The 111243-nt window shown below is 62.8% G+C and carries 116 protein-coding genes, 2 tRNA genes and 1 pseudogene (2 of these 119 running past the window's edge); 73 read left to right on the top strand and 46 right to left on the bottom strand.

Going from position 1 to position 111243, the window contains the following annotated elements:
* A protein-coding gene (gene acnA / locus F3H98_RS09250; protein WP_149759853.1) for an aconitate hydratase AcnA crosses the window boundary here: on the top strand, window positions 1–1704 show its 3' portion. 990 nt of this gene lie to the left of the window's left edge; the window shows 1704 of its 2694 coding nt (coding positions 991–2694); its start codon lies off the left edge, out of view; the stop codon is at window positions 1702–1704.
* Window positions 1705–1800: 96 nt separating this feature from the next.
* Here acnA and F3H98_RS09245 read toward each other — a convergent pair whose 3' ends face one another.
* On the bottom strand, window positions 1801–2703 hold the full coding sequence (locus F3H98_RS09245) for a TolB family protein (protein ID WP_149759852.1): 903 nt from the start codon (window positions 2701–2703) through the stop codon (window positions 1801–1803).
* 142 nt (window positions 2704–2845) lie between these two features.
* On the opposite strand from F3H98_RS09245, the gene F3H98_RS09240 reads away from it, so the two are divergent.
* Both F3H98_RS09240 and F3H98_RS09235 read left to right on the top strand, forming a co-directional pair.
* The gene (locus F3H98_RS09240; protein WP_149759851.1) at window positions 2846–3595 is read left to right on the top strand and encodes a DUF1223 domain-containing protein; all 750 of its coding nucleotides are present in this window, start codon (window positions 2846–2848) and stop codon (window positions 3593–3595) included.
* Window positions 3596–4017: 422 nt separating this feature from the next.
* A complete protein-coding gene (locus F3H98_RS09235) occupies window positions 4018–4404 on the top strand; it encodes a DUF2794 domain-containing protein (RefSeq protein WP_149759850.1) in 387 nt (128 codons plus the stop codon).
* Between the two features lie 13 nt (window positions 4405–4417).
* Here F3H98_RS09235 and F3H98_RS09230 read toward each other — a convergent pair whose 3' ends face one another.
* From F3H98_RS09230 to F3H98_RS09215, 4 genes are all read right to left on the bottom strand, one after another.
* Window positions 4418–4987 carry a GNAT family N-acetyltransferase gene (locus F3H98_RS09230; protein WP_149759849.1) on the bottom strand — a complete coding sequence of 190 codons (570 nt, stop codon included), beginning with the start codon at window positions 4985–4987 and terminating at the stop codon, window positions 4418–4420.
* A gap of 104 nt (window positions 4988–5091) precedes the next feature.
* Window positions 5092–5871, bottom strand: coding sequence for a Bax inhibitor-1/YccA family protein (locus F3H98_RS09225; RefSeq protein WP_149759848.1), 780 nt, complete (start codon window positions 5869–5871; stop codon window positions 5092–5094).
* Between the two features lie 240 nt (window positions 5872–6111).
* Complete coding sequence (locus F3H98_RS09220; protein ID WP_149759847.1) at window positions 6112–8661, bottom strand: ABC transporter permease; 2550 nt, start codon at window positions 8659–8661, stop codon at window positions 6112–6114.
* 4 nt (window positions 8662–8665) lie between these two features.
* Window positions 8666–9364: an ABC transporter ATP-binding protein gene (locus F3H98_RS09215; RefSeq protein ID WP_149759846.1), complete on the bottom strand. Its 699-nt coding sequence runs from the start codon at window positions 9362–9364 to the stop codon at window positions 8666–8668.
* Between the two features lie 64 nt (window positions 9365–9428).
* On the opposite strand from F3H98_RS09215, the gene F3H98_RS09210 reads away from it, so the two are divergent.
* On the top strand, window positions 9429–10070 hold the full coding sequence (locus F3H98_RS09210) for an arylesterase (RefSeq protein ID WP_149759845.1): 642 nt from the start codon (window positions 9429–9431) through the stop codon (window positions 10068–10070).
* Between the two features lie 146 nt (window positions 10071–10216).
* A complete protein-coding gene (gene thpR, locus F3H98_RS09205) occupies window positions 10217–10813 on the top strand; it encodes an RNA 2',3'-cyclic phosphodiesterase (protein WP_149759844.1) in 597 nt (198 codons plus the stop codon).
* Here thpR and F3H98_RS09200 read toward each other — a convergent pair.
* Window positions 10717–11235, bottom strand: coding sequence for a low molecular weight protein-tyrosine-phosphatase (locus F3H98_RS09200; protein WP_149759843.1), 519 nt, complete (start codon window positions 11233–11235; stop codon window positions 10717–10719). The genes thpR and F3H98_RS09200 overlap by 97 nt on opposite strands.
* Window positions 11236–11387: 152 nt before the next feature.
* Between F3H98_RS09200 and F3H98_RS09195 the strand changes: the two genes are divergently transcribed.
* Together F3H98_RS09195 and F3H98_RS09190 are read left to right on the top strand one after the other, a co-directional pair.
* A complete protein-coding gene (locus tag F3H98_RS09195) occupies window positions 11388–11753 on the top strand; it encodes a YkvA family protein (RefSeq protein WP_149759842.1) in 366 nt (121 codons plus the stop codon).
* 277 nt (window positions 11754–12030) lie between these two features.
* Window positions 12031–12534 carry an invasion associated locus B family protein gene (locus F3H98_RS09190; protein WP_149759841.1) on the top strand — a complete coding sequence of 168 codons (504 nt, stop codon included), beginning with the start codon at window positions 12031–12033 and terminating at the stop codon, window positions 12532–12534.
* Window positions 12535–12602: 68 nt separating this feature from the next.
* Here F3H98_RS09190 and F3H98_RS09185 read toward each other — a convergent pair whose 3' ends face one another.
* Entirely contained in the window at window positions 12603–13262 is a 660-nt protein-coding gene (locus tag F3H98_RS09185; RefSeq protein WP_149759840.1) for a DUF1236 domain-containing protein, read from the bottom strand.
* 333 nt (window positions 13263–13595) lie between these two features.
* Between F3H98_RS09185 and F3H98_RS09180 the strand changes: the two genes are divergently transcribed.
* On the top strand, window positions 13596–14393 hold the full coding sequence (locus F3H98_RS09180) for a lytic murein transglycosylase (protein WP_149759839.1): 798 nt from the start codon (window positions 13596–13598) through the stop codon (window positions 14391–14393).
* Window positions 14394–14468: 75 nt separating this feature from the next.
* Here F3H98_RS09180 and F3H98_RS09175 read toward each other — a convergent pair whose 3' ends face one another.
* From F3H98_RS09175 to F3H98_RS09155, 6 genes are all read right to left on the bottom strand, one after another.
* Window positions 14469–14996 carry a hypothetical protein gene (locus F3H98_RS09175; protein WP_149759838.1) on the bottom strand — a complete coding sequence of 176 codons (528 nt, stop codon included), beginning with the start codon at window positions 14994–14996 and terminating at the stop codon, window positions 14469–14471.
* A gap of 5 nt (window positions 14997–15001) precedes the next feature.
* Window positions 15002–16225 (bottom strand): argininosuccinate synthase, encoded by a 1224-nt coding sequence (locus F3H98_RS09170; protein ID WP_149759837.1) that lies wholly within the window; start codon window positions 16223–16225, stop codon window positions 15002–15004.
* A gap of 82 nt (window positions 16226–16307) precedes the next feature.
* The gene (locus F3H98_RS31040; protein ID WP_188130376.1) at window positions 16308–16478 is read right to left on the bottom strand and encodes a hypothetical protein; all 171 of its coding nucleotides are present in this window, start codon (window positions 16476–16478) and stop codon (window positions 16308–16310) included.
* 18 nt (window positions 16479–16496) lie between these two features.
* Window positions 16497–17918: a TRAP transporter large permease gene (locus tag F3H98_RS09165; protein ID WP_149759836.1), complete on the bottom strand. Its 1422-nt coding sequence runs from the start codon at window positions 17916–17918 to the stop codon at window positions 16497–16499.
* Complete coding sequence (locus tag F3H98_RS09160) at window positions 17915–18562, bottom strand: TRAP transporter small permease subunit (RefSeq protein ID WP_149759835.1); 648 nt, start codon at window positions 18560–18562, stop codon at window positions 17915–17917. Before F3H98_RS09160 ends, F3H98_RS09165 begins: the two co-directional genes overlap by 4 nt.
* A gap of 61 nt (window positions 18563–18623) precedes the next feature.
* The gene (locus tag F3H98_RS09155; RefSeq protein WP_149759834.1) at window positions 18624–19751 is read right to left on the bottom strand and encodes a TRAP transporter substrate-binding protein; all 1128 of its coding nucleotides are present in this window, start codon (window positions 19749–19751) and stop codon (window positions 18624–18626) included.
* A gap of 171 nt (window positions 19752–19922) precedes the next feature.
* Here F3H98_RS09155 and F3H98_RS09150 point away from each other — a divergent pair, with 171 nt between their 5' ends.
* Window positions 19923–20564, top strand: a complete 642-nt coding sequence (locus F3H98_RS09150; RefSeq protein ID WP_149759833.1) for a LysE family translocator — start codon at window positions 19923–19925, stop codon at window positions 20562–20564.
* A 37-nt stretch (window positions 20565–20601) separates the two neighbouring features.
* On the opposite strand, the gene F3H98_RS09145 is transcribed toward F3H98_RS09150, so the two are convergent.
* The 5 genes from F3H98_RS09145 to holA all read right to left on the bottom strand — a co-directional run bounded on the left by F3H98_RS09145 (window position 20602) and on the right by holA (window position 24981).
* Window positions 20602–21507, bottom strand: a complete 906-nt coding sequence (locus F3H98_RS09145; protein WP_149759832.1) for an SMP-30/gluconolactonase/LRE family protein — start codon at window positions 21505–21507, stop codon at window positions 20602–20604.
* A 70-nt stretch (window positions 21508–21577) separates the two neighbouring features.
* Window positions 21578–22033, bottom strand: a complete 456-nt coding sequence (locus F3H98_RS09140) for a hypothetical protein (protein WP_149759831.1) — start codon at window positions 22031–22033, stop codon at window positions 21578–21580.
* Window positions 22030–23265 carry a dual-specificity RNA methyltransferase RlmN gene (rlmN, locus tag F3H98_RS09135; RefSeq protein ID WP_149759830.1) on the bottom strand — a complete coding sequence of 412 codons (1236 nt, stop codon included), beginning with the start codon at window positions 23263–23265 and terminating at the stop codon, window positions 22030–22032. The genes F3H98_RS09140 and rlmN overlap by 4 nt, the downstream gene beginning before the upstream one ends.
* 162 nt (window positions 23266–23427) lie before the next feature.
* The gene (locus F3H98_RS09130) at window positions 23428–23907 is read right to left on the bottom strand and encodes a GNAT family N-acetyltransferase (protein WP_149759829.1); all 480 of its coding nucleotides are present in this window, start codon (window positions 23905–23907) and stop codon (window positions 23428–23430) included.
* A 27-nt stretch (window positions 23908–23934) separates the two neighbouring features.
* Entirely contained in the window at window positions 23935–24981 is a 1047-nt protein-coding gene (gene holA / locus F3H98_RS09125) for a DNA polymerase III subunit delta (RefSeq protein ID WP_149759828.1), read from the bottom strand.
* A 132-nt stretch (window positions 24982–25113) separates the two neighbouring features.
* Between holA and F3H98_RS09120 the strand changes: the two genes are divergently transcribed.
* Window positions 25114–25830 carry an HAD family hydrolase gene (locus F3H98_RS09120; protein WP_149759827.1) on the top strand — a complete coding sequence of 239 codons (717 nt, stop codon included), beginning with the start codon at window positions 25114–25116 and terminating at the stop codon, window positions 25828–25830.
* Between the two features lie 181 nt (window positions 25831–26011).
* Here the strand turns inward: F3H98_RS09120 and F3H98_RS09115 are convergent.
* Window positions 26012–26086 (bottom strand) — tRNA-Gly (locus tag F3H98_RS09115).
* Window positions 26087–26287: 201 nt separating this feature from the next.
* On the opposite strand from F3H98_RS09115, the gene F3H98_RS09110 reads away from it, so the two are divergent.
* From F3H98_RS09110 to F3H98_RS09095, 4 genes are all read left to right on the top strand, one after another.
* The gene (locus F3H98_RS09110) at window positions 26288–26785 is read left to right on the top strand and encodes a prolyl-tRNA synthetase associated domain-containing protein (RefSeq protein WP_149759826.1); all 498 of its coding nucleotides are present in this window, start codon (window positions 26288–26290) and stop codon (window positions 26783–26785) included.
* A 79-nt stretch (window positions 26786–26864) separates the two neighbouring features.
* A complete protein-coding gene (gene trxA / locus F3H98_RS09105; RefSeq protein WP_149759825.1) occupies window positions 26865–27872 on the top strand; it encodes a thioredoxin in 1008 nt (335 codons plus the stop codon).
* Between the two features lie 52 nt (window positions 27873–27924).
* The gene (locus tag F3H98_RS09100; protein WP_149759824.1) at window positions 27925–28596 is read left to right on the top strand and encodes an LON peptidase substrate-binding domain-containing protein; all 672 of its coding nucleotides are present in this window, start codon (window positions 27925–27927) and stop codon (window positions 28594–28596) included.
* A gap of 32 nt (window positions 28597–28628) precedes the next feature.
* Window positions 28629–28850 (top strand): Trm112 family protein, encoded by a 222-nt coding sequence (locus F3H98_RS09095; RefSeq protein ID WP_149759823.1) that lies wholly within the window; start codon window positions 28629–28631, stop codon window positions 28848–28850.
* A 38-nt stretch (window positions 28851–28888) separates the two neighbouring features.
* On the opposite strand, the gene F3H98_RS09090 is transcribed toward F3H98_RS09095, so the two are convergent.
* Genes F3H98_RS09090 through F3H98_RS31720 form a run of 3 tightly spaced genes read right to left on the bottom strand, consistent with a single transcriptional unit; the run spans window position 28889 to window position 34612 of the window.
* Window positions 28889–32257 carry an error-prone DNA polymerase gene (locus F3H98_RS09090; RefSeq protein WP_149759822.1) on the bottom strand — a complete coding sequence of 1123 codons (3369 nt, stop codon included), beginning with the start codon at window positions 32255–32257 and terminating at the stop codon, window positions 28889–28891.
* On the bottom strand, window positions 32254–33702 hold the full coding sequence (locus F3H98_RS09085) for a Y-family DNA polymerase (protein WP_244621653.1): 1449 nt from the start codon (window positions 33700–33702) through the stop codon (window positions 32254–32256). The genes F3H98_RS09090 and F3H98_RS09085 overlap by 4 nt, the downstream gene beginning before the upstream one ends.
* Entirely contained in the window at window positions 33641–34612 is a 972-nt protein-coding gene (locus F3H98_RS31720) for an ImuA family protein (RefSeq protein ID WP_342211604.1), read from the bottom strand. The genes F3H98_RS09085 and F3H98_RS31720 overlap by 62 nt, the downstream gene beginning before the upstream one ends.
* A 215-nt stretch (window positions 34613–34827) precedes the next feature.
* Between F3H98_RS31720 and F3H98_RS09080 the strand changes: the two genes are divergently transcribed.
* A complete protein-coding gene (locus F3H98_RS09080) occupies window positions 34828–35268 on the top strand; it encodes a metallopeptidase family protein (protein ID WP_149759820.1) in 441 nt (146 codons plus the stop codon).
* Between the two features lie 142 nt (window positions 35269–35410).
* On the opposite strand, the gene F3H98_RS09075 is transcribed toward F3H98_RS09080, so the two are convergent.
* Together F3H98_RS09075 and F3H98_RS09070 are read right to left on the bottom strand one after the other, a co-directional pair.
* Window positions 35411–35617, bottom strand: coding sequence for a DUF1737 domain-containing protein (locus F3H98_RS09075; protein ID WP_149759819.1), 207 nt, complete (start codon window positions 35615–35617; stop codon window positions 35411–35413).
* 33 nt (window positions 35618–35650) lie between these two features.
* Window positions 35651–36529 (bottom strand): HpcH/HpaI aldolase/citrate lyase family protein, encoded by an 879-nt coding sequence (locus F3H98_RS09070; RefSeq protein ID WP_149760034.1) that lies wholly within the window; start codon window positions 36527–36529, stop codon window positions 35651–35653.
* Between the two features lie 346 nt (window positions 36530–36875).
* Between F3H98_RS09070 and F3H98_RS09065 the strand changes: the two genes are divergently transcribed.
* The 8 genes from F3H98_RS09065 (at window position 36876) to leuB (ending at window position 45285) form a co-directional block, all read left to right on the top strand.
* Window positions 36876–38897, top strand: coding sequence for a peptidoglycan-binding protein (locus tag F3H98_RS09065; RefSeq protein ID WP_149759818.1), 2022 nt, complete (start codon window positions 36876–36878; stop codon window positions 38895–38897).
* Between the two features lie 292 nt (window positions 38898–39189).
* Window positions 39190–39513 (top strand): hypothetical protein, encoded by a 324-nt coding sequence (locus F3H98_RS09060; protein ID WP_210249670.1) that lies wholly within the window; start codon window positions 39190–39192, stop codon window positions 39511–39513.
* Between the two features lie 4 nt (window positions 39514–39517).
* Complete coding sequence (locus tag F3H98_RS09055; protein WP_149759816.1) at window positions 39518–41392, top strand: M6 family metalloprotease domain-containing protein; 1875 nt, start codon at window positions 39518–39520, stop codon at window positions 41390–41392.
* Between the two features lie 256 nt (window positions 41393–41648).
* Entirely contained in the window at window positions 41649–42080 is a 432-nt protein-coding gene (locus tag F3H98_RS09050) for a glyoxalase superfamily protein (RefSeq protein WP_149759815.1), read from the top strand.
* A 97-nt stretch (window positions 42081–42177) separates the two neighbouring features.
* Window positions 42178–42783, top strand: coding sequence for a 3-isopropylmalate dehydratase small subunit (gene leuD, locus F3H98_RS09045; RefSeq protein WP_149759814.1), 606 nt, complete (start codon window positions 42178–42180; stop codon window positions 42781–42783).
* Between the two features lie 57 nt (window positions 42784–42840).
* On the top strand, window positions 42841–43683 hold the full coding sequence (locus tag F3H98_RS09040; protein ID WP_149759813.1) for a hypothetical protein: 843 nt from the start codon (window positions 42841–42843) through the stop codon (window positions 43681–43683).
* A gap of 18 nt (window positions 43684–43701) precedes the next feature.
* Window positions 43702–44085 carry a RidA family protein gene (locus tag F3H98_RS09035; RefSeq protein ID WP_149759812.1) on the top strand — a complete coding sequence of 128 codons (384 nt, stop codon included), beginning with the start codon at window positions 43702–43704 and terminating at the stop codon, window positions 44083–44085.
* Window positions 44086–44172: 87 nt separating this feature from the next.
* Window positions 44173–45285, top strand: coding sequence for a 3-isopropylmalate dehydrogenase (gene leuB, locus F3H98_RS09030; RefSeq protein ID WP_149759811.1), 1113 nt, complete (start codon window positions 44173–44175; stop codon window positions 45283–45285).
* Window positions 45286–45297: 12 nt separating this feature from the next.
* On the opposite strand, the gene F3H98_RS09025 is transcribed toward leuB, so the two are convergent.
* The 3 genes from F3H98_RS09025 to F3H98_RS09015 form a co-directional block, all read right to left on the bottom strand.
* A complete protein-coding gene (locus tag F3H98_RS09025) occupies window positions 45298–46011 on the bottom strand; it encodes a DUF805 domain-containing protein (protein ID WP_149759810.1) in 714 nt (237 codons plus the stop codon).
* A gap of 99 nt (window positions 46012–46110) precedes the next feature.
* Window positions 46111–46563, bottom strand: a complete 453-nt coding sequence (locus tag F3H98_RS09020; RefSeq protein WP_149759809.1) for a hypothetical protein — start codon at window positions 46561–46563, stop codon at window positions 46111–46113.
* Between the two features lie 18 nt (window positions 46564–46581).
* Window positions 46582–46974: a DUF6152 family protein gene (locus F3H98_RS09015; RefSeq protein ID WP_188130375.1), complete on the bottom strand. Its 393-nt coding sequence runs from the start codon at window positions 46972–46974 to the stop codon at window positions 46582–46584.
* A gap of 361 nt (window positions 46975–47335) precedes the next feature.
* Between F3H98_RS09015 and F3H98_RS09010 the strand changes: the two genes are divergently transcribed.
* The 11 genes from F3H98_RS09010 (at window position 47336) to lpdA (ending at window position 60906) form a co-directional block, all read left to right on the top strand.
* On the top strand, window positions 47336–48370 hold the full coding sequence (locus F3H98_RS09010) for an aspartate-semialdehyde dehydrogenase (protein WP_149759807.1): 1035 nt from the start codon (window positions 47336–47338) through the stop codon (window positions 48368–48370).
* A 1266-nt stretch (window positions 48371–49636) separates the two neighbouring features.
* The gene (gene mdh / locus F3H98_RS09005) at window positions 49637–50605 is read left to right on the top strand and encodes a malate dehydrogenase (RefSeq protein WP_149759806.1); all 969 of its coding nucleotides are present in this window, start codon (window positions 49637–49639) and stop codon (window positions 50603–50605) included.
* A gap of 14 nt (window positions 50606–50619) precedes the next feature.
* Window positions 50620–51813 (top strand): ADP-forming succinate--CoA ligase subunit beta, encoded by a 1194-nt coding sequence (gene sucC / locus F3H98_RS09000; RefSeq protein ID WP_149759805.1) that lies wholly within the window; start codon window positions 50620–50622, stop codon window positions 51811–51813.
* Between the two features lie 4 nt (window positions 51814–51817).
* The gene (locus tag F3H98_RS08995) at window positions 51818–52189 is read left to right on the top strand and encodes a cupin domain-containing protein (RefSeq protein ID WP_149759804.1); all 372 of its coding nucleotides are present in this window, start codon (window positions 51818–51820) and stop codon (window positions 52187–52189) included.
* Between the two features lie 8 nt (window positions 52190–52197).
* Window positions 52198–53103: a succinate--CoA ligase subunit alpha gene (gene sucD, locus F3H98_RS08990; protein WP_149759803.1), complete on the top strand. Its 906-nt coding sequence runs from the start codon at window positions 52198–52200 to the stop codon at window positions 53101–53103.
* Between the two features lie 120 nt (window positions 53104–53223).
* On the top strand, window positions 53224–56211 hold the full coding sequence (locus F3H98_RS08985) for a 2-oxoglutarate dehydrogenase E1 component (protein WP_149759802.1): 2988 nt from the start codon (window positions 53224–53226) through the stop codon (window positions 56209–56211).
* Between the two features lie 36 nt (window positions 56212–56247).
* On the top strand, window positions 56248–57534 hold the full coding sequence (gene odhB / locus F3H98_RS08980) for a 2-oxoglutarate dehydrogenase complex dihydrolipoyllysine-residue succinyltransferase (protein WP_149759801.1): 1287 nt from the start codon (window positions 56248–56250) through the stop codon (window positions 57532–57534).
* 186 nt (window positions 57535–57720) lie between these two features.
* Entirely contained in the window at window positions 57721–58131 is a 411-nt protein-coding gene (locus F3H98_RS08970) for an MAPEG family protein (protein ID WP_149759799.1), read from the top strand.
* Between the two features lie 75 nt (window positions 58132–58206).
* Window positions 58207–58722 carry a hypothetical protein gene (locus F3H98_RS08965; protein WP_149759798.1) on the top strand — a complete coding sequence of 172 codons (516 nt, stop codon included), beginning with the start codon at window positions 58207–58209 and terminating at the stop codon, window positions 58720–58722.
* Window positions 58719–59474 carry an SDR family oxidoreductase gene (locus F3H98_RS08960; RefSeq protein ID WP_149759797.1) on the top strand — a complete coding sequence of 252 codons (756 nt, stop codon included), beginning with the start codon at window positions 58719–58721 and terminating at the stop codon, window positions 59472–59474. Before F3H98_RS08965 ends, F3H98_RS08960 begins: the two co-directional genes overlap by 4 nt.
* A 25-nt stretch (window positions 59475–59499) precedes the next feature.
* Window positions 59500–60906 (top strand): dihydrolipoyl dehydrogenase, encoded by a 1407-nt coding sequence (gene lpdA / locus F3H98_RS08955; RefSeq protein WP_149759796.1) that lies wholly within the window; start codon window positions 59500–59502, stop codon window positions 60904–60906.
* Between the two features lie 77 nt (window positions 60907–60983).
* On the opposite strand, the gene F3H98_RS31035 is transcribed toward lpdA, so the two are convergent.
* Both F3H98_RS31035 and F3H98_RS08945 read right to left on the bottom strand, forming a co-directional pair.
* The gene (locus F3H98_RS31035; RefSeq protein ID WP_188130374.1) at window positions 60984–61457 is read right to left on the bottom strand and encodes a hypothetical protein; all 474 of its coding nucleotides are present in this window, start codon (window positions 61455–61457) and stop codon (window positions 60984–60986) included.
* A gap of 133 nt (window positions 61458–61590) precedes the next feature.
* A complete protein-coding gene (locus F3H98_RS08945; protein ID WP_149759795.1) occupies window positions 61591–61788 on the bottom strand; it encodes a hypothetical protein in 198 nt (65 codons plus the stop codon).
* A gap of 278 nt (window positions 61789–62066) precedes the next feature.
* Between F3H98_RS08945 and F3H98_RS08940 the strand changes: the two genes are divergently transcribed.
* Window positions 62067–62546: a DUF2867 domain-containing protein gene (locus tag F3H98_RS08940; protein WP_149759794.1), complete on the top strand. Its 480-nt coding sequence runs from the start codon at window positions 62067–62069 to the stop codon at window positions 62544–62546.
* On the opposite strand, the gene F3H98_RS08935 is transcribed toward F3H98_RS08940, so the two are convergent.
* Both F3H98_RS08935 and F3H98_RS08930 read right to left on the bottom strand, forming a co-directional pair.
* A complete protein-coding gene (locus F3H98_RS08935) occupies window positions 62543–63610 on the bottom strand; it encodes a TraB/GumN family protein (protein WP_149759793.1) in 1068 nt (355 codons plus the stop codon). The two genes, F3H98_RS08940 and F3H98_RS08935, sit on opposite strands and share 4 nt — an antisense overlap.
* A 72-nt stretch (window positions 63611–63682) precedes the next feature.
* Window positions 63683–64621, bottom strand: a complete 939-nt coding sequence (locus F3H98_RS08930; protein WP_149759792.1) for a tyrosine recombinase XerC — start codon at window positions 64619–64621, stop codon at window positions 63683–63685.
* A 67-nt stretch (window positions 64622–64688) separates the two neighbouring features.
* Here F3H98_RS08930 and rimM point away from each other — a divergent pair, with 67 nt between their 5' ends.
* Window positions 64689–65306 carry a ribosome maturation factor RimM gene (gene rimM, locus F3H98_RS08925; protein WP_149759791.1) on the top strand — a complete coding sequence of 206 codons (618 nt, stop codon included), beginning with the start codon at window positions 64689–64691 and terminating at the stop codon, window positions 65304–65306.
* Window positions 65303–66010 (top strand): tRNA (guanosine(37)-N1)-methyltransferase TrmD, encoded by a 708-nt coding sequence (gene trmD, locus F3H98_RS08920; RefSeq protein ID WP_149759790.1) that lies wholly within the window; start codon window positions 65303–65305, stop codon window positions 66008–66010. The genes rimM and trmD overlap by 4 nt, the downstream gene beginning before the upstream one ends.
* Here trmD and F3H98_RS08915 read toward each other — a convergent pair.
* Window positions 65992–66747 (bottom strand): sulfite exporter TauE/SafE family protein, encoded by a 756-nt coding sequence (locus tag F3H98_RS08915; protein ID WP_149759789.1) that lies wholly within the window; start codon window positions 66745–66747, stop codon window positions 65992–65994. The two genes, trmD and F3H98_RS08915, sit on opposite strands and share 19 nt — an antisense overlap.
* 528 nt (window positions 66748–67275) lie before the next feature.
* On the opposite strand from F3H98_RS08915, the gene rplS reads away from it, so the two are divergent.
* The 14 genes from rplS to F3H98_RS08845 all read left to right on the top strand — a co-directional run bounded on the left by rplS (window position 67276) and on the right by F3H98_RS08845 (window position 79540).
* A complete protein-coding gene (gene rplS / locus F3H98_RS08910; RefSeq protein WP_149759788.1) occupies window positions 67276–67821 on the top strand; it encodes a 50S ribosomal protein L19 in 546 nt (181 codons plus the stop codon).
* Between the two features lie 112 nt (window positions 67822–67933).
* Window positions 67934–69451 (top strand): aromatic amino acid lyase, encoded by a 1518-nt coding sequence (locus F3H98_RS08905; protein ID WP_149759787.1) that lies wholly within the window; start codon window positions 67934–67936, stop codon window positions 69449–69451.
* A gap of 145 nt (window positions 69452–69596) precedes the next feature.
* On the top strand, window positions 69597–70415 hold the full coding sequence (locus F3H98_RS08900) for a class I SAM-dependent methyltransferase (protein ID WP_149759786.1): 819 nt from the start codon (window positions 69597–69599) through the stop codon (window positions 70413–70415).
* Window positions 70412–70942, top strand: coding sequence for a GNAT family N-acetyltransferase (locus tag F3H98_RS08895; RefSeq protein ID WP_149759785.1), 531 nt, complete (start codon window positions 70412–70414; stop codon window positions 70940–70942). The genes F3H98_RS08900 and F3H98_RS08895 overlap by 4 nt, the downstream gene beginning before the upstream one ends.
* Window positions 70943–71027: 85 nt before the next feature.
* Window positions 71028–71447 (top strand): organic hydroperoxide resistance protein, encoded by a 420-nt coding sequence (locus F3H98_RS08890; RefSeq protein ID WP_149759784.1) that lies wholly within the window; start codon window positions 71028–71030, stop codon window positions 71445–71447.
* Window positions 71444–71926 carry a MarR family winged helix-turn-helix transcriptional regulator gene (locus F3H98_RS08885; RefSeq protein ID WP_149759783.1) on the top strand — a complete coding sequence of 161 codons (483 nt, stop codon included), beginning with the start codon at window positions 71444–71446 and terminating at the stop codon, window positions 71924–71926. Before F3H98_RS08890 ends, F3H98_RS08885 begins: the two co-directional genes overlap by 4 nt.
* Window positions 71927–72233: 307 nt before the next feature.
* The gene (locus tag F3H98_RS08880) at window positions 72234–73031 is read left to right on the top strand and encodes a transporter substrate-binding domain-containing protein (RefSeq protein ID WP_149759782.1); all 798 of its coding nucleotides are present in this window, start codon (window positions 72234–72236) and stop codon (window positions 73029–73031) included.
* A gap of 64 nt (window positions 73032–73095) precedes the next feature.
* A complete protein-coding gene (locus tag F3H98_RS08875; RefSeq protein ID WP_149759781.1) occupies window positions 73096–73911 on the top strand; it encodes an amino acid ABC transporter permease in 816 nt (271 codons plus the stop codon).
* A gap of 22 nt (window positions 73912–73933) precedes the next feature.
* Window positions 73934–74566: a class I SAM-dependent DNA methyltransferase gene (locus F3H98_RS08870; RefSeq protein ID WP_149759780.1), complete on the top strand. Its 633-nt coding sequence runs from the start codon at window positions 73934–73936 to the stop codon at window positions 74564–74566.
* A 70-nt stretch (window positions 74567–74636) separates the two neighbouring features.
* Complete coding sequence (locus tag F3H98_RS08865; RefSeq protein WP_149759779.1) at window positions 74637–75173, top strand: MgtC/SapB family protein; 537 nt, start codon at window positions 74637–74639, stop codon at window positions 75171–75173.
* A gap of 62 nt (window positions 75174–75235) precedes the next feature.
* A complete protein-coding gene (locus F3H98_RS08860; RefSeq protein WP_188130386.1) occupies window positions 75236–75400 on the top strand; it encodes a hypothetical protein in 165 nt (54 codons plus the stop codon).
* 70 nt (window positions 75401–75470) lie between these two features.
* Window positions 75471–76880 (top strand): 3-isopropylmalate dehydratase large subunit, encoded by a 1410-nt coding sequence (gene leuC, locus F3H98_RS08855; RefSeq protein WP_149759778.1) that lies wholly within the window; start codon window positions 75471–75473, stop codon window positions 76878–76880.
* 159 nt (window positions 76881–77039) lie between these two features.
* Window positions 77040–78236 carry a GGDEF domain-containing protein gene (locus F3H98_RS08850; protein ID WP_149759777.1) on the top strand — a complete coding sequence of 399 codons (1197 nt, stop codon included), beginning with the start codon at window positions 77040–77042 and terminating at the stop codon, window positions 78234–78236.
* Between the two features lie 89 nt (window positions 78237–78325).
* Window positions 78326–79540, top strand: a complete 1215-nt coding sequence (locus tag F3H98_RS08845) for a GGDEF domain-containing protein (protein ID WP_149759776.1) — start codon at window positions 78326–78328, stop codon at window positions 79538–79540.
* Here the strand turns inward: F3H98_RS08845 and F3H98_RS08840 are convergent.
* Complete coding sequence (locus F3H98_RS08840; protein ID WP_149759775.1) at window positions 79503–79868, bottom strand: hypothetical protein; 366 nt, start codon at window positions 79866–79868, stop codon at window positions 79503–79505. The two genes, F3H98_RS08845 and F3H98_RS08840, sit on opposite strands and share 38 nt — an antisense overlap.
* Window positions 79869–80000: 132 nt before the next feature.
* On the opposite strand from F3H98_RS08840, the gene F3H98_RS08835 reads away from it, so the two are divergent.
* The 11 genes from F3H98_RS08835 to F3H98_RS08785 all read left to right on the top strand — a co-directional run bounded on the left by F3H98_RS08835 (window position 80001) and on the right by F3H98_RS08785 (window position 91796).
* Window positions 80001–80468: a GNAT family N-acetyltransferase gene (locus F3H98_RS08835; protein ID WP_149759774.1), complete on the top strand. Its 468-nt coding sequence runs from the start codon at window positions 80001–80003 to the stop codon at window positions 80466–80468.
* Window positions 80469–80535: 67 nt separating this feature from the next.
* On the top strand, window positions 80536–80883 hold the full coding sequence (locus tag F3H98_RS08830) for a hypothetical protein (RefSeq protein ID WP_149759773.1): 348 nt from the start codon (window positions 80536–80538) through the stop codon (window positions 80881–80883).
* A 381-nt stretch (window positions 80884–81264) separates the two neighbouring features.
* The gene (sdhC, locus tag F3H98_RS08825) at window positions 81265–81669 is read left to right on the top strand and encodes a succinate dehydrogenase, cytochrome b556 subunit (protein WP_149759772.1); all 405 of its coding nucleotides are present in this window, start codon (window positions 81265–81267) and stop codon (window positions 81667–81669) included.
* A gap of 2 nt (window positions 81670–81671) precedes the next feature.
* On the top strand, window positions 81672–82067 hold the full coding sequence (sdhD, locus tag F3H98_RS08820) for a succinate dehydrogenase, hydrophobic membrane anchor protein (protein WP_149759771.1): 396 nt from the start codon (window positions 81672–81674) through the stop codon (window positions 82065–82067).
* A gap of 3 nt (window positions 82068–82070) precedes the next feature.
* Complete coding sequence (gene sdhA, locus F3H98_RS08815) at window positions 82071–83900, top strand: succinate dehydrogenase flavoprotein subunit (protein WP_149759770.1); 1830 nt, start codon at window positions 82071–82073, stop codon at window positions 83898–83900.
* A gap of 11 nt (window positions 83901–83911) precedes the next feature.
* Window positions 83912–84691, top strand: coding sequence for a succinate dehydrogenase iron-sulfur subunit (locus F3H98_RS08810; protein ID WP_149759769.1), 780 nt, complete (start codon window positions 83912–83914; stop codon window positions 84689–84691).
* A gap of 30 nt (window positions 84692–84721) precedes the next feature.
* Window positions 84722–85354, top strand: a complete 633-nt coding sequence (locus tag F3H98_RS08805) for a YceH family protein (RefSeq protein WP_149759768.1) — start codon at window positions 84722–84724, stop codon at window positions 85352–85354.
* Window positions 85355–85565: 211 nt separating this feature from the next.
* Complete coding sequence (locus F3H98_RS08800) at window positions 85566–88166, top strand: FtsK/SpoIIIE family DNA translocase (protein WP_149759767.1); 2601 nt, start codon at window positions 85566–85568, stop codon at window positions 88164–88166.
* Between the two features lie 147 nt (window positions 88167–88313).
* On the top strand, window positions 88314–89003 hold the full coding sequence (locus F3H98_RS08795; RefSeq protein WP_149759766.1) for an outer membrane lipoprotein carrier protein LolA: 690 nt from the start codon (window positions 88314–88316) through the stop codon (window positions 89001–89003).
* Window positions 89004–89309: 306 nt separating this feature from the next.
* Window positions 89310–90407, top strand: coding sequence for a porin (locus F3H98_RS08790; RefSeq protein WP_149759765.1), 1098 nt, complete (start codon window positions 89310–89312; stop codon window positions 90405–90407).
* Window positions 90408–90695: 288 nt separating this feature from the next.
* Window positions 90696–91796, top strand: a complete 1101-nt coding sequence (locus tag F3H98_RS08785; protein WP_149759764.1) for a porin — start codon at window positions 90696–90698, stop codon at window positions 91794–91796.
* 158 nt (window positions 91797–91954) lie between these two features.
* On the opposite strand, the gene F3H98_RS08780 is transcribed toward F3H98_RS08785, so the two are convergent.
* The 5 genes from F3H98_RS08780 to hemC all read right to left on the bottom strand — a co-directional run bounded on the left by F3H98_RS08780 (window position 91955) and on the right by hemC (window position 97477).
* Complete coding sequence (locus F3H98_RS08780; RefSeq protein ID WP_149759763.1) at window positions 91955–92440, bottom strand: tellurite resistance TerB family protein; 486 nt, start codon at window positions 92438–92440, stop codon at window positions 91955–91957.
* Window positions 92441–92591: 151 nt separating this feature from the next.
* The gene (locus tag F3H98_RS08775; protein WP_149759762.1) at window positions 92592–94226 is read right to left on the bottom strand and encodes a heme biosynthesis protein HemY; all 1635 of its coding nucleotides are present in this window, start codon (window positions 94224–94226) and stop codon (window positions 92592–92594) included.
* A 17-nt stretch (window positions 94227–94243) separates the two neighbouring features.
* Window positions 94244–95728 (bottom strand): COG4223 family protein, encoded by a 1485-nt coding sequence (locus F3H98_RS08770; RefSeq protein ID WP_149759761.1) that lies wholly within the window; start codon window positions 95726–95728, stop codon window positions 94244–94246.
* A gap of 109 nt (window positions 95729–95837) precedes the next feature.
* Window positions 95838–96554: a uroporphyrinogen-III synthase gene (locus tag F3H98_RS08765; RefSeq protein WP_244621659.1), complete on the bottom strand. Its 717-nt coding sequence runs from the start codon at window positions 96552–96554 to the stop codon at window positions 95838–95840.
* Window positions 96554–97477 carry a hydroxymethylbilane synthase gene (gene hemC, locus F3H98_RS08760; protein ID WP_149759759.1) on the bottom strand — a complete coding sequence of 308 codons (924 nt, stop codon included), beginning with the start codon at window positions 97475–97477 and terminating at the stop codon, window positions 96554–96556. The genes F3H98_RS08765 and hemC overlap by 1 nt, the downstream gene beginning before the upstream one ends.
* A 75-nt stretch (window positions 97478–97552) precedes the next feature.
* Here hemC and tsaD point away from each other — a divergent pair, with 75 nt between their 5' ends.
* The 5 genes from tsaD (at window position 97553) to F3H98_RS08735 (ending at window position 101147) form a co-directional block, all read left to right on the top strand.
* Complete coding sequence (gene tsaD / locus F3H98_RS08755) at window positions 97553–98653, top strand: tRNA (adenosine(37)-N6)-threonylcarbamoyltransferase complex transferase subunit TsaD (protein WP_425294830.1); 1101 nt, start codon at window positions 97553–97555, stop codon at window positions 98651–98653.
* Window positions 98650–99639, top strand: a complete 990-nt coding sequence (locus F3H98_RS08750; protein WP_149759757.1) for an NAD(P)H-dependent glycerol-3-phosphate dehydrogenase — start codon at window positions 98650–98652, stop codon at window positions 99637–99639. The genes tsaD and F3H98_RS08750 overlap by 4 nt, the downstream gene beginning before the upstream one ends.
* 93 nt (window positions 99640–99732) lie before the next feature.
* A complete protein-coding gene (locus F3H98_RS08745) occupies window positions 99733–100029 on the top strand; it encodes a YciI-like protein (RefSeq protein WP_149759756.1) in 297 nt (98 codons plus the stop codon).
* A 33-nt stretch (window positions 100030–100062) separates the two neighbouring features.
* Window positions 100063–100488, top strand: coding sequence for an EVE domain-containing protein (locus tag F3H98_RS08740; protein WP_149759755.1), 426 nt, complete (start codon window positions 100063–100065; stop codon window positions 100486–100488).
* Between the two features lie 5 nt (window positions 100489–100493).
* Window positions 100494–101147, top strand: a complete 654-nt coding sequence (locus F3H98_RS08735) for a class I SAM-dependent methyltransferase (RefSeq protein ID WP_149759754.1) — start codon at window positions 100494–100496, stop codon at window positions 101145–101147.
* A 20-nt stretch (window positions 101148–101167) separates the two neighbouring features.
* Here the strand turns inward: F3H98_RS08735 and gcvA are convergent, their stop codons facing one another.
* Entirely contained in the window at window positions 101168–102085 is a 918-nt protein-coding gene (gcvA, locus tag F3H98_RS08730) for a transcriptional regulator GcvA (protein ID WP_149759753.1), read from the bottom strand.
* A 119-nt stretch (window positions 102086–102204) separates the two neighbouring features.
* Here gcvA and F3H98_RS08725 point away from each other — a divergent pair, with 119 nt between their 5' ends.
* Window positions 102205–102435, top strand: a complete 231-nt coding sequence (locus F3H98_RS08725; protein WP_149759752.1) for a DUF1127 domain-containing protein — start codon at window positions 102205–102207, stop codon at window positions 102433–102435.
* 157 nt (window positions 102436–102592) lie between these two features.
* Here the strand turns inward: F3H98_RS08725 and F3H98_RS08720 are convergent, their stop codons facing one another.
* Window positions 102593–103108 carry a L,D-transpeptidase family protein gene (locus tag F3H98_RS08720; protein ID WP_149759751.1) on the bottom strand — a complete coding sequence of 172 codons (516 nt, stop codon included), beginning with the start codon at window positions 103106–103108 and terminating at the stop codon, window positions 102593–102595.
* A 166-nt stretch (window positions 103109–103274) separates the two neighbouring features.
* On the opposite strand from F3H98_RS08720, the gene F3H98_RS08715 reads away from it, so the two are divergent.
* Both F3H98_RS08715 and F3H98_RS08710 read left to right on the top strand, forming a co-directional pair.
* The gene (locus F3H98_RS08715) at window positions 103275–103958 is read left to right on the top strand and encodes a response regulator transcription factor (RefSeq protein ID WP_149759750.1); all 684 of its coding nucleotides are present in this window, start codon (window positions 103275–103277) and stop codon (window positions 103956–103958) included.
* Window positions 103959–104162: 204 nt separating this feature from the next.
* Window positions 104163–104615 carry a cyclic nucleotide-binding domain-containing protein gene (locus tag F3H98_RS08710; protein ID WP_149759749.1) on the top strand — a complete coding sequence of 151 codons (453 nt, stop codon included), beginning with the start codon at window positions 104163–104165 and terminating at the stop codon, window positions 104613–104615.
* Between the two features lie 42 nt (window positions 104616–104657).
* Here the strand turns inward: F3H98_RS08710 and xth are convergent, their stop codons facing one another.
* Together xth and F3H98_RS08700 are read right to left on the bottom strand one after the other, a co-directional pair.
* Entirely contained in the window at window positions 104658–105464 is an 807-nt protein-coding gene (gene xth / locus F3H98_RS08705; RefSeq protein ID WP_149759748.1) for an exodeoxyribonuclease III, read from the bottom strand.
* A 306-nt stretch (window positions 105465–105770) separates the two neighbouring features.
* A tRNA-Ala gene (locus tag F3H98_RS08700) sits at window positions 105771–105846 on the bottom strand.
* 211 nt (window positions 105847–106057) lie between these two features.
* Here F3H98_RS08700 and F3H98_RS08695 point away from each other — a divergent pair.
* From F3H98_RS08695 to F3H98_RS08685, 3 genes and pseudogenes are all read left to right on the top strand, one after another.
* Window positions 106058–106348, top strand: coding sequence for a YggT family protein (locus F3H98_RS08695; RefSeq protein ID WP_149759747.1), 291 nt, complete (start codon window positions 106058–106060; stop codon window positions 106346–106348).
* 54 nt (window positions 106349–106402) lie between these two features.
* Window positions 106403–106667: pseudogene (locus tag F3H98_RS32510) on the top strand (DUF167 family protein).
* 102 nt (window positions 106668–106769) lie between these two features.
* Window positions 106770–107369 carry a hypothetical protein gene (locus F3H98_RS08685; RefSeq protein WP_149759746.1) on the top strand — a complete coding sequence of 200 codons (600 nt, stop codon included), beginning with the start codon at window positions 106770–106772 and terminating at the stop codon, window positions 107367–107369.
* 125 nt (window positions 107370–107494) lie between these two features.
* Here F3H98_RS08685 and F3H98_RS08680 read toward each other — a convergent pair whose 3' ends face one another.
* The 4 genes from F3H98_RS08680 to F3H98_RS08665 form a co-directional block, all read right to left on the bottom strand.
* Entirely contained in the window at window positions 107495–109087 is a 1593-nt protein-coding gene (locus F3H98_RS08680) for a peptide ABC transporter substrate-binding protein (protein ID WP_149759745.1), read from the bottom strand.
* Window positions 109088–109288: 201 nt separating this feature from the next.
* Complete coding sequence (locus tag F3H98_RS08675) at window positions 109289–110131, bottom strand: AraC family transcriptional regulator (protein ID WP_149759744.1); 843 nt, start codon at window positions 110129–110131, stop codon at window positions 109289–109291.
* 8 nt (window positions 110132–110139) lie between these two features.
* The gene (ppa, locus tag F3H98_RS08670; RefSeq protein ID WP_149759743.1) at window positions 110140–110688 is read right to left on the bottom strand and encodes an inorganic diphosphatase; all 549 of its coding nucleotides are present in this window, start codon (window positions 110686–110688) and stop codon (window positions 110140–110142) included.
* A gap of 116 nt (window positions 110689–110804) precedes the next feature.
* On the bottom strand, window positions 110805–111243 hold the 3' portion of the coding sequence (locus F3H98_RS08665) for a GNAT family N-acetyltransferase (protein WP_149759742.1). The gene runs 68 nt beyond the window's last position; only the last 439 of its 507 coding nucleotides appear in the window; its start codon lies beyond the right edge, outside the window — the gene reads right to left on this strand; the stop codon is at window positions 110805–110807.

Here is a 111243-nt window from a genome sequence, read left to right as displayed (position 1 = left end):
CTCACCATGTCCGGCCGCGCCGAAAACCGCATCGCGCTTGTCGAAGAATATTCCAAGGCGCAAGGCATGTGGCGTGACAAGGGCTCGGCGGATCCGGTCTTCACCGATCTGCTCGAACTCGACCTCGGCGACGTCGTGCCGTCGATGGCGGGCCCGAAGCGGCCTGAAGGCCGCATTCCGCTGGAAGGCATCGCCTCCGGCTTCGCCAAAGCGCTGGAGACCGAATATAAGAAGACCGTCGACACCGCCAAGCGCTACGCCGTCGAGGGCGCCAGCTACGATCTCGGCCACGGCGACGTGGTCATCGCGGCGATCACCTCCTGCACCAACACTTCGAACCCGAGCGTGCTGATGGCCGCCGGCCTTCTTGCCCGCAACGCCAACCGTCTCGGCCTCAAGCAGAAGCCTTGGGTAAAGACCTCGCTCGCTCCCGGCAGCCAGGTGGTCGCCGAATATCTGGACAAGTCGGGCCTGCAGAAGGAACTCGACCAGATCGGTTTCAACCTTGTCGGCTTCGGCTGCACCACCTGCATCGGCAATTCCGGCCCGCTGCCGGCGCCGATCTCGAAAACCATCAACGACAAGGCGCTGATCGGTGCTGCCGTGCTTTCCGGCAACCGCAACTTCGAAGGCCGCGTGTCGCCCGACGTTCAGGCCAACTACCTGGCTTCGCCACCGCTGGTGGTCGCCTATGCACTGGCGGGAACCGTCACCAAGGATCTCACCACCGAGCCTCTCGGCGAGGACCGCGATGGCAATCCGGTGTTCCTGAAGGATATCTGGCCCTCGAGCCAGGAGATCGACGCATTCATCGCCGAAAACGTCACCCGCGAGCTGTTCGCCCGCAAATATGCCGACGTCTTCAAGGGCGACGAAAACTGGCAGAACGTGCAGGCGCCGGAAGGCCAGACCTACACCTGGGACGACCATTCTACCTATGTGCAGAATCCGCCTTATTTCGTCGGCATGGGCTCCAAGCCCGGCGCTATCGGCAAGATCGAGGGCGCCCGCGTTCTCGGCCTGTTCGGCGACAAGATCACCACCGACCACATTTCGCCGGCCGGTTCGATCAAAGCGGCTTCGCCGGCCGGCAAGTACCTCACCGACCATGGCGTCGGCGTCGCGGACTTCAACCAGTACGGCACGCGGCGCGGCAATCATGAGGTTATGATGCGCGGCACCTTCGCCAATATCCGCATCCGCAACCACATGCTGGGCGAAAATGGCCGCGAAGGCGGCTACACCATCCACTACCCGACCAAGGACGAGGTTTCGATCTACGACGCCGCGATGGAGTACAAGAAGGAAGGCGTGCCGCTGGTCATCTTCGCTGGCGTCGAATACGGCAACGGCTCGTCGCGCGACTGGGCGGCCAAGGGCACCAACCTGCTCGGCGTGCGCGCCGTCATCGCCCAGTCGTTCGAACGCATCCACCGCTCCAACCTGGTCGGCATGGGCGTCATCCCGTTCGTCTTCGAGGAAGGCACCTCCTGGGCCTCGCTCGGCCTGAAGGGCGACGAAACAGTGACCATCGACGGCCTGGAGAACATCAAGCCGCGCCAGAAGATGCAGGCAAGGATCGTCTATGGCGACGGCACGGTGAAGAACGTGCCGATCCTCTGCCGGATCGATACGCTGGACGAGCTCGACTACTTCAAGAATGGCGGCATCCTGCAATACGTTCTGCGCGATCTCGCGGCCTGAGGGCAAAGCCGAACGCAATCGCTGAAATGAAGAAGGCCCGCGATCTCATCGCGGGCCTTCTTCCATCGGCGGGACGCACCCTTCATGTTCGCCTGCTCAGCCGTAGCGGGGATAACGCACATAGGCGAGGTAGCGCGAATCGGGCGACCAGGAATTGACGTTGATCGTACCCTGGCCGCCGTTGAAGGCGTCGAGATCGCGGCCGTCCTTCCCCTCCGGATCCATTACGCGCAAGATCACCTCGCGGTCAGCGGGATGCCCGGTCGTCCCTTTGGGATAGCTCAGATATGCCACCAGCAAGCCATCCGGCGATGGATGCGGAAACCAGTTGACCCGCGCATCGTGGGTCAGCTGCTCCACTGCGCTGCCATCGCGGCGCATGCGGAATATCTGCGCGTGGCCGGGTTGCGTCGCCGCCGCTTCCGAGTTGAAATAGATCCACTCTCCGTCCGCAGAAAACTCCGGTCCGTCGACCGGGCAACCCCCGTCAGTGAGAAAGGCGCTGGCGCCGCCCGTCGCCGGCATGGTGCAGATCCAGGTTGTAGAATGGCCTTCCGGCCCGCGCTCCAGCCCGACATAAGCGAGCGAGCCCCCGTCGGGCGAGATGCCATGCAGATAGTGGCGCAAACCGCCTGACCTCTCATTGTCTCCGGAGACCCTGGCGGGCTCGCCACCGGCTATCGGCAACACGTAGAGATGGCCATCATTGGCGCTGACGAAGATGCTTTGCCCGTCCGGCGCGATCACATGATCGTTGTTGAGGTTCTCGACCGGCGTACTGTTGATGCGATGCGGCCCGTCGCCGCCGTCCGGCGAAATGCGGAAGAGACGACCGTCGCCATTGTAGACCAGCCATTGGCCGTCCGGTGTCCAGTTAGGCGCTTCGATCAGCTCGCGGGTGTCGTAGACAAGACGTGGCTGCGCGCCGTCGCGATCGATCACCACCAGTTCCGATATCTGATCGGCCTGCAGCCGTCGCGCGCCTGCGTCGGGACGCATGCTTTTCTTCGAAATCCTCATCACGAGCGCCTTTCGGTTGCGTCCAAATCTCTCACCGCAACGTGACTTCCTGTTGAGACCGGCTTCTGTCAATTGTTTTGCAACGATAACAGCCGCGAAGCCGGCAAGGGTTGGAATTGCTATGGACTTGGGCAGATTTTTCGGGCTGGCCGCCCTGGCGTTGGTCCTTCCGGGCCTTGCCGCGGCGCAGGAGCCGCAAAAACCGCGCGGCGTGATCGAATTGTTCACCAGTCAGGGCTGCAGTTCATGTCCGCCTGCCGACGCCGTGTTCGCCGATCTGGCGCGGGAAGGCAGTGTTGTCGCACTCGCCTACCACGTCAATTACTGGGACTATCTTGGCTGGCAGGACACGTTGGGTTCGGCCGAAGGCACGCAACGCCAATATGACTACATGAAATCGTTCGGCACCCGCTCGGTCTACACGCCGCAAGCCGTCATCAACGGACGTGCCCATGTCAATGGTGCGATCCGTTCCGAAGTCTCCGACGCGCTCGAGGGCATGGAAAAGGCCGGCATAGGAATGAAGGTCGGCGTTTCCGCGACACGCTCAGGGGATAGCGTCGTCATCCAGGTTGATTCGGCTAACGAGCCCGCCGAGGAGGCGCGTGTCGTACTGGTCTATTACGACCAGGTGAAACCGGTCGTCATCACACGCGGCGAAAACACCGGTAAAACCGTCAGCTACTGGAATGCCGTGAAAGAGATCCAGACCGCCGGCATGTGGCGCGGCGATCCCACCCGCTTCGAGATGCCGGTCAGTGACATGGCCAAGAAGGGCGCCAATTGTGCGGTGCTGCTGCAATCCGCCGGCAAGGATGGCACGCCGGGGCCAATACTGGGCGCTACCGTCATCAAGCTTCCCGGCATGTGATACCAGCCGTTATTCCCTTTCCAATGGGAACCCGGCAAAGAAAAACCGGCGCCAGGCAAACTGACACCGGTCGCAAGGATTTGGGATCGTCGCACCAGGCTTTCCACACGGAAAGCCCGGGTTGGTTCGATCCGGCCATGGCCCCGTGGGCGGGGGGCTTGGGGTTTACGGAGCCGGTGCCGGACCGAACCGTCTCAGGCAACAAGGGGATGTTCGTCAGACATTGAGGCAAAAGCCGGGATTATTTGCGGCAATATTGTGGCGCGGTCATCACCAATTCCGACATTATGTCCTGCTTCGTGAGATATCCTGTAACAATCTGTAACAAACCGTCCGGCTTACAACCTCTGCTTGGACTTGCATTTCCCCGACGAACAGGCAAACTCCGCTTGTCGCCAAATTGTCATGGAAGGCCAAGTTGCATGACCGATCGCGGGGCCGGAGCGGAGGATAGGGACGAATCCGCAATATTGATCCCGCTCCATGAGGCAAGGCGCGAACGAATGGAGCTCCCGGTTTCTTTCAACCGTCTCGAACTCGATCTGATTCTGAGGCTCTATGGGCGCATGGTCGCCGCCAACGAATGGCGGGACTACGCCATTGATCATCTCGCCGATCGCGCTGTGTTTTCTGTTTTCCGCCGCGCCAGCGAGACGGCGCTTTTCCAGATCGTCAAGAACCCGAAGCTGGCACGCAAGCAGGGCGCCTTCTTTGTCGTCGCGCCGACCGGCCTGATCCTGAAACGAGGCCATGAGCTCGCCAGCGTGCTTGGCGTTTTCGACAAGCGGCTGCGCCTGGTGGAAGCCTGAACGGCCTGATTTTTCAAGCTTTTTCCCGGAAACGCCGCTCCGGCAGTGATTCGGGATCCGGCGCCGCCGCATTGCCGCCATTCATCGACAATTGCATGAACACTGTGTCCAGCCAGCGTCCGTGCTTGTAGCCGGAGCCCTCCAGGACGCCGGAGTGGCGAAACCCGAGCCTTTCATGCAGCCTCACGGAGGGGCTTTGCGGACCCCCGTCACCGATCACGGCTATCATTTGCCGGAAGCCCGCCGATTCGCATTCAACGATCAGCCGCTCCAGCAAGAGCCGACCGATCCCTCGCCCTTTGGCCTCGGGCGCGACATAGATCGAATCTTCGACAATGAATCGGTAGGCCGGTCGCGGCCGGAACGGACCGGCATAGGCATAGGCGGCAAGCCGGCCACCATCCTCCGCGACGATGTAGGGAAAACCGCCGTCCCTCAGCGCCGCGAATCGGGCTTCCATTTCCCTCCGCGACGGTGATTCCAGTTCGTAACTGGCGGTGCCATTGGTCACCGCATCGGCGTAAATTTCCGTGATCCGATCGAGGTCGGTCGCTATCGCCGAACGTATCAGAATACTGCTCATAAATTATGCACGTTGTTTTTCTGCTCGTAACGGCAGCAGAGATGGGCGCAAAAAGAAAGGGCGGCTATAGGCCGCCCTTTCCGAATCAGTTGGTCCAGTTCCGCCTATTCGCGGTTGCCGAGGAACGACAGCAGGAAGGTGAACAGGTTGATGAAGTCGAGGTAGAGCGTCAGCGCGCCCATGATCGCCTTGCGACCGGAGACGAGCACATCGTCGCCTTCCCAGTACATTTCCTTGATCTTCTGCGTGTCGTAGGCAGTGAGGCCGGAGAAGACCAGCACGCCGATCGCCGAGATGGCGAACTGCAGAGCAGACGACTGCAGGAAGATGTTGACCACCATCGCGATGATCAGGCCGATCACGCCCATGAACAGGAACGTGCCCATGCCGGTCAGATCACGCTTGGTGGTGTAGCCCCACAGCGACAGCGCACCGAAGGCGGCGGCCGTAATGAAGAACGTCTGCGTGATGCTCTGCGCGGTGTAGACCAGGAAGATCGACGACAGCGACAGGCCCATCAGGCCGGCGAAGACCCAGAATGCGGTCTGCGCGGCGGAGGTGCTCATCGCCTGGATGCGCGCGCTCAGGAAAAACACCATGCCGAGCGGGGCCAGCATGACAACCCACTTCAGCGGCGAGCCATAAAGCGCGACGCCGACGTTGGTCAGCATCTTGCCGTTGGCCAGCGTCGCCACGGCGGCGGACGGGTCGTTGGTGGTGGCCACCATCATGGTGCCGAGCGCGGCCAGGCCGGTGATTGCGAGGCCAAGCGCCATCAGGTTGTAAACCTTGACCATGTAGGCGCGCAGGCCCTCGTCGATGGACGCATCCGCGCGGGTCCCCGCGGCGGCGACGCGTGCCTGATAATTGCGAAGGTCAGCCATTTAGTTCCTCTGTTGCTTCTGCCCCGTCCGGTGTCGGGTTTTCAACAAACCCAGGCGCCGCTGGCGGGACTCCAGCATGCCTGCCGCCAAATATGATGATTCTTTGAGGCGAGGACAAGACCCGTTACGGTCCGAAACCCCTCGTGAAGAACGATTCTCATACATTCCCAGACGCGGGAACCCCCTTTCACATGGATTTTACCGTGTAACCAGCATCCAGGCCCGGAGGCGACAGCCCGGTCAGAGATTCCGCAGCACGGGTGCAGCCTTGTGTCCGAGCACGCGCCACGTGCCGGCAAGGCCGAACCCGACGGTCAGCACCAGCGCGAAAACGATCGTGCCAAGCGCAACCTCGGGCAGGAAATGCGAGGGCAGCATCATGATCCGTGCCACCACGAACCATGCCGCGACGCCCCCGGCCAACAGTGCGAAGATCGCCGTCGCCAGCCCGATCAGCATATATTCCAGCGAAAAGGCCGATATCAGTGTCTTTCGCGTCGCACCGAGCGTCTTCAGCACAACCGCGTCATGGATGCGGGCGCGGTTGCCGGCGGCCAGCGCGCCCGAAAGCACCAGCACCGAGGCGATCAGCGCCACGCTTGCCGCCGCGCGGACCGCCGTGCCGAGTTGGCCGACGAGACGATTGACCACATCGAGCGCGTCCTTCACCCGCACCGTGGTGACCGCGGGAAAGGCGCGCGTCACCGCGTTCAGGATGCGCGATTCGTCGGCAGCGGTGGCGTTGTCCAGGCTGAGTGTCGCCAGCCAGGAATGCGGTGCACCCGCAAAGGCGTTGGGCGAAAACACCATGACGAAGTTGATGCCCATCGATTCCCATTCCACCTGACGGAAGCTGGCGATTCTGGCCGTTATGTCGCGGCCGAGCACATTCACCGTCACCGTGTCGCCGATCTTCAGACCGATCGCCTTCGCTTCCTCGGCTGAAAACGAAACCAGCGGCTCACCCGAATAGTCTTTCGGCCACCAGGCACCCTCCGAAAGGGTGGCGTTCTCGGGAATGGTGTCGGAATAGGTAATGCCGCGGTCGCCGCGCAGCACCCAGGCGCCCTCGGCCGGCACTGTCATCTTCTGCACGTTGACGCCATTTAGAGCGACAACGCGGCCGCGCAGCATAGGCACCCGCATCAGCTTGCCGCCGGGGGCCTCGTTTTCGACAAGCCGCGTGAAATTCTCAACCTCCGTGCTCTGGATGTCGACGAAGAAGAAATTCGGCGCCCGTTCTGGCAGGCTGCCGGCGATCTGCCGGCGTAGATTGCCGTCGATCAGCGCCAGAGTGACGAGCAGCGTCAACCCCAACCCGAGTGACAACACGACCGAAGGCGTCAGCGCGCCCGGCCGGTGAATGTTGCCGATCGCCAGCCGAAGCGCGGTCGACCGCACGCGCGGACTTTTGCGCGCGACCCATTGGACCAGCCAACCGACGCTGCGCAGAACTATGAAGGAAAACACCGTGGCCCCGACGAAGATCGAGGCGATCCGGCGATCGCCTGAAAACATGATGGCAAGCGCGGCAAGCACCGCAGCGATCCCCAGCGCGGTCAGGACATAGGCGAGATGCGGCAAGCCACGCCCCTCGAAACCCATTTCGCGAAACAGCGCTGTCGCCGGCACGTCGCGCGCCCGGCCGAGCGGCAGAAGCGCGAAGGCGAGCGTTACCAGCAGGCCGAAAAGCGCAGCGCTGCCCAGGGCGCCGGGATAGATGCCGGTTTCGGCCGGCACAGGAATCAGCGATCGAAGCGCTGCGCTCGCAGCGAAGGGCATCAGCGCGCCAAGGACCAGACCGGCAACGATCCCGATGCCGGCAATCAGCAGGATCTGCACGAGATACACGGTGAACACAAAGCCGCCGGAGGCGCCAAGGCTCTTGAAGGTGGCGATAACGCTGCGCTTGCCGTCGAGATAGGCACGCACGGCGTTGGCAACGCCAACGCCGCCTACCACCAGGGCGGTGAGCCCGACCAGCGTCAGGAACTGCGAGAAACGTTCGATGTTGGACGACAGCGCGGGTGCGGCGTTGCTGCGCGTGCGGATACTCCAGCCGGCCTGCGGAAACTCCGCCGTTGCACGCTCGCGAATGGTGGCCAGATCAGCCTCGCTGCTGCCGGCGGGCAGCCTTATCTTGTAGGCGAACTCCACCAGGCTGCCTGGCTGGATCAGGCCTGAAGCGCGCAAACCCTCCATCGACAGCAGAAGACGCGGCGCAAAGCCGAAACCGTCGGAAACCGCGTCGGGCTCGGTCACAAGTCTGGCTCGCAATTCGAAGGTCGTGGTGCCAACCTTCACCCGGTCGCCAAGCTTCAGGCCAAGCCGCTCGAACAACAGGTCGGGTGCGGCCGCGCCATAAACGCCGGCTTTTGCGTCGAAGAGTTCAGCAAGGTCGAGTTGCGGTTCCGTTTGAAGTGCGCCGTAAAGAGGATAGGCGGGGTCGACCGCTTTCACCTCGGCAAGCGTCTGGTCGGAGCCGTTTTCAAGCCGCGCCATCGAGCGCATCGAGGCGCTTTCTGCCACCGCGCCGAGCCCGTCGAGGAACACCCGCTCTGGCGCCGTCACCTCGCGCTGGTTTAGTTCGAACCTGATATCGGCGCCGAGCAGCACCTGGCCTTCATTGGCAACGCCGGCAGTGATCGCCCGCGCCACCGAATTGACGCCGCCGATCGCCGCCACGCCAAGCGCGATGCAGGTGAGAAATATAAAGAATCCGGAAAAGCCGCCACGCATCTCGCGCAGCGAGAAACGGAGGGCAAGTTTGAATGTCCGCCCGAACGGCATGGGGTTAGGCCGGCACGGCTTGCAGGGAAGGCGGCGTCTCGATCCGCCCTGACCGCATGGCGATCTGGCGGGCGCAGCGATTGGCCAGCGCCGGATCGTGGGTGACCAGCACCAGCGTCATGTCGCGTTCCCTGGCTTTTGCAAAAAGCAGGTCGGCAATCTGCCGGCCCGTCGCCTGGTCGAGATTGCCCGTCGGTTCGTCGGCGATAAGAATGCGCGGTTCCGGCGCCAGCGCCCGGGCGATGGCAACGCGTTGCTGCTCGCCCCCTGAAAGCTCGCCGGGGTAATGCGTCACCCTGTCGGAAAGCCCGACCGAAGCGAGTTCGCGCGCGGCAACGCCAAACGGATCGCGATGGCCGGCAAGTTCCAGCGGCACCGCGACATTCTCCAGCGCCGTCATGTTGGGTATCAAGTGGAACGACTGGAACACGATGCCGATGTTGCGGCCACGGAAGGCCGCGATCTGGTCTTCGCTCTTGCCGTTCAGCGGCTCTCCGGCAATTCGGACCGTACCCGAATCGACCCTCTCCAGACCGGCAATCACCATCAGAAGCGTCGACTTGCCGGAGCCGGACGGCCCGACGATACCGGTCGCCTCGCCACCTGTGACGGCGAGGCTGACGCCCTTCAGCACATGAACCGACGAGGCTCCCTCGCCCAACGTCAACGACACGTCTTTCAGTTCGATGACGGCTTCTGTCACTGCGGATCGATCCTATATGGGTTAGAAGAGGCGGAAACAGTTTTCGTCATATGGGTTGCGCTTCATGGCTTTCAAACAGTTGGCAATATTGGCTTTCGCAGCATTTTTCGCAATTCTGGCAACTGTCCCGGCATCGTCCGAGCCCTACAAGATCGTCGGATTCGGCGACAGTCTGATGGCGGGCTTCGGTCTCGGCCCCGGCGAAGGTTTTCCCGAAAAGTTGCAGGCAGCGCTACAGAAGAAGGGTCACGATGTCGTGATCGCCAATGCCGGCGTTTCCGGAGACACGACAAGTGGAGGCCTGTCGCGCCTCGACTGGTCGGTGCCCGACAACGCACAATTGGTCATCCTCGAACTTGGCGCCAACGATATGCTTCGCGGCATTGCGCCCGAAGTGACCGAGAAGAATCTCGACGCCATGATCGCCCGGCTGAAGCAACGGGGCATGGCAGTGCTGCTGGTCGGCATGGTCGCCGCGCCCAATCTCGGGCCGGATTACGCCGCCGCGTTCAACGGCATCTTTCCGCGCCTGGCCGAGAAACATAATGTGGCATTCTATCCATTCTTTCTCGACGGCGTCGCCGCAGACCGTACTCTGCTGCTTGAGGACGGCATGCATCCCAATACCGCCGGCATCGACCTTATGGTCGAACGCGTACTGCCGTTGGTCGAAAAGCTGATCGCCGCAAAGCCGAACGATTCTTGAGCTAAAGGAGACACATAAGCGAAGCGCACCGGGGAACATCTTGTGACTCGAAACTTTGGATCCCCCGGCACCGTCAAACAAACAGCTTGCTCCTGCCTTACTTCGGTGATTCGCTAGGGTGACAGTTCGATTCGGGGAGGTTAGCCATGCCGCGACTTTTCACCGCCCTCGAAATTCCGCGCGATGCCGCGATGTCCTTGTCCCTCCTGCGCGGAGGCCTGCCCGGTGCGCGCTGGATCGATGTCGAGAACTATCATCTCACCTTGCGGTTCATAGGCGATATCGAAGGCCATGTGGCCGACGAGATCGCCAACGCGCTGGACCGGGTGCGACGGCCATCTTTCTCGCTCACCCTGTCCGGTGTCGGCGCCTTCGGTTCCAAGAAACCGCATGCGGTATGGGCGGGCACCGCGCCATCGCCCGATCTCAACGCACTGCAGGCCGAGATCGAGCGCATCTGCCAGCGCATCGGCATCCCATCAGACCCCCGCAAATTCGCTCCGCATGTCACGCTGGCGCGGCTGCGGAATACAAGCCCGGCAGATGTCGCGCATTACCTTTCGGCGCGCGGCAATTTCGCCGCCATGCCGTTCAAGGTGGGACGGTTCGTGCTGATGTCGTCGCGCGATTCGGTCGGCGGCGGCCCCTACATTATCGAGGAAGCCTGGCCTCTTGGCGGCGCCGATATCCGCCAGCCCAACCTGTCAGCCATCGCGCCGGAAGCATCGCGGATCATGCGGTAGACATCGGCAAACCCATCCGGTCCCCCATAATAGGGATCAGGCACGTCACCGGCCTTGCCGTTGGCGAATTCCAGGAAGAGATGCACCCGGTCCTTCGCATGAGCCGGAGCCATGGCCCTCAGGTCGTCGGTGTTCGACCGGTCCATGCCCAGCAGCAGGTCGAAACGCTCGAAATCGTCCCGCAGCACCTTTCGCGCTTTCTGCCCGGCAATGTCGATGTCATGGCGCGCCGCGATGGCGATCGACCGCGGGTCCGGAGCCGACCCCTGGTGCCAGCCGCCGGTGCCGGCCGAATCGATGAATACCTTGCCGCTCATGCCGCGCGCCTCGACGACCGAGCGGAAAACGCCTTCCGCCAGCGGCGAGCGGCATATGTTGCCCAGGCAGACGAACAGAATGGAAGCGGGCGGCCTTGCCGACATTGGTTTCCTCCGGAACTATCGCCGGGATAACACGAAATCGTTGGGAAAAAGAACACTCCATCATTGCGACGGCGATTCGGCACCTGCATGCCGATTTCATCTTGCAGGGCCTGCAGGAATTCCCACATTTCTGCGCGAGGAGTAAAAATGCGATGGCGAAGAACAGGAATTTCGACTTTTTCGGTTTCGGCGGCGACAATGCCCGCCGCGAGCGGGAAGTGCGCGAAAAGTTCTGGCAGACGGCTAAGAAGGCGGCGCGCCAGGTGCCGTTCATGGAAGAGGTCGTCGCCGCTTATTATTGTGCGCTCGACACGCGCACGCCGATGCGCGCCAAGGGCATCCTGATCGCGGCGCTCGCCTACTTCGTCATGCCGGCCGATGCCATTCCCGACGTGATCGTCGGCCTCGGCTTTACCGACGACATCGCCGTGCTGACCGCCGCGATCTCGACCATCCGGGCGCATCTGACCCCAGCCCACCGCGCCGCCGCCAAACGCGCGCTGGCCGAAAGTGCCTGACGAGAGGCAGCGCCAACCCGTTTTCGGAGCGGGTTGACACGCGGTTTCCTGTTGAAACAAAAGTCAAACTCTTGCCGCTTTCTGGGTTTTGATGACGGTCACAGGGACTACTACGCACGCCTGTGGCCGGCGGGGACCATACTGGAGGATCCGAATCGCCTTTTTCCGGGATGGTTCACCCTTTGGTAACTGCGATTAATTCAAAATAAAGCAAATGGGCCTGAACGGGGAACAGCCCGCTCGCCGCCACACGACAGACAGGGATAGATTTGAGACGATGCGCGGATTGATTTCCACTCTCACCGGCTTGGTTCTGGTCGCGGCGGCCACACCGGCGCTCGCCCAGTCGGCCACCAAGATCGGCCAGCACAATGCGTGGGGCACCTACAGCTACCAGGCGCAGAACGGCAAGGTCTGCTACGTGCTGACCGTGCCGACCGACAAGCAACCGTCGACGCTCGACCACGGGGATATCTTCTTCTTCGTCAGCCAGAAGCCGGGCCAGAACGTTTCCTTCGAACCGCAGTTCATCGCGTCTTACGATTTTCAGGCCAATTCCAAGGTTTCCGTTACCGTTGGCAACAAGTCGTTTTCGATGTTCACGCGCGGCAAATCCGCCTGGATGGAAAACGCCGCCGAGGAGCCGCAGCTGATCGCCGCCATGAAGGGCGGCGCCGACATGAAGATCGCCGCCAAGTCCGGCCGCGGCAATCCGACCAACTACATTTTCTCGCTGAAGGGCATTTCGGCCGCCCTGCAGTCGATCGCCAGCTGCAAATAACCCGGCCTGTCGGAGATGGAAAAAGCCGGGCAACACGCCCGGCTTTTCTTTGCGTCGATGTCGGTGCCTTAGCGCATCACGTAGACGATGCGGCGGCTGCCGGGGTCGACCAGTGCGGGTTGGCCGTTCACATAGACATAGCGGTATTCGTAATCCGGAATCTCACGGATTTCGACATTGTCGGGGATGCCGGCGCCAACCACCACTTCGCCGTCCAGGTAGACCGGATCGACGCGGTTTTCGGTGACATAGGTGCGCACCTGCGCCGGCGGTTCAGCGGCGTTGCCAGCTGCCCCGCCTACTGCCAGGCCGGCGACGCCGCCGACTGCGGCGCCGATGGGACCGCCGATCAGCGCACCTGCCACTGCCCCGGTAGCGCCACCCACGGCAGCGCCTTCGGTACCGCCATCCGGCGGCAGGATAGTGACGGAATTGGCCGGGCGTTCGGTGAGCACGACCTGTTTACCGCCGAAATCGGACGTCAGATAATCGGAATAGACCCATCCTTTGCCGCCATTGGACGCAATCTGGCACCATTTGCTGCCGTCGAGGCATCCCGTGATCTCGGTCGCCTGGCCGGCACCGACGACGCCCACAACCTCATATTGAGGACCCGGTCCTGCACGAATGTTCAGATCCGTGGTGGCGGTAGCGCTGGCGGCGAAAGCCGCGCCAGACATAGCGAGCATGCCAAGGGCCGCCGCCGAAACAACGAGCTTCGGTTTCATGATATCACTCCAGTTTGTACCCCTTCGAGGGCACTAACCCCGGTTAAGAGGGTTTTGTTCCGTCCAAAATGGTCGGTACCTGGCTGACTCGCGGTCGATCATGTCCGGCTCGCGGTCATAGGCGTCTAACGCCAGCCCAACCGTTCACAATAGCGGCATCCCCGCAGAAAGTTATTCGCCGTGACCTTCCTGCACTTGATCCCGAAGAGGATTTTGCCTATCCGCCCACCGGAATGGTTTGGCTTAAACTTGATGTTAACGATGACAAACCAAGTAAATGCGGGCAAAATCCCGATTAGGGACATGATCAAGCAATTTCTCCAGGAGAACAGCATGGCACGATCTGCCAAGGTTAAACTGTTTGCTGCCGCAATGTGCGCCATGTTTGGGCTGGCCGGCGGCGAGGCTTACGCTGCACAATGCGGCGACAACGCAAGCGGCTTCGAACAGTGGAAGGCGGATTTCGCACAGGAGGCAAGGGCTGCTGGCGTCAAGAACAAGGGCCTTTCAGCGCTGGCCGGCGCAAAATACGCTACGGCAACCATCAAGGCCGACCGCGCCGTCCACAAGGCGTTCAGCGGTTCGGTGGAATCTTTCATGCAGCGCCGTGGCGCTGCCGCGATCATTTCCAAAGGCCGCTCGTTGAAGAAGTCGAATGCCGCTCTCTTCAACCAGATCGAAAGCACCTACGGTGTGCCGCCGGGCGTATTGCTCGCCATATGGGGCATGGAGACTGGCTTCGGTTCCTACATGGGCAAGCAGAATACGGTCTCGGCCATTTTGACGCTTGCATATGACTGCCGCCGCCCGGGCTTCTTCACGCCTCACGCCGTTGCGGCACTCCAGCTGGTCGATCGCGGAGCGCTGAGCGCCGGCTCGGTCGGCGCCATGCATGGCGAGATTGGTCACACCCAGTTCCTGCCCGGGAATGTCGTAAAATATGGCGTCGGCAACCGGAACCTGCGCGACAAGAGCACGGCGCTGATGTCCACCGCCAACTTCCTGAGGGCGCACGGCTGGCAGGCCGGCGCAGGCTATGCGGGCAACATGGGCGCAATCGCGGGCTGGAATGCTGCAAGCGTCTATCAGCAGGCGATCGCCCGTATCGGCGCCGAGATCGACGGCCTCTGAAGACCTGAAGCCTTTCAAAACCCGGCTTGCGCCGGGTTTTTTCTTTCTTGGCGGGAAGCGGTTCGACTGCCGGGATTACTGCACTTCGATCTGGTAGGAACACCCGACCAGCGTCTTGCCAGGATGTGAATCGACCGTGGAAATGTTGAGCGCGATGCGCGTCTTCAGGGTGATGCCGGCCTCTTCCTCGCTCTTTTCGACGATCGCCTTTTCACCGAGAAATTTGTCAGGCGAAGCCGTCATCGGCGAGATGCCGAGTTTGTCGGCGAGACCTTGCGGCGAGACATTGTCGAGTACCGCCATCAGCCCCGAGCTTGTGAAGACGACGCTGTCGGTCTCGTAGCCGAACACGTTGACCGGCTTGGGCAGCTTGAACTGGCCAAGCAGCGGATTGCCGCTGTCCATTTCCGTCCAGTCGAGCTTTCGCAGCGCATCGTTCTCCTTGCCGGTCAGCCAGAAGGCAAATCTGTTATAGGCCTTTACGTCGGCCTTGCATTCGACCAGCCCGGCAAGGTCGAGTGTCGACGGATCGAAATCCTGCGCGGCGGCCGGCGCGATGAGCGTCGCAAAAAGCGCGAAAGCGGCGCGCCGGCAACGCGACATCGGGCTCAGCCCTTGCGGTCGCGTGCCGCCAACGTGCGCAACCGCAACGCATTGAGACGGATGAAGCCGGCGGCGTCCTTCTGGTCGTAAGCGCCGCGGTCGTCCTCGAAGGTGACCAGCGCGTCCGAATAGAGCGATTTCGCCGAGCGGCGGCCGGTGACGATGACGTTGCCCTTGTAGAGCTTCAGCCGAACCTCGCCCTCGACATCCCCTTGGCTCTTGTCGATCAGCGCCTGCAGCATCTCGCGCTCCGGCGAGAACCAGAAGCCGTTGTAGATCAGCTCCGCGTAGCGCGGCATCAGCTCGTCCTTGAGATGCGCCGCGCCGCGGTCGAGCGTGATCGATTCGATGGCGCGGTGAGCGGCAAGCAGGATGGTGCCGCCGGGCGTCTCATAGACGCCGCGCGACTTCATGCCGACGAAGCGGTTTTCGACAAGGTCGAGACGGCCGATGCCGTTGTCGCGGCCAAGATCGTTAAGTGCTGCAAGCAACGTCGCCGGCGAGAGCGTCTTGCTGTTGAGAGCGACCGGGTCGCCGTTCTTGAACTCAACCACGATCTCGGTCGCCGCATCCGGCGCGTCCATCGGCGAGACGGTGCGCTGGTGGACATATTCCGGCGGCTCGTTCCACGGGTCCTCCAGCACCTTGCCCTCGGAGGACGAGTGCAGGAGGTTGGCATCGACCGAAAACGGCGCCTCGCCCCGCTTATCCTTCGGCACCGGGATCTGGTGCTGTTCGGCGAAATGCAGAAGGTCGGTGCGTGACTTGAACGACCAGTCGCGCCACGGCGCGATGACCTTGATGTCCGGATTGAGGGCATAGGCGGACAGTTCGAAACGAACCTGGTCGTTGCCTTTGCCGGTGGCGCCGTGGGCGATGGCGTCGGCGCCGGTTTCGCGGGCGATGTCGACCAGGTGCTTGGAGATTAGTGGCCGGGCGATCGAGGTACCGAGCAGATATGTGCCTTCATAGACAGCATTGGCGCGGAACATCGGGAAGACGAAGTCGGAGACGAATTCCTCGCGGACATCCACGATGCGGATATCCTTGATACCCATTAGCTCGGCCTTCCGACGGGCCGGCTCGAGCTCGCCGCCCTGGCCGAGGTCGGCCGTGAAGGTGACGACTTCCGCACCGAGCTCGGTCTGCAACCACTTCAGGATGATCGAGGTATCGAGACCGCCGGAGTAAGCGAGCACGACCTTCTTGACGTCTTTCCACTTGGACATTTTCGACGGTTCCACGCGAGGGAGGTTTCGCGAGGCGAGGTATCACGCCGTTTCCGGACAACGCAAGAGAGAACGGCGGCGGTCAGCGCCTGCGGGCGCTTAGTTCGGTCCAGAGGTCGTAGAGCGCCAAAGCGAGCACGATCGAGATCACCACGACAAGGTCGAGCCGTGGCACGAACCAGGCAAGAAGGCCGAGGAACCCGGCGAAGCAGAGATAGGCGAAAACCGCGGACGCCAGATTGGTCTTTTTCATCCCGTTTGCCTCCATTCCTCACCGCCCGTAGACCACATTCGGCAGCCAATAGACGATGCCGGGGAACAGATAGACGATCACCATGCACAGGATGACGATCAGCATGTAGGGCATCATGCCGGCAAAGATGTCGGACAGCCGGACATGGGCCGGTGATATGCCTTTCAGGTAATAGGCCGACATCGCCATGGGCGGCGACAGGAACGCCGTCTGCAGGTTCACGGCGACAAGAATGCCGAAGAACAGCGGATCGATGCCGAAATGCGGCAGTAGCGGCAGGAAGATCGGGATGAAGATGACGATAATCTCCGTCCATTCCAGTGGCCAGCCGAGGATGAAGATGATCAGCTGAACGAGGATAAGGAACATGAGCGGCGACATGTCGAGGCCGGTGACGAAATCGCTGATGAGTTGCTGGCCGCCGAGATAGGCGAAGACCGAGGCAAAGGTGGCCGAGCCGACGAAAAGCCAGCAAACCATGGCCGAGGTGCGGGCGGTAAGATAAACGGATTCCTTCAGCCGCTGCCAAGTGAGCGCGCGGTAGGCGGCGGCGAGCAGCAGTCCGCCGAAGGCGCCGACCGCCGCGGCCTCGGATGGTGTCGCGATACCGAAAAGGATGGCGCCGAGAACGGCCAGGATGAGCGCCGCCAACGGCACGAAGGAGGTGAACATCATCCAGCTGATTTCGAGGAAACTGTGGTCGCCGATATCGTCCTTGCTGGGTTTCGGCGCCAGGGCGGGGTTCCATAAGGCACGGACGATGACATAGACGAGGTAAAGCCCCGCGAGCAGCAGACCAGGGAAAAGTGCCGCGGCATACATGCGCACCACAGAGACACCCGAAGTGGCGGCATAAACGATCAGCAGGATCGACGGTGGAATGAGAATGCCGAGCGTGCCGCCGGCGCAGATTACACCGGAGGCGTATCGGACATCGTATTTGGCCTTGAGCATCGCCGGGAAGGCGAGAAGTCCCATCAATGTGACGACGGCGCCGACGATGCCGGTGGCGGTCGCGAACAGGGTGCAGGTGACAAGGGCCGCCACCGCCATCGAGCCGGGGATGCGATGCGAGGCGATGTAGAGTGTCGAAAACAGCCGGTCGACGATGTTGGCGCGTTCGACGATGTAGCCCATGAACAGGAACAGCGGGATGGCGGTCAGCACATCGTTGGACATCACCGAAAAGGTCTGATTGACGAAAAGATCGAAGATGCGGTTGTTGAAGAAGCCGCCGAGCCAGGTTTCGGTCAGCGTCCAGCCGTCGGCGCCGGCTTCCATCGCGCGTTCATAGGTGCGCCACATGCGGTGTGCATCGAAATAGGCGTAGTAACCGACGCCGACGCCCAGCGCCATCAAGGTGAATGCGACCGGAAAGCCGAGAAAGATCGCCAGGATAAGGATCAGCAGCATGCCGACCGCGACTTGAGGGTCGGTCATTTGCGATCTCCGTTGTCGCGGGATTCGCCCGGGTTCAACCCGGGCGGCAGTTCGATGGCCCCGGCTCCATCATGCAGCGCGTCGAGGCTCTTGGTTTCCATCAGCAGCTTTTCGGTTTCCTCGACGTCGCTGGCCGCTGCCGGCCATTGACCGTTGCGCAAACAGATGATGCAGCGGAACACCTGCGCGATGCCTTGCAGGAAGAGCAGGATGCCAGCCGCCACGATGACCGACTTGAACTGAAAGATCGGGATACCGGCCGGGCTGTTGGAGCTCACTTCGAGATAGCTCCAGCTGCGCGCTGCATACTTCCAGCCGGCCAGCACAAGTGCGGTTACGCCTGGAAAGAAAAAAAGAAAATAGAGCGTCAGTTCCACCGCTGCCTGGGTACGGGGTTTCCAGAGCCGGTAGATGAAGTCGCCTCGCACATGGCCGTCGCGCGACAGCGTGTAGGCGCCCGCCATCATGAACATGGTGCCGTAAAGCATATAGCTCAGGTCGAACGCCCACGACGTCGGCGCGCTGAAGAGATAGCGGACGACGACCTCGTAGCCGACGCCGAGCGTCATCGCCAGCACGCACCAGGCGAAGACCTTGCCGAACCACGCCGACAGCGCGTCGGCGAATGCGATGTAACGGATCATGTCGGGCATCCCGAAAGCGAGCCGGCAGGATTGGCCTGCCGGCTCGTGTTGCACCGACGTGTCAGAGCTTCAGTTTCCCGGGGTAATAGTGCTCGTAGGCAAGCGCCAGATCGGGGGAATTCATCAATTCATAAAACACCACGCGTTCGACCCACGCCCGCTGGCTGTCTAGCACCCGCTTCATGAATTCGTCGGCCTCCAGCATCGGGATGATGGCATCCCAGGCCTTCAGCTGTGCATCGAGGATTTCCTTCGGCGTGCGGTGCACGGTGACGCCGTGCTCGGCCTGCAGCTTCTGCAGATCGGCCGAATAATTGTCGAGCGCAAACGCGGTGTTGGCGGTGCTGACCGCTTCGACGCCATATTCCAGGATAGCCTTCAGGTCGTCGTCGAGGTCGTCGAAGACATCCTTGTTGAAGAGGAATTCGAAGGATTCGCTGGCCTGATGATAGGACGACAGCATGTAATGCTTGGCGACGTCCTGCGAGCCGAAGCGCAGATCCGACGACGGGTTGTTGAACTCGAAGGCGTCGATGACGCCGCGCTCCATGGCCGGCACGATTTCACCACCCGGAAGCTGGGCGACGCTCATGCCCATGTTCTGCATGAGATCCGCCGCGAGGCCAACGGTGCGGTATTTGAAGCCGTTGACGTCCGCCACACCGGTGACCGGATTCTTGAACCAGCCGAAGGGTTGCGCCGGCATCGGGAAACCATAGAAGCCGACCACATTGAGCTTGAGGATGTCCTGGGTAAGTTCGCGGTAGAAGTCCTTGCCACCGCCCTGGTGGAACCAGCCGAGCATGGTGGTTGCGCTGCCGCCGAACACCGGCCCCGTGCCGAACAGCGACGCCGCCTTGTGCTTGCCGTACCAGTAGACCGGCACCGTGTGGGCGGCATCGATGACGCCGTCATTCACGCCATCGAGCACCTGGAATGCGCCGACGACCGCGCCGGCCGGCAGCAACTCGAACTTCAAGCGGCCACCCGACATTTTTTCCACGCGCTCGATGTACTGGCGGGCAAAATCCATCCAGATGTCGGAGGCCGGCCAGGATGTCTGCATCTTGATGGTGACGGGGCTTTGCGCGGTGGCCACCGCCGGCGCTGCAAGCGTACCCGCCGCAGCCGCACCGGCGACGGTCGAGGTAGCGAGGAAACGCCGCCGCGAAATCGATTTCTCGGTCATTTGAAGCTCCTCCCAGAACTTGTTTTTTGTTTTGTGCGCTGGTTAGCATATTTAATACAGGACGTTACGCAACCCAGTCTAAGGTTGGAAATGCGTACACAGATGCGTGGCTCTTTCAGACGCCTTCGGCTTCGACTATAGGAAAGAGCGCCTGAAGCTGCGGAGCCTTCCATGACGTTCATCCCCGACTGGCCGATCATCCTCCAGTTCGCCATCGCGACCTTCGTCATCGCCATCACGCCGGGTCCCGACATGACGCTGTTCGTCGGACGGGCGCTTTCGGAAGGGCGCGCCGCAGGCTTTGCATGCATGTTCGGCGCGATGAGCGGCATCATCGTCCACACGACGCTGGTGGCGCTCGGACTGTCGGCGCTGATCGTCGCTTCGCCGGAGGCCTTCCTCGCGCTCAAGATCGGCGGCGCCGGCTATCTGGTCTGGCTCGCCTACCAGGCGATCCGTCACGGCTCGGCGTTTTCGCCGGAGAAGAAAAGCGGCGAGCGGCGTTCGCTGTTCCAGAACTGGGCGATGGGGCTGGGGATCAATCTCCTGAACCCGAAGATAATCCTGTTCTTCATGACCTTCCTGCCGCAATTCGTGTCGACCAGCGATCCGCACGCGCCGGGCAAGCTGTTCTTCCTCGGCCTGCTGTTCATTCCGCTGTCGCTGCCGCTAACGACGCCGATGGTGATCGCCGCCGACAAGTTCGCCGGCCTGCTCCGGAAAAGCCCGAAGGTGACGCGAGCGGTCGACTATCTCTTTGCAGGTGTGTTTTCCGCCTTCGCGCTGAAGATTCTCACCGCGCAGGCGAAGTAGCTCCGCCGGGAGCTGCTTGGCAGCTCGTCGCGGATGATCAGAACGTCTTCGCTCCATTGACCATTAGCCGCACCATGTAGAGCGATGTCGTGCCGGCGATATAGAGGCAATTGCGCTTGATGCCGCCGAACACGCAGTTGGCGGTCTCCTCCGGCACCTTGACCTTGCCGATCAGCGTGCCGTCGGGATCGTAGCAGTGGATGCCGTCGCCGGCGCTGGTCCAGATACGGCCTTCGGTGTCCAGACGGAATCCATCGAAGACGCCGACGGTGCAATTGGCGAAGGGCCGACCGTTGGAAACCTTGGCGCCGTCGACATCGAAGACGCGCATATGCACGGGATTGTCGCTGCGTCCGGTGTCGCTGACATAAAGCCTGGTCTCGTCAACGGAGAAGGCGAGCCCGTTTGGCTGGATCATGTCGGTGATGACGGCCTCTACCTCGCCCCTCGCCGGGTCGACCCGATAGACCTGCGACCGGCCTATTTCGCTCTCGGCCTTGTCGCCCTCATAGTCGGAATCGATGCCGTAGGTCGGGTCGGTGAACCAGATCGAGCCGTCCGATTTCACCACGACATCGTTGGGAGAATTCAGCCGCTTGCCCTGCCAGCGTTCAGCAATCGCGGTGATCGAACCGTCATGCTCGGTGCGGCTGACGCGCCGGCCCGAATGTTCGCATGAGACAAGCCGGCCCTGGCGGTCGACGGTATGGCCGTTGGTGTTGCCGCAGGGCTCGCGGAACACGCTGACCTGGCCGTTTGTCTCGTCGTAGCGCAGCATGCGGTTGTTGGGGATGTCGGACCACAGCAGGTAGCGGCCGGCGGGAAAATAAACCGTGCCTTCGGCCCAGCGACAGCCGGTGAACAGCTTGTCGACATGGGCACTGCTGTTGAAAAGCCGGGAAAAGCGCGGATCGAGGGTTTCGTAATAGTCCGCAGTTGCCATCGCCTGTCTCCCTCGGATCACGCGACAGGCTAGTCAAACGCTTTTCCGGAGGCAATGCCGGCTGCAGGGATTACCGCGCCGAACGCCAGCCGCCGGCCATGCGCCCTGCGACCGCCCAATAGGCGATGCCGCCGACAAGGCCGCTGCCGACCAGCGCGAGCGCGATGATCGGGTTGCCGACGCTCCAGTCGCCGGGGCCTGACGACTGCCAGAAATAGCCGGCGGTAACGACGGCGGCCACCACGCCGCCGCCGATGGCATGAAAGAGCCAGTCGCGCTTGCCGGAAAGTTCCGCAATCGCGATGAAAACCAGCGCCGGCGTGAAAGCCAGCCAGGCGACGAACATCGCGATGAAGGGTACCGCGACGATGGAGCTGCCTCGGATCGCGTCTGGCAGCACGTCGGCCGGTAGGTCGAGCATGCCGATAAGCAGCAGATTGAGGAAGGCGCTAGCGGCAAGCGCCGCCGCAACGTAGCCGACAAGGATCATGAAAAGCCTGCCGAGGATCAGCAGAAGCCCGCTCACGCCTCGCCGTGCCCGGCGATCATCATGGCTTCGAGCGCCAGGCGCTCATGCTTCTTCAGCCGCTCCGACTCCGATTTCAGCTGGCCGCAGGCGGCAAGGATGTCACGTCCGCGCGGCGTGCGGATCGGCGAGGCGTAACCGGCATTGTTGATGTAGTCGGCGAATTTCTCGATCGTCTCCCAATCCGAGCACTGGTAGTTGGTGCCGGGCCAGGGATTGAACGGGATCAGGTTGATCTTGGCCGGAATGCCCTTCAGGAGCTTGATCAGCGCCTTGGCGTCGTCGAGGCTGTCGTTGACATCCTTCAGCATCACATACTCGAAGGTAATGCGACGCGCATTCGACAGGCCCGGATATTTGCGGCAGGCGTCGATCAGTTGCTCAAGCGGATACTTCTTGTTGATCGGCACCAGCAGGTCGCGCAGATCGTTGTTGGTGGCATGCAGCGAGATTGCCAGCATGACACCGATCTCGTCGCCGGTGCGGAAGATTTCCGGCACCACGCCGGAGGTCGACAGGGTGATGCGCCGCTTCGACAACGACAGGCCGTCGCCATCCGAGGCGATCAGCAGCGCCTTCTTGACCTCCTCGAAATTGTAGAGCGGCTCGCCCATGCCCATCATGACGATATTCGAGACCTTGCGGCCTTCAGCCGGCACGATGGCGCCGTCCGGCGTGTCGCGGTCGGGAAAATCGCCAAGCCGGTCGCGCGCCGTCATCAGCTGGGTCAGGATTTCTTCCGCCGTCAGGTTGCGCACCAGCTTCTGGGTGCCGGTATGGCAAAAAGAGCAGGTCAGCGTGCAGCCGACCTGGCTGGAGATGCACAGCGTGCCGCGGCCTTCTTCCGGGATATAGACCGTTTCGATCTCCACAGGCCTGCCTGCTCCCCGCGCGGGAAACCGGAACAGCCATTTGCGGGTGCCGTCAGACGAAATCTGTTCTTCGACGATCTCCGGCCGGGCGATGGTGAAATGCTTCGCCAGTTCGCTGCGCAGATCCTTCGAGATGTTGAACATGTGGCCGAAATCGGAGACGCCTCGCACATAGAGCCAATGCCAGAGCTGCTGGACGCGCATCTTCACCTGGCGCTCCGGCACGACGCCGGCGGCGAGCAGCGCCTCGCCGAGTTCGGCGCGCGTCAGCCCGATCAGCGACGCTTTTGCGGGCGCAGCCGTGCGAGAGGCAAGTGCCGCCCGGGTCTTGTCATCGGTGATGTCGAGCGAAAGCGTCATGATCGGTCTGGCGTGGATAGAGAAGTTTCCGGCGAAAGCATGTCGCGCAAAAGTGTGCAGCGGTTTTGCGATAACGACATGCGCAAAAATAAGATTGCGGCGCCACATATCACAGCTACGCGGCGGCGTCACGCTGCCGCGCCCACGTGTCGCGGCGGCCCGTCAGAGCGAGAGCCGGTATTCCTGCTCCAGCCGGCCCGACCTGGCATGCGGCGTCGGGGCGCCGTGACGGCGCCAGCCCATCTTTTCATAAAGAATGACCGCGCGCGGATTGTCGGAATAAACGGAAAGCTTCGCCGTCGAGAACCCCCGCTCCTTCAGCACATTGGGGATGGCGGCCATCAAGTCCTTGCCGACGCCACCGCCCCAGGCGCGTGGGTTCACGCCGACATAATGGAGCTCCGCGGATTCGACTTCGCCGGGAACCGGTGCAATGGCTGCAAAGCCGGTCGCCGTCCCCTTGCTATCGACGGCAACGAGCAGAAACGCGCGCGCGGAACTTTCCAGCACCCGTGCCATCACCGGTCGCGAAAGGTCGAGCTGTGCGACATCATCATCCCCGTCCCGGGCGCTGGTCGCCTCGGCCCAGATCTGCGCCGCAGCGTCGAGATGTGTCTTCGTGCCGTCGATGATTTTGTACATGCTGAGCCTGCGCCCACTTGGCGGCTTCTATCCGTGACGGTCGCGCTGCCTGGCGCTCTCGATGGTGATGGCGAGCAGCGCCTGCCGGGCGATCGCTTCCGCAAGGTCGGCGCGCCGGCGCGCCTGCAGCACCGCTGCCTGCAGGGACGCCAGCGCGCGCACGATCGATTCCGAGTTCCATCGCATCAGCGCGCTCTCCACGGTCTTGCGGCGCGTGAAAAAGACCGGCGGCCGCGCCGAGGCGACCACGGAAGCCGCATTGCGCCCGTCGGCATCCATGGCCCCGCGCATCGCTTGCAGGGCATGGAATTGCCGCATCGCCGCACCCAGCACCTGGCTCGCAGCCTGGCCGCCCCCGAACCTGGCGAAGGCGATGTCGAAATCGGCCGGCTTGCCTTCGAGCGTTGCATCGATGGCATCGTCCAGCGACAGGCCCGCGACATCGCCGATCATCAGCTTCACGTCGTCCAGCGTGATCTGCTTCTTCTCACCCGCATAAAGAGCAAGCTTCTCCAGCTCCCCGCGCGACGCCAGCCGGTCGCCTCCCAGGCTGCGCTTCAGCGCCTGCCGCGCCTCCAGCGCGATGGAAAGGCCGGCCTTCTGCAACTCCTCGTCGATCAGGCTGTCGATGCCGCGGCTCTCGTCGGCATAGCAGGGTAGCGCCATCGCATGCTCCGACGCCTCCACGGTGGCGCGAAGGGGTGCGCCCTTCTTCAGGTCGCCGGCTTCGATCAGAATGACGGCGTCGCGCGGCGGCTGCGCCGCAAGCACCTTAACGTCGTCGGCGAGGCCCTTCTGCGCGCCGGCATTGCGCACCCAGATCAGCCGCCGGTCCGAAAACATCGGCACCGTTCGTGCTTCGTCGATCAGGCGGCCCGGCGTCTGGTCGATTTCCGAAGCGTCAAGGCGGACCACGGAAAATGGATCGTCGGCCGACAGGCCGGTCGAAGCCGCGATCTTGCGGGCACGCTCCGACACGAGCCCACGGTCGGGGCCGTAAAACAGCAGGATCGATTTCTGCGGGTCGCGCCGGGCCAGCCAGCCATCGACCTCATGCGCCTTTTTCTGAGCCATGGTCCTCGCTAACACAATATTCCGGCGCGATGAATCGTTATCCCTGTGATTTTAGCAGCCCGATGAACCGTTGAAGCCCAGCGGCCTGCCGGCGTAGTGTCGCAAACATCATAACTGGTTCGAGAAATCTCAATGTCGCCAGCAGCTTCCCTGTCCACTATCGGCTTCGACGCCGACGACACGCTCTGGCAGAACGAGCATTTCTACCGGCTGACCGAACAGCGCTTTGCCGCACTTCTGGCCGATTATGCCGAGCCCGAGCAGCTATCCGGCAGATTGCTGGAGGCCGAGAAACGCAACCTGCAACTCTACGGTTTCGGCATCAAGGGTTTCACACTGTCGATGATCGAGACAGCAATCGAGCTGACCGCCGGGCGGGTGTCGGCGGCGACCATCGGCGAAATTCTTGCCGCCGGGCGGGAAATGCTGAGCCATCCGGTCGAGACCTTGCCGCTGGTTCGCGAAACGCTGGAACAGCTTGCCGGCTCGTTCCACCTGGTGCTGATCACCAAGGGTGATCTTTTCGACCAGGAGCGCAAGCTTGCGCAATCCGGATTGGGTGAACTGTTCGACGCCGTCGAAATCGTCAGCGACAAGAACATCGCCACCTACGAGCGCATCTTCGGCCGCCACGGCGGCCCGGAGCACAGCATGATGGTCGGGAATTCGCTGAAGTCGGACATCGTGCCGGCGATACAGGCTGGAAGCTGGGGCGCCTATATCCCGCACGACCTCACCTGGGTGGCGGAGCGGGTCGAAGAACCCGTGGGCGAACCGCGCTTCCGCCGGCTCGGCCATATCGGGGAACTCGTCGGCCTGGTTGCCGAGATCGCCGAAAGCCGCCGCTGAACCGGCGGCTTCCCACTTCTTCGGATCCAAAATCCGCGTCCGACCCGCTACACCTTGGGAGTATGGTCATGGCTATCCGACACCGAAAAATCGGGTAGAACGCCGCTGTTTTCGGCCGGGAATGCCCTGCCAGAAAACGAAAAAGCCGCGGAAAACCGCGGCCTTTTCGTGGAGAAGTTATTGGAGCGGGTGAAGCGATTCGAACGCTCGACCCCAACCTTGGCAAGGTTGTGCTCTACCCCTGAGCTACACCCGCTCGCGCGGCGTCTGCCGCAAGCCGCGCTTATATGGCCGAAGAGCGAAGCGAATGCAACAGGGAAAACAGACATTTTGAACCCGCGACAAAACGGCTTCGAAAGCCTCCCGGCTTAGCGCAATGCTGCCCGGGCGCGGCGTTTTCTCTTGTCCCGGCGCGGCATTGGAAATAGATCGGTCCGCTCAACCGGAACCAATGCCGATGCCCAAATCCACCGAAGAATTGTTTGCCTTCCTCGACGGATTGGGGATCGAGGTGAGGACGGTTACCCATCCACCGCTCTTCACCGTGGCCGATTCGCAGGCTTTGCGGGGCGAAATTGCCGGCGGTCACACCAAGAACCTTTTCCTGAAGGATAGGAAGGACAATTTCTTCCTGGTCACGGTGGATGAAGAGGCGACCGTCGACCTCAAATCGGTCCACCAGAAGATCGGCGCGGCAAGCCGCGTGTCGTTCGGAAAGCCGGAAGCGCTGCTTGATCTTCTGGGCGTGATGCCGGGCGCGGTAACGGCGTTCGGCGCCATCAACGATGCGCAAGGCAAGGTGCAGGTCGTGATCGACAGCGGCCTCATGGAACATGAGGTCATCAACGCGCACCCGCTGACCAACACGGCGACCACCTCGATAACGGCCGGCGATCTCGTGCGATTCCTCCGGGCAACTGGGCACGAACCTGCTATCTTGAAAGTGTCGGAATGATTGCCACATTGGGGCGAACGAAGCTGCGGCGGCGTGTGAAAAATGTCGGCAGCAGGTCTGTGCGATCGAAAGGGCTGAGATGAGCGGACGGGACAATCCTTACAGCGGCGCGGGCCAGTACTCGGCTCCCAGCGTTCAGTTCGGTTCGACGGCGCAGAACGGCTCGACGCCGCGCGAGCCCGAAAACGGCGCCGGGCTTGGTCTCGCGGCGCCTGCCGACCTTATCAGGGACACAACCACCGCGACCTTTGCGCAGGATGTCATCCAGGAATCGCGCAAGCAGCCGGTGCTGGTCGACTTCTGGGCGCCCTGGTGCGGCCCCTGCAAGCAGCTGACCCCAGCCCTGGAAAAGGCGATTCGTGAGGCGCGCGGGCGCGTCAAGCTGGTCAAGATGAACATCGACGACCACCCCTCGATCGCTGGCCAGCTGGGCATCCAGTCGATCCCCGCAGTAATCGCCTTCAAGAACGGTCAGCCCGTCGATGGCTTCATGGGCGCCATCCCCGAAACCCAGATTCGTGATTTCATTCAGAAGGTCGCCGGCAAGGACGGCGCACAACCTGGCATAGCCGACGCGCTGAAGGCAGCCGCCGAGGCCCGCGAAACCGGCGACGCCCAGACGGCAGCCGACATCTATTCCGCCATGCTCCAGGAAGTCCCGGACAATGTCGAAGCCATGGCCGGCCTGGCCGATCTGCTTTTCGAGGCGGGCGATTCGGCTGCCGCCGAGGAGCTTCTGGCAACCGCGCCTGAAGACAAGCAGGATGTCCCTGTGCTTGCAGCCGTCCGCGCAAAGATGGCGCTGGCAAAGCAGGCCGATGAACTGGGCAATCCCGCCGAATTCGAAAAGCGTCTCGTCGCAAACCCCGGTGATCATCAGGCGCGCTTCGATCTGGCGATGGTCCAGAACGCGCAGGGCAAGCGCACCGAGGCCGCCGACAATCTGCTGGCGATCGTCAAGGCCGACCGCGCCTGGAATGATGATGGCGCCCGCACCCAGCTGCTGAAGTTCTTTGAAGCTTGGGGCATGGCCGACGATGCGACCCTGGCGGCGCGGCGGAAACTTTCGTCGGTGCTCTTTTCTTAAGCATCGCGGGCGCATTCGCTCCCGCGCGCATGGGCTGAACTGGAGATTTGGCGTGCAGGCGGGCAATGCTCACTATCGGCGCAGTTCGGATGTTCCGACCGTTGTCCCGGTTTTTCCGCTCGCGGCTGCCCTGCTGCTGCCCGGCGGGCGCATGCCGCTGAATATCTTCGAGCCCCGATATCTGCAGATGGTCGACGACGCCATGAGCGGGCGGCGGCTGATCGGCATGGTGCAACCTAGCCTCGACAATGCAGTTCGCGAGGATGGAGAGCCGCTGCTTTGCAAGGTGGGCTGCCTCGGCCGTATCACCTCGCTCGCCGAGACGGGCGACGGTCGCTACCTCATTGCCCTTCAGGGCGTGTGCCGTTTCAGGGTTATCTCCGAACTCTCGGTCAAGACGCCGTTCCGCCAGTGCCGCATCGCGTCTTTCGGCGCCGACCTCCGCGAGGAGCACGGCGCTGGCGAGGTCAATCGTCCGGCGTTGCTGAAGGCTTTTCGCGCTTATCTCGACGCCAATGGCCTCGAGGCGGACTGGGAGAGCGTGAGCCGGGCCGAGAACGCCATGCTGGTCAACGCATTGTCGATGATGGCACCCTACGGAGCTGCAGAAAAACAGGCGCTGCTGGAAGCACCTGACCTCAAGACACGTGCCGAAACGCTGATCGCGATCACCGAAATGGCGTTGGCGCGCGATCAGGATGATTTCGGCACGAGCCTGCAATGAGGGAAACACCTCCTCAACCGGCGAAGGATCCCATGACCGACCTTGCCCGCGATGCCAAGATCGACACCAAACTTCTCGAACTATTGGCCTGTCCGCTCACCAAGGGTCCGCTGGTGTGGAATCCTGCCTCATCAGAGCTGATCTCGAAAGTGGCGAAGCTCGCCTATCCGGTGCGCGACGGCATCCCGATCATGCTGCCCTCCGAGGCGCGGCAGATCGTTTCGGATGACGATGCCAAACCGGGCTCCGGCTGATCCTCCGCGCCGGCCAGAGTTTGCGCGGCGCCGCCGCTTCAGTGAAAGTTCCGCCCCTTCGGCATGGCCCTCTCGGTTTTCTCCGAAAGCTCATCGTAACTTGGCGCCGAATTCTGGAATTCGGGTTCGCGGCTCAGCAATTTCGACCGCGATTCGCTCCTTTTCAGAATATTCTGGCGGACATTGTGCAACCCTGCTTCGGGCTTCGCACCGCCCGGCGCCTGCGCTTCCTCGGTCAGTTCGCCGAGCCATGACGAGAGGTCCTCGATCCTCTCTGCGACGATGTGGATGACGTCGGATTCCGACTGGAGACGGCCATGGACACGCACGAAGCGGGAGCCCATGACAACCGAACGGTAACGGTCGAAGACCCTTTGCCAGATGATGACATTGGCAACCGCCTGCTCGTCTTCGAGCGTCAGGAAGATCGCATTTCCCGTGCCGGGGCGTTGCCGCACCAGCACGAGACCGGCGACCGAGACACGGCGGCCATCCGACACCATGGTGAGCCGGGCATTGGGTGTGACGCCCGATTGGTCGAGCCGATGGCGCAGGAAGGAAACCGGGTGCGCCTTGAGTGAAAGCCCGAGCGATTGGTAATCATGGATGACGTGCTGGCCGAGCGGCATGACCGGCAGTCTTGTCTCGGGTTCATGGTCTCGCATCCACAGGTCAGGCCGATCGAACAACGGCAGGCGTTCGGCGGCAGTTTTCCCGCCCAGCGCGCGAACCGCCCAAAGCGCATCGCGGCGGCTGAGGCCGATCGACCGGAAGGCATCCGCCTGCGCCAGCCGTTCGATCTCGTCCACGTCGAGACCTGAACGCAACCAGATATCTCTGACCGATTCGTAACCTTCTCCGCGGCGCAGAACGAACTGCTCCATACGTTCCTTTGGAAGCCCCTTGACCTGCCGGAAACCCAGCCTGACGGCGCGGGTGGTTCGGATCACATCACGCATCCCGGCATGCCGCGCGATGATGCGCGATCCGTCGAAGGAGCGTTCTTCGAGCAGGCAATCCCAGTCGGAGCCGTTGATGTCGACGGGAAGAATTTCGACACCATGGTCCTGTGCATCGCGAACAAGTTGCGCCGGCTGATAAAAACCCATCGGTTGGGAATTCAGGATCGCGGCGCAGAAGACATCGGGATAATAGGTCTTGAACCAGCAGGAGGCATAGACAAGCAAGCCGAAAGCCGCTGCGTGGCTCTCCGGAAAACCATATTCGCCGAAACCCTCGATCTGCTTGAAACAGCGCTCGGCAAACTCTTTCTCGTAGCCACGGCCAACCATGCCATCAATCATCTTCTGGCGATAATTGCCGATGGTCCCGGTCCGCTTGAAGGTCGCCATCGCTCGGCGAAGCTGGTCGGCCTCGCCCGGCTTGAAGCCGCCGGCGACGATGGCGATCTTCATCGCCTGTTCTTGGAAGAGGGGGACGCCGAGCGTCCTGCCGAGGATTTCCTGCAGCTCCGGCTTCGGGTAGTCGGGTTTTTCCTTCCCCTGTCTTCGCCGCAAATAGGGATGCACCATGTTTCCCTGGATCGGGCCCGGCCTGACGATCGCCACTTCGATGACCAGATCGTAGAAGGTTTTTGGCTTCAGGCGGGGCAGCATCGACATCTGGGCACGCGACTCGATCTGGAAGACACCCAGCGTGTCGGCGCGGCAGATCATGTCGTAGACGTTCTGGTCCTCCTGCTTGATCGTCGCGAGTTCGACTGGACGGCCATGATCGTCCGGAGCGTCATAATGCTGGTGCAGCAGCGCGAAAGCGCGGCGCAGGCACGACAGCATGCCCAGCGCCAGGATATCGACCTTGAGAATCTTGACGGCGTCGAGATCGTCCTTGTCCCACTCGACCATCTTGCGGTCGTCCATGGCGGTCTTCATGATCGGAACGATCTCGTCCAACCTGTCCTTGGTGATGACGAAGCCACCGACATGTTGGGAGAGGTGACGGGGAAATCCCATGATGTCATTGGCGAGATCGATGACATGTTTCGCCAGCAGGTTGGCGTCGTTCAGCCCACCGGCGTCGGCTTCCCTCTTGCCGAGTTCGGATGAAGACCAGCCCCAGATCGATCCCGAAAGCGCGCTGCGGACATCGTCGGACAGGCCCATCGCCTTGGCGACTTCGCGCAATGCTGAACGCCCGCGATAGCTGACGACGGCGGCTGCCAGCGACGTGTGTTTCTCGCTGTATTTGTTATAGATGTAATCCATGACGGGTTTGCGTTTTTCGTGCTCGAAATCGACGTCGATGTCGGGCGGCTCGTCGCGCTCCTTGGAGATGAAACGCTCAAACAAAGTGTCAATGATGTCGGGCCCGACATCGGTGATGCGCAGGCAATAGCAGATGACCGAGTTGGCGGCGGAACCGCGCCCCTGGCAGAGAATGTCCTGCGAGCGGGCGAATTTGATGATGTCGTGAACGGTCAGGAAATAGCGGGCGTAATTAAGCTCCCGGACTGTTTCGAGTTCATGGCGGATGATCCTTTCGACCTTGTCCGGAACCCCGTCGGGATAGCGGAATTTTGCACCCTCCCAGGTCAGCCTCTCCAGTTCTTCCTGCGGCTCCAGGCCCGATTCCGTCGGTTCGTCCGGATAATTGTAATGAAGATCGCTCAGCGAGAATTTCAGGGTTGCGGCGAACCGAAGCGTCTCGGCGATTGCCTCGGGATAACGGCGGAAAAGCCGGGCCATCTCGCCCTGCGGTTTCAAGAAACGCTCCGCGTTCCTTGTCAATTCAAGGCCCACTTCCGCGACATGCTTATTCAGCCTGATGGCCGTCAACACATCCTGAAGCGGGCGGCGGGCGGGCACATGATAAAGCACGTCGTTCACCGCCATCAGCGGGAGCCGAGCTATGTTTGCCATGCTGGCCGCCTGCTCCAGCCTGAAGCGATCATTGCCCGAATAGGCCGGCGACACGGCCAGCCAAACAGCGTCGCCGAAGCGGCTTTTCAGTGCATGCAGGAATTCCAGCTGGCTCTCCGGCGCTGTCTCGACATCCGGCAGGACGGCAAGTGACAATCGATCGCCCCATTCGAAGAGATCACTGCGGCGAAGAACCGGCGCGCCCTTTTCCCCGCGCATATTGGCTTGCGTCAGCATCCGGCACAGATGACCCCATCCCTTGCGGTCGCGGGGATAGGCCAGCACGTCCGGACTGCCGTCGGCAAAAACCAGACGGCTGCCAGGATGATAAGGAAGTTTCTCCACCTTCGTCTGCTGCCAGGCGCGGACGACGCCCGCGACGGAGTTGCGATCGGCAAGCCCGATGGCGGAAAGGCCGAGCATCTTGGCCGTGACCACCAGCTCTTCCGGCTTGGAGGCGGCGCGCAGAAACGAGAAATTCGACTGGACGGCGAATTCGGCATAAGGAATGGAGACGGTCGCATTCATGCGAAAATCCCATGCATGAACCAACGCGGCGCTTCCTGTGAAGCGCCGTAAAGGCCTTGCCGGTAGAGCCAGTAGCGACGCCCGTCACCATCCTCGACACGGAAATAATCGCGCGTCGGCATGTCTTTCCCTTCATGCCACCATTCGGGCGCAATGCGTTCTGGACCTTCCGAACGTGCGACCTTGTGCAGGACACGTCGCCAGCGAAAATGGAGCGGCGGGCCTTCCGGCACTTCGGTCGCCGCGACCTCGACGGGCTCGGGATGCCGAAAGAGGCGTAGCGGACGATCCGCCGGACCAGGCACGGGACCCCTTTCCCGATCGTTTCTTTCAGAAACTTCCGCAAAGGGCACCATGACGATCGAGCGTTCCGGAATATGGCTCTCGACCGCGACAGGCTTCAGCACGGCCTGCTCACCGAGCCGCGCCCGGACCCGATCGGCAAAGACCGCGAGCGCTTCGTCATTGCCCTCCGCGCCGCCGGCGAGATCGGCCTGTTCCATCTCGAAGTCAGCGACGGCGAGTGCCGAGAGGCGGACAAGCTCGAAGCCATATCCTGCATCGATGTCGCTTTCGATTGCCGCAAGCTTCTCCTGAAACAGGCGGCCGATCAGCGATGGCTCGCGCATCGGCCGCGAGGTTCCGATGACGATACGGCAGACGGCGCCATCGACACGAAACAGCGTCAGTTGCAGGATCCGGGCGCCTTCGCCGCGTCGTTCAAGATCCTTCCTGAGCGTCTCGGCGAGCAGGCCGGTCAAGGCCTTTATGTCTTCGGTCAGCACGATGGGTTCGACGGGCTGGCGTTCGACGGAAAGTGCGGGCACCGGCAGGCGCGGCGAGATCGCTTCTTCGATCTGGCCGCGCGCCTGGTCGAGGCGGATCAGCAACTGCTTGCCGAACCGGCGGGCAAGTGGCGCCCTCGGCGCCGACATGACGGCGCCCGCCGTGCGCAGGCCCACACTTTCGAGGCTCACCCGCACGGCCGGCTCGATGCGCAAGGCGGTAAGCGGCAGCGGAGCCAGGAGCTGATCCTCCTTGCCGGGTGCAACGATTCCGGCGCCCAGGAAACGCGCAGCCGCCCAGGCAGCGCCAGGTGTCGAGGCAAGGCCGGCCCGGGCATGAAACCCCTGCTGGAAAAGGCGGGCAAGCACATCATCCAGCATCGGCCTTTCGCCGCCAAAGAGATGAGCGCAGCCGCTGATGTCGAGGAAAAGTCCGTCAGCCCCTTCTATGGCCACCAGAGGCGTGTAGCGGTCGCACCAGTCGGCCAGGCTTTCGAGCAGGCTGCGGTCAGCCGCCGGCTCCGCCTCGACGACCTCCACCGAAGGATACATGGCGCGGGCGTCGGCGATGCCCATGCCGCGCTTCAGCCGAAGCGCCTCAGCCTGTTCGTCGAGCGCCGCGATGCGCTGGGTGTTGTTGTCGCGATGGCTGATGAGCAACGGCGGCCGCCGGGCGGGCGGATTTGAACGCCACGACCGCCCCAGCCGCTGGCGAAATATCCGGTCGGACGGCAGGTGCGGAAACCACAGGGCGAGAATTCTCTGGCTGTCTTTCCTGAAATGCGCGTTCATGGGGGTTCCACTCCAAGATGAATTGCCCCGGCAGGGCCGTACGGCTTTTGCTGACCGTCACCGTGAAGGCCGGACAACCGATCGTGTCAGCAAGCGGGCCGGTGAGCGTGCTGCGCGCGGTGGCGGGGGCGGGCGAAACGACCAGGCGGAGGGGTGCGGCCGTCGGCTCTGCCCGGGCTGCCTGGCGAAGCAAAAAGACCGGTCTTCCCGCAAGCTGCGCGCGCCGATGCAAGCGCCGCGTGGCGGTGAGGTCGAGGCGGACGGGATTGCCGTGGATTTCCAGGAAAACCGCCGACAATTCCCTCAGCCTGGCGGCTTCTTCGGCAATCCACAGCGCGTCAGTGAGTTTCGGCGCTTGCGCGATGATGATTTCGTCCGGTGCAAGCCCGGTGAGAGCCCCCAGCCCGGGCGCATGGGGGAAGCCTGTTTCGGCAAATGCCTGGCTCATCCCGATCCAGAGGACCAGGAACCGCTTTTCCCTATCGGGTTCACGGTTTCTCGAAAGGCTCGCCAGCGCGAGGGCAAATCCCGTAACGGCGCCGGCATCGCGCATTTCGCCGCCGTGGATCTCGGTCAGGGCAGCGGCCGGCACCCCACCGCCCAACACATTGTCCAGGCGCGCCACGCCCGTGTGGAGAAAGCCCGAGGCTCCCGCTTCAGCCCAGGCGCTGCCGCTTGGATGCAGTATCGCCACTCCCGCAGCGACGAGCTTCTCGGGCAGCGTTCCCTCGATCTTCGCTATTTTCCGGCGCAAGGCAAAAACAGCCGCCTGCGCCACGACGTTTGACGCCATGACGGTCTGCTTCCTGGGTTGATGTTCCTGTTATGTTCTAATAGATTCCAGAGCCTACTCGGAGAGTCAAGCGCCTTGAGGGAGAATTTATTCCTCGTTTCTGGTCCGGCTCGGGTGCAAATCCGCTAAATTATTCAAAAGAATGCAAAAACCTCGAAAGCCGAATTGCAAAAGGCTATATGCCGGGTTCAGAGGATAAAATGGCCCGTATCTATCAGACCCGCGCTTGGCATGATCAGCTCTCCCCGTCGATCGACGAGTTGGAGTTGCTGGCGCTTGAAGCTTATGCCCACCTGCCCAGCGAATTCCGCACCCTTACCGGCGAAATTGTCATCCAGATGGCCGAATTCCCGACCGACGAGATCATGGACGATCTGTCGCTCGAGACCCCGTTCGACCTTCTGGGCTTGTTCGAGGGCCGTGGCATCGCCGAGCGCTGGAACCCGCAGACTGGCGAAGGTCCCAACCGCGTCACGCTCTACCGCCGCGCCATTCTCGACTATTGGGCGGAAAACGAAGAGACGTTGGGCGATATCATAACCCATGTCCTGATCCACGAAATCGGCCATCACTTCGGCCTCAGCGACGACGACATGGAGCGCATCGAGGAAGCCGCCGACCAGGCTGCCGACCAGAGGTAATCGCCAAGCCGCGACGAAGCGATGGCCGACACCTTGCAAGCCCAATACGACGCCCTCAGGTCCAGGCTGTAACAAGCGGGAAGCTGCCCGGAACCATCCGTTCCGATCAATTGGAACAAGGTCCGCCTTTCGCGATCAGATTCTAGAAGTCGCTGAGCTTAAGGCCTGGCTCGTAGTCGACGCCGTCGATATCCTTCACCACGGCCTGGCCGCAGCGCATCGTCTTGGTTTCGGCATCGAACGCATAGGTCGGCGAACCGAACAGGTGCCAGCCCTTGTTCACCGCTGCACTGACCTTGTGGCAGAAGCTGGCATCGTCCGGGCCGGTCAGGAAACGATAGAGTTTCATAGCTTCATCCTGCAGCGTTCGCCGTTCGATGCATCATTTTCCGATCGAAGCTGCCTTCGCAAGCAAATTTTCGGCCTGCTGGAGATGCAGGCGTTCGATCATCCTGCCGCCGAGTGCGATCACGCCCTTGCCTACATTTTCAGCCACTGCGAAGGCGGCGACGATTTCGCGGGCTTCGTCAAGTGCTTCCGAAGACGGCGAAAAGGCCACGTTTGCCGGCTCGATCTGATTGGGGTGGATGAGCGTCTTGCCGTCGAAACCCATCGCGGCTGCCACTGCGCACTCTGCGGCGAAGGCCTCCGCATCTCGGAAATCGTTGCTGACGCCGTCGAGTATGTCGAGGCCGCCGGCGCGCGCCGCCAGCACCATCTGCATCAGCCACGGCATGAGATAACGCCGGTCAGGCGTCGCGAGAATGCGAGTTTCCTTGACCAGGTCGTTGGTTCCGGCAACCAGGCAGGCGAGCCGCGAAGCCGGATCGCGCCCGAGTTCGGCGATGGCGCCGATGTTGAGAAGCGCCCGCGGCGTCTCCACCATTGCCCAGAGCCGCAGCGTGTCGGCAGCGTCGTTGTCGTCAAGCACATCGCCGGCTTCAAGAATGTCGCGCGGCGTCTCCACCTTGGGCAAGAGGATGCCGTCTGGCGCGCAGGCAAGTGCGGCTTGAAGGTCGTCGGCGCCCCATTCGCCGGAAAGCGGATTGACGCGGATGACAAGTTCCCGCGGGCCGGCAGCCCGTTCCGCGAAAAGACCAGGCAGGCTCTCGCGCGCGGAAATCTTGTCTTGTGGTGCGACCGCATCTTCGAGATCGATGATGGCGGCGTCGCAGGCAAGCGTCGGAAGTTTCGCCAGCGCCTTACCGTTTGAAGCCGGGACATAAAGCACGGAGCGGCGCAATCTCATCTTGTCTGGCATCATGGGGTCTTCTTGCCTTGCCAGCGCCAGCCGTGCAAGTGGTTGCCTCCGCCGCCGGGCTTTCTGCGAACCGGACGCGGCCGGGCCACTCTCATGTTAAAGCGGGGGCGGCGTCATCCCCCAACCTTCCGGATTAGCCGAGAACAGGCGGTCCCGGTTTCAGATCGAAATTCTTGGCTTCTCATACTTTAAATCACGATTGTTTTCCACTCTACATGTGAAGAGATTAACAGAACAAGTCCTTTATAAGATGATATGATCGTATGTTATTGATCAGGACAACAAAACTGAGATAGGTATTTTATCTATCATCCAGACTTGTTTGCATAGGTAGCCGGAGGCAAACTTGAGCGAGTCTGAGCAACGCCGAGTCTGGAAAGCTTACGACAGCAACGAAGACCTGATGACCGAAATCTCCTTCGGTCCAGCAATAATTCGTGTCGCACGGCCGACTGTTGCGGCCTGGAGTGCGCTCGAAGCAATTATGAACGCGCATAATTATATTATTCGATCTGAACATACACATGGGTATTTCCCCAGGAACATAGCCGAAACGACGACGCGGAGCCTCCACGCATTCGGTATCGCCATAGACGTCAACGCCGACACAAATCCTGTCAGGAAAACGCCTAACCATCGAAAGGTGTGGTTTTCGAAAAAGGCGACCCAAATAGAGCGCGCGCATGACGTTTCGATAAACGCCGCCGATACCGACATGCCGATCGAAATGATCGAGGATGTCCTCGCCGTTCGCACGCTCGGCAAGAACCGACTGTTCGGCTGGGGCGGGGACTGGGTGAAAAAAAAAGATGCGATGCATTTCCATATCGATGTGTCGCCCCAGGAACTGGCCCGCGGCATCGATACATCGACTGTCAGGGGCTTCGACGAGACCCTGATTGCGGAATTCGAAGAAGAAAGTGGATCCATTGCCCCGGAGACCGACCCGCTGTCGGTCTTCGATGTCAACGACGATTTGTGGGAGACCGATTCGATGGTCGACATGAGCCAGGTTGCGCGCTTCCGTCCGTTTCTAGATTTCATCGCCGGTCATGAAGGAACCGCCCATCGTCCCGGGCGCGGATATGACACATCGCTCGGCTATGGGCGGTTTTCAGGCGGCGAGAAGACCTTGACCCTGATGTCGCTGGATCAGATCGACGCGCTGCAAACCGCAATGCTCGACCATCCGGCCAACAACTTCAACTCATCCGCGCTGGGTCGTTATCAGATCGTGCGGAAGACCTTGCGAGGCCTGAGGAAAGAGCTCGGACTGTCGGGAAGCGAGCTTTATTCGGCCCAGTTGCAGGACCGTCTGGCCGTGGCGCTGATCAAGCGCAGGGGCCGGGACATCACTGGTCTTCGCAATGAATGGGCCAGTCTTGTGTCCGTCAGCGCGGGTGCAATCCTTGGGGCTTACGATGCTCGTGGCACATTTTCTGATGACGTTCCCATTCCAGGTCCGGTCTTCGAGCAGCCGACCGACATCAACAAACTCTTCGAGATGCTTATGCAAAAACTCAGCGGTTCGTCCATGCCGCAGCAGATCCCAGAACCCGTGCTCAAGCCGGGAGATCGGGGACCAGCCGTCAGTGCGCTGCAGGAGGCGCTGAGCCGGCGCAACTATCAGGTCGGTACGATCGACGGGGTCTATGGTTCGCTGACCGCCGGGGCGGTGTCGGCATTCCAGCTCGACTACAAGGTCGCCACCGACACTATCGGCTCGGTCGATGCCGCGACCTGGGCGGCGTTGCGCGACGCGCCGGGGCGTCCGCTCGCCGAAGGTCGCTTGACCGCTACAGCCGACGATCTGCGAAAGAAAGGTTCGCAGATCATAGCGAACGCTGACCGGTCCAATCTGGTCGCGAAGATTACGTCCCTGCTTGGGGCGTTGGGCCTGGGTAATTTTGCCTTGAACGAATATATGGGAACCGGCGCCCAGCAGCCGCCTCCGCGACCATCGCCCACGGCCACCACTATCACCGCGCCGGTCGACCAGCAGATTGCCCATGCGATGAGCCCGTTCGCGTCGAGCGAATACCGGTCTTTTTTCGGCCTCAACACCGCTCAGACCAACAGTGCCGTAGTCAAGATCAACGACCTGGACAGGCTGTATCTGCGATCCAATCCGGCTCAACAGGCATCGGCACCGGTTCAAACCATGGAAAGCACGGAGGTGCCTGCCACGAACCCGTTGACGGGCCTGCTCTCGGGGGCAGCCAATCTCCTGCTGCCTGGTGCGGGCAGTTCGCTCGCCATACTGGCCCTTGGCGTCGCCTCGCATTTGTTCGGAACGCGGATCATCAATCGCCGGGTCGAAGACCAGCGCAACGGATCCAACATCGGCCGGTTGTTCAGCGGCAACTAACCCGGCGCGTCCCCGACTCACGCCATCGGCGGCTCCGATCGCTGGATCGCGGGTTATGAACCCTATGCTGCGAAGCCAGGAGAATCGATCGAGGCCAAGGTTACGGATCGCCAGTCTTTGCCATCGTTCACCATGAAAATCTCATACAATTCCCTTCATGCATACTTTAAAATCATTTCGTTGCGTAAGAATAACCTGAAAATATATTTGAATTGACATGGAAATTGTCTGGGATGATATTTTACGACGCGAATATTGTGCCGAATAGCGGCAGATTGTGAGGGACTGTCCGATGGTCGGTGCGTTTCGCGAAAAGGCCTCCATGGGACAGGCCAACGGTCCGGACGTAGACCTCATCGTCAACGGCACCGAACTCTACGCCTCTTACGAAACCCCTGACGGATTCCCGGCCATCTACGATGAGGCGCTTGGGCTGTTTTGCTATGCGCTGGTGGTCGAGGGCAGGTTTGTCTCGACGGGCGTGTCTGTCGCGTCGCCGCCTCCGCCGGGTGTGGAACGGCACGCCGCCGAGTCCGACGAAGTCAGGACCCGAAAGATCCGGGATCGCACGCAGCAGATGGAGCAACGGTCGCACGCCGCGCCAAAGGAGGAGTGAGGAAATGAGCGCGATATTTGGTGAAGTCCTGACGTTTGGGCAGGCAAAAGGACCCGACATCGCCCTTCGGGTGTTCGGCGACGAGCACTATGCGCGCTATGAGAACCTGGATGGATACTCCACGGTCTACGACGACGAGTTGGGCCTCTTTTGTTACGCCCGGCTCTCCGCGGGAAGCTTCCGTTCTACCGGAATAGCGCTCTCGAAGCGGGCGCCGGACTACCTGGCCCGCCATTTGCAGGAATCGCAGGACACCGTGGTCGCGCGTGCAAAAGCGCGCATGATGCGCCGTTCCGCCATGGCCGGCGGCCACCGGGAAGAGGCCAGGGCGCTCACGTTCGGGCCCCATCAGGGTTTGCTCGAAGGGCGGATACTTTCGGTAGGCGCCGTCAAGGGCTTGACGATCCTGGTCAACTTCAAGGACCTGGCGAGCACCGTCACGCGCGCCGATGTCGACGACATGCTGAACGGCGCCAATTTTACGCGCAACGGCAACATAAGCTCCGCCAAGAAGTATTTCGAGCGCGTATCCAGCGGAAAGCTCGACTACGCCAACGTCGTCGTCGGTCCTTTCACCTTGAGCAGGAACCGGGAATTCTACGTCAACAACCTGTTGGTGGAGGAGGCGCTGCAACTTGCCGTGGCGTCCGGGCTGAACCTCAAGCAATTCGATTCCCGCAACGAGAACGTCGTCGACGCCTTGAACGTGATGTATGCGGGCCAGACTCAGTATCGCGGCGAATTATGGCCGCACAACTTCCACATCGACCTGCGTTTCGGCACGATGCGCACCGACCTCTATCTGCTGACCAGCCTCGGCCGCACGCCGGCCGATCTCAGCATCGGCACTTTCTGCCACGAGAACGGGCATCTTCTGTGCCGTTTTCCCGACATGTACGACTATGGCGAACGCGATGGCGACAGCGTTAAGAGTTCCGGCATCGGTAGTTATTGCCTGATGGGGTCGGGAAACCACAACGACAACGGACGCAGCCCATCACCGGTATGCGCTTATCTGCGCGACCTCGCCGGCTGGTGCGACAACGAGATCGACCTGAGTACCGCCGCCCCCCAGGAAGCGAGCCAGGGCGACTACAACACGGTGATGAAGTACCGCACGTCCAAGCCCAACGAATATTTTCTGGTCGAGAACCGATCGAGGATGGAACTCGACCGTGGCCTGCCGGCGAGCGGGCTCGCCGTCTATCACTGCGATACCCTTGGCTCGAACGAATTCCAGCAAGGAACCGCCGCGAAACATTATCAATGCGCTTTGTTGCAGGCCGACGGTCGCCAGGACCTCGAACGCGACGCCAACCAGGGTGACGGCGACGATCTCTATTCGGCGGTCGCCGGCATCGCGCTCTCCGCCACGTCCTCACCGAATTCGCGGGAATGGGACGGCCGCGATTCCGGACTGATCATCTCCGACATTTCGGCGCCGGGCCAGATCATCAAATTCAAGGTCGGAACGGCGCAACCCGATGTGGTCGTTGCAGGCGACGCAAACCCGATGGTGTCCATCCCCGACAATCGAACGGCCGGCATTTCCAGCGCGATTGCGATTGCCAAATCCGGGACGGTTGCCCAGATCAAGGTCTCCGTCGATATCCAGCACACTTTTATCGGCGACCTTCGGGTGGCCCTGACATCACCGGCCGGCCGCAGCACGGTCCTGCATCCCCAGCTTGGTGGATCCACCGACAATCTGGTGGCGACCTATGATTCCGCGACGCCCGGCGGTGTCTTGAGCAGCATGGTTGGCCAGCCGATCAAAGGCAACTGGACACTGAACGTCTCCGACCGCGTCAGAGCCGATGTCGGCAAGCTGCGGAAATGGAGCATCGAGATGCGGTCGACACCAGCGCCGATCGTATAGTTCCGCTCGGTCGAGGCACGTCGACACACGCCCATGGCAGGCCGGGGTTCGGGGTGGCGCATGCTGCCATTGACGCAATGCCGTCGAATCACTATCTGCGCGGCCTGGGCGGGAAGCCCCTGCCGTCCGCGGCCGCAAGGCTCTGGTAAAGCTTCCTCTTGAAAAGTTCGTTTCCCCTGTCGATGCGACGGCCGAAACGGCAAAGCGGGCCCCGTTCGAAACAAGCCGTTCGCATAACGCGAAGGAGCGAACCACGATGACCAGAGAATTGTCATCCGACTACAAGAATCATGCCCGCAAGCTGCGCGACGCACTGGCTGCCGATGGCATAACCGTGTCCCATACCAAGGCACTGGAACTCGTCGCCAGGCAGAACGGCGCGCGCGACTGGAACACGCTTGCCGCGCGTCCGGCGACGGAGGGAACCTCCGTCCCCTTTGCTGTTGGTGAAAAGGTGTCCGGCACTTTCAACGGCGCCCCGGCGCACGGCCGCGTCATCGGCCTGGAAGAAACGATCAAGCCCGATCTGTGGCGCGTGACCGTTGCTTTCAATCCGCCGGTGAACGCCTCCACCTCGCAGCATTTCGCCGCCGAGCGGCGGCGCGTGCAGATGGTGGTGGGAGCCGACGGACGCTCGCGGCGGCTGACCGGCACCGAAACCGGCGTGATGACGCTTCACAGGGCCTGACGTTTCAAAGGGCGGCTAAAAAGCCGCCCTTTGCTTTGCAGCCATCCTTGTGTAAAGCGTAGGCCGAATTTTCGGAAAATCGACGGGCAGAAAAGCCATGGAAAAGTTCACCAAACTCACCGGCGTCGCGGCGCCCTTGCCGATCGTCAATGTCGACACCGACATGATCATTCCCAAGGATTATCTCAAGACCATCAAACGAACCGGTCTCGGCACCGGCCTTTTCGCAGAGATGCGCTACAACGACGACGGCTCGGAAAACCCCGACTTCGTGCTCAACAAGCCGGCCTACCGCAACGCGCAGATCCTCGTTGCCGGCGACAATTTCGGCTGCGGTTCGAGCCGCGAGCATGCGCCTTGGGCGTTGCTCGATTTCGGCATCCGCTGCGTGATTTCCACCTCGTTCGCCGACATCTTCTACAACAACTGCTTCAAGAACGGCATCTTGCCGATCACCGTCAGCCAGGAAAACCTAGACAAGCTGATGGACGATGCCGAGCGCGGCGCCAACGCCACTGTCTCAGTCGATCTCGAAGTTATGGAAATCCGCGGTCCCGATGGCGGCATGATCAAGTTCGAGCTCGACGACTTCAAGCGGCATTGCCTGCTGAACGGGCTCGACGACATCGGCCTGACGCTCGAGAAGGCCCCGGCGATCGCCAGCTTCGAGAAGCGCAACGCCGAAAGCCGGCCCTGGGCATAGGTCCAGCTTCGATTCCACTCAGTCGACCAGCTGTTCCACAGCAAGACGGAGGACCGGATGAGGCTCTTTTCGCGACTGGCCGCCGGAGCGCTGATTTCCTTCGGTCTGGGTGGCTTTGCCGTTGCGCAGGACGAAAAGCAGGCGCCGATCCCTTTCGAGGGCGGCACGCTGACGATCACCGAGAACGCGGACCAGGAAAAGATCGTCGCCTTTGACGGCAAGGAACTGGCGCGCAATTACGTCGCCTATTTCGACAAGATTGTCGACCTCGCCGGCGTCAAGGTCGCACTCTTCGATGTCGGCGACGGCGGCAATGCCTGCGGCCTGGCGGCGGTTCTGGTCTGGAAGCCGAAGGACGGCGATATCCAGAGCATCTCCATCGGCGCCGACGATTGCGGAGCGCCTCCGGCGGCGGTCACGGAAAACAGCATCTTCTTCGTGCCTTACCCCTTGCCTGGCGAGACCCTGCCGGTGAAGGTGTGGGCGCCAGACACCGGCTTGCAGGTGCACGGCGACCTCACCTACGCGCCGCAGCCCGGCACCGATTGGGCCGACCTCGATCCCCAGCAGTTCGTCGACGGCATTATCGGAGCCTTCAGGAACGAAGCGGTCTACAAGGCCGCCCAGAAATTGCTCGGCAGCGACATGACCAACTTTGCGACAAGCCTCATGGTCAATGGCGGCACCGAGAAGATGCCGTCCGGCGTCTTCTCCGCCAGCGGCTGCATTCCGCATGCCTGCGGCACCTATGACGGGTTCATGGCGGTCGATCCAAAGGCAAAGAAGCTCTACTTCGCCCAGCAGAGCGATCAGCCCGAACCAAAGGCATGGCCGGCGCTCGGTGAATGGCCGGCCGAAATCCGTGACACGATGAACAGCGCGCTCACGGCGAAGCAGTAGCCAACGAAGGCACACCCGATGCGCAAACTGATCTCCACCGGTTCCCCGTTCGAAAAGACCGCCGGCTATTCGCGCGCGGTGGTCGATGGGGAATGGTGCTTCGTTTCCGGCACCACGGGCTACAACTATGCCACGATGACGATGCCCGACAGCGTCGAAGAACAGACGCGAAACTGCCTTTCGACGATCCGCGCCGCGCTTGAAGAAGGCGGATTCACGATGGCCGACGTGGTGCGGGCGCATTATTACATCACCGACCGGGCCTTTGTGGATGTTGTCTTCCCGATCCTCGGTGAGACCTTCGGCGAGATCCGGCCGGCCGCAACCATGATCGTTTGCCAGCTCAACAAGCCCGAGATGCTGATCGAGATCGAAGTGACCGCCCTGAAGCGTCGTTCCTGACCGCCCCGTCGCCTTTCCGCCTTGCGCAGCCTGCGTTCGCCGGGTAGCAAGGCCGCGGTTCACGGCACTTTCTTGGGAAAAATGTTCATGGCTTCGAAAAAACTGCTCCTCCTCGCCGGCGACGGCATCGGCCCCGAGGCGATGGCGGAGGTCCGAAAACTCATCGCGGTGATGAACGAGAAGTTTTCCGCGGGTTTCGAAACCGAAGAAGGCCTAGTCGGCGGCTCTGCCTATGACGCACATGGCGCGGCGATTTCGGACGCCGACATGGCAAAGGCGATGGCGGCCGACGCGGTGCTGTTCGGCGCCGTCGGCGGGCCGAAATGGGATTCCGTGCCCTACGAGGTTCGCCCCGAAGCCGGCCTGCTTCGTTTGCGCAAGGACATGGAACTGTTCGCCAACCTGCGTCCGGCGATCTGCTACCCAGCGCTCGCCGCCTCCTCGTCGCTCAAGCAGGAAGTGGTCGAAGGCCTCGACATCCTGATCGTGCGCGAACTGACCGGCGGCGTCTATTTCGGCGAACCTAAGGAAATCATCGACCTTGGCAACGGCCAGAAACGCGGCATCGACACCCAGGTCTACGACACGTTCGAGATCGAGCGCATTTCCGGCGTTGCCTTCGAGCTGGCGCGCACGCGGCAAAACCGCGTCACCTCGATGGAAAAGCGCAATGTCATGAAGTCCGGCGTGTTGTGGAACGAGGTCGTGACGCAGACGCACAAGGCCAAGTATTCCGACGTCAAGCTCGACCACATGCTGGCCGATGCCGGCGGCATGCAGCTGGTGCGCTGGCCAAAGCAGTTCGACGTCATCGTCACCGACAATCTGTTCGGCGACATGCTGTCGGATATCGCGGCGATGCTGACCGGTTCGATCGGCATGCTGCCTTCGGCATCGCTCGGCGCTCCGGATGCCAGGACCGGCAGCCGCAAGGCGCTCTACGAGCCGGTGCATGGTTCGGCTCCCGACATTGCCGGCAAAGGCATCGCCAACCCGATCGCCATGATCGCCTCGTTTGCGATGTGCCTGCGGTATTCGTTCGGCATGGTCAGCGAGGCCGACCGCGTCGAGGCCGCGATCGCCGCCGTGCTCGACGATGGCCTGCGCACCAAGGACATCATGTCGGACGGCATGACCGAGGTGGGCACCACCCGGATGGGCGACGCGATCGCCGAAAAATTCCTGGCGCTTTCCGCATAATCCGCGCAGACCTCATGCCCGCACGCCGGCGGGTATCGCGCCCCATTTGTTTTCGTGTTTCTGGCTCGGAATGAGCGAGAACACGAAAATGATGAGGCCGCCGACATAGGGAATCAGGATCAGCAGATAGAACCAGCCCGACAGACCGATGTCGTGGATGCGCCGCACGTTGATGGCGAGGTTCGGAATGAAGGTCGCCAGAAAATACAAGCTGAACAGGCTTAGCGCCGCGTGCGGCGCACCATCGGGCTCGTCCAGATTGCCCGCAGTGAGGTCGACCGCGACCCCTATGCCCACAATGGCCGCCCCGACCAGCAGGTAGATCAGGTAGAAACTCCAATACTCGGCACGGCGGGCACGATCGCGGAAATTGACGTAGTTGCTCGTCATGCCACGCCAGAAATAACCCCATATGCCGGCATTGCCGGCCGACCCGGAAGCGGCGGCGGCGCGGCCGAACTGCTGCGCCATCGGTGCGGAAGCGGCCGACGCGCGGGTTGCCGCCGCCGCGTCGGAGGGCGTGACAGAGGGAACGCCAACCTGGGCGCGGATTGAAAACACACTGCGCGCCTGGCTGCCGGCCGGCTGGAACTCGACAGCCATGCCCTTGCTCATCGGCGCGTCGCGGCGCAGATCCTCGCGCGAAAACGTATAGCGGCTGCCGTCGGCCGCCGTGATAAAGCCGAAGCCTTGGGCCTCGTCGTAATGAAGCACTTCGCCGCGCATGGTCGCCCTCTCCTGGAGCCTATTCCACCGCACGCTCCTTCGCGGCGGAAACGATGTCAATCCGGCTGCCGACAGGGAAACGGCAAGTAGGCTGAGGGATCAAAGGAACCCTATGAAGCGGCCGCACAACAGAACACCGAGCCAAAGAACGAGCGACAGGGCGGCGCTGGCGCGGAGGAGGTTCGGGCTGGACACGCCCTCCTGCAGGCTGACAAAAACCAGGAAATTCAGCGCCGCCAGCACGATCAGGCCCATCTTGGCGAGGAAAACCGGCATCGCCGCGTATTCGGTCGCGCGGATGGAGAACATGGCAAAGCCGGTGAGCAGCGCGCCGCAGAAACCGGTCAATGCGACGCGGCGCAACAGCGCAATGAAAGACTGGCGATCGATCGCCTGGAAGCCGCCCAGCATGCGAAAATCGATCAGCATGACGCTGGTCAGCACCATGCCGATCGACAGGACGTGCAAGGCGTTGACGACCGGATAAATGACGAAGGAAGCCTTGAGCGACCGCGCCAAACCAGACTGTTCGAGCGCCTCGAGGAACTCCATGTGCAGTCCGGGCTTCGGCTAGTTCGAAGGGACGCGGTCGGGATAAACGTCGTAGGTCTTGCCGCCGACGATGATGCGAACCGCTTTCATCCGTTTTTCCGTCTCGTCCTTCGAGCGGTTGCCGATGGCGGTCACCTCGTCGCCCTTCTTCGCCACCGCCTCGGTGAAGCCGGCAGCGATGGTCCTGGAGGGCGGCGCCAGTTCGACACGCCAGATCTCGCCCTCCGCATCGACATCGAGGGTGGCGTGCGGGTTGCCGATATAGATTTCGGCAATCACGCCCTTGAGTTCGAAGAACCCGTCCTCGGTCCATGACCAGCCATGGTGGGCAAAAGCCGGTGCCGACGCCAAGGCGATGAGACCGAGAATTGCTGCGCCGCCGCGCAGTCCGTAACCGTTTGTCCAGCTCATCATGCACTCCTGTCTCTGCATCGAAGCGTAGGACGGCAGCCCCTGCGGTCAAGTCACAAGCTGCTGATCGGCGTCGGCGCGCGATTGACTCTTTGGCGAAACCGCGTAAAAGCCCGTCCTGAAAACGGAGCTTTGCATGCGCGGCCTGTTGATGGCGCTTTTCGCATTCGACTTTCCCGGCCACGTAGCCGGGCGTCGCCGCGCGCCCATCCGTTTCACCAAAACCATGGCCAAAACGACCACCAAAACGGTCTGATCTCCCTTGGCCTAACCACCCTCTCCCGGGTCCGGCCCGGGGGCGAAGCCCGCAACCAGCGGGTTTTCTCCAAACAGCCAAGCGGAGAGGGACAGGAGATTTTCGATGGGTTTCAAGGTTGCAGTCGTCGGCGCCACGGGCAATGTGGGCCGGGAAATGCTCAACATTCTGGAAGAACGCGGTTTCCCGATCGACGAGATCGTGGCGCTGGCCTCGCGCCGCAGCCAGGGCACGGAAGTGTCCTTCGGCGATCGTACGCTGAAGGTTAAGGCGCTCGACACCTATGATTTTTCCGACACCGACATCTGCATCATGTCGGCGGGCGGCAATGTCTCCAAGGAATGGTCGCCGAAGATCGGCAAGCAGGGCTGTGTCGTCATCGATAATTCGAGCGCCTTCCGCTACGACCAGGACGTGCCGCTGATCGTTCCGGAAGTGAACCCCGATGCGATTTCCGGCTTCGCCAGGAAGAACATCATCGCCAACCCGAATTGCTCGACCGCGCAGATGGTCGTGGCGCTGAAGCCGTTGCATGACGCCGCCACCATCAAGCGGGTGGTGGTCGCCACCTACCAGTCGGTGTCGGGCGCCGGCAAAGAAGGCATGGACGAACTGTTCACGCAGACGCGCGCGGTGTTTGTCGCCGACCAGGTGGAGAACAAGAAGTTCACCAAGCGCATCGCCTTCAACGTCATTCCGCATATCGACGTGTTCCTCGACGACGGCTTCACCAAGGAAGAGTGGAAGATGGTCGCCGAGACCAAGAAGATGCTCGATCCCAAGATCAAGCTGACCGCCACCTGCGTGCGGGTGCCGGTGTTTATCGGCCACTCCGAAGCCGTCAACGTCGAGTTCGAGAAGCCGATCACCGCCGACGAGGCGCGCGAGATCCTGCGCGAGGCGCCGGGCTGCCAGGTGATCGACAAGCGCGAGGACGGCGGCTACATCACGCCGGTGGAATCGGCCGGCGAGGACGCCACCTACATCTCGCGCATCCGCGAGGACTCCACCGTCGACAACGGCCTTTCCATGTGGATCGTCTCCGACAATCTGCGCAAGGGCGCGGCCCTGAACGCAGTGCAGATCGCCGAACTGCTGGTCGAGCGCGGATTGATCCAGCCGAAGAAGAAGGCGGCCTGATCCGGGCGGATCGGCGCTCTCCGACAAATTGCCCCTCACCCCAACCCACTCCCCGTTAATGACGGGGAGTGGGGGCGTCGACGTTGCGGCCAGCCTCCTTCGCCCCGCTTGCGGGGAAGTTCTGCACCGTTCTCACTTGGCACAAACCTCACGGCATGGATCCTCGGGTCTGCGCAACGGCCTTCGGCCTGCTCCGCCCGTGGATGACGAGGGGAGGGAGGTCGCCGCCAATCGCAGGCGTTGGTGATTTGCCATGAACGTTGGAGCGTTCGTCATCCTCGGGCTTGACCCGAGGATTCATGCCGTGACGTTCCAACTCCGCTGAGCTTTCCATGAACAGACTTCTCCGTCGCCACGCCCGGAAAAATCCGTCTGGCCATTGAGTGGAAGAAAGGTGGGAAGCGGCGCCTGGGACCGTGCCGTTTCAAATTTATACGAGGCCCGGTCTCCCAGCGCCCCGCCGGTGTTCTTGCCCTACCGCAGGGAGCGCGGGTTCTCAGGCCCACGAACTAGCCTCGGTCAGGCTCGGACCTCGGGGCATCCTCGCCCCAGCAGCGCCACCGTCAGCGCTGCCGATCGTGCACCGTCACCCTCCCTGATACCCGGTGCGCACCAGGTTCCCGTGAGGGCGATGCAGCCATTATGCGGGAGCGGCAAAGGGGTGTGGATAAAAGGCAGACAAAGACTGCTGACAGATGCTGACAATGCGGGGAAACCGGCCTTCTCCCTTGTGGGAGAAGGTGCCTGTGCGCAGCGAAGGCGGATGAGGAGTGTTTCCAGCCTGCTGCGTCGCGCTTCGCCAAGCACCCCTCATCCGACCTCACCCTCGCAAAGCTCGGGGCTCGGCCACCTTCTCCCACAAGGGGGAAGGAGAGGCGCACGTTCTGCACCGTTCCCGCATGCCGTTATGTTCGCGACGGGAGTGACGGACCGGAACGGCGATGCTGAAATCGCGTTCTCTCACAAGGCCCCACGCAAACCAGGCATTCCGTCCGGCACCCCTGGTCCAGCCTCACCATCGCAAGCGCGAGATCGGCCGCCCAAGCGGAAACACAGCCAGCTGATCGCAAAACTTTGACGTTTACGTAAATTCAAAATGCTCTAACCGATTGAAATGGTTCATGCGGAAATTATCGTTTGAATTTTTCTCCGTATCGGCCTAATTGAGCGGCGAAATTCTGGCCGCATCCCTGTTTCATTCTGGCCTAAACATTCTCCTCCGGCAACGTCTTCGCCCGGTCACAGATAAAAGGGAAAACATCCAACATGGCACGCAGCAAGATCGCCCTCATCGGCTCCGGCATGATCGGCGGCACCCTCGCCCACCTGATCGGCCTGAAGGAACTCGGCGACGTCGTGATGTTCGACATCGCCGAAGGCATTCCGCAGGGCAAAGGGCTGGACATCGCCCAGTCCTCGCCGGTCGACGGCTTCGATGCGCGCTATACCGGCGCCAACGATTATGCGGCGATAGAGGGCGCGGATGTCTGCATCGTGACTGCGGGCGTGCCGCGCAAGCCGGGCATGAGCCGCGACGATCTCATCGGCATCAACCTCAAGGTAATGGAGCAGGTCGGCGCCGGCATCAAGAAATACGCACCGAACGCCTTCGTCATCTGCATCACCAATCCGCTCGACGCCATGGTGTGGGCACTGCAGAAATTCTCGGGCCTGCCGAAGAGTCATGTCGTGGGCATGGCCGGCGTGCTCGACTCTGCCCGTTTCCGCTATTTCCTCGCCGAGGAATTCAAGGTGTCGGTCGAGGATGTCAGCGCCATGACGCTTGGCGGCCATGGCGACGACATGGTGCCGCTGGTGCGCTACTCCACCGTTGCCGGCATTCCGCTGCCCGACCTCGTCAAGATGGGCTGGACCTCCAACGAGAAGCTCGAGGCGATCGTCGAGCGCACCCGCAAGGGCGGCGGCGAGATTGTCGGCCTGCTCAAGACCGGCTCGGCCTACTACGCACCGGCCGCATCGGCGGTCGCGATGGCCGAGAGCTACCTCAAGGACAAGAAGCGCGTGCTGCCCTGTGCGGCGCACCTCGCCGGCCAGTACGGCGTCAAGAACATGTATGTCGGCGTGCCGGTGGTGATCGGCGCCGGCGGCGTCGAGCGCGTCATCGAAATCGACTTCAACAAGGCCGAGCAGAAGATGTTCGAGAAGTCGGTCGCGGCGGTGCAGGGCCTGTGCGAGGCCTGCGTCCAGATCGCTCCGAATCTTGCCTCGAAGTAAGGAAAACCGCCGCCATGAACATTCATGAGTACCAGGGCAAGCAGCTGCTGAAGTCCTATGGCCTGCCGGTCGCCGACGGCGTCGCCATCCTCAAGGCAAGCGATGCCGAGGCAGCGGCGAAGAGCCTGCCGGGTCCACTCTATGTGGTGAAAAGCCAGATCCATGCCGGCGGACGCGGCAAGGGCAAGTTCAAGGAACTCGGCCCCGACGCCAAGGGCGGCGTGCGGCTGGCGAAGTCGGTGGCCGACGTCGTCGCCAACGTCAACGAGATGTTCGGCAACACGCTGGTGACCAAGCAGACCGGCCCGGCCGGCAAGCAGGTCAACCGCCTCTACATCGAGGACGGCGCCGACATCGAGCGCGAGCTCTATCTGTCGATCCTGGTCGACCGCACGGTCGGCCGCGTCGCCTTCGTGGTTTCGACCGAGGGCGGCATGGACATCGAGGCGGTCGCCCACGACACGCCGGAAAAGATCATCACCGTTGCGATCGACCCGCAAACCGGCGTGACCGACAAGGACGTGGCGGCGCTCAGCAAGGCGCTGAAGCTCGACGGGGCCGCCGCCGAAGACGCCAGGACGATATTCCCGACGCTCTACAAGGCGTTCGTCGAGAAGGACATGAGCCTGCTCGAGGTCAACCCGCTGATCGTCATGAAGAACGGCCGCATCCGGGTCCTGGACGCCAAGGTGTCGTTCGACGGCAACGCCGAATTCCGCCATCCGGAGCTCGCCGAGCTGCGCGACCTTTCGGAGGAAGACGAAAAGGAGATCGAGGCGTCGAAATACGACCTCGCCTATGTCGCGCTCGACGGCAATATCGGCTGCATGGTCAACGGCGCCGGCCTTGCCATGGCCACCATGGACATCATCAAGCTCTACGGCGCCGAGCCGGCGAACTTCCTCGATGTCGGCGGCGGCGCTTCCAAGGAAAAGGTCACCGCGGCATTCAAGATCATCACAGCCGATCCGGCGGTGAAGGGCATCCTGGTCAACATTTTTGGCGGCATCATGCGCTGCGACGTCATCGCCGAAGGCGTGATCGCGGCGGTCAAGGAAGTCGGGCTGAAGGTGCCGCTGGTGGTGCGCCTCGAAGGCACCAATGTCGAGCTCGGCAAGAAAATCATCAACGAGAGCGGCCTGAACGTGATTTCGGCCGACGATCTCGACGACGCGGCCAAGAAGATCGTCAAGGCGGTAAAGGGCTGAGCCGATGCCCCCGCGCAAGATAAATCTCGTCGAGGCGGCGGACCGCAAGATCGAAAAGGTCTTCGATCCGCATATTGCCGGCGACGTGAACAATTCCCAGGCGAAGGTCGCCAAGTTTGGCGAAGTCTTCGACTGGCATGCGCATGAAAACGAGGACGAGGCCTTTCTCGTCCTGCGCGGGCGTATCGCCATCGATTTTCGCGACGGACCGGTCGAGCTCGGCGAAGGCGATTTCATCGTCGTGCCGCGTGGCGTCGAGCACCGGCCACGGTCGCTGACCCCGGAGCCGGTGGTGCTGATGTTCGAACCGTCGACCACGCTCAACACCGGCAATGCAACAAGCGATCTCACCGTCACCGATTTGAAGCGGCTTTAGGAGCCTCCATGTCCATTCTCGTCGACAAGAACACCAAGGTTCTCGTGCAGGGCCTGACCGGCAAGACCGGCACTTTCCACACCGAGCAGGCGCTGGCCTACCACGGCACCAAGATGGTGGGCGGCATCCATCCGAAAAAGGGCGGCGAGACGTGGGGCTCGGTCGAGAGCGGCGCACAGCTGCCGATCTTCGCCTCGGTCGCAGAAGGCAAGGAAAAGACCGGCGCCAACGCCTCGGTCGTCTATGTGCCGCCGGCAGGTGCCGCCGAAGCCATCCTGGAAGCCATCGAAGCCGAAATCCCGCTGATCGTCTGCATCACGGAAGGCATCCCGGTGATGGACATGGTCAAGGTCAAGGCGCGGCTCGACAAGTCGAAGTCGCGGCTGATCGGGCCGAACTGCCCGGGAGTGCTGACGCCCGACGAATGCAAGATCGGCATCATGCCGGGCAACATCTTCCGCAAGGGTTCGGTGGGCGTTGTTTCGCGCTCGGGAACGCTTACCTATGAGGCGGTGTTCCAGACCACCAATGCAGGGCTCGGCCAGACCACCGCGGTCGGCATCGGCGGTGACCCGGTCAAGGGCACCGAATTCATCGACGTGCTGGAGATGTTCCTGGCCGACGACGAGACCAAGTCGATCATCATGATCGGCGAGATCGGCGGTTCGGCCGAGGAAGACGCAGCACAGTTCCTCAAGGACGAAGCCAAGCGTGGCCGCAAGAAGCCGATGGCCGGCTTCATCGCCGGGCGCACAGCACCCGCCGGCCGCACCATGGGCCATGCGGGCGCGGTAATTTCAGGCGGCAAGGGCGGCGCAGAAGACAAGATTGCGGCGATGGAAGCCGCGGGCATCCGGGTGTCGCCGTCACCGGCGCGCCTCGGCACGACCTTGGTCGAGGCGATCAAGGGATAGTGAATGGTGAACAGTGAATGGTGAATGGAAGTCTGGTCATCCGGAAATCACCATTCATCATTCGCTATTTTACCATTCACCCTGACAAAGGAGACGGAGCGCTTGCTCCGCAGGACAAAAATGGCACGACAAGATCAGGCCAACGACCAGTTTTCCCTCACCTCTTTCCTCTATGGCGGCAATGCCGACTACATCGAGGACCTCTACGCCCGCTACAAGGAGGACGCATCCTCGGTCGCGGCGGAGTGGCAGGATTTCTTCGGCGCGCTGCAGGATGATGCCGGCGACGTGAAGAAAAACGCCGAAGGCGCGTCCTGGACGAAGCCGAACTGGCCGGTGGCCGCCAATGGCGAACTGGTCTCGGCGCTGGATGGCGACTGGGGCACCGTCGAGAAACACATCGAGAAGAGGATCAAGGAGAAGGCGACCAACGGCGCCGCCGCCATATCCGATGCCGATGTGCTGCGCGCGACGCGCGATTCGGTGCGCGCCATCATGATGATCCGCGCCTACCGCATGCGCGGCCACCTGCATGCCGACCTCGATCCGCTGGGGCTCGCCAAGCCGCTCGAGGACTACAAGGAACTGTCTCCGGAAGCCTACGGCTTCACCGAGGCCGACTATGACCGCCGCATCTTCATCGACAAGGTGCTGGGGCTCGAATACGCCACCATCCGCGATATGCTGGAAATCCTCAAGCGGACCTACTGCTCGACGCTCGGCGTCGAGTTCATGCACATCTCCGACCCCAGGGAGAAGGCGTGGATACAGGAACGCATCGAAGGACAGGACAAGCGCGTCGCCTTCACCGCCGAGGGCCAGAAGGCGATCCTGCAGAAGCTGGTCGAGGCCGAAGGTTTCGAGCAGTTCATCGACGTCAAGTACAAGGGCACCAAGCGCTTCGGCCTCGACGGCGGCGAATCGCTGATCCCGGCGCTCGAGCAGATCATCAAGCGCGGCGGCGCCCTGGGCATGAAGGAAATAGTGCTCGGCATGGCCCACCGCGGCCGGCTCAACGTGCTCAGCCAGGTGATGGCCAAGCCGCACCGGGCCATCTTCCACGAGTTCAAGGGCGGTTCATACGCACCCGACGACGTGGAAGGTTCCGGCGACGTGAAATACCATCTCGGCGCTTCGTCGGACCGCGAGTTCGACGGCAACAAGGTGCACTTGTCGCTGACCGCCAATCCCTCCCACCTGGAAATCGTCGACCCCGTGGTGATGGGCAAGGCACGCGCCAAGCAGGACCAGTTCGCCGGCCGAACGCGCGGCGAAATCGTGCCGCTGGAGGAACGCGCCAAGGTGCTGCCGCTGCTGCTTCACGGCGATGCGGCTTTCGCCGGCCAGGGCGTGATCGCCGAAATCCTCGGCCTGTCGGGCCTGCGCGGCCACCGCGTCGCCGGCACGCTGCACTTCATCATCAACAACCAGATCGGCTTCACCACCAATCCGCGTTTCTCGCGCTCTTCGCCCTATCCGTCGGATGTGGCCAAGATGATCGAAGCGCCGATCTTCCACGTCAACGGCGACGATCCGGAAGCGGTTGTCTACGCCGCCAAGGTGGCGACGGAATTCCGCATGACGTTCCACAAGCCGGTGGTCGTCGACATGTTCTGCTACCGCCGCTTCGGCCACAATGAAGGCGACGAGCCGGCATTCACCCAGCCGATCATGTACCGCAAGATCCGCACCCAGCGGTCGACGGCGCAGATCTATGCCGACAAGCTGATCTCGGCCGGCCTGCTGTCGGAAGGCGAATACGAGAAGATGAAGGCCGACTGGCGCGCCCATCTCGAATCGGAATGGGAAGTCGGCCAGCAGTACAAGCCCAACAAAGCCGACTGGCTGGATGGCGCGTGGTCGGGTCTGCGCACCGCCGATAACCAGGACGAACAGCGGCGCGGCAAGACCGCCGTGCCGGTGAAGACGCTGAAGGAAATCGGCAAGAAGCTGACCGAGGTTCCCGCCGATTTCGAGGCCCACAAGACGATCGGCCGCTTCCTCGAGACGCGGCGCAAGATGATCGAATCGGGCGAAGGCATCGACTGGTCGACCGGCGAAGCGCTGGCCTTCGGCTCGATCCTGCTCGACGGCAATCCGATCCGGCTTTCCGGCCAGGATTCCGAGCGCGGCACCTTCTCGCAGCGCCACTCGGTGCTCTACGACCAGCGCGACGAGCGGCGCTATATCCCGCTCAACAACCTGTCGGCCGCGCAGGCCAACTACGAGGTCATCAACTCGATGCTCTCGGAAGAGGCGGTGCTCGGCTTCGAGTACGGCTATTCGCTGGCCGAGCCGAATGCGCTGACCTTGTGGGAAGCCCAGTTCGGCGATTTCGCTAACGGCGCGCAGGTGGTGTTCGACCAGTTCATCTCGTCGGGCGAGCGCAAGTGGCTCAGAATGTCGGGCCTCGTCTGCCTGTTGCCGCATGGTTACGAAGGGCAGGGTCCGGAGCATTCGTCGGCCCGGCTGGAGCGTTTCCTGCAGCTGTGCGCCGAAGACAACATGCAGGTGGTCTACCCGACCACGCCGGCCAACTATTTCCACACGCTACGCCGGCAGCTGAAGCGCGATTTCCGCAAGCCGCTGATCCTGATGACGCCGAAGTCGCTGCTGCGCCACAAGCGGGCGGTCTCGACCATCGCCGAAATCTCGGGCGAGAGCTCGTTCCACCGGCTTTTGTGGGACGATGCGCAGATGCTCAAGGACCAGCCGATCAAGCTGGTGAAGGATTCGAAGATCCGCCGCGTCGTGCTGTGCTCGGGCAAGGTCTATTACGACCTCTACGAGGAGCGCGAAAAGCGCGGCATCAACGACATCTACCTGCTGCGCGTCGAACAGCTTTATCCATTCCCGGCCAAGGCGCTGATCACCGAACTGTCGCGGTTCAGGGGCGCCGAGATGGTGTGGTGCCAGGAGGAGCCCAAGAACATGGGCGCCTGGTCCTTCATCGATCCGTATCTGGAATGGGTGCTCGCCCACATCGATGCCAAGCATCAGCGTGTTCGCTACACGGGCCGGCCGGCGGCCGCCTCGCCGGCAACCGGCCTGATGTCGAAGCACCTCGCCCAGCTGCAGGCATTGCTCGACGACGCGCTCGGCGAATGATCTAACCGTACACAGCAAGAAACGGACAAAAGACCCATGGCTACCGAAATCCGCGTCCCCACCCTCGGCGAATCGGTCTCCGAGGCAACCATCGGCAAGTGGTTCAAGAAGGTCGGCGACGCGATTGCCGCCGACGAGCCGCTGGTGGAACTCGAAACCGACAAGGTGACGGTGGAAGTGCCCGCACCGGCGGCCGGCACACTGTCGGAGATCGCCGCCAAGGAAGGCGAGACCGTCGGCCTCGGTGCGCTGCTTGGCGTCATCGGCGCAGCCGGTGGCGCGGCAGCCGCCGCCAAGCCGGACGCGGTTGCGCAGGCCGCCGGCAATTCCGGCGCCGAAACGGTGAAGGAAGCCGCCGAAAAGACGGCGAAGATCGCCGGCGAATCGCCCATCGAGGAAAGGAAGCCCGCCGGCAAGACCGATATGCCGCCGGCGCCGGCCGCCTCGAAGCTGCTGGAGGAAAGCAACCTTTCGGCCGATCAGGTTGCCGGTTCCGGCAAGCGCGGCCAGGTGCTCAAGGGGGACGTGCTGGAGGCAATCGCCAGGGGCGTTCCCTCGCAGCCGGCGGAAGCGCCGAAAGCCGCGCCGGTTGTCGCGCGCGCGCCTTCGTCCGCCGACGACGCACCGCGCGAAGAGCGCGTGCGCATGACCAAGCTGCGCCAGACCATCGCGCGGCGCCTGAAGGAAGCGCAGTCGACCGCCGCCATGCTGACCACCTTCAACGAGGTGGACATGAAGGCGGTGATGGACCTGCGCAACAAGTACAAGGACGTGTTCGAGAAGAAGCATGGCGTCAAACTCGGCTTCATGGGCTTCTTCACCAAGGCGGTGACGCACGCGCTGAAGGAGATACCGGCCGTCAATGCCGAGATCGACGGCACCGACATCATCTACAAGAACTTCGCCCATATCGGCGTCGCCGTCGGCACCGAGAAGGGCCTCGTCGTGCCTGTGGTGCGCGATGCGGATTCGATGTCGATCGCCGAGATAGAGAAGGAGATCGGTCGGCTGGGGCTGGCGGCGCGTGACGGCAAGCTGACCGTTGCCGACATGCAGGGCGGCACCTTCACCATTTCGAACGGCGGCGTTTACGGTTCGCTGATGTCGACGCCGATCCTCAACGCGCCGCAGTCGGGCATCCTCGGCATGCACAAGATCCAGGAGCGGCCGGTGGTGGTCGGCGGCCAGATCGTCATCCGCCCGATGATGTACCTGGCGCTGAGCTACGACCACCGCATCGTCGACGGCAAGGAGGCGGTGACCTTCCTCGTGCGGGTCAAGGAGAGCCTTGAAGATCCGGAGCGTTTGGTGCTTGATCTCTAAGTGTCTGATCCAAAAGTCGTCATGCCGGGCTGCAAATGGCGATTTCTCCGCTTCCGGTGCTCACGTAGCTGAACGTACGCTGCGCGCCGGTTCTCGAAATCGCCATTTTCGCCTCGACCTGCCGCTTTTTGATTCAGACACTAAAAAGGCGGCCCATTCCGGATCGCCGGGGGCTGGGAGGCCGATATGGAAGCTGCTGCCGCATCCACGGAAATCTGGGTTCTGGGCTGGAGCATCGTGCTCCTGATCGTGCAAGTTCTGGCACAGGCATTCGCCACATACGATCTGGGGCCGAAGTACCTGTTCAGCCCGCGCGACGAGGGGCGCGTCTCGCGCAACGTCGTTGCAGGACGGCTGTTGCGGGCGCTGCACAACCTGCTTGAAACCTATCCGGGGTTCGTCGCACTGGTGCTGGCGCTGGTCGTTACCGGAAAAACCGGCGGCATTGCTGCCACCGGGGCGGTGCTGTGGCTCATCGCGCGCGTCGTTTACGTCGTCTTCTACGCGGCTGGAACGCCGGTGGTGCGGACGCTGATCTGGCTAGTCTCGATCGTCGGTCTGGTGCTGATGCTCGTTCGGCTGATGTCGGCGGCATGACAATGCGTCATGCCAGACCGGCGGGCCGGCGATCATCCCCCGGCGGACGTTTCGGTCCACGGTAAGGGGTCCGAAATGACGGATGCTGCCCGCAGGGGGAAATCGATTGCGGGGGTCGTTGCACTGATCGCCGGTCTTGTCGTGACCTCCATGGCGCTCGCCGCCTGTCCCATCGAACTTTCCGTCTATGGCGACCGCGACAAGGTTGCCGAGATCAACTTCATGCCGACCGAAAAGTCGGCGGCGACCACCAACACGTTTCGCATGATCCTGGAGAAGGATGTCGTGCTCGACGGCATCGTGATGTGGGGTGAGGATGCGGGGCGCCCGAACGGCCTGTTGATGCACAAATGCCCGGAGGGCGACGTGACGGGCGAGGAACTGGCGGTCTGCACGGTGTGGCAGGGCGTCATCTACACGTCGGACCATCAGGGCAATATCGCATTGCTGCCGGCCGAAGGGTCTGCTGCGCCGTCGAAGCTGATTTTCCCGGACCTTGGCCCATCGCTAAGCGCCGCAACTGCTTTTGGCCCAGAAGGCCTGGCGAAGACGCCGTGGGACGTGTTCGAGATGAAGGGATGCCAGGAGTGAGCGGCGGCGCAAAAACCGTTCTGGTGACCGGCGGCGGGCGCGGCATCGGCGCGGCAGTCTGCAGGTTCGCTGCCGGCGCCGGCTACCGTGTCGCGGTCAACTATGCCGCCAACGAAGCCTCTGCCGAAGCGCTGGTGCGGGCGATCGAAGCCGGCGGCGGCGAGGCAGTTGCGTTCAAGGGCGATGTCGGCAGCGAGGCCGACGTACTGGCGATGTTCGAGGCGGTCGACCGCCGGTTCGGGCGGCTCGACGCATTGGTCAACAATGCCGGCGTGGTCGACCGCAAGCAGCGCGTCGACGAAATGGACCTGGCGCGGCTGGAGCGCATGATGCGCATCAACGTGATCGGCTCCTTCCTGTGCGCCCGCGAGGCGATCAAACGGATGTCGACCAGGCATGGCGGCCAGGGCGGCGCCATCGTCAATGTCTCCTCCGTCGCGGCCCTGCTGGGCGGGCCGGGCGAATATGTCGACTACGCCGCCTCGAAGGGCGCGATCGACACGTTTACCGTGGGGCTGTCAAAAGAGGTCGCCACCGAGGGCATCCGTGTGAACGCGGTAAGGCCCGGCATCATCGACACCGAGATCCACGCGTCCGGAGGCCAGCCGGGTCGTGCCGCGGCAATGCGCGATGTGGTGCCGATGAAACGCGAGGGAACCGCCGACGAGGTCGCGAGAGCGATCCTTTGGCTTTTGTCGAACGAGGCAACCTATATAACGGGCGCGCTTTTGAATGTGAGCGGCGGCCGCTGACCGCCAGATAGAAGGACTTGATTTTATGGCTTACGACGTCATTGTCATCGGTACCGGCCCTGGCGGCTATGTATGCGCCATCAAGGCGGCACAGCTTGGGCTGAAGACCGCAGTGGTCGAGAAACGCCCGACGCATGGCGGCACCTGCGTCAATATCGGCTGCATTCCCTCCAAGGCGCTGCTGCATGCTTCCGAGATTTTCGCGGAAGCCGGCCATTCCTTCGAGGCGCTGGGTGTGGAGGTCGGCAAGCCGAAGCTCAACCTCAAGCAGATGCTTACGCACAAGACCCAGACGGTGGAGCAGAACACCAAGGGCCTCGATTTCCTGATGAAGAAGAACAAGATCGACGTGCTGCGCGGCACCGGCAAGGTGCTTGGCGCCGGCAAGGTCGCGGTCACCGCCGCAGACGGCTCCGTGCAGGAGGTCGAAACCAAGAACATCGTGATCGCCACCGGCTCCGATGTCGCCGGCATTCCAGGCGTCGAGGTTGCATTCGACGAGAAGGTGATCGTGTCGTCGACCGGTGCGCTCGATTTCGACAAGGTGCCGGGCACCATGGTGGTGGTCGGCGGCGGCGTCATCGGGCTGGAGCTCGGCTCGGTGTGGGCGCGGCTCGGCGCCAAGGTTACCGTGGTCGAATATCTCGACACCATCCTCGGCGGCATGGATGGCGAAGTGGCGAAACAGTTCCAGCGGATGCTCGCCAAGCAGGACATCGCGTTCAAGCTCGGCGCCAAGGTGACCGGCGTCGAGAAGGCGAAGAAGGGCGCGACCGTGACGTTCGAGCCCGTCGCGGGCGGCGCCGCCGAGACGATCGAAGCCGATGTGGTGCTGGTGGCAACCGGCCGCAAACCCTACACGGAAGGCCTCGGCCTCGCCGAGGCCGGCGTCGCGCTCGACGAGCGCGGCCGGGTGAAGACCGATGCCCACCTGAAGACCAACGTCGCCGGCATATTTGCGATCGGCGACGTGATCGCCGGGCCGATGCTCGCCCACAAAGCCGAGGACGAAGGCGTCGCGGTGGCGGAGATCATCGCGGGACAAGCGGGCCATGTGAACTACGACGTCATTCCGAGCGTCGTCTATACCAGCCCCGAAGTGGCTTCGGTCGGCAAGACCGAAGAGGAGCTCAAGAAGGCCGGCATCGAATACAAGGCAGGCAAGTTCCCGTTCACCGCGAATGGCCGCGCCCGTGCGATGAACCACACCGATGGTTTCGTGAAGATTCTCGCCGACAAGGCGACCGACCGGGTGCTGGGCGGGCATATCGTCGGCTTCGGCGCCGGAGAGATGATCCATGAGATCGCCGTGCTGATGGAGTTTGGCGGCTCGTCGGAGGACCTCGCCCGCACGTGCCATGCGCATCCGACCATGTCGGAGGCCATGAAGGAGGCAGCGCTGGCGACCTTCTACAAGCCGATCCATATCTAATCGCCGAACTTGGTGCTGAAATGCGAACGGCCCGCCAAAGCGGGCCGTTCTTTTACGAGGTACGCTTACTCTCGAACTTACTGTGCCGGAGGCGTTGCAGGCGCCGGAGCAGGCTCTGCCGGGGCAGGGGCAGCATCTGACGGTGCGGGCTCAGCCGGAGCCGGTGCCGGTTCGGCAGGCGCGGTGGCGTCAGGTGCCGGTGCTGCAGGCGCAGTCGCATCAGGCGCGGGCGCCGTGGTGTCGGCGGGCGGCGTCGCGGCTGGTGGCGTCGCCGGAGCGGATTCCGTTGTTGCCGGAGGCGGCGCGGCTTGGTCGGTGGTCGTCGGCGTGCCGCCGGCGAACATGAAGTAAGCGACGACAGCGAGAACCGCCACGACAGCGGCGATCAGGATGCCGGTGCTGCCGCCGGAAGACTGCTGCATGATGGTGCGGGTGTCGCTGCGGGGATCAGCCGCCGAGGGATACGGATTCGGGTTCAACGGATCGGCGTTCGCCGGCTGGATCGGGTCGAGCGGATCGCGCGGATCCGTATTGCGGGCAGGACTGGCCATTACGGTTTCTCCGTTGTTGCGGTGCAAGATAACGCGCGAAACGGAAAACGGTTTCATCTGTATGGAAAACACAAACGCCCGGACGCGATTGCGACCGGGCCATCCAGGTCCTACTTAGCGCAAACTGAATGCTCTATTCGGCCTCTTCGGCCGGAACGGTCACGGGATCTTGCGTCGGGATCGGCGCGGTGGCCGGCGTCGACTGCATCTCGCTTGGCGTGACGCTTGCCACGACAGTCCGGTCAAGTTCGGCGGAACGCTGGAATTCGCATGCCGACGCAGCCGAGAGACCAAGGCCAAGGGCGGCGGCAACAACAAGGATGCGGGTCATGCTCATCTCCTCGCTTGACGTTACGGCAAAATGCTAACAGAGGCTCAGGAAAGCGCCAAATCACGCTTTGCGTGAACGGCCGTGGATTTCAGCACCGTTGGCGGCGTTTCGCCACGCCGCGAAGCTTGTCGAAAGGGGGTAGGCTCGACCGAGATGAGCTAGAGCCGTTCCGGTTCTTTTAGAACCGGCAACTCGCTCTAAGCATTTGTTTTGCCGTATTTATGCGGACGCCAAATGATTCCATTTGGCTGCAAAATGCTCCAGCGGAGGTCAACGACATGCCCGTGGCGCCGAACCTTTCCAATTTCAGCGAATTTTTGCCGGGCGCTCGCTTTGCCGACCGCTTTGCAGTGGTGGTCAGCGGGCAGCGGCTTGATGTGATGACCGCCACCGGACGGGCATTCGCCGACCGGCCGGCATGGATCGGCCGGCTGATGGCGCTGCGCAACCTTTTGGTTCGGCCGTTCGGGCTGAAGACAGCTGTGGCCGACCTGCCTTCGCAGCAGCGGCGCATCGGCATGTTTCCCCTATTGAGCCAGACCGCGTCGCGGATCGTTCTGGGCCTCGACGACCGGCATCTGGATTTTCGGCTGGTGGTCGAGCTGAAGGAACTCGGCGAAGGGCTGCAGGAGGTCAGCGCCACGACGCTGGTCGCGCCGCACAACTGGTTCGGCCGCGCCTATCTTGCGGTTATCATGCCGTTCCACCGCATCATCGTTCCGGCGATGCTGGCGCGGGTTGCCGGCCCGCAAGGTTAGAGGTCGGCGACGGTGACCGTGTAGCCGTCCTTGCGAAACAGCTCGATCAACCCTTCCGGCCCCGGCAGATGCAGGGCGCCGACCGCCATGAAGGCCTTGCTGCGCTGAAAAATAGGCTCGGCGCGCTCGACCATCGTCTTGTTGCGGGTCTTGATCATGGCCTCCTCGAAGGCGGCGTAACCCGCTTCGTCCTGGCCCTCGCTCGGCAATGCCGCCTTGAACAGCGGCCAGAAGGTGCCGGTGTCGCCCTTCACGTAAAGCGCGATCATCGTCTCGATGACGTCGTCGATGCGGTTGCCGAGCTTCAGCGTGTCGACCAGACCCCTGACGTGAAAATCCATCGGCAGCGAGGCCATCGCCTCCAACTGGCTGACCGCGGTTTCGAGGCCCTCGACCGATTTGCCGGCGGCCTTGGCATCATCGGCGAGCTTCACGTCGAGCACAGGGGCGCCGGCCGACTGGCGGGCCACCTCGCAGGCCGGCAGCGCCAGCATCGCCGACAGGATCCACGGCTTCATCTTGGTGACGCTGGCCGGCGGAATGCCGCGGGCATCGAGCGCCTTGTTGACGCTCTCGACTTCCCCCTGCGGCAACAGGGACGTCAGCGTCGTGGCGTCGGTGAACATGGTCAGTTCCGGCTTCGCCATCAGCGCAGCCATCATCCTGGCCTTGTCGAGCACGTCAGTCGTCTCGATGACGACGGTGTCGGATGCATCGAAGGCCTTGCGTGCCGCCGGCGTCAGGCTGGTGACGCGCGGATCGGTCAGGTGCATGGTGCCGAACAGGTAGGAAGTGCGCCCGTCCTTCTCGACCTTCCACAGCAGGCCCTTGCCGTTCAGTGTCTTGTCGGCCTCGACGCGGATTGCCGCCAGGCCCGCGGGATCGGATTTCTGCATCTCAGCCATCATGTCGTGGCCGGTGCAGGCCGGCATTTCGGCGCGCGCCCTGCCGGTCGCCAGCGCCATGATGACGAGGAATGAGATCAGGAACAGGATGTTGGCCGCGCAGAGCAGCTTCAGCGACAGGAGGGTCGCACGGTCGGCGATGGTGAGGAGGCGCTTCATGCCGCGATTCCTAGGTGGAAAAAGCGGCGAAACTGTTAACCGCGAGCCGAGAATTGTCGCGGCCGAGCGCCGTCAGGCGCGCGGGTGCGCGGCTTCGTAGATTTCGAGCAGTCGCTGGGTGTCGACGCCGGTATAGATCTGCGTCGTCGACAGGCTGGCATGGCCGAGCAGTTCCTGGATGGTCCTGAGGTCGCCGCCGCGGCCGAGCAGGTGGGTGGCGAAGGAATGGCGCAGTGCGTGTGGCGTCGCCGTCGCCGGCAGGTTGAGCGCGGAGCGCATCTTCTGCATCTCGCGCTGGACGATCGCCGGCTGCAACGCGCCGCCACGTGCGCCGCGGAACAGCAGGCCTCGCGCATCGAGGTCATACGGGCACAGGCGGCGATATTCGGCGACCGCCTGCAGGGCGACGGGCAGCACCGGCACCAGCCGCGTCTTGCCGCCCTTGCCGGTGATGCGCAGCACGGTGTCGCCGGGGCTGGCGAGATCGCCGCCGGAAAGGCCGAGCGCCTCGGAAATGCGCAGGCCGGAGCCATAGAGCAAGGTCAGCACCGCGGCGTTGCGCGCGGCAATCCAGGGCTCTTCGGCAAGTTGTTCGCCCGACGAGACGACGCGTTTTGCGTCCACGGCGGTCAGCGGCTTGGGCAGCGATTTCGGTTGCTTGGGCGCGCGCAGCGCGGCAGCGCCGGCGGCGTTGGCAAGGCCGCGCCGCTCGAGAAAGCGCAGGAAAGAGCGAACGCCGGCCAGCCCGCGCCCCAGCGTGCGGGCTCCCGCGCCGCCGGAGCGGCGGTAGGAGAGATAGGCGCGCAGGTCCGCGGTGCGCAATTCGCGGATGTCGGCGATGCCCGGCGGGCCGCCGCAATGGCCGGTGAGAAACTGGAAGAACTGGCGGGTGTCGCGCTCATAGGCGTCGAGCGTCAGCGCGGCCAGCCGCCTTTCGCTGCCGAGCACTTTCAGCCAGTCGGCGCGGGCGTCGAGAAGGTCCTGTCTGGCCGAGATAAGGAATTCCTGCATTGGCAGCGACCGTCCGATTGAATAAGTCACTATTGACCGACCGATCTTAGCAACCCGTGAAACTGCGATGTCGAAACTCAAGAAACCCGTCCAGATGGCCGTGATCGGCGCCGCCCACGGCATCAAGGGCGAATTGCGCGTGAAAACCTTCACCGGCGACCCGCTGGCGCTGGCCGATTACGGGCCGCTCTACGCCCGCGACGGCCGCGCCTTCGAGATCACGGCCATACGGCCGGCCAACGAGGTCGTGGTGGTGCGGTTCAAGGGTATTGCCGACCGCAACGCGGCGGAGGCGCTGACCGGCATCGAACTTTTCGTCGACCGCTCGGCGTTGCCGGAAGAATTGGAGGACGATGAGTTCTACCACGCCGACCTGGTCGGCCTGGCGGTGCAGGACGAAACCGGCGGAACGCTCGGCAAGGTGACCGCGGTGCAGAATTTCGGCGGCGGGGACCTGCTCGAGATCGCACTCGACAACCGGCAGACAGTGTTGGTGCCGTTCACTGCGGCAGCGGTGCCGCAGATCGCGGTCAGCGCCGGCTTCATCCGCGTCGATCCCGTTGCTGCGGGCCTCGTCGACGATGAGGACGACGAAGGCGAGGATGGCGGAGACGGCGACGACGCTGCCGGCTTCATCACAAGACGGCGTCCGCGCGGACCGAAGGACGCCGGGGGCAACCGGTGAGTTTCCGCGCCACGGTGCTGACGCTTTATCCCGAAATGTTTCCTGCAGCCCTTGGCCTGTCGCTGGCCGGCCGCGCGCTGGAGGCCGGGACCTGGTCGCTGGAGGCGGTGCAGATCCGCGACTTCGCCACCGACCGGCACCGCAGCGTCGACGACACGCCGGCTGGTGGCGGCGCCGGCATGGTGATGCGCGCCGATGTCCTGGCGAGGGCGATCGATGCGGCTTCCCCCGAAGGCGACTTGCGCCCCAGATTGCTGATGAGCCCGCGCGGCAGGCCGCTGACGCAGGAACGGGTGCGTGAGCTCGCCGCCGGACCGGGCGCGGTCATCCTGTGCGGACGCTTCGAAGGCGTCGACCAGCGCATCATCGATGCGCGACAATTGGAAGAGATTTCCATCGGCGATTACATCCTCTCGGGTGGCGAGGTTGCCGCACATGTGCTGCTCGATGCGATCGTGAGGCTGTTGCCCGGGGTGATGGGCAACGAAGCTTCCGGCGAGGAAGAGAGTTTCGAAAACGGGCTGCTCGAACATCCGCATTACACCCGCCCGCAGGAGTTCGAAGGCCTGCCGATCCCCGAGGTGCTGACCTCCGGCAATCATGCGAAAATCGCCAAATGGCGGCGCGCCGAGGCGGAGAAGCTGACCGCCGAGCGGCGGCCGGATCTGATGGCCAAAAAGCCAGCTCAACCCGTTACGAAATAATAGACCGCCAGGAACAGGCCGACCGCCACGACGAAGGCGCGGACCATGCCTTGCGGCACGCGGCGGGCCGTCCACACGCCGGCATAACCACCAAGCGCCACGCCCGGAACCATGGCGGCCGCCGCCCACCAGGAGACGATGCCGCCCGAGGCGAAGATGACAATGGCAACGGCCGCGATGACAATGGACAGCAGGTTCTTCAGCGCATTGAGGCGGTGGTAGTCACCGCCTTCCGTGAGGCCTAGGGTCGCCAGCATCATCACGCCCATGCCGGCGCCGAAAAAGCCGCCATAAATGGATGTGAAGAACTGCACGACGCGGCCAGCAAGCGAGGTGGGCGCGCCATGAGGAGGTTGCGCCTGGCTTTTCGGGCGCAGCCACGGACCGGCTGCGAACAGCGCGGTCGCGGCAAGCAGCAGCCATGGCACCATGACGCGGAACGAGACATTGTCGAGCGACAGAAGGATGAGCGCCCCGGCAAGCGCGCCGATGGCCGAGATTGCGGCAAGCGCCAAAGCGCCGCGCCACATCAGGCGGATGTCGGCGAGATAGGCGTAGGTGGAGGTGATGTAGCCGGGAAACTGGGCGATCGATGAGGTGGCGTTGGCCGAGATCGGGGGCAAGCCGGCGAGGGTAAGCGCGCCGAAGGTGAGGAAAGTGCCTCCGCCGGCGATCGCATTGACAACGCCCGACAGGAAACCTGCGAGAAAGAGGATGCCGACCAGGGTGAGGGACAAGGGATACCTGCTTGATGGTTCGCCTACTGCGTGTCGCGCCGAATGGGATTCGGCGGCCACACTGTAGCTTTTTGTTTTTGCATGTCGTTCTCCCGAAACCGAGGACACTTTCGGGCGACATGCATTAGCGGGATGCGAATGTCAAAATTCGCTGCGCTCGCCGGTCTGTAGGAAGCCCGGGCGGACGATGCAAGCAATTCAGGTGCAACAGCGACCTTTGCGCGTCTGATAAGACGCGCGGCGCTGTAGCTTGCCGATTGCGGCGGGCCGGATTTGCGCCGGGATGGCCAGGACGGCGCGTCGATGCGGCAAAAAAGACGCCGCAAAGGCGTGACAAAGTGCTGAAATGGCTGTATGAGCCCGCCCGAACCGGAAGAATAATCGACCGGACCCGTCAATAAGTGCGGTGAATTCGCCCCTGCCTCTTTCGACCCGTTCGGGAAGAAGAGGCATAGCCACGCGGTCTTAGAACTGCAAGGCAAGCGCCGGGCGCTCTGGCTGTCGAGAAGCAAGAAGAGGTATTTCGCGATGGACATCATCCGTCAGCTCGAGGCCGAACAGGCCGCCAAGATCGAAGCCAAGCGCAAGCTCCCCGAATTCCAGCCGGGCGACACCGTCCGCGTCCAGGTGCGCGTCACCGAAGGCAGCCGCACCCGCGTGCAGGCCTATGAGGGCGTCGTCATCGCCCGCTCCGGCGCCGGCTTCCAGGAAAATTTCACCGTCCGCAAGATTTCCTACGGCGAAGGCGTCGAGCGCGTGTTCCCGGTCTTCTCGCCGATGGTCGAGGGCGTCGAAATCGTGCGCCGCGGCAAGGTTCGCCGCGCCAAGCTCTATTACCTGCGTGACCGTCGCGGCAAGTCGGCCCGTATTTCGGAAAACACCGGCGTGCGCGCCCGCAAGCTCAACGATGCCGAGCGCGATGCGCTGAACGCCGAGAAGGCCCGTATCGAGGCCGAGAAGATCGCCGCGGCGGAAGCCCTGGCCGCCGAGAAGGCAGCGCAGGACGCCGCCGAAGCCAAGGCCGCAGCCGCCGCTGCTGAAGCCGAAAAGGCCGAGGCTGCCAAGGCCGAATAAGATCCTGGCATTTATCGCAATTGCAAAAAGGCGGCTTTTTAAGCCGCCTTTTTCTTTGCGTGCATGGTGATTGTCGGCAATTCTGCGGACCGCTCTCCCCGCAGGATGGATCATGACCGTCACGCTCGACGCCCGTACCGACATCAACCTCGAAACAGTCTATCGCGTCGCCTGGAAAGGCGAGGACGTCCGTTTCTGCGATCAGGCGCTGCGGTGCATCGCGGAATGCCGCGACCTGTTCCTGCGGCTGATCGACAGCGATCCCGAGCCGATCATCTACGGCGTGACCACCGCGATGGGCGAACTGGCCAGCCGGCGGCTGGAAAAGGATGAGCGCGAGCGCCACGCCCGTATCAAGGCATTCGCGGCGGCGACCTCGTTCGGCGATCCGCTGCCCGAGCGCGTGGTCCGGGCGATCGTGCTTGCCCGGCTGACCAATTTCATCGAAGGCAATGCGGCGACCTCGCCGCGCATCGCGCTTGCCGTCGCCGCCATGCTCGACGGCGGACCGCTGCCGGCGGTGTCTGCCTCCGGCCAGGGCGGCGCCGGCGAAATCCTGGCGCTCTACCCGCTGTTTGCCGCCCTTTCGGCGCGCTTCGACCTCGAGGTTAAGGAGCGCGGCTCGCTGATCAACGGCTCGCCCTGCGCGGCGGCACTTGTGGCCGATGCAGCCCTGGCGGCCAGCCGGCGGGTAGAGATGGCGCAAAAGGTGTTCGCGCTGTCGATCGAGGCGTTTCGCGCGCCGCTGGAACATTACGACGCAGCGCTCGATGTGCTGTGGGGCGATGAGCATGAAGCCGCCGCACTCGCAGGGCTGCGGCGCTTCCTGCAAGGCGCCGGGCACGGGCGGCGAAATTACCAGGCGCCGGTCAGCTATCGCATCGTGCCACGCGTGCTGGGGCAGGCGCATCGCGCCCTTGCCTCGGCCGAGCGCGCCGCAACGGTGTCGCTGAGCTCGGTGTCCGACAATCCGGTCTACGTGCCGCCGGATGCGGACCACCCGCTCGGGCGCTGCATCAGCACCGGGGGCTATCACAACGCGATGGCGACGCCGGCGCTCGACGATCTTGCGGCCATCTGGGCCGACCTGTGCCTGCTGTGCGACCGCCACGCCTCGAAGCTGTTGAACGGCAAGGTGTCGCTGTTGCCCGACCTTCTGATGAACGGACGCCACCCGAGCGACAGCGACGGCCACGGCAATGTCGGCTACATCCCGATGGCGATCACCGGCTATCTGGAGCAGGCGAAGCTTGCCGCGCAACGCACCTTCATTCCCGGCACCGAATCGGCCGGATCCGGCCAGGACGATGTCGCGACGACGGTTTTCTTCGCCTGGGCGAAGGAGGAACGGGCGGGTCGCTGCCTCGACGCGGCCATGGCCATGCTGGCGGTGGTCGCATCGCAGGCCCTGCATATCACCGACCGGTCCGCGCCACCCGCCCTGCAAGCTTTTGTCGCCGAAATCCGTGGCATCGTGGCGCCGGTCGGCGACGACCGCGTTCTCGGCCCCGAGCTCGCCCGCTTGACCGAATGGTTCACAAGACAGGTTTTCGAAGAAGGCGAACCCGAGCAGCTGCCGCCGCGAGAAACCGTCGGGCCCAAGGTGGTCACGGCCGCCGCGTCAGATTAAGCTCCGGCCAAAGCGTGTCGCGCCTAATGGGATTCGGCGGTCGCTGCAGCTTCTTGCTTGTGCATGTCGTTTCTCCCGAAACCTGGGACGCTTTCGGGCGACATGCACAAAATTGCGAATTCGCCTTTGTTCGAGGGGACTGTGGGTGGACGAATTTTCAGCGGCGAACCGCCTGAACTGGGATGACCGTGCGGCACTGCATGCGACAGATCCGACCGGAAGCTATCGCATTGCCAATGTGCTGGCCGGCGGCTCCAGCCTTTTTTCGCTCGAATCAGGCGAGATCGGCGACATCTTCGGCATGGATATCGCTCATCTGCAATGCCATATCGGGCTGGACACGATCAGCCTGAAGCATCTCGGCGCACGAAGCGTCACCGGTCTCGATTTCTCACCGGCGGCGATCGCGGCGGCCAGGAACTTTGCGGAACGGGCGGGCGCCGATGTCCGATTCGCCGAGGCTTCGGTCTACGACGCGGTCGAGGTGCTCGGCCGGGAGCACGATATGGTGTTCATCACCTGGGGCGCGGTGAACTGGCTGGGCGACATCTTCCGCTGGGGCCGGGTGGTGGCCGGATTGCTGAGGCCGGGCGGGCGGCTGTACCTGGCCGAGGGCCATCCGCTTATGTTCCAGTGCGACCGCAAGGGTTCGCGGCTCGAAATTCAGCTCGACTGGCGCACGCCCTCGAAACTCCCCATCGTCTGGGACGAACCGCGCACCTACACCGGCGACCACCGGACGCTGGCGCATGCCCGCTACTACGAATGGATCCACCCGCTTTCCGACGTCGTCAACGCGCTGATAAAGGCCGGCCTGACCATCGACTTTCTCAACGAGCACGACGCCGTCTCGTGGCAGCATTTCCCGTTTGCGGTGGAGAGGGGCAAGGACCTGTTCGGCCTGCCGGAAGACAACCCGAAGATCCCGCTGGCCTATTCGATCGGGGCGACCAAGCGGAAATGACGAGCGATGCGGGCGCGCAGGTGGAAATCAGGCGGCTGACCGAGGCGGATGCCGACGCGTTTCGCGTGCTGCGGCTGGCCGGACTGCGAGAGACGCCGGAGGCCTTCGGCTCCAGCTACGAGGAGGAAGCGGCCCGGTCACGCGAGCATTTCGCGGCGCGGGCCGCGCCGCCGGCTCCGAGCGCGACCTTCGGCGCCTTCGTCGGTGGGCGGCTGGTCGGCATTGCGGGGCTCGCGGTAAGCGATCGTCTGAAGGAACGGCACAAGGGATACATGTGGGGCGTTTTCGTGCGCGCGGAGTTTCGCGGGCAAGGCCTCGGCAGGCAACTGGTGCGGCAGGTCATCGACACGGCCGCTGGCCGTGTCCGCATCCTGCAGTGCAGCGTCGTTATCGCCCAGGAGGCAACGCGGCGCATGTATCATGCGATGGGCTTCGTGCCCTATGGGCTGGAGCGCAAGGCGCTTTGCGTCGACGGCGTGTTCCACGACGAGGAATTGCTGGCGATCGATTTCGAAGGCCGATCCTGAATAGGCGTATCATTTTATCGCAGGGGCCTTGACGGAGATAATATCGTGTGCGATTTAATCGCTAGCTATTAAATGGAGAAAACCGATGCCCGCATTGTATTCCACTCAGGCCCGCGCCACAGGCGGCCGCCTTGGCCATGCCGAAACCAGTGACGGCCTGCTCAGCGTCGATCTGGCGATGCCCAAGGAGCTTGGCGGCCAGGGCGGCGCCACCAATCCCGAGCAGCTTTTCGCAGCCGGCTACGCTGCCTGCTTCGGCAGCGCATTGGCGCTGGTGGCGCGCAAGCAGAAGGCGACGCTGACGGATTCGGCTATCAATGCCACCGTCGAATTGCATCCCGACGGCCAGGGCGGTTTCAAGCTGGGCGTGGCGCTGGCGGTCGAGACCAAGGGTGTCGACCAGGCGACCGCGGATGCGCTGGTGGCGACCGCGCACAAGGTCTGCCCCTATTCCAACGCCATCAAGGGCAATATCGACGTGGCGCTTACGGCAAAGGCGCAATGACCACGGCCGAAAAACAGAAGGTGAAGCAGGACGGCGGCGGGCTGCTACGGCTCGACCGCCAGATCTGCTTCGCGCTCTATTCGGCAAGCAGCCTGGTGACGCGGCTTTACCGGCCGCTGCTGGAACCGCTGGGGCTGACCTATCCGCAATATCTCGTCATGCTGGTCTTGTGGGAGAAGACGCCCCGCACGGTGGGTGAACTCGGTGAAGCGCTGGGCCTCGATTCCGCCACGCTGACGCCGCTGCTGAAGCGGCTGGAGGCCGGCGGTCTGGTCAGCCGCAAGCGCGACCCCGCGGACGAGCGGCGGGTGCTGGTCGAGCCGACGGCAAAAGGAGCAGCACTTCGCGAACGCGCCAAGGCCGTTCCCAGGGCCATGGCTTGCCAGCTGCCCTTGTCGCAGGACGAACTGATCAACCTGCACGGCACGTTGAGCAGGCTCAGTCGCAGCTTGCGCAAAACGGAACGGCAGCCGGGCTGACCCGCCAGAGTGTGTCGATATTCAGGTGATGCCGGACTGCAAATGGCGGCTTTCTGCGCTTCCGGTGCTCACGTACCCAAATGTACGCTGCGCTCCGGTTCTCGAAATCCACCTGTTTGGTCGCTGACGCGCCCGTCTTCGACTCCGGCTCGGGCTGACCCAGCACACCTGAATACTTCCCGGCGAAACGGATTTCCGGTTCCGCCGCCGCTTCCGGCACGGCTCCGGCTTGCAAGCGCTTTCGGGCGCGCTACAGTCGTCGGCAAATCCCGGGCGATCCGGGAGGGACCGTATCTGGGAGCGCGTCATGAACAGAATGAAACTTTTGCTTGCCGGGCTTCTGGCCCTCGTTCTTTTTCCGGCTGCCGCTCTCGCGCAGGCCTTGCCTGATCTTGGCGGCAAGACCGTCGTGGTGGTCACCGAAAACGCCTATTTCCCGCTGCAGTTCGTCGATCCGGCAAGCGGCAAGCCGGTCGGCTGGGAATATGACGCGATGGAAGAGCTTTCCAAGCGGCTGAACTTCAAGGTCGAGTACCAGAACACCTCGTGGGACGCGATGATCCAGGCGGTGTCGGACAAGCAGTACGACATGGGCATGACCGGCATCACCATCAAGGACGACCGTAAGGAGAAGGTTGATTTCTCCGATCCTTACATGCGCTCGGAAATCTTCATGCTGGTGCGTGACGACGAGAGCCGCTTTGCCGAGCCGAAAGCCTTCGCGGCGGACGAAAAGCTGCTGGTCGGCGCCCAGGCCGGCACGTCGCCCTTCTACGTTGCCGTCTACAACGTGCTCGACGGCAACGAGCAGAACCCGCGCGTCAAGCTGTTCGAGACGTTTGCCGCCTCGGTGGCGGCGCTTCAGGCGGGCGACGTCGATCTGGTGCTGACGGACAGCGCCGGCGGCAAGGCGCTTGTCGCGACCTCCGGCGGCAAGCTCAAACTGGTCGGCGACCCCCTGCAGGCCGAAGATTTCGGTTACATCTTCGCCAAAGGTTCCGACCTTGTCGCTCCGATCAATGCCGGCATCGCCGCCCTGAAAGCCGACGGCACCTTCGACAAGATCACCCAGAAGTGGTTCGTCGACTACAAGCCGGCAAAGTGAGACTGCCTGCTTGCCCTCCCTCTCGCCGGGAGGCTGGTTATCCCCGGCGCCGGCCGGCGGCGTGATGGCGTCGACGTCTCCCGCAGTCGCCAAGCGCGACTTTCCCTGGTGGCTCGTCGCGGCGATCGTCATCGCCATCGTCGCCGCCGTTCTCATAGCGGCCAGCGGTCTTTATTCGCAGGTCTTTTCGATTGTCGCCAAGGGCATCGGCATCACCATCTTCGTCACCCTGGTCGGCTATGCGCTGGCCTCGGTGCTTGGGCTCTGCGTCGCGCTAATGGTGCTGTCGGATTCGGTATGGTTGCGGCAGATCGGGCGCTTCTACGTCGAGATCATCCGTGGCGTGCCGATCCTCGTGCTGTTGTTCTGGATCGCCTTTGTCGGCGCGCCGGCGCTGGTGGTGTCGTGGAACTGGGTGTCTTACCCGCTGCAGGCGGCGGGCCTGATCGAGCCGATGCAGGTGCGCGACTTCTCGCTGATGTGGCGGGCAATCATCGCGCTCACCATCGCCTATTCGTCCTTCATCGCCGAAATCTTCCGCGCCGGCATTCAGGCGGTCGATATCGGCCAGATCGAAGCCGCCAAAGCGCTCGGCCTGTCGCGCTACCGCCGCTTTCGCCACATCATCTGGCCGCAAGCGTTTCGCACCATCCTGCCGCCTTACGGCAACGATTTCATCGCCATGGTCAAGGACTCGTCGCTGGTTTCGGTGCTCGGCGTCGCCGACATCACCCAGATGGGCAAGGTCTATGCCGCCGGCTCGTTCCGCTTCTTCGAGACCTATTCCATTGTTGCTTATGTCTACCTGATCCTCACAGTCGGCTTGTCGCTGGCGCTGCGGGCGCTGGAAAAACGCATGCGCCGCCAGACGAACGAGTGAGCGGGCGGGCGGAGGAGAAAAGATGTCGGACAAGGCCAATGCGGCGCTCGACAAGGTCTATTCGGCGAGGACGCCGGAGGAACTGTCGGCCGCCTACGCGGAATGGGCGGTAACCTATGACGGCGAAACCGCTTCATTGGGTTACCTCCTGCCATTCCTGATTGGCGCGTGGGTCGCCCGTTACGTGCCCGCAGGCGAAGGCCCCCTGCTCGACGCCGGATGCGGCACCGGCCTTTCCGGCCCGTCGCTCAAGGCGCTCGGCTATGGCGATATCGCCGGCCTCGACCTCTCGCCCGACATGCTGAAGATCGCCGGTAGCCGTGGCGCCTATGGCGATCTGAAACAGGCAATGCTCGGCGGTCCGCTGCCCTGGCCGGACGGTCATTTCCGCGCCTTCTTCTCGACAGGCGTCTTCACCATCGGCCACGCACCGGCCTCAGGCCTGCACGAGCTCGCCCGCATCACCCGCAAGGGCGGCCACGCGATCTTTACAGTGCGCGACCAGGTTTTTGCCAGCGGCGGCTTCCAGGCCGTGTTCGACGAGATGGAACGGGAAAAGACCTGGCGGGCCGTCGAGGAAAGCCCCTGGTTTCGCTGCTATGCGGTTGCCGAACCCGACGCGCTGGTCAAGGCGTTCGTGTTCGAGATTCAGTGAGCCGGCAACATGTCGCGGAACCTGGCGGCCTCCGGTGCGTTTGGTGGCGAACCAGCTTGAGGGGGATTCCATGGAACAGCTCGTCGAAGAATTCGGCCATACGACATACACCTCATTTCCGGTCGTCGTCGCGCGGCTGCTGCTGGCAACGCTTTTCGGCGCGGTCATCGGCTTCGAGCGCGAATGGCGCAACCGCCCTGCCGGTCTGCGTACCCATATCTTGGTCTGCGTTGCCGCCGCGACCTTCGGCATCCTCACCATCGAGATTGTACACGCGCCGATGTTCCTGAAGGACACAGCGCGTTTCGACCCGATCCGCGCCGTCGAAGCGGTGACAGCTGGCATCGCTTTCCTTGCAGCCGGCACCATCCTTTTCGCGCGCGGCGAGGTGCAGGGCCTGACCACCGGCGCGGGCATGTGGCTCGCCGGCGCCATAGGGCTCGCCGCCGGCCTCGGCTTCTGGCAGATCGCCGGTTTCGGCACGTTCCTGGTGCTCATCGTGCTCGGCCTTTTGCATGCAGTCGAAGTGAAATTCGACCTCAGCGAAGACAAGCGCGACGAAAAATCTGCGGCGCGGAAACCGGCGGCGAAGCAAAAGCGCGGCTAGCCCGTTTCAGACGATCAAATGGCCGGACCCTCTGGCTTCATTTCGCCGCTCCTGCCGGCGAAATGACCGGCCAATTGCCGGAAGGCCAAAAGATTGGTATTGAGCCGCTGATGGAAGAACTTTTCGGAGATCCGGCCTACAAGGGTTTCGTGCTGCAGGACCACAAGCGCCTGCCGTCGCGATTCTTTGCCCGGATTTCAGGCGCGCTGACCAGCCGACTTATCTAGTCGTTCGCCGGACCGACGGGTTTCCGGCGCAGCCTGTTCTTTCCCTGTTCATATCGACGGATTTACGCACATGAGCGCACCGCGCACCCTCTACGACAAGATATTCGATGACCATCTGGTCGATCGCCAGGACGACGGCACCTGCCTTTTGTGGATCGATCGCCACCTCGTGCACGAGGTGACCAGCCCGCAGGCTTTCGAAGGCCTGCGCATGGCCGGCCGCAAGGTTCGCCATCCCGAAAAGACGCTGGCCGTGGTCGATCACAATGTGCCGACCTCGCCCGACCGCAAGCTCGGCATCAAGAACGAGGAAAGCCGCATCCAGGTCGAGGCGCTGGCGAAGAACGCCAAGGATTTCGGCGTCGAATATTATTCCGAGAACGATATCCGTCAGGGCATCGTGCACATCATTGGCCCGGAGCAGGGGTTCACCCTGCCTGGCATGACGATCGTCTGCGGCGACAGCCACACGTCCACCCACGGCGCGTTCGGCGCGCTGGCGCATGGCATCGGCACCTCCGAGGTCGAGCATGTGCTGGCGACGCAGACGCTGATCCAGCGCAAGGCCAAGAACATGCTGGTGCGGGTCGACGGTACGCTGCCGGAAGGCGTCACCGCCAAGGACATCATCCTCGCCATCATCGGCGAAATCGGCACCGCCGGCGGCACCGGCTATGTCATCGAATATGCCGGCGAGGCCATCCGGGCGCTGTCGATGGAAGGTCGTATGACCATCTGCAACATGTCGATCGAAGGCGGGGCGCGGGCCGGCCTGATCGCTCCCGACGAGACCACCTTCGCCTACGTCAAGGACAAGCCGCGCGCGCCGAAAGGCAAGGCGTGGGACATGGCGCTCGACTACTGGAAGACGCTGAAGTCCGACGATGGCGCGCATTTCGACAAGGTCGTCGTGCTCAACGCCGCCAACCTGCCGCCGATCGTCTCCTGGGGCTCGTCTCCGGAAGACGTCGTTTCCGTTCTCGGCGTGGTGCCGGATCCCGCCGCGATCGCCGACGAGACCAAACGCGCGTCCAAGCAGCGGGCGCTCGACTATATGGGCCTCAAGGCCGGCACCAGGATCACCGACATCGAACTTGACCGGGTGTTCATCGGCTCCTGCACCAACGGCCGCATCGAGGATCTGCGCGAGGCCGCGAAAGTGGTCGAGGGCAAGTCGGTCAACCCGCGCGTCAACGCCATGATCGTGCCGGGCTCCGGCCTGGTGAAGGAACAGGCGGAAGCCGAGGGCCTGGACAAGATCTTCATCGCCGCCGGTTTCGACTGGCGCGAGCCTGGCTGCTCGATGTGCCTTGCCATGAACGACGACCGGCTGAAGCCGCATGAGCGCTGCGCCTCGACCTCGAACCGCAACTTCGAAGGCCGCCAGGGCTACAAGGGCCGCACCCATCTGGTATCGCCGGCGATGGCTGCGGCGGCCGCGATCGCAGGTCATTTCGTCGATATTCGCGAGTGGAACTGACGCGAGACTGAAATCTGCGCGGCCGGATCGTCCGGCTGCGCAGAGCCCTATCCACCTTTCCATGTGCGGCGCGCCAGGACCGTTGCGGGCGCCGGCTTAACGCGTTATTTGGGCTTGCCGTCTACGATCTTCCGTGACGGAAGGGGTGAAAAACGCAGTTTGGATACGGGCCTGTTCATAGCGCTGCTCAATCCAGCCATCGCGCTGGCTCTGGCCGCGGCGTTCCTGATGCTTTGGCTCTATCAGCGCGACCGGCCGTATCTGGCTGTATTGGCTGTTGCCTACACCTGCTCGGCCACGGGATTTCTGCTTCAGTATTTTGTACTGCCGATCGGCTTCGCGCCGACCAAATTCCTCTCCAATCTGTCGTTTGCGATCGCCGCCTGCTGTCTGGCTGGCGCCATCGTGGCGCGGTATGGCCGGCTGACCAGCCTGGTTGCCGTCATCTTGCTGGCCTTTGGCGGGCTTGCCTGCTTCAGCTGGTTCCTGTTCGTCCAGCCTGACCTGACCATGCGCATCCTCACCATGAATTTCGCATTTGGCGGCGTTACCCTCGTTGTCGCCGCCGAGTTGTGGGTGGTGCGCAAAAACGGCCCGGCAGAAACCATCCTGTTCGTGCTGTCGCTGGTGTCGGGGTTGAACTTCTTCGTCCGCACGATCGTTCTCGTCGAGATATACGGTCCCTTCGTGTCCTATGACGGCTTCTACCAGTCGGTCTACTGGACGACTGCGCAGCTGTCGCATGCACTTCTGTCGCTGCTTACGGCGCTCTGCCTGTTCACCGCCGCCGCGCTCGACGTGGTCAAGGCGCTGAAGGCCGAATCCTGCACGGACCCGCTTTCCGGACTTTTGAACCGCCGCGGGTTCGAAGAGGCGGCGGAAAGGTTGCTCGAGGTGAAGTCGGGCAAATCCATGCCGCTGGCGCTGGTGCTGGCCGATCTCGATCACTTCAAGTCGATCAACGATCGCTATGGCCACGATGCGGGCGACAAGGTGATCGCCGAATTCGCCACCCGGCTGCGGTCGGGCTGCGGCGGGTTCGCCATAGCGGGGCGTCTCGGAGGCGAGGAATTTGCGGTGTTGCTGCCGGCCTGCGACCTTGCCACCGCGCAACTCTTCGCCGAGGGCGTGCGGTCTTCCTTTAGACGCGGTCCGGTGGCCGGCCTGCCGGCCAACGCCGTGGTGACGGCGAGCTTCGGCATTGCGATGCGCACCGGGGAAGAAAGCCTCGGGCAGCTGATGCGGCGCGCCGACGAGGCGCTCTACCAGGCCAAGAAGCTTGGCCGCGACAGCGTTCGCCTTTCGTATCAACGGCCGGAAACCACCTTCACGCCGGAGGCTTTTCGCGCTACCTGACGCCGCCGATTTCGTCCGAACAAAGCCGCATGTTAACGTCTTTTTTGGCCGTCTATGGTTGAGTGGCGGCAACCTGGATTGTGGAACCGATGAACGGAGCCGGATTTATCCTGGCAATCAATCTTTTTGTCGCCGGGCTGCTGTCGGCCGCGTTCATGATGATTGCCGTCTATGACCGCAGCCGCGTGGCCGCGCGCTGGCTGGCGTTCGCCTACGCGATCGGCATGGGCTTCTTCGCCATCGAGGCCATCATCCCATCGCTCGACAATGCGCGCGTAGCGGTCGTCGCCGCGGTGGCCTGCCTGCTGGCCGGCATGGGTGCGTTCAACGCAGGCGTTGCCCGCAAATACGGTGTCGAAATTCCCTGGCGGCTGATCGGAACGGTCTTCGTGGTGTCGCTGGTGGTGAACTACGCGATTCAGGATCTTCCACGGCAGTCATTCACCCGGCTGGCGCTCTACCAGGCCCCTTTCGCAATCATGCAGGCAATCGCTGCCGGAATAGTCTGGAAGGCTGGCGCGCGCCACAAACTGGATCGCATGCTGATGACGCTGTTGTGCCTCAGTGCGCTTCAATTCATGTCGAAGCCGCTGCTTGCGCATGCTGTCGGCGGCTGGGGTGCGCGTCCGCAGGACTACATAGGCAGCAGTTACGCGCTATTCTCGCAGTCGATGGCGACAGTGTTCGCGATCGCCATCGCGCTGCTCCTCATGGTGATCCTCGTTCGCGACGTTCTGACCGACGCGACTCAGCGTTCAGAAACCGATACGCTGTCGGGGTTGCACAACCGCCGCGGCTTCGAGGACCGCGCCGACCGCGCCCTTCGCGACGCCGAACGGCAGGGTGTGCCTTTGTCGCTGGTGATCTGCGACCTCGATCACTTCAAGTCGGTCAACGACAATTTCGGCCATGCGGCCGGTGACGCGGTCATCGTGGCGTTCGCGCAGTTTATCCGCTCGGCGATGGCCCCGCATTTCGTGGCGGGGCGTATCGGGGGCGAGGAATTCGCCATAATCCTGCCTGGAACGAACATCGTCGCAGCGCGGCTGTTCGCCGAGGGCGCGCGCAGTGCATTTGCCGGGCTGCCAGTGCAGGAACTGCCCGACGACAGGCGGTTCACCGCGAGCTTCGGAGTAGCCGAGCTGGCGCCGGGCGAACGCATCGCCGATCTGATGCGACGCGCCGATGCGGCACTTTACGACGCCAAGAAAAGCGGCCGCGATTGCGTCCGCGTCTCCCTGAAGGCCGGTCAGCGGCGGCCGACGCTCAGCGTGACGGGCAACGGCCAGAAGGTTCGGGAATAACGCCGTCCGGCAGCCCGTACATGTAGCTGCGGCCTTTCAGCAGCACCGGCGGTCGGTAGCAATTGTCGATGTAATTACCTCGGTAGAGGGGCTCCGGATCGGCATAAACCACTTCCGGTTCACCGCCACCGGCGTAATTCCGCAACTCGCCGGCAAGATTTCCCCCACCGACGATGATGCGCTTATAGCCATAAGGGCTCTGGACGATCAGGTTGCCGAAGCTGTCGGCATAGACGCGGTCGTGAATACGGTTGCCGGCGATGGCCGCGCCGGCGACAGTGGCGCCGGCCAGAAGTGCAGTTGTGAACAGCGCAGTACGGAAACGCATTGGCGTCCTCCTCGAAGCGAGACATCGCCTCCTCGAGCACTAAATTAACTCTTTCTTAACCTTTGTTAAGAGCCTGCTCCGGTTTCGCCCGAACCAATTGACAGAGATGGTTAATGCCCACATGGGTAGAGCATGAGCAAGACCCAAACCCAGACCCACACCATCGACATCGCCCAACTCCGACTGAAGGATGCGCTGGAGTTCGCGCCGTTGCTGGCCGCCTATGTGCAGGCGTTGAAGCGCGGCGCGCCGCGCCAGCCCGACAGGTTCTATGCCGAGACGCTGCTGCAGGACCGCACGGCCGAGATTCTCGGCGCGCGGGTAGACGGCAGGCTGGTTGGCTTCGCCATCTTCACCGACATGCCCGAACCGGTGTCGGGCATGCGTTGCGGCGCTTGCGACCACATCTACGTGCATCACGACTTTCGCGCGCAAGGCATCGCCAAGGCGCTCGTCGACGTGCTTGCCGACCAGGCCGAAGAGCGCGGCTGGTCCAAGCTGATGCTGAACGCGCCGCGCCAGCCTGAAGATGGCCGCAAGCTTTATGAACAGATTGCGGCGCCCGCCGACTGGTCAAGCTTCGTCATCCGATTCGATTAGGCATCGTCCATTGATCTTGCAGCCGGGTTGCGGCTAGCTTGCCGTCATGATCAGGAAACCGATTGGGATGTTCCGGCTGCTGCGCGCGTCGGTACTGTGTGTGCCGGCTTTGATTGCGGCGTCATGCGTCCCCAGCGAGACGGGCAAGGCAACGGCCGCTGGAGTCACCGAAAACGCCACCACGACGCAGCCGCGACATGCCACCTACAATTGCGGCCAGAGCGGTTCGCTCATCGTCGAGAATCTTCGCACCTCCGTGCACCTGACCGAGCCCGATGGCAGCATTGTCGACCTGCCGGCTTCACCCCCTTCACAACAGTCGCGTTTCGGGGAGGCGCCCTATGCCCTGGTGCTTGAGGGCAACGAGGCGCTGCTGATGAAGAACGGCAAGGAGCCGCTGACCTGCAGCCGCTAGGTGATGCCGGCCTGCAAATGGCGGCTTTCTCCGCTTGCCGCGGCTCACGTACCCAAATGTACGTTTCGCTCCGGTTCTCGAAATCCACCATTCTCGGCTCCGCCTGACCTGAATCTCAATACGGCCCAGGCGAAGATTTCGACGCCCCGCCGCTGAAAACCTGCCTTTGTGGCCTGTCCCAATGAATTGATTTCGCACTTGCACCAAGCCCGGCCATTTAAAATCGATTGAAGCCTGCCGCCGACTCTAAATAGGTGCCCGGAAACGGTTTTCCGGCTTTGACGCAGTGCAAAAAGAGCATTAGAACCCGGTTTGTCCGAGGTCGCAATTCGGGGCGGCGATGCCGCAATCGGTGACCCAGGATATCGAACTGGGGGAGCCATGAGCAAAACCACAGCCACCCGCGCAAGACCGCTTTCGCCGCACCTGACGATCTACAAGCCGCAGATCACGATGACGATGTCGATCATCCATCGCATCACCGGCGGCGCCCTTTATTTCGGCACTTTGCTGGTCGCCTGGTGGCTGATCGCGGCGGCGACCTCACAGGAATATTTCGATTTCGTCAGCTGGATCTACGGCTCCTGGATCGGGCGACTTGTGCTGTTCGGCTACACCTGGGCGCTGATGCACCACATGATGGGCGGCATTCGCCACCTTGTCTGGGACACCGGCGCCGGACTGGAAAAGCAAACGGCCTCGAAGATCGCCTGGGCGACGCTAGTTGCGTCCGTCGTGCTCACCATACTGATCTGGGTCGCCGGCTACATGGCGCGGGGAGCATGACGATGAGCGCTGGCAACAAGGATATGCGCACCCCGCTGAACAAGGTCCGCGGCCTGGGCTCGGCCCGCGAAGGCACCGAACATTTCTGGCGACAGCGGCTGACGGCGATCGCCAACCTGCCGCTCGTTCTCTTCTTCGTCGGGCTCCTGGTTTCGCTGAACGGCGCTGGCTACGCCGAAGTGCGGGCGACGCTCGCCAACCCGCTGGTCGCGCTTCTGATGATCCTGATGCTGCTTTCAGCGCTCTATCACATGCGGCTCGGCATGCAGGTCATCATCGAGGACTATGTGCACGGCGAGGTCTCCAAACTCGTCCTGATCATGCTGAACACGTTCTTCACCATTGCAGTGGGCGTGGCGGCGGTCTTTGCCCTTCTCAAACTGGCATTCGGGGGCTGAAGCGTGGCTGAAGCAAAAAAGACGGACGGCAAGGCCTATACCTATGTCGATCACAAATTCGACGTGGTCGTCGTTGGGGCCGGCGGCGCCGGCCTGCGCGCCACGCTCGGCATGGCCGAACAGGGACTGAAGACGGCCTGCATCACAAAAGTCTTCCCGACCCGCTCGCACACGGTCGCGGCACAGGGCGGCATCGCCGCCTCGCTCTCCAACATGGGTCCCGACAGCTGGCAGTGGCATATGTACGACACCGTCAAGGGGTCGGACTGGCTGGGCGACGTCGACGCCATGGAATACCTGGCGCGTGAAGCGCCGGCGGCGGTCTACGAACTCGAACATTACGGCGTTCCCTTCTCGCGCACCGAAGAAGGCAAAATCTACCAGCGGCCGTTCGGCGGCCACATGATGAACTATGGCGACGGGCCGCCGGTGCAGCGCACCTGCGCCGCCGCCGACCGCACCGGCCATGCCATCCTGCACACGCTCTACGGCCAGTCGCTCAAGCATCACGCGCAGTTCTTCGTCGAATATTTCGCGCTCGACCTGATCATGACCGACGGCGTCTGCACCGGCGTCGTCGCCTGGAATCTCGACGACGGCACCATCCATCGCTTCGCCGCCAAGATGGTGGTGCTGGCAACGGGCGGTTATGGCCGCGCCTATTTCTCGGCCACCTCGGCGCACACCTGCACCGGCGACGGCGGCGGCATGGTGGCGCGGGCCGGGCTGCCGCTGCAGGACATGGAATTCGTGCAGTTCCATCCGACCGGCATCTACGGCGCCGGCTGCCTGATCACCGAGGGCGCACGCGGCGAGGGCGGCTATCTCGTCAATTCCGAGGGCGAGCGCTTCATGGAGCGCTACGCGCCGTCCGCCAAGGACCTTGCATCACGCGACGTCGTCTCGCGCTGCATGACTATGGAAATCCGCGAGGGCCGCGGCGTCGGCAAGAACAAGGACCATATCTTCCTGCACCTCGACCATCTCGATCCGGCGGTGCTGCATGAAAGGCTGCCGGGCATTTCCGAATCGGCGAAGATTTTCGCCGGCGTCGACGTGACCAAGGAACCGATCCCGGTTCTGCCGACCGTGCATTACAACATGGGCGGCATCCCAACGAACTATTGGGGCGAGGTGCTGAACCCGACCGCAGACAATCCGGACCGGGTGCAGCCCGGCCTGATGGCCGTCGGCGAAGCCGGCTGCGCCTCGGTGCATGGCGCCAACCGGCTTGGCTCCAATTCACTGATCGATCTCGTCGTGTTCGGGCGCGCCGCGGCCATCCGCGCCGGCGAGGTGGTCAACCGCGAGGCGCCGATCCCGGCGATCAACGAGCAGGCGGTCGACAAGATCATGGAGCGGTTCGACCGGCTGCGGTTTGCCGACGGCAACACGTCAACGGCGGTGCTTCGCGAAAAGATGCAGAAGGCGATGCAGGAAGACGCCGCCGTCTTCCGCACCCAGGAATCGCTGGCAAACGGCTGCAAGCGCATTTCCGAGATCTGGGCCGAGCTGAAGGACATCAAGGTTTATGACCGCTCGATGATCTGGAACTCCGACCTGGTCGAAACGCTGGAGCTGGAGAACCTGATGGCCAACGCCATTACCACGGTCTATGGCGCCGTGGCGCGGCAGGAGAGCCGCGGGGCGCATGCGCGCGAGGACTTTTCATCGCGCGACGACGTCAACTGGCGGGTCCACACGCTCTCGCACCTGTCGCCCGACGGCGAGGTAACACTGTCCTACCGACCGGTGCATACCGAACCGCTGGTCAAGGAACAGGACGGCGGCATCAGCCTGGCCAAGATCGCGCCCAAGGCGCGGGTGTATTGAGGTAGGGAAATATGGTCGAACTCACCCTCCCCAAGAATTCCAAGGTCCAGCAGGGCAAGACCTGGCCGAAGCCGGACGGCGCCACCAACCTGCGCGAATACAGGATCTACCGCTGGTCGCCGGACGACGACAAGAACCCGAGCGTCGACACCTACTTCGTCGACCTGGACGATTGCGGCCCGATGGTGCTCGACGCGCTTTTATGGATCAAGAACAAGGTCGACCCGACGCTGACCTTGCGCCGTTCCTGCCGAGAAGGCATCTGCGGCTCGTGCGCCATGAACATCGACGGCGCCAACACGCTTGCCTGCACCAAGGGCATGGACGACATTTCGGGCGCGGTGAAGGTCTATCCCTTGCCGCATATGCCGGTGGTAAAGGACCTGGTGCCAGACCTCACCGTGCCTTATGCGCAGCTCACCTCGATCGACCCGTACCTGAAGACCGTTTCGCCGGAGCCGGCGAAGGAATGGCTGCAGAGCCATGAGGATCGCCAGAAGCTCGACGGGCTCTACGAATGCATCCTGTGCTTCTGCTGCCAGACCTCGTGCCCGAGCTACTGGTGGAACGGCGAGCGTTATCTCGGCCCGGCCGTGTTGCTGCAGGCCTATCGCTGGCTGATCGACTCCAGAGACGAGGCGACCGGCGAGCGGCTGGACAATCTCGAAGATCCGTTCCGGCTCTACCGCTGCCACACCATCATGAACTGTGCGCAGACCTGCCCGAAGGGCCTCAACCCCGCCAAGGCGATCGCCGAGATCAAGAAGATGATGGTGGAGCGGCGGGTTTAGCAGGAGCGGTTTGAAGACACGACAAGCGGCATGACAGAAAACGCCAACGACCTTCCCCTTCTCAGCGCCGTCGAAGCCCGCGTTCTCGGCTGCCTGATCGAGAAGAAGGAGCTGACGCCGGACGTCTATCCGCTGACGCTCAATTCTGCACTTGCAGCGGCGAACCAGAAGACGGCGCGCGATCCGGTGATGGCAGTCGAGCTGGTCGAGGTGCGCCGCGCGCTCGGCCTGCTGGAGCAGAAGGGTCTGGTGCGGCAGGCATTTGCATCGCGTGTCGAACGTTACGAACATCTGATGGCGCAGCGGTTCTCGCTCACCCAGGCGCAGATCGCATTGCTGGGGCTGTTGATGCTGCGCGGCCCGCAGACCGGACATGAACTGCTCGCCCGCGCCGAGCGCATGGCGCGGTTTTCCTCGATTGAGGATGTACGCACCAATCTCGACCTGCTGATTGGCCGCCGGCCGGCGTTGGTCGTGGACCTCGGACGTGCGCCGGGTCAGCGCGAGGAACGTTTTGCGCATCTTCTGAGCGGTGACGTCCAGGCAGCGGCGCCGGCAGCCTCGGCGCCGGTGCGGGCGCCGGATTTCCTGTCGGAACTCGAAGCGCGTGTGCAGACCCTGGAAGAGCAGGTTGCGCGGCTGCAGGCGCGGCTCGGCGACTAATTCCTTCCCGTGACAATTCGGTGCTGCCTTGTCGCGGGGCCGTCAAAGCCATGCGGCCGCCGGCCGAATCCGACGGCGTCGATGCCGAAAACCGCGCTGCCCGGGCGGCCATGGTTAATGCCGCCTTAACCTTCCTGCCGATAGTCTGGACTTCGAATCTGCCGAATTGCGCTCAGGCATCAGGCAATCAAAAAGACGACGGGGTTTACGCATGCGTTCTGCGCAGTTCGCACTCGAGGGATCGGATCACGGGCTGCAGGCGTTCGCGCGGCGCCAGGTCCGCCGCGCCGTCGGTGCCGGCCTGTTCCTTATGGTCGCATTCTGCCTTGCCAGCCTCGGCACATGGAATGTCGCCGATCCGAGCTTCAGCCATGCCACCGCCAACCCAGTGACCAACGCGATGGGCTACGCCGGAGCGGTATTCTCCGATCTCGCCATGCAGTTCTTCGGCCTTTCCGCGGTCGCCGCCCTGGTTCCGGCGGTGATCTGGGGCGTCTTGTTCTTCACCGGCCGCGGCGTCGACAAGCTGCCGAAGCGATCCGGCGCCTGGTTTGGCGGCGCGCTGCTTGCCGCGGCCGCCGCCGGCTGCATTGCTCCGCCGGAGACCTGGCCCTTGCCGACCGGGCTTGGCGGCGTCTTCGGCGACATGGTGCTGAAAATACCGGCTGCGGTGACCGGGCAATATCCGACCGGCATGCTCGCCACCATCCTTTTGGCGCTGCTGGCCGTGCCGACGCTCTGGCTCTGCGCCTACGGCGCCGGCCTGCTGGCGCGGGAAAACGGCTTTGCGCCGATCGAATCGGCAGGCCGCAAGCCGAAGCCGGAAGCCGACCTCGCCGAGGATGACGACGAGGACAGCGAGGGAATTCTGGCGCTTGGCCTCGTCACTCACTGGTGGCTGTCCGCTCGCGGCTTCGTGCGTCGCAGGATGGCGGCGCGGCGCGGCGCGGATCATGACGACGACGGCGGCGACGTGGAATTCCCTGTCGCCGAACCGCGCATCAGGATGTCGGATCGTTCCAGCGATGCACGCATCGAACCGGAATTCTCGCCACGCCCGCCGGTGCGCGAGCCGGTGCTGCAAATGGACGGCGAATTCGATGACGATTTCGACGAAGACATCATGCCGGCATCCGAAATGGCGCGGCGGCTTGCGCCTGGACAGAACGCTCCCGGCCAAAACGCGGCCACCTCGGCGCGGGTTGCGGCTCCCGCGCCACGCCCGGTGCCTGGCGCCCGCGTGCAGCGCGAGGCGCAGACCTCGCTGATCGGCAGCGGCGAGTTCGAGATGCCGTCGCTGCATTTCCTGGCCGAGCCGAAAAACGTGGTGCGCGATTCCAGCCTGTCGAAGGACGCGCTGGAACAGAATGCTCGGCTGCTCGAAGGCGTGCTGGAGGATTTCGGCGTCAAGGGCGAGATCATTCATGTCCGCCCCGGTCCGGTCGTCACACTCTACGAGCTGGAGCCCGCGCCTGGCATCAAATCCTCACGCGTCATCGGCCTTGCGGACGACATCGCCCGCTCGATGAGCGCGATCGCCTGCCGCGTTGCGGTGGTGCCCGGCCGCAACGCCATCGGCATCGAACTGCCCAACGCCAAGCGCGAAACCGTCTATCTGCGGGAAATCCTCGCCAGCCGCGACTTCGAGACCACCAAGGCCAAGCTGGCGCTGGCGCTGGGCAAGACCATCAATGGCGAGGCGGTGATCGCCGACATTGCCAAGATGCCGCACGTTCTTGTCGCCGGCACCACCGGCTCCGGCAAGTCGGTCGCTATCAACACGATGATCCTGTCGCTGCTCTACCGGATGACGCCGCAGCAGTGCCGGCTGATCATGATCGACCCGAAGATGCTCGAACTGTCGGTCTATGACGGCATCCCGCATCTGCTCACCCCGGTCGTCACCGACCCGAAGAAAGCCGTCGTCGCGCTCAAATGGACCGTGCGCGAAATGGAAGACCGATACCGCAAGATGTCCAAGGTCGGCGTCCGCAACATAGAGGGCTTCAACCAGCGCGTCGCACAGGCCGAGGCCAAGGGTGAGCAGATTTCGCGCACCGTGCAGACCGGCTTCGACCGGCAGACCGGCGAGGCGATCTACGAGACTGAAAATCTTGATCTCGAGCCGATGCCGTTCATCGTCGTCATCATCGACGAAATGGCCGACCTGATGATGGTCGCGGGCAAGGATATCGAGGGCGCCGTGCAGCGGCTGGCGCAGATGGCTCGCGCCGCCGGCATCCACGTCATCATGGCGACGCAGCGTCCTTCGGTCGACGTCATCACCGGCACCATCAAGGCCAACTTCCCGACCCGCATATCCTTCCAGGTGACGTCGAAGATCGACAGCCGCACTATCCTCGGCGAGCAAGGCGCCGAACAGCTGCTCGGCATGGGCGACATGCTCTACATGGCCGGCGGCGGCCGCATCCAGCGCGTGCACGGGCCGTTCGTCTCCGACGACGAGGTCGAGAAGATCGTCGCGCACCTCAAGCTGCAGGGCGTGCCGGAATATCTCGACGCCATCACCGAGGACGATGGCGAGGATGACGATTCCGGCGATTCGGGCAGCACCCGCGGTTCCGGTGGTGGTGGCAATTTCGAGGATAGCGACGATCCGTACGACCAGGCGGTGGCGGTGGTCCTGCGCGATGGCAAGGCTTCGACCAGCTACATCCAGAGGCGTCTGGGCATCGGTTACAACCGTGCCGCCTCGATCATTGAGAAGATGGAACAGGAAGGCATCGTCGGCCCGGCCAACCATGCCGGCAAACGCGAGATCCTGGTGCCGACCGAAGAGGACAAGTTTTAGAGCATGATCCCGAAAAGTTGCAGAGTTTCCGGACGAAGATCATGCGGCAGAAGCGCCGCGCCACGGTAACCCCTTGCCGGCGCCAAACTAAAGCCCAACTAAATAGCCATATTGAACAGTGAACGAGAACGAACCGGAGAAACCGGAATGGACGACCTAAACTCAGGCAAAACGGCGCTTTTCGGCGTCACGCGGCGCAAGATGCTTGGGCTTGGCCTCGCCGCTTTCGGCGTTTTGGCGCTGGGCCAGGCGCTTCCCGTCTTCCAGTCGGTCGCGAAGGCGCAGGCAGCGTCGGGCGCCGCGCAGAAGATTGCCGATCACTTTTCCTCGATCCGCACCATGTCGGGCGATTTCATCCAGTTCGGCCCGCGCGGCGAGCAGACAGGCGGCAAATTCTACATAGAGCGCCCGGGCAAGATCCGCTTCAACTACGAGGCGCCGTCGGCCTACCGGGTAATCTCCGACGGCAAGTCGGTGGCGATCGACAACCGCAAGCTCAACACGATGGATCTCTACCCGCTGTCGAAGACGCCGCTGAAGCTGCTGCTCGACGAGCGTATCGACCTGACCGGCAACCGGGTGAAGAGCGTCAAGGAAGAACCCGACCTCATCACGATCCAGCTCGCCGACAAATCGGTGTTCGGCAATTCGCGCATCACCATGATGTTTGACACCAAGAGCTACGAACTGCGCCAGTGGACGATCACCGACGCGCAGGGCAAGGACACAACGGTTCTCATCGACAACGTCAAGCAGGGCGTCCAGCTCGATGCCAGCCTGTTCAAGATCGACTACAGGCGCAATTTCGACGTCAACCAGAAGAACAAGAATCGCTGATCGCGCACCCCGCCGAAAACCGCGAAAGCCGGGCTCCGTGCCCGGCTTTTTTTTGGTTCGGCGGCTACCGAATCGCGCTGACAAACGCAGTATTCTCAATACAGTTGTTATAGAAGTTTGGAATCCAACAGTTAAAGTAGTGTCATTTTCACCACATTTGTGCCGAATTTGCTTCCTGGTGAAGCAAATCGCTATTTGCGCGAAGCGCTGGCGATTGCCAGTAAAGCTGCAATTGGCCAAGTTCGATATCAGGAGCGGGGGGCGCTCCCAAATCCGAGTTACAGCCAAACCGACTGGAGACGGCGCATGCGCTTCAAAGGCCTTTTCCTCGCATCCGCTGCCGCTGTCGTGGCGGCTTCAGGCGCCCGCGCAGCCGATGCCGTGGTCGTGGCGGAGCCCGAGCCGGTCGAATATGTGCGTGTCTGCGATGTCTACGGGACCGGCTTCTACTACATGCCCGGCACCGAAACCTGCCTGAGTGTCGGCGGTTACGTCCGCTATGACATCGGCGTCGGCTATCTTGGTTTCGAAGACGTAATCGACAAGAAGGATCTGGCTGAAGACGGCACCATCAATCTCAACGATACCTATTACAAGCGTGCCCGCGCCGCCTTGCAAATCGATGCCCGCACGGAAACCGAACTCGGTACGTTGCGCGCCTATTCGCAGATTAATTTCCAGTTCGACAGCACCGTGGTGGAGGAGATCGACGGTTCGATCACGGCCACCGAAGAAGGAATCGAGATCGAGCATGCTTACATCGAACTCGGCGGCTTTCTGATCGGCGAGACGGATTCGTTCTTCTCCACCTTCGGTGATTACGCGGGCGCGGTGATCCAGGACGACCTCGTCCCTTATGGCCCTTTCGCTACCCATACGATCCAGTACAAGTTCGATGCCGGTAACGGGTTGACCTTTGGCGCGGCGCTCGAAGAGGGCGCGGACGAATTCACGATCGACAGCTACGTGCCCCATGTCGCGGCCGGCGCGAAATACGCGCAGGACTGGGGTGGCATTTCGGTGGTTGCCGGTTACGATTCGGTTTGGGAAGAGTGGGCCGGCAAGGTGCGCCTCGATGTGAAGGCGTCGGAGGCCATCTCCGTTTTCGTCATAGGTGGCGTAAAATCCGATGATGCGACATCGTTCTACGGTAGCTGGGGCGGCGACTGGGGCGTATGGGGCGGGTTTACGGCGCAGGTCAGCCCCAAGGCCTCTATCAACACCCAGTTCTCCTACGATGGCGCGGATAATTTCGCCGCCGTGGCGAATGTCGAATACGAACTGGTGAGCGGCTTCAGGATCACGCCCGAGGTCGTCTATGTCGACAATTTCGACGACGATACCGTCAACGACTACGACGGCGGTAATTTCGGCGGCTTCCTGCGCTTCCAGCGAAACTTCTGATCCTTCGCGGCGGAGATGCTGGCAAACCCGGTCGGACTGGCCGGGTTTCTCATGTGGCGCCTCTTCCACGATTTGGTCCACGCCTGGCCAAATGCCTCTCCAGATCGTATCCTTTCTGCCACACCTGGTCTGTCATAATCATCATAGGCATTGTTTGTGCGTGCACCGTGAGAACTGATGCTTAAATCAGGCAGGCGGACGGTGCGGGTCGCGCCATGATCTGCAGACGGCAAGGAGCACGTCCATGGATCGCTCCTCCTACCGGTTTACTTCTCTTGGAGTGCTACAATGAACATCAGAAGCTTCTTTCTCGGGTCCACCGCTGCGTTGCTGGCGGTTTCCGGCGCCCGCGCCGCCGATGCGGTGGTCGTCGCTGAGCCGGAGCCCGTTGAATATGTGCGCGTCTGTGACGTCTATGGCACGGGTTTCTACTATATGCCCGGCACCGAGACCTGCCTGAGGGTCGGTGGCTATATTCGTTACGACATCGGCGTAGGCTTCCTCGGTGAGGAGGATGTGCTCGACAAGAAGGATTTCGTCGAGAGCGGCGGGGTCACGCGCAATCTGAACGACACCTATTACAAGCGGGCCCGCGCGGCTCTCCAGCTCGACGCACGCACGGAAACCGAACTGGGTACGCTGCGCGCCTACACGCAGGTGAACTTTCAGTATACAACCGACGTTGAGGACGACTTCACCACGGCCAGCGACGCCGTCGACCTTGAGCACGCCTATATCGAGCTTGGCGGTTTCCTCATCGGCAAGACGGATTCGTTCTTCCTGACCTTCTCGGACTTCGCCGGCAATGTCATCCAGGACGATCTGATCGGCTACGGTCCGATCGATAACACCCACACGATCTCCTACACTTTCCATGGCAGCAACGGGTTTTCGGCTGGTGTCGCCGTCGAAGAAGGCTACGAAGAGTTCACGCTCGACAGTTACGTGCCGCACGTGACGGGCGGCGTGAAATACACGCAAGGCTGGGGGGGCGTCAGCGTCATGGGCGGCTACGATTCCGTCTGGGAAGAATGGGCCGCCAAAGCCCGCCTCGACGTGAAGTTCAACGAAACTTTCTCGGCCTTCGTCATGGCGGGGCTCAAGGATGACGACGACGGCGAGTCGAACTTCTACGGGCCGTGGGACGGTGACTGGGCGATCTGGACGGGCTTCACCGCGAAAGTGTCGCAGAAAGCCATGATCAACACACAGATCACCTACACCGACTCTGAGGACTTCATCGCGGTGGCCAACGTCATGTACGAGTTGGTTCCTGGCCTGAGAGTCACGCCGGAACTCGTCTATGCCGACAATTTCGACGACGATGTCGACAGCGACTTCGACGGTAGCAATTTCGGCGGCTTCCTGCGCATTCAGCGCAACTTCTAACGCCTGATGCTGTTGGCTTGACTTCGAAAACCGGCGGGCGACCGCCGGTTTTTTGTTTCCCGGTACCGCCTGGAATTGCCACAAGACCCGTTTTCTTGAAGAAACGCACACCCGTCACTTCACTGGCCGCGAATATTTCCGCGCGGTTTTCCGGCCCTCTATTCGTCGTTGGCGTCGCCCTGCGCGTCCGGCGTGTTGCGTGCGGCCCGCTGCCTGGCCTCTATCCTGTCGCGCCGGTCGACGCCGATCAGCTCGGCGACCCGCCAGACGGTGTTGTCTTCCAGTTCGTGCCGTTCCCCGTCGGCATAGACCACGTCCCACATGATGCCGATGAATTCCACCCGCGCCTTTTCGTCGAGGTGCCGCTTCAGCACGCTGGTAAAAGCATAGAGGTCGACGGCTTCCCGGTCGGCCCGTTCGCCCGCCGCCAGCAGCGCGTCCAGGCCGTCGCCCGAAATGTTATAGGTCTCGCCGAGCGCGTGGCGGAGCGCGGTGCTTTCGCCGGTGCGGCGGACGCCGTCGGCGTCCATCACATGGATCATCAGTGCGGCCGCGGCTACGCGCGGATCGTTCAATGGGTTCGTGTCGGAAGCGGAAGGGCTGCCGGGCAGGTCTTTCAGGAACGAGAGCAGGCGGTCGAGCATAGGATATCCAGACGATGTCATTGGGGCAGCCCTAACAGGATTGCCGTCTACAGCGCGTCGCGCCGAACGGAATCCGGCGGCCACGCTGCAGGTGTTGTTGTTTGTGCATGTCGTTTCTCCCGAAACCGAGGACACTTTCGGGCGACATGCATTAGAACAAACGGAAACGGCGTGGCGTCGGTTCCACCTCGTCCTCGGGCGTGACGCCCGGGTCGTCGGGCGGGTTGGTGGGCATGAAGGCGTCAGGCTCCGACGCCTTGGCGGCCCGCTGGCGCGGTTCGCGCAGTGGCCGCGGCGCAGTCGGCGTTTCCATCCGGCCGGGTTCGACCTTCGCCGCATCGGTAGGCCCGGCAGTCGGCTGCACAGCCGCCTCGACCGGCGTGGCGGCGGTCTCGGCAGGCTCAACGATGGTGTCCTCGACATCGGCTTCGGCCGGCGCGGCCAGCGCCGGCTGGTTGTCTTCCTCGAGGTCGACATAAGGCTCGATCAGCGGCGTCAGTCGCTCGACCGGCGCCCGCCACTCGAATGCGTCGAGCTTGCCGGTTATCGGCGACACCGGCGCCCAGCGGTCGGAAACGAAGCCGTCCGCCACCCATGCCGGGTCGCGCGGCGCCCGCACCGCCTTCGACAGGAACTGCCGCACGCGGCCCTGGTCGCCGCTTTCGGCTTCCTCGATGTCTGCGAGCAGCAGGTAGGCGCCTTCGCGCGGCTGCATGCGGATCGCCGATTCCGCGGCTTCCCGCGCTTCGCGGTATTCGCGGGCGTCGAGTGCGGCGCGTGCCACGATCATCGACGAATCCGGATTGTTCTGCTTCAGCGCCTCGAGCTTCCTGGCGCGGGTCAGCCGGTCATGCGCCGCGTCGCCTGGCCGCGCATGCAGGTAAAGCTCGCCGACTTCCGGGTGCGGTTCGATCTTCCAGCTGGCTTCGAGGATTTTTGCGCCCTTGCGAATATCGTTCTGGCGAAACAATGCCTTTGCGGCGGTAGCCGCGGCAGGCACGAGGTCGGGCTGCAGCCGGTTTGCCTCGAGCGCGGCGTTCTTCGCGGCGACCGGGTCGGTGTCCATCAGCGACATCGCCTTGGCGGTAAGCAGCACCGCGCGCCGGCGGTTGGCCACGTCGCGGTCGATCTGCCGGCCGGATTTCTGTCCATCGAGCAGTTTCAGCGCGCCATCCCAGTCTCCGCGTTCGGTCTTTTCCTCCAGCGTCGCGGTGCTGGCCCAGACAAGTTGCGGCGCCACCTCGGCGGCGCGGCCGGCGTAGTGGCGCGCCGCTGCGCGATCGCCGAGCCGCTCGGCTTCCATGTAGAGCCCGCGCAGGCCGAGCATCCGCATCTCCGGATCGTCGAGCATCGCTTCGAATTTTTGGCGCGCCGCATCGTGGTCGCCTTCCAGCAGCGAGGTCTGCGCGTCGAGCAGGTTGATCAGCGGTTCCTGGTCGGAACGGATCAGCTTGGCGGCCTGCTTGTTCATGAGCCGAGCCTTGGCGGCATCGCCCGCACCCGCCGCGATCATCCCGGTCGACAGCGCCTGGTAGCCGCGGTCGCGCCGCCTTACCCGGAAATAGCGCGCGATCGTGTAGGGGCTGTTCCAGATCGCCTTGGTCAGCCACCAGGCGATCATCACCGCGGCAACGACCGCCGTCACCGCGACAGCTGCGACCATCAGGGTGATCTCGTAGCGGTAGCCGTTGAAGGTCAGTTCGAGGTCACCCGGCCGGTCGGCCAGCCAGGCAAAGCCGAGGCCGAGCGCGAACACGACGATGAGGAAGAACAGGATACGGATCATCGCTCAATCCTCGCCGGTCACGCTTTCAGCGCGCCAGCGGTTGCCTTTTCGACCAGTTGCTCGGCGGCGAGCCGGGCGCGAACCTGTTCCATGAATGCCTGACCGGCGGCTTTCGGCCCCTCGGGCAGCGTTTCATATTCCGCAATCGCCTTGGCGTAATCGCCATCGCCGATCGCGGCCTCCAGGCGGGCTGCGATTTCAGGCACGCCAGTGCCCTCCACAGGCCCGACCGGGCGGATCTTGACCAGTGATTCGGCGCTGGAAAGCAGGCGCTCGAAATAGCCGGCGTTCTCGTCGACGGTGCGGCCGGCATCGACCATGGCGGTGACGGCTGCACCCGATCCAGACTGGATCTCGGTGCGGCTCGGCACGCCCTTTTCGGCCAGCGCGCGCAGATCAGCCAGTTCCGGCGCATCCGGCGCCACCGCCGCGAACGCCTCGACCTCGGAAGCGATCGAACCGCCGGCATCGACGGCGGTCTTCAGCGCCGATGCCGCGATCGCCAGCGCCACCTTCGGCTGCGATGCCTGCGCATCGACCTTGCCGGTCAGGGAGGTGACGCTCTGCTCCAGCGTCTGCAGCCCCTTTTCGATGGTGCCGATGCGGCCGTCATTGGCCGAGGCTGCCGTCGTTGCGGCGTTGACGGCCGTCTCGACCGCGGCGAGCTTGTCGCCAATGGCCGAAACGTCGGCGGGAGCCGCTCCCGCTTCGGCTTGGCCGAGGGCCGCGATCGATTTTTCGATTTCGGCAATTTTTGTCTGCAGCGCCTGCAATCCGGCATTTTCGCCGGCGCCGCCCGATTCGACCGCCGATTTCAGCGCCGTCACCTCGGTTTTCACCTGTTCGACGGTGGTGCTCAAGCCATCGACACGCGCTGTCGATTCGTCGAAGCTCTTGCGCAGGCCCTCGACGTCCACGCCACTGCCGGCATTCGACTGCAATTCAGCTATCCGGTCCCGCAAGCCCGTCATCTCGGATTGCAGCGCCATCACGGCCCCCTGGCCGGCGTCATCGGCGGCAGGTGCGGACGATGGCCACAAGCCGGCATACTGCAAGCCGCCAACGCCGGTGAGCGCGATGACGCCGCCGAGAAGCCCAGCTACCAGCCCCGAAAAACCGCTCTGCCGCGGCTGACGCGGTGCAACCGGGGGAACGCTCGACGTCGCCTCGGCTCCTTGCTCGGTTTCGGTACGCCCAAATTCGGCGGAGCTCCTGGAAGACGGCTTGCTGGCCGCGTCTTCCGTCTGCTTTTCGGGCTGGTCGAACGAAACCCAGTCGCTTTCCTTTGCGCCGTCGGCATCGCTGGACGCAGCATCGGCCCCCGGCAATCCGGCAAGCTGGATGTCTTCCGCCGAAACCGGCTCGTTCGCGGCATCGGTTTCGGGCGATATGCTCGCCGCTTCCGGATTTTCACTGACCCGCGACACCGAACCGGGCTCCAATTCGATCGTCACCGGGTCGCGCTGCGTCTTCGAGTGCCGTATCTTGGGCGGCTTGACCATTCTGTCACTCCCGGAAAATCTGCTGCGGAACCACGATACGGGCTCGGCGGATTGTCACCCGATCACTATCACACCTGCTCCATGTGAAAAGAGGCCGGGTTATGGCGGATCAGCTTTCTCGCGCGAGGAGGGCGATCAGGGCGTCCTCTTCGGGCCTTTCGGCGATGTATATATGGCTGGGGTCGATGCCGGTAAGGGCCGCCGCCACGCGGCTGGACATGCAGAAATAGCGCGTATCTTCAAAAAGATGGGCCAGCGGCCCCGGCCTGACACGCGATGCGATCAGTTCCGCCGCCCTGGCCGACAGCACCAGCGCGGCGTCGATCGGGTCGGCGCGCAGCGTTGCATCGGCCAATTCGGCCGGATGAGCGATTTCGACCGTATCGTACGTCTCCAACACCTCCAGCAGCAGGCCAGCGTCGGCAGCCGAAGCCTCGAAATCCGGGCGGCGCACCTTGCCGCAGAGATAAAGCACCCGCGTCCCGGGGCGCAGCCGCGCAGCCATTTTGGCTGCAAGACCGGCTGCGTCGCCGTCCGCCTCGACAATCCGCTTGAAGCCGGCCTTGTCTGCAACTTTGGCCGTGCGGGGGCCGACCGCGAACAACGGTTTTTCCGTCAGCGGCGCGATCAGCGCGGCCGATGCACTACGAATAGCGTTGGCGCTGGTGACCGCAATGGCATCGACGGCAGTGGAAACCGGCTCCGCCACGATCGGCCGTATTTCGGTTAGCGGCAACACGACGGGTTCGAAGCCAGCCTTGGCCAGCCGCAGCGCGGTGCGCGATGCGCCGGGTTGCGGCCGCGTGACCAGCACCCGGCCATTCATCACGACCAGCCGTCGAAGAAGTTCGGGCCGGCCTTGGCGCGGATCGCCGTACCCGCCGCGCGACCGATGCCGGCGGCGTCGGAGACCGGGCCATGGGCTGCGATTTCGTGCGCTTCGCTTCCGTCGGGCGTGATGATCAGGCCGGAGAATCTCAGCATTTCTCCCTCGACCGATGCATAGCCGGCGAGGGGAGTGCGGCAGGAGCCGTCGAGGGCTGCGAGAAAGGCGCGTTCGCAAGCCAATGCCGCGCCGGTGGGAGCGTGATGGATCGGCGCCAGCAGGTCGGCCATGCGTTCGTTTCCGATCACGGCCTCGATGCAGATGGCGCCCTGGCCCGGCGCCGGTGGAAATTCTTCGAGCGGCATCAGGTCGGTAATAACATCGGCCATTCCGAGCCGCCGGAGTCCGGCGTTGGCGAGCATCGTGCCTTCCACCTGGCCTTCCCCCAGCTTGCGCAGGCGCGTCTGCACATTGCCACGGAAGGTGATGACCTTCAGATCGGGCCGCATGCGGCGGATCAATGCCTGCCGGCGCAACGACGACGACCCGACCGTGGCGCCTTGCGGCAGTTCGGCAATTGTGCGGACCGAACGTCCGATGAAGGCGTCACGCGGATCTTCGCGCGGCAGGAAGGCCAAGAGGTCCAGGCCTTCCGGCAGCAGGGTCGGCATGTCCTTCGACGAATGCACGGCAATGTCGATACGGCCGTCGAGCAGCGCTTCCTCGATCTCCTTGGTGAACAGGCCCTTGCCGCCGGCTTCCGACAGAGGCCTGTCCTGGATGCGGTCTCCGCTGGTCGAGATCGGCACGATCTCGAAAGCGCTTTCCGGCAGGCCGTGCGCGGCCATCAGCCGGGCGCGCGTCTCCGCCGCCTGCGCCAGGGCGAGTGCGCTGCCTCGCGTGCCGATTCTGGTTGTTTCCATAACGTGCGGTCCATGATAACCCCGCGGCGCGGGATTTTCCGCCCCTACTAACCATGAATTTGTGGTCGGGCAATGATGCAACAGGACGCGGTCAAGGTGCTAGGCATCGAGACGAGCTGCGACGAGACGGCCGCTTCGGTGGTCGCACTCGGCGTCGACGGCCGCCCTGAAATCCTTTCCAGCATCGTGTTCAGCCAGATCGACGAGCACGCGGCATTCGGCGGCGTGGTGCCGGAAATCGCCGCGCGCGCCCATGTCGAGGCGCTCGATGGCATCGTCGAGGCAGCGCTCGGCGAAGCGGGCGTCGGCCTCACCGATCTCGACGCAGTGGCGGCGACAGCCGGTCCCGGCCTGATCGGCGGGCTGATCGTGGGACTGATGACCGCCAAGGCGCTTGCGGCCGCAGCCGACAAGCCACTGATCGCCGTGAACCATCTGGAAGGCCACGCGCTTACCGCCCGGCTGACCGACGGCCTCGCCTTTCCCTATCTTCTGCTGCTGGTCTCCGGCGGCCACACCCAGATCGTGCTGGTGCGCGGCGTAGGCCACTACGAACGCTGGGCGACCACCATCGACGACGCGCTCGGCGAAGCCTTCGACAAGACGGCGAAGCTGATCGGACTGCCGTTTCCCGGCGGGCCGAATGTCGAGAAGGCGGCGCGCAGCGGCAACCCGCGGCGATTCGCCTTTCCGCGCCCGCTGAAGGGCGAAGCGCGGCCGGATTTTTCCTTCTCCGGGCTGAAGACCGCCGTACGTCAGGCCGCCGCGGCGATTGCGCCGTTGAGTGAAACCGATGTCGCCGATATCTGCGCTTCGTTCCAGACCGCCATTGCCGATACCCTAAATGACCGGGTTTCGCGCAGTCTGGACCGCTTCCGAATCGAATTCCCGGAGGTTCGCGATCCGGCTCTTGTGGTCGCCGGCGGTGTCGCCGCGAACAAGCAAGTGCGGACCACACTCGAAGATCTGTGCCGGAACAGGGGCTTTGCCTTCGTCGCGCCGCCGCTTGAACTCTGCACCGACAATGCAGCGATGATCGCCTGGGCCGGCGTCGAGCGCATCCGCGCTGGGCTTGTGGATGGCGGCGCCATGGAACTTGCGCCGCGCTCGCGCTGGCCATTGGACACGGTATCCGACCCGCTGATCGGCGCCGGACGTCGGGGACCCAAGGCATGAGCGGTGACATCGTCATTACTGTGCTCGGCGGAGGCGCCTGGGGCACTGCACTCGCCTGCGCGGCGCGTCGCGCCGGCCACGATGCGCGGCTTTGGGCCCGCGACGCCGAAACGGTCGAGGCTATCAATACCCGCCGCGAGAATCCGCGCTATCTGCCGGGCCTGAAACTTGCCGAGGGCATCGCCGCGACCACCGATCTGGCGGCTGCCGCCGATGGCGCCGACATCGTGCTTGCCGTGACGCCCGCCCAGACCTTGCGCGCCTTGCTTGCCGTGGTCCAAGGCAAGATCCGGCAAGGCGTCCCGGTGGTGCTTTGCGCCAAGGGCATCGAACGCGACACCGGCCGGCTGCTCTCCTCGGTCGCGGAGGAACTGTTGCCGCACAACCCGGTCGCGGCATTGTCCGGCCCGAGCTTCGCCACCGATGTCGCCGCCGGGCTGCCGACGGCAGTCGTCGTTGCCGCCCGCAATGGCGACCTGGCTGCGGACCTCGCCGGAAAGCTGACGGCGCCGTACTTCCGCTGCTACTCCTCAGACGACCTGGTCGGCGTCGAGATCGGCGGCGCCCTGAAGAATGTGCTGGCGATCGCCGCCGGCGCGGTGATCGGGTCGGGTTTCGGCGCCAGCGCCCAGGCAGCCATGGTAACCCGCGGGTTTGTCGAGTTGCGGCGCATCGCCGCCGCCTTCGGCGCCCAGCCGGAAACGCTGATGGGCCTATCCGGGTTGGGCGACCTGGTGCTGACCTGCGGGTCCGGCCAGTCGCGCAATTTCGCCTATGGTCTGGCGCTCGGACGAGGGGAGGACCTTGCCGGCAGGCCGTTGGCGGAAGGTGTCGCCACCGCAGGCATTGCCGCAAGCATCGCTCGCGAGCGGAATATCGAGGCTCCCATCGTCAGCGCGGTCGACCGTATCCTGAACGGCGAGATCAGCATCCGCGATGCGGTCGCGGAATTGATGTCGCGGCCTTTGAAAAGCGAGACGGATTGACGAAGGCCGGAAATCGATCCGTTTTCGCGAAAACAGGTTCCGATCCATCAAATCCAACCAGAAAATACGGTCATTTCGGAAAGGATTTCCACAATGCTCTTTGCGCTCATCTGCAACGACAAGCCTGGCCACCTGCAGGTGCGGCTCGGCGCCCGGCCCGACCATGTCGCCTTCCTCAACGATCTCAACGCAAAGGGCACACTGAAATTCGCCGGCCCCTTTCTCGACGCCGACGCCAAGCCGAACGGCAGCCTGGTGGTGATCGAAGCCGCCGATCAGGCGGCGGCCAAGGCGCTGGCCGATGCTGATCCTTACGCCAAGGCCGGACTGTTCGCTTCGGTCGATATCCGTCCGTGGAACTGGGTTTTCAACAATCCGGCAAACGGCTAAACCGGCGACAGGCCTGCTTTGGAAGGATTTCGCATGAACTACTGGCTGTTCAAATCCGAACCGTTCAAATTCTCCTTCGAGATGCTGAAGGCCAAAGGAAAAGCAGGCGCCGAGTGGGACGGGGTGCGCAACTATGCCGCCCGCAACAATATGCGCGCCATGCAGATCGGCGATCTCGGCTTCTTCTATCATTCCAACGAGGGGCTCGACATCGTCGGCATCGCCGAGGTCTGCGCGCTTGCCCATCCCGATTCCACCACCGATGACCCGCGCTGGGAGTGCGTCGATATCCGCGCCGTGCGCGATGTGCCGAACCCGCCGACGCTTGAACAGGTCAAGGCAAACCCGAAGCTCTCCGAGATGGCGCTGGTGCGGCTTGGGCGGCTCTCCGTCCAGCCGGTGACGCCGGCCGAGTGGAAAGAGGTCTGCCGCATGGGTGGCCTTGACCCGGCGCCCTGAGCGGAATGAGGATTTCGCCGGAAGGCGCGGAAAAATTCATCCTCGAAAACACGGCTGTGATGTCGCCGCCGCACGTGCCCGAAATCCGGTTGCATCTTGCCGACGAGGCCCACGGCCTTTGGCAGAAGACTGAGGAAGAACTCGAAGAAATCGGCCTGCCGCCGCCCTTCTGGGCCTTTGCCTGGGCCGGCGGTCAGGGATTGGCGCGCTATGTCCTCGACAATCCTTCGAACGTGCGCGGCAAGCGTGTCCTGGATTTCGCCTCCGGTTCGGGTCTGGTCGGCATCGCCGCGGCCAAGTCCGGCGCGGCCTCGATGCTGGCGGCCGATATCGACCCGTTCTGCGCGGCGGCCATCGCCCTCAATGCGAAAGCCAATGGCGTTCAGCTGGATTTCACCGCTGCCGACCAAATCGATACCGACGGCGGCTGGGACGTCGTTCTTGCCGGCGATGTCTTTTATGAAAAGCCGTTTGCCGAGCGTCTCACACCGTGGTTCGAACGGCTGGCAAAACGCGGCGCCTATATCCTCGTAGGCGACCCCGGACGGTCGTACCTGCCCCGGCAGCGTCTGACCGCGATGGCTGTCTATGAGGTGCCGGTTACCCGCGCCCTGGAAGATGCGGAAGTGAAACGCACCACCGTGTGGCGTTTCGCCTGATCCGTTAACGCCCACCTCTCTCAGACCAGCGTCTTTGCCGCTTCCTCAAGGATCCAGGTCCGGAAGGCTATGATGCGGGGATCGTCGGCCATACTTTCCGGGTAGACCAGGAAATAGGCGAACTCCCGGGCAACCTTGATGCCGAGTTCGAACGGGCGCACCAGCCGGCCCTCGGAGAGATCGTTGGCCACCATGGCGAAATCGGCGAGCGTCACCGCAGACCCGTCAATCGCGGCCTGCAAGGCGTCGTTCGAGGTGTTGAAAACCAGCGTGCGGCTGTCGTCGAAATCGTCGACGCCGGCAGCCGCCATCCACATGCGCCAGTTCGGCCAGGTCACGCCCTGGCGGGACCATTCGATATGGGCAAGCGTGTGCCGGAACAGATCGCGCGGCCCGGTCATCGGTGGTCCGGATTTCAGCAGCCGGGGGCTGCACACCGGGATGACGACATTGTCGAACAGCCGGTCGACGTGGAGGCCGGGGTATTTGCCGGAGCCAAACCGGATGGCGACATCCACGTCGTCAACTTCCAGATCGCGCATTTCATTGGAAATGTCGAAGCGGAGCTCGATGTCCGGCCAGGCCAGTTTGAAGCCGTCGATACGCCGCATCAGCCACTTGGCAGCAAACTCCGCGGGGACCGTAACCTTCAGCAGCGATGAACCGCGCGTCAATTTGCGGGCCCGCGAAACCGCGTGTGTCAGACCGGCAAGCGCCTCGATCGTAGCCTCGTACAACACCTCGCCGGATGCCGTCAGCCGCATGGTGCGGCTGGTTCGGTGGAACAGTTCGACGCCCAACTGATCCTCGAATTCCTTGATCTGATGGCTGATCGCAGCCGGCGTCAGGTGCAGCTCATTGGCGGCACGCGTGAAGTTCAGGTGACGGCCCGCAGCCTCAAAGGCCTGCAGGGCGCGCGTGCCGGGGATGCGAAGCATGGGTTATCTTCAAATAAAAGTATTCGATGCAGTGAAAACTACTCGTTTTTGCGTAGCCATTCAATGCAGTAGTTTTGAACTCTGTCTTAAGCTTCAAATTCTTTTTAAAGGCAAAGACCATGACCTACTGCACCGACATCAACCTCCAGGCCAAGCCGGCACCGTCGCTTTTCGCCTGGATCGTGGATTTCTTCCATAAACGCGAAAAGAGGCGCCAGGCGGTGGACGACCTGTACCGCCTCGACGACCGCGAACTGCGTGACATCGGTATCCGCCGCCGCGACATCGCGGCGATTGTCGACCGCGAGATCGGCAAATTGCGGTTGGATGAATTCCGCTCGCGGCTGTGAAGGACGGATCGGCCCGAAGGGCCGCCGCCACACGGGGCCCGTTCCACTAAATCCAGCGCCCCGGCGGCAACCGCCGGGGCGACAGTGGCTTTGTCGTGGTGGTCAATCCAATCGTTGGCGGATGAAGCCTTGGCCAAGGTTTCCAGGGCCGAAAAAATCACCGCATGACGCAAAGCACGCTCTGCCCGGAAAGTCTGGGCAGCAGGCGGCGCATTACGGCGACGCTGACTGCCACGCAGCCTTGCGTCGGTGTGCATCCCTCGCGCGCCAGGTGAAAGAAGATGGCGCTGCCGCGGCCCCGCCGGCGCGGCGAAATGTTCCAGTCGAGCACGATACAGGCATCGTAAAGCCGGTCTTCGCGCAGCATGCGTTCGTGGCTGGCGCCGTAAGGTATGGCGACGGGGCGGTTGTAGTTGCGGTCGTTGGGCACCTCGCACCAGCCGAGCGTCGCCGAGATCGGCGCCATGGCGAGCCTGGTGCGCCGCGCTCCTATAAAATGGTCGGCGCGAAAATAGCCAGACAGAATGCGCATGGCGCCGAGCGGAGTGCCGCCGTCGCCCTCGCGCTTGTTGGCGGTGATGCCGCCGCGCCCGAGCGCGCATGGAAACACCGTGCCTGCGACATTCATTAGCCCTTGCGAAGGGTGGCCGGGCCGCGCCCGCACCGTCAGCAATCCAATACCGTTCCGGTTTTTTGCCTGCGCCCCATTGCGCTCACGTTTTTTGGAGTATGATCCGATCGCCAAAGCAAATCACCGTGATTGGCTGTACCGCCGGTCACGTTCCGCATAAACGGGGGCGGGTCAACTGTATTTTTCTTTTGAAACAACGGATTGAGACATGACATCACGGACGATCCTGCTGGTCGATGACGACGACGATCTGCGCACCACCCTGGTCGAGCAACTGTCCCTTTACGAAGAGTTTGACGTCCTGCAGGAAACGACTGCGGCAAAAGGGGTCGCTGCGGCGAGGGGCGGCCTGATCGATCTGCTGATCATGGATGTGGGCTTACCGGACATGGATGGTCGCGAGGCGGTGAAAATCCTGCGCAAGGGCGGCTACAAGGCGCCGATCATCATGCTGACAGGCCACGACACCGATTCCGACACGATCCTCGGCCTCGAAGCCGGCGCCAACGATTATGTGACGAAGCCCTTCCGCTTCGCCGTGCTGCTCGCCCGCATCCGCGCCCAGTTGCGCCAGCACGAGCAGAGCGAGGATGCGACGTTTTCGGTGGGGCCGTACACGTTCAAGCCAAGCCAGAAGCTGCTGATCGACCAGCGCGGCGGCAAGGTGCGGCTGACCGAGAAGGAGGCCTCGATCATCAAGTATCTGTATCGGGCCGACCAGAAGGTGATCACCCGAGACGTGCTTCTGGAGGAAGTGTGGGGTTACAACTCCGGGGTCACCACGCACACGCTCGAAACCCATGTTTACCGCTTACGGCAGAAGATCGAACGCGATCCTTCCAATGCGGAAATTCTTGTGACAGAAAGCGGCGGATACAAACTGGTTCCATAAACTGATTTGCGGAGGGTGGGCCGCATTCCGAGGGAGGAGCCAGCATCATAAACCGGGGACGCCTGCCAATGATCCGCGCCTTTTCGCGCGCCGTTCCGACCGATGGAAATCGAGGGTCGTGCGCCCGCCGGCACGTAACGGCCGGGCGTGATCACGCGGCGCTTGCGCATTTGCGGCGTCCCGAACAGGCCAGAGCCGAGATCCATGTCGCTGGATGACGATATCCGCGTGCTGGCCGGCGTGGACCTGTTCGAGGGATTCACCCAGGAGCAATTGCGCCTGCTGGCCTTCGGGGCGGAGAGCGTCCGGCTGGCGGCCGGCCGCGAGCTTTACCCGGAGGGGGTGCGGGCCGATGGGGCATACGTCGTGGCGCGGGGCAGCATCAGCCTTTACCGCGACCGCGACGGCGAGCGCACTGTAATCACCACCGTGGGCCCTGGAGCGCTGCTCGGCGAAATGGCGCTGATCTCCGACACCGACCGGCTGACCGGCGCCTATGCCGAGACCGACGCCGAGGTGATGCGGCTCAACCGCAAGCTCTTCCGCCGCATACTCGAGGAATATCCGGACGTGGCGATCGCGCTGCATCGGCGCGTCTCGAACGACCTGGTCAGGCTGGTCGAGAGCATCGAAAAGCTGTCGCCGAAATTTTCGTGAGAGTGAATAGTGAAATGCCTACTACTCGCTACTCTCTCTTCTCTACTCCCACCCGAACCTAGCAATTACCGGGACGTGATCCGAAGGGCGTTCCCAGCCCCGGGCGGCACGCAGCACCTCAATGCCCTTGAGATCGCCGACAATGTTCTGTGACGACCAAATATGGTCGAGGCGGCGTCCGCGATCCGACAGTTCCCAGTCGGCGGCGCGGTAGCTCCACCATGTGTAGATTTTCTGGTCGGCCGGCACGACATGCCGCATCAGGTCGACCCAGTTGCCTGCCTTGCGCATCGCCTCGAAATTTTCGGTCTCGACCGGTGTGTGGCTGACCACCTTCAGCAATTGCTTGTGCGACCAGACGTCGTTTTCCAGCGGCGCGATGTTCAAGTCGCCAACCAGCACCGAAGCCGAACTGTCGCTCCATTCGGCGCGGACTTCGTTCATTTCCTGCACGAAGTCGAGCTTGTGGCGGAATTTCCAGTTTCGCTCCGGATCGGGTTCGTCGCCGCCCGCCGGCACATAAAAATTGTGCAGCAGGATCGACTTGCCGCCGGCCTCGATGCGGGTCGAGATGTGGCGGCTGTCCTCCATCTTGCAGAAGCGCCGCCGCTCGAAAACCTCCAGTGGCCGGCGCGCAATGGTGGCCACACCGTGGTATCCCTTCTGGCCGGCGAATGCGACGTGTTCGTAGCCGAGCTTGTGGAAGGCCTCCGCAGGAAACAGCTCGTCCGGACATTTGGTTTCCTGCAGGCAAAGCACGTCCGGCGATTGCTCAGCGAGCAGCCTCTCGACGATCGGCAGCCTGAGGCGCACGGAGTTGATGTTCCAGGTGGCAATGGAAAACGGCATGGGGAGAAAATCCGGACAAGAATCGCGTCGGGAAACTGACAGCCCCAGGCATCAAAGACAAGGCGCGGTTGGGCGCCGTTGCGGTGCGGACTGGCGGCTCGGGCACACGCAATACGAGGAATCATGGATCTTTCTCGTCAAAAGATTGTTAGCCGGCTCCCTTCTACATTCCACTAACAAGTGTATTATGACCGCGGTCACCCAATGCTTCTGGCCGGGTGGCTTGGCGCCGATGCGATTCCCGGGGGGCGAAAAGCATCGGCGCTATTGGCACGTGCTTTTAATATCGGGGAAGGGTCGATCCGTTGGTGGAGCTGAGGAGGATCGAACTCCTGACCTCGTCATTGCGAACGACGCGCTCTCCCAGCTGAGCTACAGCCCCGTCCAACGGATGCGGCGCATTTAGTGTGGGCCGCCCCAGCCTGTCAAGCAGAAGACGCACGAGATGCCACAGCCCTTGCCGCAGCGCCGGGCGTTGGCTACATGTCGCGGGACCAACGCATCGGCCGATAGCTGGAATCGATGCGTCGATTCCAATGTTAGAGCGTCCCTTTGCGCGGCAGGGGACGCGCGGCGCTCTAAAGGAGACCGGCATGCTCGCTCTTATCCAGACACTCGTTCTGGCGCTCGACATCTACTGGTGGCTGATCATCATATCGGCGATCTTTTCCTGGCTTTACGCATTCAACGTCGTCAATCCGCGCAACCAGGTGGTGATGACGATCGGCAACTCGCTCTTTCGCGTCACCGAACCGGCTTTGCGGCCGATCCGGCGCCTGCTGCCGGATCTCGGCGGCATCGACATTTCGCCGATCATCCTGCTGCTGATCATTTTCTTCATCCGGCAGTTCATCCTCAACACCATCGCGCCCGCCGTCCTCTGACGGAGATGCCGGCGGACCGGTTCTTCCGGCCTCGCCGCGGATGTCTATGTCCGGCTGACGCCGAAATCCTCCAGCGATGCCGTTGAAGGCATCGGGACCGCTGCCGAGGCTCACGCCATCTGAAGGCCCGCGTCCGCGCCGTGCCGGAAAACGGCGCCGCCAACGCTGCGCTTGAAAAGCTTATCGCCAGATGGCTCGGCCTGCCGAAGCGCGATGTCGCGCGCTGGTCTGCGGCGACGCATCGCGGCTAAAGACGCTGCATCTCAACGGCGATGCGCAAGAGCTCGCCGCCAAGATCGCGGACCTTATTGGCGGCTAGCGCACTCTAACTATTTGTTTTGCCGCATTTATGCGGACGCCAGGTGATTCCACCTGGCTGCAAAATGCTCTAGGATTTGCCTCGATCCAACGGAGGCAACCGATGCGCGGATTCCTGATCGTGCTTGCCGTGGCCGGTCTCACCGCCGCTGCCCGTGGCGGCGAGATTTCCAGCGTCTATACCGATCTGGCTGCCGACAAGGATTGCGTGACCTATGCAGCCGCCAAGGATGGCGACGGCGACTGGGCCGACCTCGCCTGCGCCGGCTACAAGGGCTATCCGGTGCTGCTTGCCTATGACGACGCGCGGGAATCGGTCTTCTACGGCTTCGCGCCGGCGGGCGAGTTGCCGTGGGAAAGTTTTGTCGGGTTCAATTCCGCCGGCCCGAAAATCGAGTGGCGCGTCGATACCGATGGCGATGTCATGATGCCATTCGCTACCATTCATCGCTGGTCGGTCGCCAGCAGCGAGGACCCGGAGAAGAAGATCGAGGTGCTGGTGGTCTCGAAGGTGGCGCAGATGTCGGAGCGCGACGGCTGCGTGGTTGGGCTGGTGGTGGCCACCGGCAATCCGAAGGCCAACGAGACCGCGCAGAGAATCGCCGACGAGCAGACGAGGACATTTGCCTGCGGCGCCGACGAGCGCGTGCTGGTGGGCGGAGAGGTCGCGCTGCCGGAATTTGTCCGCACCGAGAGCGACTGATCCGCTGGGCACGAAAAAGCCGCCGCTCCGATCTCTTGTTGGAGCATGATCTTTTCCGAAAAACCAGTTTCCACTTTTCGGGATCATGCTCTGGAGCGGAAGCGGCGGCGATTTTCTCGTGCGTGTCAGTCCTTGCTCATGAAGCGTGTCGGGTGCACGTCCATCACGTTGGCTTCATAGCCGTGCAGCTTCGGCGACACGAGGTTCTTGTAGCTGTAGTAAAGCAGCGGAATCTGCCCGACATCGTCGATCAGGATGCGCTCGGCGTCGGAGAGATGCTTCATGCGCTCCTCCGGCTTGCTCGCCGAAGCGGCCGCCAGGTTCATCGCTTCCTCGAATTTCGGGCTGTCATAGTTGGAGTAGTTGATGCCACTCGCCTTGCGCGAGATGCCGAGGAAGTTTTCCGGGTCCTTGTAGTCGGCGATCCAGGCCGCGCGGGCGAAATCGTAGTCGCCCTTTTCCTGCAGGTAGGAATAGTGCGTCTTGCCGTCGACATTGAGCAGGCTGACCTCGATGCCGAGCGGCCGCAGCTGCTCCTGCACCGCAACGCCGGTGTTCTTGTGGTTTTCACCGGTGTTGTAGCGGATTTCCAGCTTCAGCGGCTTGTCCGGGCCATAGCCCAACTCCGCCAGGAGCTTTGCCGCTTCTTCCTCGCGGTCGATCTGCGATTTGTCGGCGAAATCGGCTGCCGCCGCCGTATAGCCGGCGATGCCGGGCGGCACCATCGAATAGGCCGGCAGCATCGTGCCCTGCCACACTTTCTCGGCCAGGAAGTCGCGGTCGATGGCCATCGAGATGGCGTAGCGGAGCTTGGGATTCGTCCATGGCTCCTTGTCGGTCTTGATGGCGAAATAGTAGGTGCCGAGATACGGCCCGATCTTGAGCTGGTCGCCGAACTTCACCTTGAGATCGGCGAGCTGCTCGGTCGGCACGTCGAAATTGCTGTCGAGCTCGCCGGCCTCGAAGCGTTTCATCGCGGTCGAACGGTCCTCGGTCGGGATGAAGTTGACCTTGTCGATCTTGACGTTGGCGGCATCGTGGAATTTCGGGTTCTTGACCAGCTGGATATGATCGTTCGGCACGAAGGCAGCCAATGTATAGGCACCGTTCGAGACCATATTGCCGGGCTTCACCCATTCGGCGCCGAGCTTTTCCACCGAAGCCTTGCTGACCGGGAAGGTTGCCTGATGGGTCAGCATTTCGAGAAAATAGGGGGTCGGCGCATTGAGCGTGACCTCGAAGGTCGACGGGTCGATTGCCTTTGCCCCGATATCCTCGGGCTTTGCCTTGCCGGTGTTCAGCGCTTCGCCGTTCTTCACCACATAGAGCATGGAGGCATACTGGGCCGCGGTTGCCGGATCGAGCAGGCGGCGGAACGAATAGACGAAATCGTCGGCGGTGACCGGCGTGCCGTCGGACCAGGTCGCACCCTGGCGCAGCTTGAAGGTGTAGACGGTGCCGTCGTCGGAAACAGTCCAGCTTTCGGCAGCCCCCGGGATGAGCTCGGCCTTCGCATCCTGCGCCACAAGGCCTTCGAACAGGTCGCGTATGATGTTGGCCTCAGCAACAGTGGAGGTCTTGTGCGGGTCGAGCGTTTCCGGGTCGGCGTCGTTGCCGCGGTTGTAGACCACTTCGGCAAAGGCCGGTGTCATGAAGGCGCCGCCCGCCACGACCAGGCTCGTCGCGAGCATGGTCGCACTCAGGAATTTATGCAGCATCTTTCTTCTCCCATCTGGCCCGGCTGATTCCGGGCCGCGACATCATCCACGCGCCAATGCGCCGCCTGTTCGAAGTTCCACGTTGATTGCGGGACACGAAGCGGCGGCTGAAGACCATCTGCTGTGAATGTTGATGGCCCGGACCTTACACTGGATTTTCGCGTTTGGGGGGTCGAATCTTGCTCAGGTTGCAGCGGCTTCTCAGAGCGCCATCGCATGCCTGAGCTGGCTCGGCACGATGCCGAAATGCGCTGCGAACTGGCGACGAAAATGGCTGATGTTTTCAAAGCCGATGGCCCAGCCGATCTCGGCGACCGTCATTGTCGACGTCATCAGAAGCCGCCTGGCAAGATCGATGCGGCGGGCGATGACATACTGATAGGGCGCAAGACCGGTGGTCGCCTTGAAGCAGCGGGCAAAGTGGAACGGGCTCAACCGGGCGATCGCCGCCAGATCCTCCAAGGCGATGCGGCCACGCAGGTTTTCCTCGATGTATTCGCCGATGGCGTCAAGGGCGCGGCTGTCCATGCGGGTCGCCGGCAGGTGCGCGTCCTGGACGTCGATGCCGTATTGCCTGGCGAGCAGGCGGCGGATGAGGAGATGCGCCAGGCAACTGGCTTCCATGTCGGATATGTGCAGATCGGCCGTGCAGGCGCGTCGCATGATATGGGCGACGCCCAGCATGACCGGGTCGTGGTCGAGCACGATGGGTTCGAGCTCGATCGGGCCGGCATGGGCCTCGCCCGCCAGTTTCTGCAGCAGCGAAATGTCGGGATACATGACGATGGAATCGCTGTATTCGCCGACCCGCAGCCAATTGATGGGCTCGGCGCCGCGCACCAGCGCTGTGCCCGGCGCCACAGCGATCTCGCACAACCGCTTGCCGAACTCGACCGCGGCGTTGCGATGCCCGGAAAAGATGACTTCGATGCTATCGGGCTGGGTGGCTTCCAGACCGTCAAAAGGCGGCAACAGGTAGAAGCCGACACGCAGTCCCGGCCAGCTGCGCTTGATGGTCTGAGGCGTGAATGGTGCCCAGTCCATCTCACCATTCAGCTTTTGGCTTGTGCCCTGGCATTCTTCGAGCGCTCGATGCCCTCGACGATCATGCGCTTGGCGACGGCGGCATCATGCCAGCCCTCGATCTTGACCCACTTGCCGGGCTCCAGATCCTTATAATGCGCGAAGAAATGCTCAACCTGCTGGCGGGTGATCTCGGGCAGGTGGGTGTATTCGGTGACGTTCTCGTAGCGCAGCGTCAGCTTGGGCGAGGGTACGGCGATGATTTTCTCGTCCTGGCCGGCGTTGTCTTCCATGATCAGCACGCCGATCGGCCGCACATTGATGACACAGCCGGGAACCAGCGCCCGGGTGTTGCAGACCAGCACGTCGACCGGATCGCCGTCGCCCGAAAGCGTGTGCGGCACGAAGCCGTAATTGCCGGGATAGCGCATCGAGGTGTGCAGGAAGCGGTCGACGAACAGCGTGCCGGCTTCCTTGTCCATCTCGTATTTGATCGGCTCGCCGCCGATTGGCACTTCGATGATGACGTTGACGTCTTCGGGCGGATTCTTGCCGGTGGCGATGGCGTCGATGCGCATAAATGGTTTCCTTGATGTGGTGGAGCACCGAATAGCGATATGCCGCGCCGCGCGCAATGGCGACGCAACATTGGCTCTTCACGGATGAATACAGGAAGACTCAGGAATTGGAGGGATCAATCCCAGACGAAGGCGACCTTACGCAGCGCCTTCTGGTCGAACACCTCGACGCCTTCGGCGACATCGCGGCCGCCTGCGCCGGCGTAGAAGTCGATCGCGTTGGAGTTTTCCTCGAGCGCCCAGACGACCATGCCCCGCAATCCGTGCGAGGCAAGCTTTTCACGCGCCGCCGAAAACAGGCGGCTGCCGAGCCCGATGCCCTGGCACTCGGGACGCAGGTAGAGTTCGTAGATTTCGCCCTGCTGGGGAAGCTCGCGGGCCCGGTTGCGGCCAAGCGTGGCATAGCCGGCGACCTTGCCCCCCACCTCGACCACCAGCACGGAGGCGGCGCGGCGAATCGCCTGCGCCCACCAGTCACGGCCCCGCCGGTTTATCATCGCGTTCAGGGCCCGGTGCGGAATAATGCCGGCATAGGCGCCTCGCCACGCTTCGTGG

The organism is Neomesorhizobium albiziae (assembly GCF_900114255.1).
Lineage (GTDB): Bacteria > Pseudomonadota > Alphaproteobacteria > Rhizobiales > Rhizobiaceae > Neomesorhizobium > Neomesorhizobium albiziae.
This window is presented reverse-complemented; position numbering and strand designations above follow the sequence as displayed.

Excerpts from the sequence above, each read along its gene's own strand:
- F3H98_RS09245 (WP_149759852.1), bottom strand. The coding sequence starts at position 2,703 with ATGCGTCCCGACGCAGGCGCGCGACGGCTGCAGGCCGATCAGATATCG.
- F3H98_RS09240 (WP_149759851.1), top strand. The coding sequence starts at position 2,846 with ATGGACTTGGGCAGATTTTTCGGGCTGGCCGCCCTGGCGTTGGTCCTT.
- F3H98_RS09235 (WP_149759850.1), top strand. The coding sequence starts at position 4,018 with ATGACCGATCGCGGGGCCGGAGCGGAGGATAGGGACGAATCCGCAATA.
- F3H98_RS09230 (WP_149759849.1), bottom strand. The coding sequence starts at position 4,987 with ATGAGCAGTATTCTGATACGTTCGGCGATAGCGACCGACCTCGATCGG.
- F3H98_RS09225 (WP_149759848.1), bottom strand. The coding sequence starts at position 5,871 with ATGGCTGACCTTCGCAATTATCAGGCACGCGTCGCCGCCGCGGGGACC.
- F3H98_RS09220 (WP_149759847.1), bottom strand. The coding sequence starts at position 8,661 with ATGCCGTTCGGGCGGACATTCAAACTTGCCCTCCGTTTCTCGCTGCGC.
- F3H98_RS09210 (WP_149759845.1), top strand. The coding sequence starts at position 9,429 with ATGGCTTTCAAACAGTTGGCAATATTGGCTTTCGCAGCATTTTTCGCA.
- thpR (WP_149759844.1), top strand. The coding sequence starts at position 10,217 with ATGCCGCGACTTTTCACCGCCCTCGAAATTCCGCGCGATGCCGCGATG.
- F3H98_RS09200 (WP_149759843.1), bottom strand. The coding sequence starts at position 11,235 with ATGTCGGCAAGGCCGCCCGCTTCCATTCTGTTCGTCTGCCTGGGCAAC.
- F3H98_RS09195 (WP_149759842.1), top strand. The coding sequence starts at position 11,388 with ATGGCGAAGAACAGGAATTTCGACTTTTTCGGTTTCGGCGGCGACAAT.
- F3H98_RS09190 (WP_149759841.1), top strand. The coding sequence starts at position 12,031 with ATGCGCGGATTGATTTCCACTCTCACCGGCTTGGTTCTGGTCGCGGCG.
- F3H98_RS09185 (WP_149759840.1), bottom strand. The coding sequence starts at position 13,262 with ATGAAACCGAAGCTCGTTGTTTCGGCGGCGGCCCTTGGCATGCTCGCT.
- F3H98_RS09180 (WP_149759839.1), top strand. The coding sequence starts at position 13,596 with ATGGCACGATCTGCCAAGGTTAAACTGTTTGCTGCCGCAATGTGCGCC.
- F3H98_RS09175 (WP_149759838.1), bottom strand. The coding sequence starts at position 14,996 with ATGTCGCGTTGCCGGCGCGCCGCTTTCGCGCTTTTTGCGACGCTCATC.
- F3H98_RS09170 (WP_149759837.1), bottom strand. The coding sequence starts at position 16,225 with ATGTCCAAGTGGAAAGACGTCAAGAAGGTCGTGCTCGCTTACTCCGGC.
- F3H98_RS31040 (WP_188130376.1), bottom strand. The coding sequence starts at position 16,478 with ATGAAAAAGACCAATCTGGCGTCCGCGGTTTTCGCCTATCTCTGCTTC.
- F3H98_RS09165 (WP_149759836.1), bottom strand. The coding sequence starts at position 17,918 with ATGACCGACCCTCAAGTCGCGGTCGGCATGCTGCTGATCCTTATCCTG.
- F3H98_RS09160 (WP_149759835.1), bottom strand. The coding sequence starts at position 18,562 with ATGATCCGTTACATCGCATTCGCCGACGCGCTGTCGGCGTGGTTCGGC.
- F3H98_RS09155 (WP_149759834.1), bottom strand. The coding sequence starts at position 19,751 with ATGACCGAGAAATCGATTTCGCGGCGGCGTTTCCTCGCTACCTCGACC.
- F3H98_RS09150 (WP_149759833.1), top strand. The coding sequence starts at position 19,923 with ATGACGTTCATCCCCGACTGGCCGATCATCCTCCAGTTCGCCATCGCG.
- F3H98_RS09145 (WP_149759832.1), bottom strand. The coding sequence starts at position 21,507 with ATGGCAACTGCGGACTATTACGAAACCCTCGATCCGCGCTTTTCCCGG.
- rlmN (WP_149759830.1), bottom strand. The coding sequence starts at position 23,265 with ATGACGCTTTCGCTCGACATCACCGATGACAAGACCCGGGCGGCACTT.
- F3H98_RS09130 (WP_149759829.1), bottom strand. The coding sequence starts at position 23,907 with ATGTACAAAATCATCGACGGCACGAAGACACATCTCGACGCTGCGGCG.
- holA (WP_149759828.1), bottom strand. The coding sequence starts at position 24,981 with ATGGCTCAGAAAAAGGCGCATGAGGTCGATGGCTGGCTGGCCCGGCGC.
- F3H98_RS09120 (WP_149759827.1), top strand. The coding sequence starts at position 25,114 with ATGTCGCCAGCAGCTTCCCTGTCCACTATCGGCTTCGACGCCGACGAC.
- F3H98_RS09110 (WP_149759826.1), top strand. The coding sequence starts at position 26,288 with ATGCCCAAATCCACCGAAGAATTGTTTGCCTTCCTCGACGGATTGGGG.
- trxA (WP_149759825.1), top strand. The coding sequence starts at position 26,865 with ATGAGCGGACGGGACAATCCTTACAGCGGCGCGGGCCAGTACTCGGCT.
- F3H98_RS09095 (WP_149759823.1), top strand. The coding sequence starts at position 28,629 with ATGACCGACCTTGCCCGCGATGCCAAGATCGACACCAAACTTCTCGAA.
- F3H98_RS09090 (WP_149759822.1), bottom strand. The coding sequence starts at position 32,257 with ATGAATGCGACCGTCTCCATTCCTTATGCCGAATTCGCCGTCCAGTCG.
- F3H98_RS09080 (WP_149759820.1), top strand. The coding sequence starts at position 34,828 with ATGGCCCGTATCTATCAGACCCGCGCTTGGCATGATCAGCTCTCCCCG.
- F3H98_RS09075 (WP_149759819.1), bottom strand. The coding sequence starts at position 35,617 with ATGAAACTCTATCGTTTCCTGACCGGCCCGGACGATGCCAGCTTCTGC.
- F3H98_RS09070 (WP_149760034.1), bottom strand. The coding sequence starts at position 36,529 with ATGCCAGACAAGATGAGATTGCGCCGCTCCGTGCTTTATGTCCCGGCT.
- F3H98_RS09060 (WP_210249670.1), top strand. The coding sequence starts at position 39,190 with ATGGTCGGTGCGTTTCGCGAAAAGGCCTCCATGGGACAGGCCAACGGT.
- F3H98_RS09055 (WP_149759816.1), top strand. The coding sequence starts at position 39,518 with ATGAGCGCGATATTTGGTGAAGTCCTGACGTTTGGGCAGGCAAAAGGA.
- F3H98_RS09050 (WP_149759815.1), top strand. The coding sequence starts at position 41,649 with ATGACCAGAGAATTGTCATCCGACTACAAGAATCATGCCCGCAAGCTG.
- leuD (WP_149759814.1), top strand. The coding sequence starts at position 42,178 with ATGGAAAAGTTCACCAAACTCACCGGCGTCGCGGCGCCCTTGCCGATC.
- F3H98_RS09040 (WP_149759813.1), top strand. The coding sequence starts at position 42,841 with ATGAGGCTCTTTTCGCGACTGGCCGCCGGAGCGCTGATTTCCTTCGGT.
- F3H98_RS09035 (WP_149759812.1), top strand. The coding sequence starts at position 43,702 with ATGCGCAAACTGATCTCCACCGGTTCCCCGTTCGAAAAGACCGCCGGC.
- leuB (WP_149759811.1), top strand. The coding sequence starts at position 44,173 with ATGGCTTCGAAAAAACTGCTCCTCCTCGCCGGCGACGGCATCGGCCCC.
- F3H98_RS09025 (WP_149759810.1), bottom strand. The coding sequence starts at position 46,011 with ATGCGCGGCGAAGTGCTTCATTACGACGAGGCCCAAGGCTTCGGCTTT.
- F3H98_RS09020 (WP_149759809.1), bottom strand. The coding sequence starts at position 46,563 with ATGGAGTTCCTCGAGGCGCTCGAACAGTCTGGTTTGGCGCGGTCGCTC.
- F3H98_RS09015 (WP_188130375.1), bottom strand. The coding sequence starts at position 46,974 with ATGAGCTGGACAAACGGTTACGGACTGCGCGGCGGCGCAGCAATTCTC.
- F3H98_RS09010 (WP_149759807.1), top strand. The coding sequence starts at position 47,336 with ATGGGTTTCAAGGTTGCAGTCGTCGGCGCCACGGGCAATGTGGGCCGG.
- mdh (WP_149759806.1), top strand. The coding sequence starts at position 49,637 with ATGGCACGCAGCAAGATCGCCCTCATCGGCTCCGGCATGATCGGCGGC.
- sucC (WP_149759805.1), top strand. The coding sequence starts at position 50,620 with ATGAACATTCATGAGTACCAGGGCAAGCAGCTGCTGAAGTCCTATGGC.
- F3H98_RS08995 (WP_149759804.1), top strand. The coding sequence starts at position 51,818 with ATGCCCCCGCGCAAGATAAATCTCGTCGAGGCGGCGGACCGCAAGATC.
- sucD (WP_149759803.1), top strand. The coding sequence starts at position 52,198 with ATGTCCATTCTCGTCGACAAGAACACCAAGGTTCTCGTGCAGGGCCTG.
- F3H98_RS08985 (WP_149759802.1), top strand. The coding sequence starts at position 53,224 with ATGGCACGACAAGATCAGGCCAACGACCAGTTTTCCCTCACCTCTTTC.
- odhB (WP_149759801.1), top strand. The coding sequence starts at position 56,248 with ATGGCTACCGAAATCCGCGTCCCCACCCTCGGCGAATCGGTCTCCGAG.
- F3H98_RS08970 (WP_149759799.1), top strand. The coding sequence starts at position 57,721 with ATGGAAGCTGCTGCCGCATCCACGGAAATCTGGGTTCTGGGCTGGAGC.
- F3H98_RS08965 (WP_149759798.1), top strand. The coding sequence starts at position 58,207 with ATGACGGATGCTGCCCGCAGGGGGAAATCGATTGCGGGGGTCGTTGCA.
- lpdA (WP_149759796.1), top strand. The coding sequence starts at position 59,500 with ATGGCTTACGACGTCATTGTCATCGGTACCGGCCCTGGCGGCTATGTA.
- F3H98_RS31035 (WP_188130374.1), bottom strand. The coding sequence starts at position 61,457 with ATGGCCAGTCCTGCCCGCAATACGGATCCGCGCGATCCGCTCGACCCG.
- F3H98_RS08945 (WP_149759795.1), bottom strand. The coding sequence starts at position 61,788 with ATGACCCGCATCCTTGTTGTTGCCGCCGCCCTTGGCCTTGGTCTCTCG.
- F3H98_RS08940 (WP_149759794.1), top strand. The coding sequence starts at position 62,067 with ATGCCCGTGGCGCCGAACCTTTCCAATTTCAGCGAATTTTTGCCGGGC.
- F3H98_RS08935 (WP_149759793.1), bottom strand. The coding sequence starts at position 63,610 with ATGAAGCGCCTCCTCACCATCGCCGACCGTGCGACCCTCCTGTCGCTG.
- F3H98_RS08930 (WP_149759792.1), bottom strand. The coding sequence starts at position 64,621 with ATGCAGGAATTCCTTATCTCGGCCAGACAGGACCTTCTCGACGCCCGC.
- rimM (WP_149759791.1), top strand. The coding sequence starts at position 64,689 with ATGTCGAAACTCAAGAAACCCGTCCAGATGGCCGTGATCGGCGCCGCC.
- rplS (WP_149759788.1), top strand. The coding sequence starts at position 67,276 with ATGGACATCATCCGTCAGCTCGAGGCCGAACAGGCCGCCAAGATCGAA.
- F3H98_RS08905 (WP_149759787.1), top strand. The coding sequence starts at position 67,934 with ATGACCGTCACGCTCGACGCCCGTACCGACATCAACCTCGAAACAGTC.
- F3H98_RS08895 (WP_149759785.1), top strand. The coding sequence starts at position 70,412 with ATGACGAGCGATGCGGGCGCGCAGGTGGAAATCAGGCGGCTGACCGAG.
- F3H98_RS08890 (WP_149759784.1), top strand. The coding sequence starts at position 71,028 with ATGCCCGCATTGTATTCCACTCAGGCCCGCGCCACAGGCGGCCGCCTT.
- F3H98_RS08885 (WP_149759783.1), top strand. The coding sequence starts at position 71,444 with ATGACCACGGCCGAAAAACAGAAGGTGAAGCAGGACGGCGGCGGGCTG.
- F3H98_RS08880 (WP_149759782.1), top strand. The coding sequence starts at position 72,234 with ATGAACAGAATGAAACTTTTGCTTGCCGGGCTTCTGGCCCTCGTTCTT.
- F3H98_RS08875 (WP_149759781.1), top strand. The coding sequence starts at position 73,096 with ATGGCGTCGACGTCTCCCGCAGTCGCCAAGCGCGACTTTCCCTGGTGG.
- F3H98_RS08870 (WP_149759780.1), top strand. The coding sequence starts at position 73,934 with ATGTCGGACAAGGCCAATGCGGCGCTCGACAAGGTCTATTCGGCGAGG.
- F3H98_RS08865 (WP_149759779.1), top strand. The coding sequence starts at position 74,637 with ATGGAACAGCTCGTCGAAGAATTCGGCCATACGACATACACCTCATTT.
- F3H98_RS08860 (WP_188130386.1), top strand. The coding sequence starts at position 75,236 with ATGACCGGCCAATTGCCGGAAGGCCAAAAGATTGGTATTGAGCCGCTG.
- leuC (WP_149759778.1), top strand. The coding sequence starts at position 75,471 with ATGAGCGCACCGCGCACCCTCTACGACAAGATATTCGATGACCATCTG.
- F3H98_RS08845 (WP_149759776.1), top strand. The coding sequence starts at position 78,326 with ATGAACGGAGCCGGATTTATCCTGGCAATCAATCTTTTTGTCGCCGGG.
- F3H98_RS08840 (WP_149759775.1), bottom strand. The coding sequence starts at position 79,868 with ATGCGTTTCCGTACTGCGCTGTTCACAACTGCACTTCTGGCCGGCGCC.
- F3H98_RS08835 (WP_149759774.1), top strand. The coding sequence starts at position 80,001 with ATGAGCAAGACCCAAACCCAGACCCACACCATCGACATCGCCCAACTC.
- F3H98_RS08830 (WP_149759773.1), top strand. The coding sequence starts at position 80,536 with ATGTTCCGGCTGCTGCGCGCGTCGGTACTGTGTGTGCCGGCTTTGATT.
- sdhC (WP_149759772.1), top strand. The coding sequence starts at position 81,265 with ATGAGCAAAACCACAGCCACCCGCGCAAGACCGCTTTCGCCGCACCTG.
- sdhD (WP_149759771.1), top strand. The coding sequence starts at position 81,672 with ATGAGCGCTGGCAACAAGGATATGCGCACCCCGCTGAACAAGGTCCGC.
- F3H98_RS08810 (WP_149759769.1), top strand. The coding sequence starts at position 83,912 with ATGGTCGAACTCACCCTCCCCAAGAATTCCAAGGTCCAGCAGGGCAAG.
- F3H98_RS08805 (WP_149759768.1), top strand. The coding sequence starts at position 84,722 with ATGACAGAAAACGCCAACGACCTTCCCCTTCTCAGCGCCGTCGAAGCC.
- F3H98_RS08800 (WP_149759767.1), top strand. The coding sequence starts at position 85,566 with ATGCGTTCTGCGCAGTTCGCACTCGAGGGATCGGATCACGGGCTGCAG.
- F3H98_RS08795 (WP_149759766.1), top strand. The coding sequence starts at position 88,314 with ATGGACGACCTAAACTCAGGCAAAACGGCGCTTTTCGGCGTCACGCGG.
- F3H98_RS08790 (WP_149759765.1), top strand. The coding sequence starts at position 89,310 with ATGCGCTTCAAAGGCCTTTTCCTCGCATCCGCTGCCGCTGTCGTGGCG.
- F3H98_RS08785 (WP_149759764.1), top strand. The coding sequence starts at position 90,696 with ATGAACATCAGAAGCTTCTTTCTCGGGTCCACCGCTGCGTTGCTGGCG.
- F3H98_RS08780 (WP_149759763.1), bottom strand. The coding sequence starts at position 92,440 with ATGCTCGACCGCCTGCTCTCGTTCCTGAAAGACCTGCCCGGCAGCCCT.
- F3H98_RS08775 (WP_149759762.1), bottom strand. The coding sequence starts at position 94,226 with ATGATCCGTATCCTGTTCTTCCTCATCGTCGTGTTCGCGCTCGGCCTC.
- F3H98_RS08770 (WP_149759761.1), bottom strand. The coding sequence starts at position 95,728 with ATGGTCAAGCCGCCCAAGATACGGCACTCGAAGACGCAGCGCGACCCG.
- F3H98_RS08765 (WP_244621659.1), bottom strand. The coding sequence starts at position 96,554 with ATGAATGGCCGGGTGCTGGTCACGCGGCCGCAACCCGGCGCATCGCGC.
- hemC (WP_149759759.1), bottom strand. The coding sequence starts at position 97,477 with ATGGAAACAACCAGAATCGGCACGCGAGGCAGCGCACTCGCCCTGGCG.
- tsaD (WP_425294830.1), top strand. The coding sequence starts at position 97,553 with ATGCAACAGGACGCGGTCAAGGTGCTAGGCATCGAGACGAGCTGCGAC.
- F3H98_RS08750 (WP_149759757.1), top strand. The coding sequence starts at position 98,650 with ATGAGCGGTGACATCGTCATTACTGTGCTCGGCGGAGGCGCCTGGGGC.
- F3H98_RS08745 (WP_149759756.1), top strand. The coding sequence starts at position 99,733 with ATGCTCTTTGCGCTCATCTGCAACGACAAGCCTGGCCACCTGCAGGTG.
- F3H98_RS08740 (WP_149759755.1), top strand. The coding sequence starts at position 100,063 with ATGAACTACTGGCTGTTCAAATCCGAACCGTTCAAATTCTCCTTCGAG.
- F3H98_RS08735 (WP_149759754.1), top strand. The coding sequence starts at position 100,494 with ATGAGGATTTCGCCGGAAGGCGCGGAAAAATTCATCCTCGAAAACACG.
- gcvA (WP_149759753.1), bottom strand. The coding sequence starts at position 102,085 with ATGCTTCGCATCCCCGGCACGCGCGCCCTGCAGGCCTTTGAGGCTGCG.
- F3H98_RS08725 (WP_149759752.1), top strand. The coding sequence starts at position 102,205 with ATGACCTACTGCACCGACATCAACCTCCAGGCCAAGCCGGCACCGTCG.
- F3H98_RS08715 (WP_149759750.1), top strand. The coding sequence starts at position 103,275 with ATGACATCACGGACGATCCTGCTGGTCGATGACGACGACGATCTGCGC.
- F3H98_RS08710 (WP_149759749.1), top strand. The coding sequence starts at position 104,163 with ATGTCGCTGGATGACGATATCCGCGTGCTGGCCGGCGTGGACCTGTTC.
- xth (WP_149759748.1), bottom strand. The coding sequence starts at position 105,464 with ATGCCGTTTTCCATTGCCACCTGGAACATCAACTCCGTGCGCCTCAGG.
- F3H98_RS08695 (WP_149759747.1), top strand. The coding sequence starts at position 106,058 with ATGCTCGCTCTTATCCAGACACTCGTTCTGGCGCTCGACATCTACTGG.
- F3H98_RS08685 (WP_149759746.1), top strand. The coding sequence starts at position 106,770 with ATGCGCGGATTCCTGATCGTGCTTGCCGTGGCCGGTCTCACCGCCGCT.
- F3H98_RS08680 (WP_149759745.1), bottom strand. The coding sequence starts at position 109,087 with ATGCTGCATAAATTCCTGAGTGCGACCATGCTCGCGACGAGCCTGGTC.
- F3H98_RS08675 (WP_149759744.1), bottom strand. The coding sequence starts at position 110,131 with ATGGACTGGGCACCATTCACGCCTCAGACCATCAAGCGCAGCTGGCCG.
- ppa (WP_149759743.1), bottom strand. The coding sequence starts at position 110,688 with ATGCGCATCGACGCCATCGCCACCGGCAAGAATCCGCCCGAAGACGTC.